The 114169-nt window shown below is 62.2% G+C and carries 97 protein-coding genes, 2 tRNA genes and 4 pseudogenes (2 of these 103 cut by a window edge); 42 read left to right on the forward strand and 61 right to left on the reverse strand.

Features of this window, described 5'->3' with window-relative positions; translation table 11 throughout:
• The 8 genes from TMS3_RS04455 to TMS3_RS04490 form a co-directional block, all read right to left on the reverse strand.
• On the reverse strand, positions 1-69 hold the 5' portion of the coding sequence (locus TMS3_RS04455; protein ID WP_025164051.1) for a hypothetical protein. It extends 561 nt beyond the left edge of the window; the window shows 69 of its 630 coding nt (coding positions 1-69); it begins with the start codon at positions 67-69; its stop codon lies beyond the left edge, outside the window.
• A gap of 575 nt (positions 70-644) precedes the next feature.
• A complete protein-coding gene (locus tag TMS3_RS04460; protein ID WP_025164052.1) occupies positions 645-3947 on the reverse strand; it encodes a hypothetical protein in 3303 nt (1100 codons plus the stop codon).
• On the reverse strand, positions 3944-6034 hold the full coding sequence (gene tssI, locus TMS3_RS04465; RefSeq protein WP_025164053.1) for a type VI secretion system Vgr family protein: 2091 nt from the start codon (positions 6032-6034) through the stop codon (positions 3944-3946). Before tssI ends, TMS3_RS04460 begins: the two co-directional genes overlap by 4 nt.
• Before the next feature lie 197 nt (positions 6035-6231).
• On the reverse strand, positions 6232-6750 hold the full coding sequence (locus TMS3_RS04470) for an Hcp family type VI secretion system effector (RefSeq protein WP_025164054.1): 519 nt from the start codon (positions 6748-6750) through the stop codon (positions 6232-6234).
• Positions 6751-7114: 364 nt separating this feature from the next.
• Positions 7115-7312, reverse strand: a complete 198-nt coding sequence (gene rmf / locus TMS3_RS04475; protein ID WP_025164055.1) for a ribosome modulation factor — start codon at positions 7310-7312, stop codon at positions 7115-7117.
• 111 nt (positions 7313-7423) lie between these two features.
• Positions 7424-9004 (reverse strand): glutamate--cysteine ligase, encoded by a 1581-nt coding sequence (gene gshA / locus TMS3_RS04480; RefSeq protein WP_025164056.1) that lies wholly within the window; start codon positions 9002-9004, stop codon positions 7424-7426.
• Between the two features lie 258 nt (positions 9005-9262).
• Complete coding sequence (locus TMS3_RS04485) at positions 9263-9649, reverse strand: PaaI family thioesterase (RefSeq protein ID WP_025164057.1); 387 nt, start codon at positions 9647-9649, stop codon at positions 9263-9265.
• Between the two features lie 3 nt (positions 9650-9652).
• Positions 9653-11980 (reverse strand): Tex family protein, encoded by a 2328-nt coding sequence (locus TMS3_RS04490; RefSeq protein ID WP_025164058.1) that lies wholly within the window; start codon positions 11978-11980, stop codon positions 9653-9655.
• Positions 11981-12229: 249 nt separating this feature from the next.
• Here TMS3_RS04490 and ompR point away from each other — a divergent pair, with 249 nt between their 5' ends.
• From ompR to TMS3_RS04505, 3 genes are all read left to right on the forward strand, one after another.
• The gene (gene ompR / locus TMS3_RS04495; protein WP_025164059.1) at positions 12230-12964 is read left to right on the forward strand and encodes an osmolarity response regulator transcription factor OmpR; all 735 of its coding nucleotides are present in this window, start codon (positions 12230-12232) and stop codon (positions 12962-12964) included.
• Positions 12965-13066: 102 nt separating this feature from the next.
• Entirely contained in the window at positions 13067-14380 is a 1314-nt protein-coding gene (locus TMS3_RS04500; protein WP_025164060.1) for an ATP-binding protein, read from the forward strand.
• A gap of 683 nt (positions 14381-15063) precedes the next feature.
• Positions 15064-18288 (forward strand): sensor domain-containing protein, encoded by a 3225-nt coding sequence (locus TMS3_RS04505; RefSeq protein ID WP_235576606.1) that lies wholly within the window; start codon positions 15064-15066, stop codon positions 18286-18288.
• A gap of 55 nt (positions 18289-18343) precedes the next feature.
• Here TMS3_RS04505 and rimK read toward each other — a convergent pair whose 3' ends face one another.
• Together rimK and rimB are read right to left on the reverse strand one after the other, a co-directional pair.
• The gene (gene rimK / locus TMS3_RS04510; RefSeq protein WP_025164061.1) at positions 18344-19249 is read right to left on the reverse strand and encodes a 30S ribosomal protein S6--L-glutamate ligase; all 906 of its coding nucleotides are present in this window, start codon (positions 19247-19249) and stop codon (positions 18344-18346) included.
• Positions 19246-19716 (reverse strand): retropepsin-like aspartic endopeptidase RimB, encoded by a 471-nt coding sequence (gene rimB / locus TMS3_RS04515; RefSeq protein ID WP_025164062.1) that lies wholly within the window; start codon positions 19714-19716, stop codon positions 19246-19248. The genes rimK and rimB overlap by 4 nt, the downstream gene beginning before the upstream one ends.
• A gap of 125 nt (positions 19717-19841) precedes the next feature.
• On the opposite strand from rimB, the gene TMS3_RS04520 reads away from it, so the two are divergent.
• Positions 19842-20234 (forward strand): RNA-binding S4 domain-containing protein, encoded by a 393-nt coding sequence (locus TMS3_RS04520; protein ID WP_025164063.1) that lies wholly within the window; start codon positions 19842-19844, stop codon positions 20232-20234.
• 23 nt (positions 20235-20257) lie between these two features.
• Here TMS3_RS04520 and TMS3_RS04525 read toward each other — a convergent pair whose 3' ends face one another.
• Positions 20258-21052 (reverse strand): phosphatase PAP2 family protein, encoded by a 795-nt coding sequence (locus TMS3_RS04525; protein WP_025164064.1) that lies wholly within the window; start codon positions 21050-21052, stop codon positions 20258-20260.
• A 229-nt stretch (positions 21053-21281) separates the two neighbouring features.
• Between TMS3_RS04525 and hslO the strand changes: the two genes are divergently transcribed.
• The 4 genes from hslO (at position 21282) to TMS3_RS04545 (ending at position 26834) form a co-directional block, all read left to right on the forward strand.
• Complete coding sequence (gene hslO / locus TMS3_RS04530) at positions 21282-22169, forward strand: Hsp33 family molecular chaperone HslO (RefSeq protein WP_025164065.1); 888 nt, start codon at positions 21282-21284, stop codon at positions 22167-22169.
• A gap of 160 nt (positions 22170-22329) precedes the next feature.
• Positions 22330-23871, forward strand: a complete 1542-nt coding sequence (locus tag TMS3_RS04535) for a phosphoenolpyruvate carboxykinase (RefSeq protein ID WP_025164066.1) — start codon at positions 22330-22332, stop codon at positions 23869-23871.
• Between the two features lie 233 nt (positions 23872-24104).
• On the forward strand, positions 24105-26060 hold the full coding sequence (locus tag TMS3_RS04540) for a RecQ family ATP-dependent DNA helicase (RefSeq protein WP_025164067.1): 1956 nt from the start codon (positions 24105-24107) through the stop codon (positions 26058-26060).
• A 171-nt stretch (positions 26061-26231) separates the two neighbouring features.
• A complete protein-coding gene (locus TMS3_RS04545; protein ID WP_025164068.1) occupies positions 26232-26834 on the forward strand; it encodes a nitroreductase family protein in 603 nt (200 codons plus the stop codon).
• A gap of 797 nt (positions 26835-27631) precedes the next feature.
• Here the strand turns inward: TMS3_RS04545 and TMS3_RS04550 are convergent.
• Both TMS3_RS04550 and TMS3_RS04555 read right to left on the reverse strand, forming a co-directional pair.
• Positions 27632-28381, reverse strand: a complete 750-nt coding sequence (locus TMS3_RS04550) for a substrate-binding periplasmic protein (RefSeq protein WP_025164069.1) — start codon at positions 28379-28381, stop codon at positions 27632-27634.
• A 247-nt stretch (positions 28382-28628) separates the two neighbouring features.
• Positions 28629-29096, reverse strand: coding sequence for a hypothetical protein (locus tag TMS3_RS04555; RefSeq protein WP_025164070.1), 468 nt, complete (start codon positions 29094-29096; stop codon positions 28629-28631).
• 219 nt (positions 29097-29315) lie between these two features.
• On the opposite strand from TMS3_RS04555, the gene TMS3_RS04560 reads away from it, so the two are divergent.
• Together TMS3_RS04560 and TMS3_RS04565 are read left to right on the forward strand one after the other, a co-directional pair.
• Entirely contained in the window at positions 29316-29726 is a 411-nt protein-coding gene (locus TMS3_RS04560; RefSeq protein ID WP_025164071.1) for an HPF/RaiA family ribosome-associated protein, read from the forward strand.
• A gap of 245 nt (positions 29727-29971) precedes the next feature.
• Positions 29972-30733 carry an alpha/beta hydrolase gene (locus TMS3_RS04565; protein ID WP_043301767.1) on the forward strand — a complete coding sequence of 254 codons (762 nt, stop codon included), beginning with the start codon at positions 29972-29974 and terminating at the stop codon, positions 30731-30733.
• A 140-nt stretch (positions 30734-30873) separates the two neighbouring features.
• Here the strand turns inward: TMS3_RS04565 and TMS3_RS04570 are convergent, their stop codons facing one another.
• Positions 30874-33321 carry a putative bifunctional diguanylate cyclase/phosphodiesterase gene (locus TMS3_RS04570; RefSeq protein ID WP_025164073.1) on the reverse strand — a complete coding sequence of 816 codons (2448 nt, stop codon included), beginning with the start codon at positions 33319-33321 and terminating at the stop codon, positions 30874-30876.
• A 48-nt stretch (positions 33322-33369) separates the two neighbouring features.
• The gene (locus TMS3_RS04575; RefSeq protein WP_025164074.1) at positions 33370-34425 is read right to left on the reverse strand and encodes a polyamine ABC transporter substrate-binding protein; all 1056 of its coding nucleotides are present in this window, start codon (positions 34423-34425) and stop codon (positions 33370-33372) included.
• Positions 34426-34648: 223 nt separating this feature from the next.
• On the opposite strand from TMS3_RS04575, the gene TMS3_RS04580 reads away from it, so the two are divergent.
• Positions 34649-35812, forward strand: coding sequence for an iron-containing alcohol dehydrogenase (locus TMS3_RS04580; protein ID WP_025164075.1), 1164 nt, complete (start codon positions 34649-34651; stop codon positions 35810-35812).
• A gap of 191 nt (positions 35813-36003) precedes the next feature.
• Positions 36004-36441: an acyl-CoA thioesterase gene (locus TMS3_RS04585; RefSeq protein WP_025164076.1), complete on the forward strand. Its 438-nt coding sequence runs from the start codon at positions 36004-36006 to the stop codon at positions 36439-36441.
• Between the two features lie 61 nt (positions 36442-36502).
• Here TMS3_RS04585 and TMS3_RS04590 read toward each other — a convergent pair whose 3' ends face one another.
• Entirely contained in the window at positions 36503-37810 is a 1308-nt protein-coding gene (locus tag TMS3_RS04590; protein WP_025164077.1) for an MFS transporter, read from the reverse strand.
• Positions 37811-38103: 293 nt separating this feature from the next.
• On the opposite strand from TMS3_RS04590, the gene TMS3_RS04595 reads away from it, so the two are divergent.
• On the forward strand, positions 38104-40941 hold the full coding sequence (locus tag TMS3_RS04595) for an AMP-binding protein (protein WP_025164078.1): 2838 nt from the start codon (positions 38104-38106) through the stop codon (positions 40939-40941).
• Positions 40942-41001: 60 nt separating this feature from the next.
• On the opposite strand, the gene TMS3_RS04600 is transcribed toward TMS3_RS04595, so the two are convergent.
• The 3 genes from TMS3_RS04600 to TMS3_RS04610 form a co-directional block, all read right to left on the reverse strand.
• Positions 41002-41451, reverse strand: coding sequence for a glycine zipper domain-containing protein (locus TMS3_RS04600; RefSeq protein ID WP_025164079.1), 450 nt, complete (start codon positions 41449-41451; stop codon positions 41002-41004).
• 208 nt (positions 41452-41659) lie between these two features.
• Entirely contained in the window at positions 41660-42142 is a 483-nt protein-coding gene (locus TMS3_RS04605; protein WP_025164080.1) for a glycine zipper 2TM domain-containing protein, read from the reverse strand.
• 351 nt (positions 42143-42493) lie between these two features.
• Positions 42494-43582 (reverse strand): substrate-binding domain-containing protein, encoded by a 1089-nt coding sequence (locus TMS3_RS04610; RefSeq protein WP_025164081.1) that lies wholly within the window; start codon positions 43580-43582, stop codon positions 42494-42496.
• 202 nt (positions 43583-43784) lie between these two features.
• On the opposite strand from TMS3_RS04610, the gene TMS3_RS04615 reads away from it, so the two are divergent.
• The 4 genes from TMS3_RS04615 to TMS3_RS04630 all read left to right on the forward strand — a co-directional run bounded on the left by TMS3_RS04615 (position 43785) and on the right by TMS3_RS04630 (position 49051).
• On the forward strand, positions 43785-44279 hold the full coding sequence (locus tag TMS3_RS04615) for a formate dehydrogenase subunit gamma (protein ID WP_025164082.1): 495 nt from the start codon (positions 43785-43787) through the stop codon (positions 44277-44279).
• The gene (locus tag TMS3_RS04620; RefSeq protein ID WP_235576607.1) at positions 44276-45865 is read left to right on the forward strand and encodes a formate dehydrogenase beta subunit; all 1590 of its coding nucleotides are present in this window, start codon (positions 44276-44278) and stop codon (positions 45863-45865) included. Before TMS3_RS04615 ends, TMS3_RS04620 begins: the two co-directional genes overlap by 4 nt.
• Before the next feature lie 15 nt (positions 45866-45880).
• A complete protein-coding gene (fdhF, locus tag TMS3_RS04625; protein ID WP_025164084.1) occupies positions 45881-48724 on the forward strand; it encodes a formate dehydrogenase subunit alpha in 2844 nt (947 codons plus the stop codon).
• An 84-nt stretch (positions 48725-48808) separates the two neighbouring features.
• Positions 48809-49051, forward strand: a complete 243-nt coding sequence (locus TMS3_RS04630) for a formate dehydrogenase subunit delta (RefSeq protein WP_025164085.1) — start codon at positions 48809-48811, stop codon at positions 49049-49051.
• A 121-nt stretch (positions 49052-49172) separates the two neighbouring features.
• Here the strand turns inward: TMS3_RS04630 and TMS3_RS04635 are convergent, their stop codons facing one another.
• Positions 49173-50060, reverse strand: coding sequence for a LysR family transcriptional regulator (locus tag TMS3_RS04635; RefSeq protein ID WP_025164086.1), 888 nt, complete (start codon positions 50058-50060; stop codon positions 49173-49175).
• Between the two features lie 96 nt (positions 50061-50156).
• Here TMS3_RS04635 and TMS3_RS04640 point away from each other — a divergent pair, with 96 nt between their 5' ends.
• On the forward strand, positions 50157-50663 hold the full coding sequence (locus TMS3_RS04640; RefSeq protein ID WP_025164087.1) for a lactoylglutathione lyase family protein: 507 nt from the start codon (positions 50157-50159) through the stop codon (positions 50661-50663).
• Between the two features lie 54 nt (positions 50664-50717).
• On the opposite strand, the gene fdhD is transcribed toward TMS3_RS04640, so the two are convergent.
• Both fdhD and yrfG read right to left on the reverse strand, forming a co-directional pair.
• On the reverse strand, positions 50718-51581 hold the full coding sequence (gene fdhD, locus TMS3_RS04645) for a formate dehydrogenase accessory sulfurtransferase FdhD (protein WP_025164088.1): 864 nt from the start codon (positions 51579-51581) through the stop codon (positions 50718-50720).
• Between the two features lie 149 nt (positions 51582-51730).
• Positions 51731-52387: a GMP/IMP nucleotidase gene (yrfG, locus tag TMS3_RS04650; protein WP_025164089.1), complete on the reverse strand. Its 657-nt coding sequence runs from the start codon at positions 52385-52387 to the stop codon at positions 51731-51733.
• Between the two features lie 134 nt (positions 52388-52521).
• Between yrfG and nudE the strand changes: the two genes are divergently transcribed.
• Together nudE and cysQ are read left to right on the forward strand one after the other, a co-directional pair.
• Positions 52522-53088, forward strand: a complete 567-nt coding sequence (gene nudE / locus TMS3_RS04655; protein WP_025164090.1) for an ADP compounds hydrolase NudE — start codon at positions 52522-52524, stop codon at positions 53086-53088.
• Entirely contained in the window at positions 53085-53906 is an 822-nt protein-coding gene (gene cysQ, locus TMS3_RS04660; protein WP_025164091.1) for a 3'(2'),5'-bisphosphate nucleotidase CysQ, read from the forward strand. Before nudE ends, cysQ begins: the two co-directional genes overlap by 4 nt.
• A gap of 174 nt (positions 53907-54080) precedes the next feature.
• On the opposite strand, the gene TMS3_RS04665 is transcribed toward cysQ, so the two are convergent.
• On the reverse strand, positions 54081-55988 hold the full coding sequence (locus tag TMS3_RS04665; protein WP_025164092.1) for a beta-ketoacyl synthase: 1908 nt from the start codon (positions 55986-55988) through the stop codon (positions 54081-54083).
• Positions 55989-56236: 248 nt separating this feature from the next.
• Between TMS3_RS04665 and TMS3_RS04670 the strand changes: the two genes are divergently transcribed.
• The gene (locus TMS3_RS04670) at positions 56237-57889 is read left to right on the forward strand and encodes an acyl-CoA synthetase (protein ID WP_025164093.1); all 1653 of its coding nucleotides are present in this window, start codon (positions 56237-56239) and stop codon (positions 57887-57889) included.
• Positions 57890-58138: 249 nt separating this feature from the next.
• Here TMS3_RS04670 and dctM read toward each other — a convergent pair whose 3' ends face one another.
• The 10 genes from dctM to TMS3_RS04720 form a co-directional block, all read right to left on the reverse strand.
• Positions 58139-59422 (reverse strand): C4-dicarboxylate TRAP transporter large permease protein DctM, encoded by a 1284-nt coding sequence (gene dctM / locus TMS3_RS04675; protein ID WP_025164094.1) that lies wholly within the window; start codon positions 59420-59422, stop codon positions 58139-58141.
• Positions 59422-60066 (reverse strand): TRAP transporter small permease, encoded by a 645-nt coding sequence (locus tag TMS3_RS04680; protein ID WP_025164095.1) that lies wholly within the window; start codon positions 60064-60066, stop codon positions 59422-59424. The genes dctM and TMS3_RS04680 overlap by 1 nt, the downstream gene beginning before the upstream one ends.
• A gap of 145 nt (positions 60067-60211) precedes the next feature.
• Entirely contained in the window at positions 60212-61204 is a 993-nt protein-coding gene (dctP, locus tag TMS3_RS04685) for a C4-dicarboxylate TRAP substrate-binding protein DctP (RefSeq protein WP_025164096.1), read from the reverse strand.
• A gap of 308 nt (positions 61205-61512) precedes the next feature.
• Positions 61513-62904, reverse strand: coding sequence for a sigma-54-dependent transcriptional regulator (locus TMS3_RS04690; RefSeq protein ID WP_025164097.1), 1392 nt, complete (start codon positions 62902-62904; stop codon positions 61513-61515).
• 84 nt (positions 62905-62988) lie between these two features.
• Positions 62989-64806: a sensor histidine kinase gene (locus tag TMS3_RS04695; protein WP_025164098.1), complete on the reverse strand. Its 1818-nt coding sequence runs from the start codon at positions 64804-64806 to the stop codon at positions 62989-62991.
• Between the two features lie 45 nt (positions 64807-64851).
• The gene (gene rfbD / locus TMS3_RS04700; protein ID WP_025164099.1) at positions 64852-65721 is read right to left on the reverse strand and encodes a dTDP-4-dehydrorhamnose reductase; all 870 of its coding nucleotides are present in this window, start codon (positions 65719-65721) and stop codon (positions 64852-64854) included.
• Positions 65718-66263 carry a dTDP-4-dehydrorhamnose 3,5-epimerase gene (rfbC, locus tag TMS3_RS04705; protein ID WP_025164100.1) on the reverse strand — a complete coding sequence of 182 codons (546 nt, stop codon included), beginning with the start codon at positions 66261-66263 and terminating at the stop codon, positions 65718-65720. The genes rfbD and rfbC overlap by 4 nt, the downstream gene beginning before the upstream one ends.
• Complete coding sequence (gene rfbA, locus TMS3_RS04710; RefSeq protein WP_025164101.1) at positions 66260-67132, reverse strand: glucose-1-phosphate thymidylyltransferase RfbA; 873 nt, start codon at positions 67130-67132, stop codon at positions 66260-66262. The genes rfbC and rfbA overlap by 4 nt, the downstream gene beginning before the upstream one ends.
• The gene (rfbB, locus tag TMS3_RS04715; RefSeq protein WP_025164102.1) at positions 67129-68199 is read right to left on the reverse strand and encodes a dTDP-glucose 4,6-dehydratase; all 1071 of its coding nucleotides are present in this window, start codon (positions 68197-68199) and stop codon (positions 67129-67131) included. The genes rfbA and rfbB overlap by 4 nt, the downstream gene beginning before the upstream one ends.
• Positions 68200-68216: 17 nt before the next feature.
• Entirely contained in the window at positions 68217-68624 is a 408-nt protein-coding gene (locus TMS3_RS04720) for a winged helix-turn-helix transcriptional regulator (RefSeq protein WP_025164103.1), read from the reverse strand.
• A 283-nt stretch (positions 68625-68907) separates the two neighbouring features.
• Here TMS3_RS04720 and TMS3_RS04725 point away from each other — a divergent pair, with 283 nt between their 5' ends.
• Positions 68908-69513 (forward strand): glutathione S-transferase family protein, encoded by a 606-nt coding sequence (locus tag TMS3_RS04725; protein ID WP_025164104.1) that lies wholly within the window; start codon positions 68908-68910, stop codon positions 69511-69513.
• 94 nt (positions 69514-69607) lie between these two features.
• On the forward strand, positions 69608-70834 hold the full coding sequence (locus TMS3_RS04730) for a benzoate/H(+) symporter BenE family transporter (RefSeq protein WP_025164105.1): 1227 nt from the start codon (positions 69608-69610) through the stop codon (positions 70832-70834).
• A 26-nt stretch (positions 70835-70860) separates the two neighbouring features.
• On the opposite strand, the gene TMS3_RS25295 is transcribed toward TMS3_RS04730, so the two are convergent.
• Complete coding sequence (locus TMS3_RS25295) at positions 70861-71001, reverse strand: hypothetical protein (RefSeq protein ID WP_160321021.1); 141 nt, start codon at positions 70999-71001, stop codon at positions 70861-70863.
• Here TMS3_RS25295 and TMS3_RS04735 point away from each other — a divergent pair.
• Entirely contained in the window at positions 70985-72046 is a 1062-nt protein-coding gene (locus tag TMS3_RS04735) for an NAD(P)H-dependent flavin oxidoreductase (protein ID WP_025164106.1), read from the forward strand. The two genes, TMS3_RS25295 and TMS3_RS04735, sit on opposite strands and share 17 nt — an antisense overlap.
• Before the next feature lie 736 nt (positions 72047-72782).
• Here the strand turns inward: TMS3_RS04735 and TMS3_RS25870 are convergent.
• Both TMS3_RS25870 and TMS3_RS25875 read right to left on the reverse strand, forming a co-directional pair.
• Positions 72783-73625 (reverse strand): methyl-accepting chemotaxis protein, encoded by an 843-nt coding sequence (locus TMS3_RS25870; RefSeq protein ID WP_407691602.1) that lies wholly within the window; start codon positions 73623-73625, stop codon positions 72783-72785.
• A gap of 15 nt (positions 73626-73640) precedes the next feature.
• Positions 73641-74459 (reverse strand): annotated as a pseudogene (locus TMS3_RS25875) (cache domain-containing protein); the annotation flags it as partial.
• A 302-nt stretch (positions 74460-74761) separates the two neighbouring features.
• Here TMS3_RS25875 and TMS3_RS25740 point away from each other — a divergent pair.
• On the forward strand, positions 74762-74887 hold the full coding sequence (locus TMS3_RS25740) for a hypothetical protein (protein WP_268788036.1): 126 nt from the start codon (positions 74762-74764) through the stop codon (positions 74885-74887).
• Between the two features lie 108 nt (positions 74888-74995).
• On the opposite strand, the gene TMS3_RS04745 is transcribed toward TMS3_RS25740, so the two are convergent.
• From TMS3_RS04745 to TMS3_RS04770, 6 genes are all read right to left on the reverse strand, one after another.
• Positions 74996-75766 carry a 3-hydroxybutyrate dehydrogenase gene (locus TMS3_RS04745; protein WP_025164108.1) on the reverse strand — a complete coding sequence of 257 codons (771 nt, stop codon included), beginning with the start codon at positions 75764-75766 and terminating at the stop codon, positions 74996-74998.
• Between the two features lie 327 nt (positions 75767-76093).
• Positions 76094-77359, reverse strand: a complete 1266-nt coding sequence (locus tag TMS3_RS04750; protein WP_025164109.1) for an OprD family porin — start codon at positions 77357-77359, stop codon at positions 76094-76096.
• Positions 77360-77970: 611 nt separating this feature from the next.
• Positions 77971-79446: a sigma-54 interaction domain-containing protein gene (locus TMS3_RS04755; protein ID WP_025164110.1), complete on the reverse strand. Its 1476-nt coding sequence runs from the start codon at positions 79444-79446 to the stop codon at positions 77971-77973.
• A 104-nt stretch (positions 79447-79550) separates the two neighbouring features.
• Complete coding sequence (locus TMS3_RS04760; protein ID WP_025164111.1) at positions 79551-80921, reverse strand: TRAP transporter large permease; 1371 nt, start codon at positions 80919-80921, stop codon at positions 79551-79553.
• Between the two features lie 16 nt (positions 80922-80937).
• Positions 80938-81537, reverse strand: coding sequence for a TRAP transporter small permease subunit (locus tag TMS3_RS04765; protein WP_025164112.1), 600 nt, complete (start codon positions 81535-81537; stop codon positions 80938-80940).
• 80 nt (positions 81538-81617) lie between these two features.
• Positions 81618-82703 (reverse strand): TRAP transporter substrate-binding protein, encoded by a 1086-nt coding sequence (locus TMS3_RS04770; protein WP_025164113.1) that lies wholly within the window; start codon positions 82701-82703, stop codon positions 81618-81620.
• A 435-nt stretch (positions 82704-83138) separates the two neighbouring features.
• On the opposite strand from TMS3_RS04770, the pseudogene TMS3_RS04775 reads away from it, so the two are divergent.
• The 3 genes and pseudogenes from TMS3_RS04775 to TMS3_RS25885 all read left to right on the forward strand — a co-directional run.
• Positions 83139-83780 (forward strand): annotated as a pseudogene (locus TMS3_RS04775) (transposase); the annotation flags it as partial.
• Positions 83781-83847: 67 nt separating this feature from the next.
• Complete coding sequence (locus TMS3_RS25880; RefSeq protein WP_083491703.1) at positions 83848-84030, forward strand: transposase; 183 nt, start codon at positions 83848-83850, stop codon at positions 84028-84030.
• A 618-nt stretch (positions 84031-84648) separates the two neighbouring features.
• Positions 84649-84849, forward strand: a pseudogene (locus tag TMS3_RS25885) (DDE-type integrase/transposase/recombinase); the annotation flags it as partial.
• Positions 84850-84969: 120 nt separating this feature from the next.
• Here TMS3_RS25885 and TMS3_RS04785 read toward each other — a convergent pair.
• The 8 genes from TMS3_RS04785 to TMS3_RS04820 form a co-directional block, all read right to left on the reverse strand.
• Positions 84970-85045, reverse strand: a tRNA-Thr gene (locus TMS3_RS04785).
• A 292-nt stretch (positions 85046-85337) separates the two neighbouring features.
• A complete protein-coding gene (locus TMS3_RS04790; RefSeq protein ID WP_025164114.1) occupies positions 85338-86555 on the reverse strand; it encodes a methyltransferase in 1218 nt (405 codons plus the stop codon).
• 51 nt (positions 86556-86606) lie between these two features.
• Positions 86607-87296 (reverse strand): ABC transporter permease, encoded by a 690-nt coding sequence (locus TMS3_RS04795; RefSeq protein ID WP_025164115.1) that lies wholly within the window; start codon positions 87294-87296, stop codon positions 86607-86609.
• Positions 87293-87988 (reverse strand): ABC transporter permease, encoded by a 696-nt coding sequence (locus TMS3_RS04800; protein ID WP_025164116.1) that lies wholly within the window; start codon positions 87986-87988, stop codon positions 87293-87295. Before TMS3_RS04800 ends, TMS3_RS04795 begins: the two co-directional genes overlap by 4 nt.
• A 49-nt stretch (positions 87989-88037) precedes the next feature.
• On the reverse strand, positions 88038-88790 hold the full coding sequence (locus TMS3_RS04805) for an ABC transporter substrate-binding protein (protein ID WP_025164117.1): 753 nt from the start codon (positions 88788-88790) through the stop codon (positions 88038-88040).
• 15 nt (positions 88791-88805) lie between these two features.
• The gene (locus tag TMS3_RS04810) at positions 88806-89579 is read right to left on the reverse strand and encodes an ABC transporter ATP-binding protein (protein WP_025164118.1); all 774 of its coding nucleotides are present in this window, start codon (positions 89577-89579) and stop codon (positions 88806-88808) included.
• Between the two features lie 297 nt (positions 89580-89876).
• Complete coding sequence (locus TMS3_RS04815; protein ID WP_025164119.1) at positions 89877-90062, reverse strand: hypothetical protein; 186 nt, start codon at positions 90060-90062, stop codon at positions 89877-89879.
• A gap of 301 nt (positions 90063-90363) precedes the next feature.
• Positions 90364-91569: an NAD(P)/FAD-dependent oxidoreductase gene (locus TMS3_RS04820; protein ID WP_025164120.1), complete on the reverse strand. Its 1206-nt coding sequence runs from the start codon at positions 91567-91569 to the stop codon at positions 90364-90366.
• Between the two features lie 123 nt (positions 91570-91692).
• Here TMS3_RS04820 and pdxR point away from each other — a divergent pair, with 123 nt between their 5' ends.
• On the forward strand, positions 91693-93189 hold the full coding sequence (gene pdxR / locus TMS3_RS04825) for a MocR-like pyridoxine biosynthesis transcription factor PdxR (protein WP_025164121.1): 1497 nt from the start codon (positions 91693-91695) through the stop codon (positions 93187-93189).
• An 86-nt stretch (positions 93190-93275) separates the two neighbouring features.
• Here the strand turns inward: pdxR and TMS3_RS24960 are convergent.
• The 5 genes and pseudogenes from TMS3_RS24960 to TMS3_RS04845 all read right to left on the reverse strand — a co-directional run.
• Positions 93276-93438, reverse strand: a pseudogene (locus tag TMS3_RS24960) (IS21 family transposase); the annotation flags it as partial.
• 348 nt (positions 93439-93786) lie between these two features.
• Positions 93787-93862 (reverse strand) — tRNA-Phe (locus TMS3_RS04830).
• Between the two features lie 186 nt (positions 93863-94048).
• Positions 94049-94321 (reverse strand): oxidative damage protection protein, encoded by a 273-nt coding sequence (locus TMS3_RS04835; protein ID WP_025164122.1) that lies wholly within the window; start codon positions 94319-94321, stop codon positions 94049-94051.
• Positions 94318-95397 (reverse strand): A/G-specific adenine glycosylase, encoded by a 1080-nt coding sequence (mutY, locus tag TMS3_RS04840; protein ID WP_025164123.1) that lies wholly within the window; start codon positions 95395-95397, stop codon positions 94318-94320. Before mutY ends, TMS3_RS04835 begins: the two co-directional genes overlap by 4 nt.
• Positions 95394-97616 carry an AsmA family protein gene (locus TMS3_RS04845; RefSeq protein WP_025164124.1) on the reverse strand — a complete coding sequence of 741 codons (2223 nt, stop codon included), beginning with the start codon at positions 97614-97616 and terminating at the stop codon, positions 95394-95396. Before TMS3_RS04845 ends, mutY begins: the two co-directional genes overlap by 4 nt.
• Positions 97617-98032: 416 nt before the next feature.
• Between TMS3_RS04845 and TMS3_RS04850 the strand changes: the two genes are divergently transcribed.
• The 9 genes from TMS3_RS04850 (at position 98033) to TMS3_RS04890 (ending at position 105522) form a co-directional block, all read left to right on the forward strand.
• Positions 98033-99250: a sterol desaturase family protein gene (locus tag TMS3_RS04850; RefSeq protein ID WP_025164125.1), complete on the forward strand. Its 1218-nt coding sequence runs from the start codon at positions 98033-98035 to the stop codon at positions 99248-99250.
• Positions 99251-99696: 446 nt separating this feature from the next.
• Positions 99697-100290 (forward strand): imidazoleglycerol-phosphate dehydratase HisB, encoded by a 594-nt coding sequence (gene hisB / locus TMS3_RS04855; RefSeq protein ID WP_025164126.1) that lies wholly within the window; start codon positions 99697-99699, stop codon positions 100288-100290.
• Positions 100291-100929 carry an imidazole glycerol phosphate synthase subunit HisH gene (gene hisH / locus TMS3_RS04860; protein ID WP_025164127.1) on the forward strand — a complete coding sequence of 213 codons (639 nt, stop codon included), beginning with the start codon at positions 100291-100293 and terminating at the stop codon, positions 100927-100929.
• A complete protein-coding gene (locus tag TMS3_RS04865; protein ID WP_025164128.1) occupies positions 100930-101190 on the forward strand; it encodes a DUF2164 domain-containing protein in 261 nt (86 codons plus the stop codon).
• 51 nt (positions 101191-101241) lie between these two features.
• On the forward strand, positions 101242-101979 hold the full coding sequence (hisA, locus tag TMS3_RS04870) for a 1-(5-phosphoribosyl)-5-[(5-phosphoribosylamino)methylideneamino]imidazole-4-carboxamide isomerase (RefSeq protein WP_025164129.1): 738 nt from the start codon (positions 101242-101244) through the stop codon (positions 101977-101979).
• Between the two features lie 115 nt (positions 101980-102094).
• Complete coding sequence (gene hisF / locus TMS3_RS04875; protein ID WP_025164130.1) at positions 102095-102865, forward strand: imidazole glycerol phosphate synthase subunit HisF; 771 nt, start codon at positions 102095-102097, stop codon at positions 102863-102865.
• 165 nt (positions 102866-103030) lie between these two features.
• The gene (locus TMS3_RS04880) at positions 103031-103765 is read left to right on the forward strand and encodes a substrate-binding periplasmic protein (RefSeq protein WP_025164131.1); all 735 of its coding nucleotides are present in this window, start codon (positions 103031-103033) and stop codon (positions 103763-103765) included.
• A 108-nt stretch (positions 103766-103873) separates the two neighbouring features.
• Positions 103874-104629, forward strand: coding sequence for a substrate-binding periplasmic protein (locus tag TMS3_RS04885; RefSeq protein WP_025164132.1), 756 nt, complete (start codon positions 103874-103876; stop codon positions 104627-104629).
• Positions 104630-104766: 137 nt separating this feature from the next.
• Positions 104767-105522 (forward strand): substrate-binding periplasmic protein, encoded by a 756-nt coding sequence (locus TMS3_RS04890; protein ID WP_025164133.1) that lies wholly within the window; start codon positions 104767-104769, stop codon positions 105520-105522.
• A gap of 54 nt (positions 105523-105576) precedes the next feature.
• Here the strand turns inward: TMS3_RS04890 and TMS3_RS04895 are convergent, their stop codons facing one another.
• The 3 genes from TMS3_RS04895 to gpmI all read right to left on the reverse strand — a co-directional run bounded on the left by TMS3_RS04895 (position 105577) and on the right by gpmI (position 109811).
• Positions 105577-106887, reverse strand: coding sequence for a S41 family peptidase (locus tag TMS3_RS04895; protein ID WP_025164134.1), 1311 nt, complete (start codon positions 106885-106887; stop codon positions 105577-105579).
• A gap of 34 nt (positions 106888-106921) precedes the next feature.
• The gene (locus tag TMS3_RS04900; RefSeq protein WP_025164135.1) at positions 106922-108169 is read right to left on the reverse strand and encodes a murein hydrolase activator EnvC family protein; all 1248 of its coding nucleotides are present in this window, start codon (positions 108167-108169) and stop codon (positions 106922-106924) included.
• A gap of 106 nt (positions 108170-108275) precedes the next feature.
• Positions 108276-109811: a 2,3-bisphosphoglycerate-independent phosphoglycerate mutase gene (gene gpmI, locus TMS3_RS04905; RefSeq protein WP_025164136.1), complete on the reverse strand. Its 1536-nt coding sequence runs from the start codon at positions 109809-109811 to the stop codon at positions 108276-108278.
• 142 nt (positions 109812-109953) lie between these two features.
• On the opposite strand from gpmI, the gene TMS3_RS04910 reads away from it, so the two are divergent.
• The 3 genes from TMS3_RS04910 (at position 109954) to secB (ending at position 111316) form a co-directional block, all read left to right on the forward strand.
• On the forward strand, positions 109954-110367 hold the full coding sequence (locus TMS3_RS04910) for a rhodanese-like domain-containing protein (RefSeq protein ID WP_025164137.1): 414 nt from the start codon (positions 109954-109956) through the stop codon (positions 110365-110367).
• A 1-nt stretch (position 110368) separates the two neighbouring features.
• Positions 110369-110623 (forward strand): glutaredoxin 3, encoded by a 255-nt coding sequence (gene grxC, locus TMS3_RS04915; protein WP_025164138.1) that lies wholly within the window; start codon positions 110369-110371, stop codon positions 110621-110623.
• A 207-nt stretch (positions 110624-110830) separates the two neighbouring features.
• Positions 110831-111316, forward strand: coding sequence for a protein-export chaperone SecB (gene secB / locus TMS3_RS04920; protein ID WP_025164139.1), 486 nt, complete (start codon positions 110831-110833; stop codon positions 111314-111316).
• A 142-nt stretch (positions 111317-111458) separates the two neighbouring features.
• Here secB and trmL read toward each other — a convergent pair whose 3' ends face one another.
• Positions 111459-111920, reverse strand: a complete 462-nt coding sequence (trmL, locus tag TMS3_RS04925; protein ID WP_025164140.1) for a tRNA (uridine(34)/cytosine(34)/5-carboxymethylaminomethyluridine(34)-2'-O)-methyltransferase TrmL — start codon at positions 111918-111920, stop codon at positions 111459-111461.
• On the opposite strand from trmL, the gene TMS3_RS04930 reads away from it, so the two are divergent.
• Positions 111919-112359, forward strand: a complete 441-nt coding sequence (locus TMS3_RS04930) for a hypothetical protein (protein ID WP_025164141.1) — start codon at positions 111919-111921, stop codon at positions 112357-112359. The two genes, trmL and TMS3_RS04930, sit on opposite strands and share 2 nt — an antisense overlap.
• 282 nt (positions 112360-112641) lie before the next feature.
• Here TMS3_RS04930 and ntrC read toward each other — a convergent pair whose 3' ends face one another.
• Both ntrC and glnL read right to left on the reverse strand, forming a co-directional pair.
• The gene (ntrC, locus tag TMS3_RS04935; RefSeq protein ID WP_025164142.1) at positions 112642-114078 is read right to left on the reverse strand and encodes a nitrogen regulation protein NR(I); all 1437 of its coding nucleotides are present in this window, start codon (positions 114076-114078) and stop codon (positions 112642-112644) included.
• A protein-coding gene (gene glnL / locus TMS3_RS04940; RefSeq protein ID WP_025164143.1) for a nitrogen regulation protein NR(II) crosses the window boundary here: on the reverse strand, positions 114075-114169 show its 3' end. It continues 991 nt past the right edge of the window; only the last 95 of its 1086 coding nucleotides appear in the window; its start codon lies off the right edge, out of view — the gene reads right to left on this strand; it ends in the stop codon at positions 114075-114077. The genes ntrC and glnL overlap by 4 nt, the downstream gene beginning before the upstream one ends.

Genomic DNA, 114169 nt, shown 5'->3' on the forward strand with positions numbered 1-114169 from the left:
CTCGCTGCCATCATGCTCGTAAAAGCGGGCATAAAGCCCGAGCAAGGCATCGGCACCGATCAAGGCCATAAAGAACAGAAACATGCCCCACCAGAAGGCGGTTTGCTCAGCCCAGAAGCCCCAAAGCGCGCCATGGTGCCAACTGATCACTGCGGCGGTTAACGCGGCCCCTGCGGCCATTAGCCAATAGGCATAGTGTTGTTTGCTGGTGCCAAAGAGAAACAGCGAGCCAAGGGCAACAACAACCATGGTCATAGTCGAAGTAAGTATTTCAGTATCACTTGCCCCTAAATCCAAAAGCATAATGAGCTTTGTCCCCCAAAAAAACCAAGGGAAGCCAAAACAACACCACTTAATTACGAATAACAGGTGCGGAATCTTGCTGATATTTTCAAAGCGCCAGCGCTGGGCATCGCAAAATATCCGCTGCGGGCGTTTTTCCCGTTCCTGCTGCTCATAGACCTTATGCAATTCGGCATTGAGCTGGTACTCCACCTCAGTGGCAGGGTCCAGCCCGGCATAGTGCCCCCAGTTCAGTGGGGTATGCATAAGGCCGGCGTGCTCGTCCTGGCTCGGCGGCAGATCCGGGATGCCGTCGGCACTGTAGGCACCGGGCCCATAGGGGATATTCGCTTGCTGCACACTCATGCCTTGAACTCGCTGATCTCGATTTGCCAATAGGGTACGTCATCCGGCTGAGCGTTTTGCGCAGGCCGGTTTCCGAAGGCGGGGCTATAGGCTTGCCAGCGTTTTGGCGTGGGCTGTGGCAAGACCAGAGAGTCGGTGCTGCTGCCCGCTTGGCCCAGATGAAACTGGGCGCTGACCTTGAGCCGTTGGGTGACGCTGTTGTGATGGCGCTGCAGTGGCGACAACTGCAACTGGGGGAACTGGCGGGGGAGGACATAGAGCACGGTGCCTTCGTCCAGCGCCAGTGCGCTCAGCTTGGGAGTGTCGATGCCACGGCGCTCGACGCGCTCCACATTGAATACGCCTGTGCGCGGCAGCACGCCGAGTTGCTCTTCGGCAAATAGCTGAAAATCATGCTCCCCCCGGAACATGGCCAACAATGGCGAATGCACGGTCAGCACCCAGTCCTCATTTTCAAAAGCCTGCAAGGCCGGGTTAGCGCAACTCCAGCGGCTGTCGGGGGCGCTGGACTGGCGTTCGGCCTCGATTGCCTGCATCAGCGCCCGTTGCGCGGGAGCAGCCTGTGCGCGCCAATCAGCCAGGCGCGAGACTTGAATCACCGGTTTGCCGAGAATCCCGATTAACTGGGTATAGGCTACCTGCGGGTCTTGCAGGTGGGCGAAGCGCTGATCGTCGCCCAGCAGGCCGTCGAGCAAACCGACCTGACCCTGATCGCGGCCGAATGGGCCGTTTTTCAGCAGCGCCTCGGCATCGCTGTCGACCAGCCAGTTGGCCAGAATGCCGCCACCGATAAACAACACCCCTCCGGCGACCAGCACAAAGGGATTGATGGCCATGCCAAAGGCATAAGCCGTCCAGGCGGCACCGCCAGCGGCCGCAACGCCATAGGCCAGAGCGGCATCATGATCGCCCTGGTGCCAGGCGCGTTTAGCGTCCCAGGCCGCAAGGCCTGTGGTAAAAACCATTGCGAAGCCTGAAACAAGCCTCAATACAGGCAATTTGGTGCTGCCGGTCTGCTCATACAGGCTGGCTGCCCAGCGGGTAGAAATCTTCGCCACATCGAAGCGCGGCTTGTTGAGGGCCGTCACCAAACCATTTTCAGCACCCAGCATCGGCTTGGTCAGAGCGCCCAATGCAACTGCCTGATCAAGGCCAGCTACTCCGACACCGATAACTCCTCTGGCGAAGCCATCCCCGGCCTCCTCCTTTAGCCCCCTAAACGCCACCATCTGCGCCTGCAAATTGAACATCGCACAGACCACCGCCACCAAGGGCACCACGGGCGTTTCCATGGTCGCCTGGATGGTGCGATTGGCCTGCAGCTTCCAGGCGCTGAGATTATGCACCTGGGGGTGATCCGCTGGCGCAGCAATCACGGCGATGCGGCCAAGGTTAGGCAGCTGCCGCTCGGCAAGCCGCGGGCTGGTCGAGCCAATCGGGGTGCCTGCTTTGTCGTGCAGGGTGGCATAGCGATAGTTCTTGCGGGTCAGGGTGCGCCGTTCCTCCACCGTCAGGCCATGCCTCAGGCCTGCGCCCTCAACGCCCAATATCACCCAGCCTTGGGCTGTGGCATCGCCCTTAGGCATAAGCTTGAGGCCCTTCCAGGAGGGCGAGAGTTTTTCCAGTACGCCAAAAGCGGGGGCGAACAGGCGGGACAGTTCGATATTTACCAGGCTGGCGCTGAGGCGGTTGAGCTGGGTGCCTACGGCGGTGGCGAAGAGGTCCATAAAATCGCCGACCAAAGCCGTCATGTTTTTGTAGAGGGCGAGTGTATCGGTGCCTGCGGTATCGATAGCGGCCGTCTGCAGCAGGGTGCTCAGGCCCATGCGTGCGGGGTCTGGCTCGCGCTTTTTGGCCAGCAGCGCCTGCAATCGTTTGGCAGCCTCAGGTAACTCGCCGCCCCCCCCTACGAGCATCCTGCGGGCCAGCGGATGCTTGGCTTGCAGCAACGCCTGGGTCAATCGATCGATGCTGGCTTCCAGCTCGGGACTGGTTGACGCGTGGCACAGGGCATCGCACTGCGCTGGATTTTTATTCAGCGAATCCAGGGCCTCGGTCAGCCATGCATAGGGTTCCAGCAAGCGCTCGTCATGGCTGAAGAACCAGTCTGCCGCGACCACATCCAAGCGCTTTTCAAACAGACCAACCAATTGTTTGAGGACATGCTCAAGGTCGTTGCGGACAGCTTTACGTTCATCCTCGAATACGGTTTTCAGCAGATTCGGCTTGTCGATCAGGTCGCTGAATTTCGCCAGGGGGTTCTTGCCTGGACGCATGACCGTGCTGTAGACGACCTGCGCATAACGGCCATTCGGGCGGTGGGCGATTAGGGCATTCAGGGACAGAAGATACGCCTCGGCCAGCCGGGCTTGTGTCGTGGCGTGGCGCAACGCAAACAGGGGGTCGTCGAGCATAAAGCCAACTAGCTGGGGATAACCGCGCAGCTTTTTTTCCGCCAGTACGTCTTGGCTAGCTTCCAGGGTAGGCAAAGGGTATGGCTGTTCACCTTGCTGAGCAGCGGCCAATTGCTCCTGGGTGCGCTGCAGTTTGACGACCCATTCTGTTTCGGTGAAAGCTGCAAAAGACGGCGTAAAGACTGCCGGATCAGCCAGTGTGCTTTCCACATTGAAGTCGCGTGCGCGCAGCCCCTCGACTTGCTTGTCGATCACGATGATCGGCATCGCCTGGGTCGGCTTCCATTGCTCGCCGCCAACAACCGCCGCCGACCAGGCCGGCGCCAGATTCTGGCAGCGATTCCTGACTCGGCTGCTGTTGGCTTCCAGCCAGGCGATGTATTCCCAGGTCCAGGCCATTTCACTGTAGGCCATGGCGTATTGGTCACCGACAAAGCGGCCTTTCAACAGCATGGGTACCAACGTCAGCGCCAGTGGCTTGCCAACCGGAGTTCGATCATCAGCTGGTTCGCCTTGGTTCACCAGCTTGCGCCAGTGGGCTACATCCACATCCGATAGGCTGCCTTGGCCATCACACGCCAGTTCGCGCCACAGCTTGCCGTTCTGAAATACATAAATGCGCCCAGGACGGGGCAGTGCACCTTTGGGCGCTTCGTTGAATTGGTCATGTCCCGGCAGCCGCGCCATGGGCACAACAGCGAGAAAGGTATTCTGCTGGATCTCCTGCTCTTCTTCATGGCTGCGCATGTCCGACTCGACGGGAATCTGCAGCATCCCACCATCGGTGCGTTCGATATTCAGCGCCAGCCTCGCACGGCGTGCGTTGTCGTATTCCGTGCGCTTGCGGGTGCCTTGGTCGATGGGCTGATTCTTTAGCTCGCTCATGCGTCACCTTGCGGGTCGAGCAGTTGTACCTGGCCGCCTAAAGCGGGGTCGCCCCAGACATCAACAATCAATTGTTGCGGTCCTTGTTCGCCCAGACTCGCTAGCGGCAACAGCGGATTGACGTTGGCCTTGCCGGTCTTTTCACCGACTGGCGCGGTATCGGCGGGTTTGGGAGTAACCGGCAATACCGGCGCCGCACCCGAACCACTTCCCGGCCCGCCGCCGGAGTTGAGCTTGATGATCGGCCCGACCAGAGTAATGCCGCCGGCGTCGAGTTTGATAAAGCTGCCGGCGGCTTTGAAGGTCAGTTCGCTGCCGGCTTCGAGCACTACTTTCTGGCCGCTGGACAGGTGGATTTCGCTGCCGGCGTTGATGAACTGGCCGGTGCCGATCTTGATGTGCTGGTTCTGCCCCACGGTGAGGTGGTCGTTGGCTTTGACTTCGCTCTTGCGGTCCAGATGGGTGGTGCGGTGTTCTTCGGCTTTGAACTCGCTGTAGCTGTTGGCCTTGACCGTGTCGTGGCGTTCGTTGCCGATGCGGATCTTTTGGTCGTGTTCGATGTTCTCGTCCCAGTCTCGTTGGGCGTGGATATAGATTTGCTCGGCGCCCTTGCGGTCTTCGATGCGCAGTTCGTTGTAGCCGCCACCGCCCGGTGAGCTGAGGGTCTTGAACAGCGTGCGGGTCTTGTTCGCCGGCAGGTCGTAGGGGACGACGTGTTCGGCGTGGTACAGGCAGCCGGTGACCAGCGGTTGGTCGGGGTCGCCTTCGAGGAAGGTGATCAGCACTTCCATGCCGATGCGCGGGATTGCGATGCCACCGTAGCGGTCGCCGGCCCAGCTGCTAGAGACGCGTAGCCAGCAGCTGGTCTTGTCGTCGGCCTGGCCGTGGCGATCCCAGTGGAATTGCACTTTGACCCGACCGTATTCGTCGCAGTGGATCTCTTCGCCGGCGGGGCCGGTGACCACGGCGCTCTGGCTGCCGAGAATGCGCGGCTTGGGGTGCTGCACGGTCGGGCGGTACGGCACCATCCAGGGCGTGGCGCTGAAGCGGTTGCGGTAGCCCTGCTGGAAACCGTCACTGACTTCGGTATGGCTGGTCACCGCCTCTTCCAGCACCTGCGGCTGTTTGCCTTGGTGGTGAATCTCGGTGAGCAGCCAGAGGTCGTTCCAGCTCTGCCGCGGGTGATCGGTAAAGGCCAGAAAGTGACCGCTGACCAGTTGGGTTTGGTCGCTCTCGCCTTCGGCCAACTCGAAGTCGTGGCGGTGACGCTCCAGGGCGCGTTGGCTCAAGTGCTTGCCGCGTTCACGCTCGACGAAGCGGCCGGGGTAGTCGTAGTCCTCGAGGTCCGGAACAAACTCGCTCTTGGCGTCGGCCTCCAGCAGCAGGCGCGGCTTCTCGAAGTCGTAGTCGCGGCGGGTTACCCGGCTGGTGCGGGTTTCCACGCGCACGCCGAAACGCTTGATTACCGGGTCGTCGGCGACCAGGCCACTGTCTTGCTGGTAGGCGGTGGGCGCCAGTTTGGGAAAGGGCGTCTGGTCGTCGCCGAAGACCAGTACATGCCCGTCCGTGCTGTGCTGGAAGTGGTAATGGATGCCTTCTTCTTCACATAGGCGCTGAACGAAGTGCAGGTCGGACTCGTCGTACTGCACGCAATACTCGCGCTCCGGGTATACCGAGCCGAGCTGGAATTGATAGGCGTTGGCCTGAATGCCGTGCTCTTCAAGCACCTGGCTGATGATTTTCTGCACCGTCAGGTGCTGAAAGATACGTTGATTGATGCGGTGAGCCAGATAAGCCAATTGCGGGCGCAGGCTGAGGTGGTAGCGGGTCAGGCGCTGGCCGGACTCGCCCTGGGCGACGCGGTAGATGTGCCCGTGAATGCCGTTGCCGGCTTGCGACAGGGCCAGGAAAGCCGGGCGATGCAGCAGGGCTTCCAAATCGAGGTCGGGGCGCTCGCTGACCAGTTCCAGTTCAAACACGAAGGGCTGGCTGATGGCCTCGCGGCCCGTGAACTCGAGCACCTGCAGGTCGTGGCTGGCGCCTTCGATATTCAGGCTGAAATGGGTCTGGTTGGCTGGGGCGAACATCCGTTGTTCCTCGTCAATCGTTCCATGAGTCAGGCATGTACGTGGTGCGCGTCAGGTTGTAACGCGAGCACTGCCCTGTGCTGCGGTGTGGCTCGACATTTTGCAGCATCGTTACGCGGGTTTTGCGGAACAGGTCTTGCGAAAATGCGTCGGCCAGGACTAGGCCTGGCCGACGCATCGCTTAGTGCACGATCACCTTAGCTGGCGATCGGGGTGCGCCAGTCGTCGGAACCGGAAGTACCGGAGACTTCGTGGGTCCAGACGATTTTGCGATAGGTGAAGTACACGTCTTCCAGGTGAGTGAAGTGCGACATGCCTGGATCCTGGCAGTTCGGCATACGCGACTGCACGTCGACGATCACCGCATCTTCCAGCTCGATGGTGAAGTAGTGTTCCTGAGTACCGGTGGACGAGGTGCGGTACCACTCCAGGCGGCACTTGTTCAGGCGCTCACCGGAGGTCAGCGAGTTGAAGATCAGCGGCGAGGATTTGTCGAAGACCTTGGTGATCATCAGCGGCTTGTGTACGCGCTGGCCAGTTGGCTGACCGGACTGCGGGTCACGCGGGATGATGACCTGGTGGTTGAATGCCTGAACCAGAATCTGGTCCTCATGACCTTCCTGGAAAATGTTGCCGACCGAGTCCTCGGTGAAGGTGCCAGCGGTGATCAAACCTTGTTTGGTGCCTTCGAGGGACAGATACGCGGGTGTTGGCATGAGAGCTCTCCTTGCCTGGGTCATGGATCAGTATCGATCCGGGAACCCAATAGAGAGCTATTGTTGTGCCATGTTTTAAAAAATTAATGAATTCATATAGATAGAGTGACCGCTTTCTATCTGTTAGTCACTGCGTGCGCTAAGTCACTGAAAGGTGAGCAGCTTGTTGCACAGGAGTGCGCAGCTCGTTGCGCATGGCGCTGAAGCCCATTGATAGGGTCACCTGCAGTCAAGTGTCCACAGGCTTATCCACAGTGTGTCGCGCAAGAAGTTGCGCATCTGTGCGTGGGGGGGAATTGCAGAAGGCTTGGCGCGCCAGGGGGTGGGCACGCTAGCGATTGAGGTGGGGGCGGGAGCTGCAGGCTCAGGCGATCTTCTGCTGGCGCCGCATCTGCTCATGGCCATCGCTCCAGCCAGCCTCCCAGGCGGCCGCGAGAACCTCGGCGTGGGGTGGCGCGCTGGGTTGGCCGGTCAGGCCAGCCATGTAGCCTTGCTGGTAGGCCTTGTTCAGGCTTTCCAGGCTCCAGTGGCCGTCATCGTCGGGTAGGGCGTCGGGCGCCATGGGTGCGGCTCGCGTTGATCTCTTCACTTCTATGCTAGCCGTGTCGAGCCGTGACCGCCGAGCCGCTGGTCACGGCTTTGACCCCGCTGGTTGCTTTTGTGACGTGTTCGTCTAAACGGCCAGTGCCTGCAGGCTTGCCTGGTAGGCCTTGGCAAAGCTGTCGAAATCACCATCGTCATGCGCTTCCAATTCCGCCTGGCCACGCAGCGATTGTGCGGCAGCCGCCTCGAAGGCTTCCTGCTGCTCTGCGCTCAGCGGCTGACTACGGAAGTACTCGGCGTGTTGTTTGCTCTGGCTCAGGGCGAATTGGGTGAAGCTTTCGCCTTGCTGCAAGCGTTCGAGCACCTGGGCCGAGGGTGTCAGCGCCGGGTTGTCGATCTTCGCGCGCTGGGCTTGCAGCGCCAGGCTGTGCGCCTCGCTTGCGTGACTCTGATCGAGCAGGCTGGCCAGGGGCTGGATTTTGTCTAGCAGTTCATGGGCCCAGGTCTGCAGCGGCACGGGCTCGCCGCGGCGCTGCAAATGCAGGTCGGGTCGGCGACCCTCCTTGACCACACTGAGGAAGTTGTCGGTGCAGGCGTGGCACTCACCGCTGTTCAGTGCCGGGCTTTCCTGCAGGGCACAGAACAGTAGGAAGGCATCGAGGAAGCGTGCTTCCTCGAGATCTATACCCAGCGGCAGGAAGGGGTTGATGTCCAGGCAGCGCACTTCAATGTACTGCACGCCGCGGTCTTCCAGGGCCTGGACCGGCCGCTCGCCGCTGTATGTCACGCGTTTCGGGCGGATATTCGAGTAGTACTCGTTTTCGATTTGCAGGATGTTGGTGTTCAGCTGCAACCACTCGCCGTTCTTCTGCGTGCCGATTTCGACGTAGGCTGGGTACGGCGTGCCGACGGCCTTGCGCAGGCTCTCGGTGTAGCTGCCGAGGTCGTTGTAGCAGGGGGTCAAGCCGGCCTGGGCGCTGCTCTGGTAACCCAAATCGCTCATGCGCAGGCTGGTGGCGTAGGGCAGGTAGAGGGTATCGGCATCCAGCTGCTGCAACTGGTGCGGGCGTCCGCGCAGAAAGCCGGCATCCAGGGCTGGCGAGGCACCGAACAAGTACATCAGCAGCCAGCTGTAGCGGCGGAAGTTACGGATCAGGGCGATATAGCGCGCCGACTGATAGTCCTGGGCGTTGCGGGTGTTGCCCTCGGCTTTCTGCAGGCGTTCCCAGAGGGTGTCCGGCAGCGAGAAATTATAGTGAATGCCGGCAATGCACTGCATGGTCTTGCCGTAACGCAGGGCCAGGCCCTTACGGTAGACGTACTTGAGCTGACCAATATTCGAGCTGCCGTAGCGGGCGATCGGGATCACCTCTTCGGCCGGCAGGGCGCAGGGCATCGACGGGCTCCACAGGTATTCGCCGTCGAGCTTGCTGTAGGCGAAGCGGTGGATCTGCTCGAGATCAGCCAGAGTGGTCGCCGGATCGGCTTCGGCTGGGGTGATGAACTCAAGCAGAGACTCGGAGTAGTCCGTGGTGATCTGCGGGTGGGTCAGGGCCGAACCGAGCGATGCCGGGTGTGGGGTCAGCGCCAACTGGCCGTGGTCATCGACGCGCAGGCATTCCCGCTCGATACCGTGCAGGCACTGGGACAGCAGGGAGAGGTTGGCGGGCTCGCCAAGCAGTGCCAGGCGGCGGGATAAAAGGTCGCTCAAGGTTGCATTCCTTCACGCATCGGTCGGCCCAATATGGGGGCGGATCGATTGGTCTACAAGGGGAATCGGTAACAGCGCTTTGCGCCGAGGTCGTCCGGGGCGAATCACCGCTCAAATACCCTAGACCAGTCGAGGACGGAGAAATTACACACAGGCGAAGGTGGCTTGTGCCTTAGCGACCAGCGTGTCGCCCGGCTGTTCTCCGGCCTTGAGTGCCCGGGGCCGGCGGCCGTTGTCGGCGCCGCCGGCACTGGAGGGTCACTTGCAGATGAAGGTAGCCTGGGCCGTGGCGATCAGTTTGTCGCCCTGCTGCACTCGCGCTTCGAGCACGTGCACCTTGCGCCCGGCATTCAGCACGCGGGCGTTGCAGACGATTTCGCCTTCGTTGACCGCGCGGATGTAGTTGACCTTGCATTCCAGGGTCATGCTGCCAGCCTGGCCATCGAACAGACTGTGGCTGGCCTGACCGAGTGCAGTGTCAATCAGCGAGAACAGCGCGCCGCCGTGCATGCGTCCGTGCAGATTGAGCAGATGATCCTGCATGCTCATGCGCACCTGGGATTCACCGTTCTCGGCTTTCTCGATGGTCATGCCGAGCAGCTTGCTGAACGCGCTGTCCTGTCCGACCGGGGATGTGTGGCTCATGGCTTACTTCCTCAATTGCTTGGCATTGGCGAACAGCGAGGCCATGCCGGCACTGGCCGGGGCCGGTTTGTCCTGGCTGGAATGCCGTTCGCTGCGCGGTGCACTACCGCGCGGGTTGCCGCTGCCACGAGCGCCGCCGCGTTGCCCTTCGACCTTCTCGCCAGGGGTATCGCCCATGCGCATGGACAGGGCGATGCGGTTACGCGCAATGTCCACCTCCATCACCTTGACCTTGACCACATCGCCGGCCTTGACCGCCTCGTGCGGGTCCTTGATGAACTTCTCCGACAGGGCCGAGATGTGCACCAGGCCGTCCTGATGCACACCGATGTCGACGAAGGCGCCGAAGTTGGTGACGTTGGTCACCACGCCCTCGAGGATCATCCCCAGTTTGAGGTCCTTGAGGGTCTCGACGCCGTCCTGGAACTCGGCGGTCTTGAACTCGGGGCGCGGGTCGCGGCCGGGTTTCTCCAGCTCCTGAAGAATGTCGCCGACGGTAAGCAGGCCGAAAGTCTCGTCGGTGAACTGCTTGGGGTCGAGGCGCTTGAGGAAGCTGGCGTCGCCGACCAGCGAGCGGATATCGCGGCCGGTATCCAAGGCGATGCGCTGCACCAGCGGGTAGGTTTCCGGGTGCACCGCCGAGGCGTCCAGCGGGTTGTCGCCGTTCATCACGCGGAGGAAGCCGGCAGCCTGCTCGAAGGTCTTCTCGCCCAGGCGGCTGACCTTCTTCAGTTCATTACGGGTCTTGAACGCGCCGTTGGCGTCGCGGTGCGCGACGATGTTATGCGCCAGGGTCGCGTTGAGCCCGGAGATGCGCGCCAGCAGGGCGGCCGAGGCGGTGTTGACGTCGACGCCGACGGCGTTCACGCAGTCTTCCACCACCGCATCCAGGCTGCGCGCCAGCTTCAGCTGCGACACGTCGTGCTGATACTGGCCGACGCCGATGGCTTTCGGGTCGATTTTCACCAGTTCCGCCAGTGGATCCTGCAGACGCCGGGCGATGGACACCGCGCCGCGCAGCGACACGTCCAGCTCGGGGAATTCCTTGGCCGCCAGCTCCGAGGCGGAGTACACCGAGGCACCGGCTTCGCTGACCATTATCTTGGTCATGTTCAAGCCCGGATGCTTCTTGATCAACTCGGCGGCCAGTTTGTCGGTTTCGCGACTGGCGGTGCCGTTGCCGATGGCGATCAGGTCGACCGAGTGCTTGGCGCAGAGTGCGGCCAGCACTGCGAGGGTCTGGTCCCACTGGTTCTTCGGCACGTGCGGGTACACGGTGGCGGTGTCCAGCAACTTGCCGGTGGCATCCACCACCGCGACCTTGCAGCCGGTGCGCAGGCCCGGGTCGAGGCCCAGGGTGGCGCGCGGTCCAGCCGGTGCGGCGAGCAGCAGGTCGTGCATGTTGCGGGCGAACACCGAAATAGCTTCGTCTTCGGCAGCCTCGCGCAGCTCACCGAGCAGGTCGGTTTCCAGGTGGGTATAGAGCTTGACCTTCCAGGTCCAACGCACCACTTCACCGAGCCACTTGTCGGCCGCGCGGCCCTGATCCTTGATGCCGAAGCGCTCGCCGACCATGCCCTCACAAGGGTGCAGGGTGCCGGGTAGCTCCTCGCCGACCTTCAGGCTGGCGCTGAGAAAGCCTTCGTTGCGTCCGCGGAAGATTGCCAGGGCGCGGTGCGACGGCGCGCTTTTGAGCTTTTCATCATGTTCGAAGTAGTCGCGGAACTTGGCGCCTTCGTCTTCTTTGCCGGCAATCACCCGGGCGCTGAGGGTGGCGTGATCCTTGAGGAAGCTACGCAGGTTGGCCAGCAGGTTGGCGTCTTCGGCGAAGCGCTCCATGAGGATGTACTTGGCGCCTTCGAGCACGGCCTTGATGTCGGCGTAACCTTTCTCGCTGTCGACGAAGCGCGCAGCTTCCGTTTCGGGCGTCAGGCTCGGGTCGCCGAACAGCGCGTCGGCCAGTTCGCCGAGGCCGGCTTCCAGGGCGATCTGGCCCTTGGTGCGGCGCTTCTGCTTATAGGGCAGGTAGAGGTCTTCGAGACGCGTCTTGGTCTCGGCCAGGTTGATCTCGCGGCTCAGCTCCGGGGTCAGCTTGCCCTGTTCCTCGATGCTGGCGAGGATACTGGCGCGCCGGTCATCCAGTTCGCGCAGATAGCGCAGGCGCTCTTCCAGGTTGCGCAACTGGGTGTCATCCAGGCTGCCGGTCACTTCTTTACGGTAACGGGCGATAAAGGGCACGGTGGAGCCTTCATCGAGCAGCGCCACGGCGGCAGCAACCTGTTGCGGGCGCACGCCCAGTTCTTCGGCGATGCGGTTATTGATGCTGAGCATAAGGAAAGCTACCCACATTGAAACGAAAAACCGACCACGCAGACGGCGGGCCAGATAGGAAAGCCGGGCATTATAAACACCCCCTAAGCGTGTGCTGGAAACCCTGTAGGGAAAAATCTGCTAACAAAGGGCCGCACGCCAGTACTGACGCCTAAGCCATAATGCTGGCGTTAGAAACTGTTTCCACGCTTTACCCGTGCTGTATGGCGCGGCGGCGGCGGTTAACAGATTCTTGGTCAAGGAGCCTCTATGAGCAGCACTGCACTTCCGTTTGAAGGCGAGAAAATTCTGATTGTCGACGACGATGCCCGTTTGCGGCGCTTGCTCGAGCGCTTCTTCGACGAGCAAGGCTACCGCGTGCGTGCGGTGGAGAACGTCGAGCAGATGGACCGCTTGATGTCGCGTGAACTGTTCAATCTGGTGGTGCTCGATCTGATGCTGCCCGGCGAGGATGGGCTGTCGGCCTGCAGCCGGCTGCGTGCGGCGAACAATCAGGTGCCGATCATCATGCTCACCGCCAAGGGCGACGAGGCCAGCCGTATCCAGGGCCTGGAGCAGGGCGCTGACGATTACCTGGCCAAGCCGTTCAATCCGCGCGAACTGCTGGCGCGGATCAAGGCCGTGCTGCGTCGTCAGGCCCCGGTGGTACCGGGCGCGCCGGGCAGCGAGGACGCGACCGTGAGCTTCGGCGACTACCAACTGTCGCTGGCCACCCGCGAGCTGAAGAAGGGCGAAGAAGTACACATGCTCACCACCGGCGAGTTCGCCGTGCTCAAGGCGCTGGTGCAGCATGCCCGCGAGCCGTTGACCCGCGACAAACTGATGAACCTGGCCCGTGGTCGCGAGTGGGACGCTCTGGAGCGCTCCATCGACGTGCAGATCTCCCGCTTGCGCCGGCTGATCGAACCGGATCCGTCCAAACCTCGCTATATCCAGACGGTCTGGGGTGTGGGCTACGTGTTCGTCCCCGACGGCAATAAGTAGTCCAGATACTGTCCCGCGTGCCCGGTGTAGGAGCCAGCTTGCTGGCGATCGGGCCATCCATATCGCCAGCAAGCTGGCTCCTACAGGATCTGTGTTGCTCGAATGAAAACCCCGCTGTGGTTCCCGCAGAGCTTCTTCGCCCGCACGCTCTGGCTGGTGTTGATTGTGGTGCTGTTCTCCAAGGCACTGACTCTGGTTTATCTGATGATGAACGAGGATGTACTGGTCGACCGCCAATACAGCCATGGTGCGGCGTTGACCCTGCGCGCTTACTGGGCGGCCGAGCCGCAGAGCCGCGAGCAGATCGCCGAGGCGGCCGGCTTGAAGCGGGTGTCCTTGGCCAAGGTGCCGGCCAGCGAGCAGCATTGGCCGTACAGTGAGATTTTCGAGCGGCAGATGCAGGCTGAACTCGGGCCCGAGACCGAGGTGCGGGTACGGGCGAAAAGTCCGCCTGCGCTCTGGGTGCGCGCGCCGAACCTGGGTAATGACTGGCTGCGCTTGCCGCTCTACCCGCATCCTTTGCGCGGCCAGCGAATCTGGAGCGTGCTGGGTTGGTTCCTCGGCATCGGTCTGCTGTCCACCGCGGCCGCGTGGATTTTCGTCCGACAGCTGAGCGCGCCGTTGAAGCGCCTGGTCTTCGCTGCCCGGCAGATTGGTAAGGGCCGTAGCGTACGGCTGCCGGTCAGCGATACACCGAGCGAGATGGCCGAGGTGTATCGCGCCTTCAACCAGATGGCCGAGGACGTCGAGCAAGCCGCTCGCGAGCGTGAGCTGATGCTGGCCGGGGTGTCCCATGATCTGCGCACGCCGCTGACACGTTTGCGTTTGTCCATGGAATTCTTGACCAACGACTCCGAGCTTACCGAGGACATGGTGCGTGACATCGAGGACATGGACGCGATTCTCGATCAGTTTCTCGCCTTTATCCGCGACGGTCGCGACGAGCCCCTCGAAGATATCGACCTACTCGAACTGATTCGCGAAGTGGTGGCACCCTATAACCAGCAGCGTGAGCAGGTGCGTCTATGCCTGGAAGCGGTGCCGAGGTTTCCACTGCGGCGGGTGTCGATCAAGCGCCTGCTGGTCAACCTGATCGAAAACGCCCTGCGCTACGGTGGCAATGCCGTCGAGGTGGCCGTCTACATCTCCGGCGATCACGGCGCGCCCTACCTGGTGCTCAGCGTGCTTGATCGCGGGGCCGGCATCGAGCCGACGGAGCTGGACACTCTCTTCAACCCCTTCATTCGCGGTGACCGCGCGCGGGGCGGACAGGGGGCGGGTTTGGGTCTGGCCATCGTCAAGCGCATCGCGGCCTTGCACGGCGGCAGTGTCGAGTTGCGCAACCGCTCCGGTGGTGGCCTGGAGGCGCGGGTCTGCCTACCGCTGGGGCTGCTGCTGCCGCGTGACGCGGCGTGACGGCAGCGAACACTGTCGCACCTGGTTAGATGCAGTGAGTCTGCCGATCTGAGCTCATGTCATTACGCTGAACTATGCTGACTCAGCGTAATGACATGAGGTCAGCATGCCTACCGTTTCCGACCGACTGCCGAACTGGACGTGGTGGCTGCCGCTGCCGTTGTTCCATCTGGCCACGTGGCTTTCCTTGGCAACTCAGTTCGCTGACGGGACGGCGATCTGGTACGTGCCGTTTGCCCTGGGTCTGGTGCTCGGTTTGTGGTGGGGACCACGGATACTGCCAGCGCTTTACCTCAATGCCCTGCTGAGTATCCCGCTGTGGGGCCTGGACTGGCGCTGGGCCCCGGTGTATGCGTTGCCGGAAACGCTCGGCGTCGGTCTGGCCTGGCTCTTGTTGCGGCGTCGCGTTTTCGATGTGGCCTTGCCAGATGTCGCCCACCTACTGCGCTTCATGCTGCTCGGTGTGTTGCTGCCAGCGCTGCTGGTGAGTCTGGGGCTGCAGGCTAACCTGTGGTTTAGCGGTCATCTGGCCACGGGCGATGTGGTTGCGGCCAGTGCGGCTCTGTGGCTGGCCGATAGCCTGACCGCGCTGGTGATTGCCACACCGCTGCTGACCTACCTGAGTCCCTGGCTACGTCGGCGGGGCTGGGTGCGGGGGGGGGGGGGGCGAAGGCCTCGAACAGGTGCCGGCGATCCTGAAACAGCTGCCGCCCTGGCCGTTACTGCTGATGTTGCTGTTGGTCCTGCCGTGGTTGCTTGGCCTGCTGTCCCTGAGCCTGAACTTTCCGCTGCTGGGCTTATTGATGCTTGGTCTGACGCTGCTCTGGGGCTTGCCTGGCGCTTTGTCTGGGGCGATCTTGAGCGTCTTGATGCTGCTGGCCCTGCCGTTACTGCGCGGGGTCGATGCCGCCGTGACCTGGTTCGATCCGCAGCGCCTGGAGCTGCACCTGAGTGTGCTGCTGTTCATGTTCGCATCCCTGTTGGGCGGTCGTAGCCTGAGCGATCTACGTATGGCTCTGGCACAGAGTACGCAGATACGCCAGCAGTTGGCGCTGGCCAACCAGGCTCTGGACGCCAGCCCGCTGGGGGTGACTATTGCCGATGCGCGCCAGGCCGATCTTCCGTTGATCTACTGCAACCCTTCTTTCGAGCGAATCACCGGCTACAGCCGTGAGGAGAGCCTCGGTAGCAATGACCGCTTCTTGCTGGGGGACGATGACCAGCAGCAGGGGTTGACGCACTTGCGTCGGGCCATGAGCGAGGGTACGGCGTGTCAGGTGGTGCTGCGCAACTACCGCAAGGACGGTCGGTTGTTCTGGAACGAGTTGATTCTGGCGCCGATGTATGACGCACAAGGCATCAGCCATTTCATCTCGCTGCAGCATGATGTGACCGAACGTGAGCAACTGGCTGAGGAAGTGGCGGTGCAGCGTGAAGAACAGTTGCTGCAGAGTTATCTGTTCAGCCAGACCGAGGACATCGCCGATCTGGGCGGTTGGGTGCTAACTCTGGCCGACTCCAGCATGTACTGGAGTGCAGGCTGCTTCCGCATTTACGAGTTGGACCCCTATGCGGGGGCGCCATCCTTCGAGCGGGCGCTGGATTACCTGGATGGCAATGGCCGGGTGTTGGCGGAGAACACCTTGCAGCAGCTGCTCGACGGACTCGAGCAGTTCGATATCGAAGTCCGCCTGCTGACCGCCAAGGGCAAGAATCGTTGGGTGCGCATCAATGGTCTGGCCGACCGCGATGACGGCCAATTGGTACGCGTGTACGGGGCAATTCAGGATATCAGCGCGCGTAAGCGCGCCGAGCAGCAACTGCATGAGCGCGATGAGCGTCTGCGTCTGTTCTTCGAGGCGCCGCTGATCGGTATGGCGCTGACCACTCCGGATCACGCCTGGGAAGAAGTCAACTTCAAGCTGTGCAGTATTCTTGGGCGCTCGCGCAAGCAGTTGATGGCCACCCGTTGGGCGAGTCTTTCTCCGTCGGAGGATCTGGTCGTTGAGCAAAAGTTGCTGGATGAGGTACTCAGTGGTGCGCGCGAAGGCTATGAGCTGGACAAGCGCTTCCTGCGTCCGGATGGCTCGTTTGTCTATACCCGCCTGAACTTGCGCGCGGTGCGGCATGCCAATGGCCGGGTGAGCATGTTTCTGTTGCTGGTCGAAGACATCAGCGCTCGCCAGGAGGCCGAGGCGCGTTACCGCACCATTGTCGAGCACGCCCCGGAAGCGATCATGCTGTTCACCCCGCACGGCGGCATGGTCGACGTTAACGAGAACGCCCAACGACTGTTTCGTTATACCCGCGAGGAACTGCTGGGCAAGGTCCCATTCGATTTGAGCCCGCCGAAGCAGGTCGATGGTCAAGCCTCGGCGGAGCTTGGCAAGGTTTACCTGGATGCCGCGATTGCCGGTGAGGCGCCGGTGTTCGACTGGCTGCACCGTGACAGCGCGGGACGGCAGATTTCCTGCGAGGTCCGTCTGGTGCGCATGCCGGGCGAACAGGTGCTGATTCGTGGCAGCGTCACCGACATCTCCGAGCGTCAGCGCTATCAGCGTGAGATCGAGCGCCTGGCCTTCAGCGATGAGCTGACCGGCCTGCCCAACCGCCGTCTGCTGCTCGACCGCTTGCAACACGCGATGGATCGCGAGTGGCGCGAAGGCTGCTTGGGCGCGCTGCTATTTATCGATCTGGACCACTTCAAGACGGTCAACGACAGCCTTGGTCATCTGATCGGCGATGACCTGTTGTGCGAAGTTACGGCCCGTTTGGCGGGCAGCTTACGTGCCGAAGACACCTTGGCACGGATGGGCGGCGATGAATTCGTGGTGCTGCTCGAGGCGCTCGACAGTGACCCTGAGCTGGCTGCCGAATATGCCGCCTTGACTGCCAGAAAACTGTTGAAGAGTCTCAGTGGCAGCTACTGGATCGACGGTCATGAGTTGTCGATCAGCGCCAGTATTGGCATCGCTTTGCACCCGCTCGGCAGTCAGGTCGCCGCCGACGTGTTGAAGCAGGCGGATACCGCCATGTACCGGGCCAAGCACGCCGGGCGCAACGATCTGCACTTTTTTGCCCCGGCCATGCAGGTCTCGATCGACCAGCGCCTGCAGCTGCAAAACGAGTTGCGTCAGGCCATGCGGCGCGGCCAAATGCACCTGGTGTTCCAGCCGCAGCTGGAGCTGGCTTGCGGACGAGTCGCCGGCGTTGAGGTATTGGTGCGTTGGCAGCACCCGGAACACGGCGAGATCATGCCCGGGCAATTCATTGCGCTGGCCGAAGAAACCGGGTTGATCCAGGAGCTCGGCAACTGGGTGCTGGAGCAGGCGTGTGATGCACTGGCGCGCTGGTTGCCGAGCTGGCCGCAATTGGTGGTGGCAGTCAACCTCAGCCCGCGCGAGTTGCGTCAGGTCGGGTGTGTCGAGCGCATCAGTGCCTGCCTGCAGCGTCACCGCTTACCGGCCAACGCGCTGGAGCTGGAAATCACCGAAGGCGTGCTGCTCGAAGATGTCGACCAGTGCATCGCCAATATGCAGGCCTTACGAGCTCTCGGCGTGCATTTCGCCATCGATGACTTCGGCACGGGTTATTCCTCGTTGACCTACCTCAAGCGTCTGCCGCTGGATCGCCTGAAAATCGATCGCAGCTTCACTCAGGATATGGCCGGCGATAGCAACGGTCTGATGCTGGTGCAAACCATCCTGGTGATCGCCCGTAATCTGGGTTTGCAGTGCATTGCCGAGGGTATCGAGAGCCATGCCCAGCTGGAAATACTCCGTCAGCATGGCTGCTCTCTGGGGCAGGGCTATTATTTCAGTCGACCTCTGGCTGAGGCCGAATTCCTTGAGTGGATGAAGGCGCATAGATTGTGGGCGTCGGATGTAATCGATCCCGTACAGCTGTAGTCCGGGCAAGCCTGCGGGGCCGTCATCGATATTCAGGCTCCACGCGCCCTCCTGTTCAGCCCTGGCCCTTGGTGCGCGTGCGGTGCGGACTGACGTTCTTCTCCAGATACTGGATCACCAGGCCGGCGACGTCCTTGCCGGTGGTGTTTTCAATGCCGCCCAGGCCTGGGGAGGAGTTCACTTCCATCACCAGTGGACCGTGGTTGGAGCGCAGGATGTCGACGCCGGCAACACTGAGGCCCATGATCTTGGCCGCACGGATCGCCGTCATGCGCTCTTCCGGGGTGATCTTGATCAGGCTCGCGCTGCCGCCTCGGTGCAGATTGGAGCGAAATTCCCCGGGTTTGGCCTGACGCTTGATTGCCGCGATCACCTTGTCGCCGATCACGAAGCAGCGAATGTCTGCCCCGCCGGCCTCCTTGATGTACTCCTGCACCATGATGTTCTGCTCAAGGCCCATGAACGCCTCGATCACCGACTCGGCTGCCTGTTGCGTTTCGCACATCACCACGCCGATGCCTTGGGTACCCTCCAGCAACTTGATGATCAAGGGGGCGCCGTTGACCATCTGGATCAGGTCGGGAATATCGTCCGGTGAGTGGGCGAAGCCGGTCACCGGCAGGCCAACCCCACGCCGCGAGAGCAGCTGTAGTGAGCGCAGCTTGTCACGCGAGCGGCTGATTGCCACCGACTCGTTGAGTGGAAACACCCCCATCATCTCGAACTGGCGTAGCACCGCGCAGCCGTAGAATGTGACCGAGGCGCCGATGCGCGGAATTACCGCGTCGAAGCCTTCCAGCGGCTCGCCGCGATAGTGGATCTGCGGCTTGTGGCTGGCGATGTTCATGTAAGCGCGCAGGGTGTCGATGACCACCATCTCATGGCCGCGCTCCTGGCCGGCTTCAACCAGGCGGCTTGTGGAATATAGGCGCGGGTTGCGCGACAGCACGGCAATTTTCATGGTTTTCCTGAGGTCTCTGAGAGCGTTGGGGTGTCTTGCACGTAGGCAAGGGCCGGATTGACCACCAGTTGGCCGTCAACCAGGGCTTTGGCGCCGAGTAGTACTCGGTAGCGCATGGCTTTGCGGCAGGTCAGGGTGAAATCCACTGGCCAGGTGCGGTCGCCGAGCGCCAGGTGGGTGCGGATCACGTAGCGGGTCTGCACATGACCGGTGGAGCTTCTGATGGCCTTGACCGCCACCAGGGGTGCTTCGCAATGACGATGGCGCAATTGCATCAGGGTGCCGAGATGTGCGGTGAAACGTACCCAGGGCTTGCCGTCGCGGTCGAACTGGACGATGTCGCTGGCGTGCAGGGTCGAGGTGCTGGCCCCGGTGTCTATCTTCGCGCGCAAGCCCGTCACACCCCACTCGGTCAGGGCAATCCATTCACGTAGGCCAATCACTGAGAGATGGTCGAACGTCTTCAAGGCAGAACCCCTAGGCTATTGCGGACATTCTAGTTGGCCCTCATGGAAAGCGCATCCGCTCGTCGGACGTGCGCTTTGCGGCAGCGGCTTTATCATGGGGTACTCATCTGCAGTCAGGAGCATTCATGAGCGATAAAGACGACGATAAGGTCCGCCTGGATAAGTGGTTGTGGGCCGCACGCTTTTTCAAGACTCGCGCCCTGGCCAAGGCGGCGATCGAGGGCGGCAAGGTGCATTGCCGTGGCGAGCGCTGCAAGCCGAGCAAGGAGCCCAAGGTTGGTGATGAATTACTGATTCGTACGGGCTTCGATGAGCGCATGGTGGTGATTCAAGAACTCTCGGTCGTGCGTCGTGGCGCGCCACAGGCTCAGGCGCTGTATAGCGAGACCGCCGAGAGCATCGTGCGCCGCGAGCAGGCTGCAGCGCTGCGTAAGGCCGGTGCGTTGGGCGTGCAGACCGATGGCCGACCGACCAAGAAGCAGCGTCGGCAGATCCATCAGTTTCGCAGCGATGACTGAGCCGTGGTCAGCAGCTCGTGATTTTAATAGCCACGAATGACACTGATACGGTCTAGCAGTGGCAGGCGCGCCAGTTGTCGGGTCAGCGGCGAGGACGCGCGCTCCAGCCAATCGCTGGCCCTGAAGGCGAACGGTGTAAAACTGCCCCAGGCGATTGCCAGCAGGCTGAGCAGCAGGCCTCCTACCAAGGCGTCCGAGCCCCAGTGCGCACCTGCAACCAGGCGTGGCAGCATGAACAGGGTGGCCATGGCCCAGACCATGAGCATCCGCCAGCCGCGCGCAGAGAATCCCATGAACAATGCCCAGAGCAGTAATACCGAGGCGTGATCGCCCGGAAAGCTGCGGCTGGCACTGTCTTTCATGTCCCAGCGATCCTCCCAATGAGGGAACAGTTCGGTAAGCCGTGCGGCGCCATCGACGACCAACGAGGGGCTGGGTCGTTGCCAGTCAAGTCCTTCGACCAGGTGGGCGAATCCGACGCGCAACAGCAGCATCAATATCAGGATGCAGAGAAACGCGAACAGTGCGCGGCGGACTTGAGCGCCGGTGAAGACCAGCTCGGCTTTGAGCATGACGGCCAGCATCACCAGTCCGACGGCCATATCCACTGGACGCATGCTGCCGATGGCCCAGACTCGTGCCCACCAGCCGCCTTCAAGCACGGGCTGGTTGAGCAGGCGAAACAGCAGCAGGTCGAACTGATCCCACAGTTCGCGGGTCGGTTGCCACAGCCAGCTGAGCAACAGCAGGAGGGCGACGATATGGCAGGCCAGCAGTGGGCGCACGCGCCATTCGGTATTCAAGAAAGAGGTGCTCATGGGTGCAGGTACCTGGTCATATCTAAGTGATCGCCTTCCTGGGCGGCGCGGATTTTAGGGAGGCGGCCCCCCTGTTGCCAAGTGCCGATCTGCTCCATTGCCGCCCTGGGTGTGATCTGACGCACGAATCGATAGGAGGAGGCTCGTAGGTCTGATAGATAAGAGGCGCTTGGTCGGTGCGGCGTTTGCGCCTAAAATCGCTGGCCTGGTCATATTCTGCGAATTCGGCATGCCTGATTTTTCCCAACGTTTCTTGTTCGATGACACCGATGTCCGTGGTGAGCTGGTTGGCTTGACCGACAGTTACCGTCACGTCCTGGCCAAGCATCCCTACCCGCAGCCGGTCGCGCAGTTGCTTGGCGAGATGCTGGCGGCCGCTTCCTTGTTGCTGGGCACGCTGAAATTCGAGGGCCTGCTGGTGTTGCAGGCGCGCTCCTCGGGCGCGGTGCCGCTGTTGATGGTCGAGTGCTCCAGCGCTGGCGAGCTGCGCGGTATTGCCCGCTACCAGGCTGAGCAGGTCGAGGCCGACGCCGGCCTGACCGAGTTGATGCCGGACGGCGTGCTGGCGATGACCATCGATCCCAAGCACGGCCAGCGCTATCAAGGCATCGTCGAGCTGGCGGGGCCAACCTTGGCCGATTGTCTAAGCAACTATTTCGCTACCTCCGAGCAGTTGCCCACGCGTTTCTGGCTCGGCGCCGATGGTCAGCGCGCCCGTGGCCTGTTGTTGCAACAATTGCCGGCCGATCGACTGAAAGAGGCCGAGGAGCGTGAGGCCAGCTGGCAGCACGTGGTGACTCTGGCGGACACCCTGAAGACCGAAGAGTTGCTCGGCCTGGATAATGAGACCCTGCTGCATCGCCTCTATCATGAAGAACCGCTGCGCCTGTTCGAGCCGCGCGCGCTGCAATTTCGCTGCAGTTGCTCGCGTGAACGTTCGGCCAAGGCGCTGGTCAGTTTAGGCCAGGCCGATGCCGAGCTGCTGCTGAGCGAACACGCCGGCAGCGTGGTGATCGATTGCCAGTTTTGCAATCAACGCTACGCCTTCGATGCCGCCGATGTCGGCCAGCTGTTCGCCGGAGGTGGCAGCGATACCCCCTCAGATACCCGCCACTGAGGCTAATTGACGCAGTCTGCGGCGGGTTGGTCTGATCAGAGGCTGCACCCGCAGCCGGCTTTTCTGGCATAATCCGGCGCACTTTTTTCGCTGTAGTAGTGCTCTGGCTTTTACTACAAAACGTTTGGAAGACTCGGCCGCTGGGCCGACGGGGACCCACATGACGCAAGCCAATACCGCCGTGTATACCGACATCAGCGCCGCTCAACTGGTCGAAGAAGCCCTCCGTCGTGGCGAAGGCGAGCTGGCCGCCAGCGGCGCACTGGTCGTGCGTACCGGTCATCGCACGGGGCGCTCGCCGGCCGACCGGTTTATCGTTCAGGAGCCGAGCAGTGAGGCGAAAATTGCCTGGGGCCCGATCAACCGTCCGTTCCCAGCCGACAAGTTCGATGCCCTGTGGGATCGTGTACAGGCCTTCTCCGATGCTCAGGACAGCTTCGTTTCGTATGTCCATGTAGGTGCTGCCGAGGCGCACTACCTGCCGGTCAAGATGACCACCGCTACCGCCTGGCAGAACCTGTTCGGCCGTTGCCTGTTCATCGAGCCGGAGCAGTACAACCAGGGCGCCAAAGCCGAGTGGCAAGTGCTCAACGTGGCCAACTTCGAGTGTGTGCCCGAGCGTGATGGCACCAACTCCGATGGCTGTGTGATCATCAACTTCGCCGCCAGGAAGGTCCTGATCGCCGGCATGCGCTACGCCGGTGAGATGAAGAAAGCCATGTTCTCGGTGCAGAACTTCCTGTTGCCGGACGCCGACGTGCTGCCGATGCACTGCGCCGCCAACATCGGCGAAGACGGCGACGTCACCCTGTTCTTCGGCCTGTCCGGCACTGGCAAGACCACCTTGTCCGCCGACGAGAGCCGTTACCTGATCGGCGACGACGAGCATGGCTGGGGTGTCGGTAGCGTGTTCAACATCGAAGGCGGTTGCTATGCCAAGTGCATCGACCTGTCTGAGAAGAACGAACCGGTGATCTGGAAGGCCATCCGCTTCGGCGCCGTGCTGGAAAACGTGGTGCTCAATGGCAATCGCGTCGCCGATTACGCCGACGACAGCCTGACCCAGAACAGCCGCGCCGCTTACCCGCTGAGTCACGTCGAGAAGCGTTCCGAGCGTAACCTCGGTGGTGAGCCGAACGCGGTGATCTTCCTGACCTGCGACCTGACCGGCGTATTGCCGCCAGTGTCGATCCTCAACGAAGAGCAGGCGGCCTACCACTTCCTGTCCGGCTACACCGCACTGGTCGGCTCCACCGAAATGGGTTCGGGCGGCGGCATCAAGTCGACCTTCTCCACCTGCTTCGGCGCACCGTTTTTCCCGCGTCCGGCGGGCGAATACGCCGAGCTGCTGATCAAGCGTATCCAGGGTTTCGGCTCCAAGGTCTATCTGGTCAATACCGGCTGGACCGGCGGTGGCTACGGTGTCGGCAAGCGTTTCAACATCCCGACTACCCGTGGCGTGATTGCCGCGATCCAGAGCGGCGCGCTGATCGGTACCGAAACCGAGCAGCTGCCGATCATCAACCTCAGTGTGCCGACTTCGGTACCGGGCGTCGAAACCAGCCTGCTCAACCCGCGTAATACCTGGGCAGACCAGAACGCCTACGACGAAGCCGCCAAAGGCCTGGCCCAGCAGTTCATCGAAAACTTCAAGAAGTTCGATGTGTCGGATGCCATTCGCGACGCCGGCCCGCAGCTCTAAGCCGCGTCGGGTTGATCGAGAAAGCCGCCTCCGGGCGGCTTTTTTATTTTGCCCTGTACCGCTACCGGCTCCGCGCCGACGATCGGGCTCCAGCGGACGGAAGGGCAGGCGCTAAGTGCCGCCATCGTGGCCAAGGCCGCTCCCACGCAAGCCATTGGCGTGCCAGCCGCTCTGGCTTCGCCCACACCGCCGCGCTAAGGTCACCGACCCTGCGGTCAACGGAGTGACACCCTATGTACAGCACCCTCGATCGTGTCTTCGGCTATCAGCAGTTCCGCCCCGGCCAGGAAGCGGCAATCAGTGCGGTATTGGCCGGGCGCTCGGCGGCGGCGATCTTTCCCACGGGCTCGGGCAAGTCGCTGTGCTATCAGCTGGCGGCGCTGCATCTGCCGCACTTGACCCTGGTGGTTTCGCCCTTGCTGGCGTTGATGCAGGATCAGCTGGCCTTTCTGCATAAGCGCGGCATCAGCGCTGCCAGCATCGACTCGGCGCAAAGCCGCGAGCAAGCCAGTATCACTATGGCCAAGGCCAAGTCCGGCGAGTTGAAAATTCTGATGATTTCGGTGGAGCGGCTGAAGAACGAGCGTTTTCGCAACTTCATCGGCCAGGTGCCGATTTCCCTGCTGGTGGTGGACGAAGCGCACTGTATCTCCGAGTGGGGCCACAACTTCCGTCCGGACTACCTCAAGCTTCCCGACTATCAGCGTCAGTTCGGCATTCCCCAGGTGTTGCTGCTTACCGCCACCGCGACGCCGCCGGTGATCGCCGATATGCAGAGCAAGTTCGCCATCGCCGCGGCGGATGTGGTCACCACCGGCTTCTACCGGGCCAACCTCAACCTGCTGGTCGAGCCGGTCGGCGGTCGTGACAAGCAGCGTCGCCTGGTCGAGTGGTTGTCCACCAAGGCCGGGCAGCCGAGCATCGTCTACGTCACCCAGCAGAAGACCGCCGAGCAGGTCGCCGAGCACCTGAGCCAGCACGCTATTCCCGCCAATGCCTACCACGCCGGCATGGCCCATGAGCAGCGCGAGGCAATCCAGCGCCAGTTCATGGGCGGCCAGCTCAATTGCATCGTCGCCACCATTGCCTTCGGCATGGGCATCGACAAGAGCGACATCCGCAACGTGGTGCATTTCGATCTGCCGAAATCCGTCGAGAACTACAGCCAGGAAATCGGCCGTGCCGGGCGCGACGGTCAGCCGTCCGACTGCCTGGTGCTGGCCAACCGCGACAGCCTCAACGTGCTGGAAAACTTCGTCTACGGCGATACGCCGGAGCAGGGTGGCATTCGCTGCGTGCTTGGCGAGCTGTTAGCTGCCGCTGCTCCTGATCAGCACGGCGGCGGTGAGTGGGAACTGATGCTTAACGCCCTGAGCGAGCAGAGCAATATCCGCCAGCTGCCGCTGAAAACCCTGCTGGTGCAGCTGGAGTTGCGCGGCATCATCGCTCCGCGCTACGCCTACTTCGCCGAATATCGCTTCAAATACTTGTGCGAGCCCGAGGCTTTGCTGGCCAGGTTCGAGGGCGAGCGCCGTCAGTTCGTCGAGGCCGTGGTCAGCACCTCTAGCCGCGCACGCACCTGGTGCACCGTGGATTTCGACACGCTCTACCAGCAGCATCAGGCTGAGCGCGGCCGGGTGGTCAAGGCGCTGGACTATTTTCAGGAGCAAGGCTGGATCGAGTTGGAAAGCAAGCAGATGACCGAGGTCTATGCACTGCTCGATGGCGGTTTCGACCCCGAGCTTCTCAGCGCCGAGCTACACGGCTACTTCAAACAACAGGAATGCAGTGAGATTGCCCGCATCCACGCCATGCTCGAGCTGTTCGCCAGTCGACAGTGCTTGAGCCAGCGCCTGGCGGCCTACTTCGGTGATGAACAGGCCCCGCAGCGCTGCGGTCACTGTTCGGTGTGCCACGGACAGGTCGCTCACCTGCCGTCGCCAGCGCCACTGCCGGCGTTGGCCGAGCAGGACCTGCACGTCTTGTGCGGGAGTTTTATCGAGCGGCATGCTGAGCTGAAAGGCCGCGCACCGAGTGCCGAATGCCTGACCCGGTTTCTTTGCGGCATCAGCGTACCGCTGTTCACCAAGCTCAAGGCGCGCAACATAAAGGGCTTCGCCGCGCTGGACCTCTACCCCTATGCCGATGTTCGCCAATGGTGTACAGCCCGATTGCAGGGCGGGCTTTAGCACCGCGGTGCTCTGGGCTGAACCGCGGAGTGCTACGGCGGGTTCATCGGTGCGTGCGGTGGATAAATCGATTCTGTCGATATGTTTCATTGGCAAAGACGCATGGTATTAGCGCGAACGGCTACTTAGCATGCGCGGCATCTTACCGGCCACGCATTCTCAGGAGTCATCATGCATATCGAAGAAGCCATACGCAGTCGCCGCGCCGTCAAAGGCTATGAACCGACCTTCAGCCTCAGCCGTGAGGAGAAGGACGAACTGCTGCAACTGGCATTGCTCGCCCCCTCGGCCTTCAATCTGCAGCACGTGCGCTTCGTCGAAGTCAGCGACCCGGCGCTGCGCGAGCAGATCCGTGAAGTCGCGTGGGGACAGGCCCAGGTCACCGAGGCCTCGATGCTGGTGGTGGTGTGCGCTCAGCTCGACAGCTGGGAAAAGAATGTCGGCCGCGTCTGGCAGGGCGCACCGGAGGAAGTGCAGCGCTACATGGCCGGTGCCATCGACGCCTACTACCGTGGCAAACCGCAGGTGCAGCGCGATGAGACCATGCGCAGCTGCGGCCTCAAGGCGCAAACCCTGATGCTCGCCGCGCGCGGTAAGGGCCTCGATTCTTGTCCGATGGATGGCTTCGACTTCGACGCCGTGGCCAAGTTGATCAACCTGCCGGAGAATTACGTCATCGGCTTGATGGTCGCGGTGGGCAAGCGTGCCGTGGAGCCGAAACCACGTATCGGCAAATTGCCGTTTGACGAAGTGGTGATTCGCGACCGTTTCTAAGCGAGTCATGCAAGTCATCAGGGGCGTGCCATTGGCACGCCTTTTTGCGTTCTAGCGCTGAGCGGTTGCAGAGTGCTGTTGCCGCGCACAAAGGTGCACTGCCATTGGGCAGTGAAGGGGTTTGAGTTCAGGGCGTCTAGGAAGGTGGTTGGTGCCGAGGCGACGCTGGTAATTGCCAGTGGTCGTCTCGGCCGTAACCGGGCGGTGCCTGGTAACTGCACCTGATCGAGGTTGCTAGCCGCTTGGTCTATTCCAAGGTGCGGCGTCGGTTCGCCCAGCTATTCAGTTCAAACGGGTCTTGATCAGCACGATGGCTGTCCTGACGCATGGCCAGGAAGGTGTTCAACTGGTTTCGCTGTGTACGATTTTTCCTTACGCCTGCTGCGGCTACGCGTAATTTACGCGGTCTTGCGTGTTCACACGCTGTTGGCCGGCATCCACGGCCTTAGTCATCTGCTCCGGGGTTACACGTACATCCTGAGTCTTAGCGATTTCGCCAGCGTGCAGTATGACGCGGGTGCTGAATGGAAGATTCGCAGTACTCCTCATCACCATTGGCTAATGTCCTCCCCGCTACTGTCCTTGACTTCAAGATACACCCAGCGCTGTGGGTGGATTAGTGCAATTCGCAATAAAGTGAGGCTCGCTTGGACTGAGTCTGAATAACGATTCAGTCAGCACGGCTGCAATGCTCGGGCCGCGAGGCTGCCTAGCGGTGCAGATCACCAGGTTTCACGGCGGATGAGTGAAGAAGGGGGTGGCCTTTATCTGGGAGGATGCCGGGCAATAAATCAGCCCTATGGTTTCTGCGTGCTGCGGTACTTGGCCAGCAGCCGTTTGCCGTGCTGGCGGCGGATCTTGCCCAGCGATTGCCAGATCGCCTGGGTCAGCTGTGGCTGCGCGCGCTGAAACTGATGGGAGAACACCAGGTAAGCGTCATCGGCATGGTAGACCTGCGGCAGAAGGGTGACTTGCTCGCTGATGCCCAGGGCCTGGAGTTGATGCAGGCCGATGTTGTATTCGGCGATGTAGCCATCCAGCCGGTTCAAGGCCACCAGGCGCAGACCCGCCTTGGGCTGCAGCACGCTGCCGTTCAGTGCGCCGGCATCTTTCAGGCGTTGCCAGACGACGTAGCCGGGAGGCGCACCGATGCCGGTTTGCAGGCCAGTGAAATGCTCCCCGTCGTAGCGCAGCGTGCCCTGGAGCGGAACGAACACCCGGTATTCTTCGCTCCACAAACGCAAGCGGCGGTCGGGGGCGGTCAAGGGCTGGTCGGGATATTTTGGAAACGCGCCCCAGGCATCGCGCTCGGGTGACCAAATGGCGGCCAGCAGTGCGTCGACTTGACCCTTGCGCAGCTTGTCGATACAGCGCTTCCACGGGTAGCGCAGAACCATGATGGCATCATCGTTCTCGGCCACCGCCAGTTGCACCATCTCGATTAGTAGTCCTGTTTGTTCGTCGCGTTCGTTGCTGAGCGTGAAGGGTGGATAATCGATGTCTTCGATGCATAGCGTGAAGGCCCAGCTCGAGGCGCTTAATAACATGCCGACTAACACTGCTAGAAAAGCCTTCACGGGCATGGAACTCGATGGTAATTGGCTAGAACAAGGCTAGTAGCGAGCTGGGTTGGGGTAAAGCCTACGGTGGTGGCTGTTGCGGCTTTTTTCTGCAGCCCAGGTACAAGCGCTGCTGGCGGTCGGTAAATGCCGAATGTAGTGGTGCCATGTGGGGCCCGGCTGCGTGATGGTAAACCCGTTCAGCACCTCGCGGGCACCTTGTACAGGAGACGTACTAGCGTGCTTCTTCTTTCGCCAGGCGCTGCAGGTAGTGGGCGAAATCCGGGTCTTCGCCACGCAGCAATTCTGGCAATCGTTGGCGGAAGTCCTCGCGTTGGCTCCATTCGCGCATGTAGTCCTCCCAGGAGTGCCAGCGGCGTCGCCGCTTCTCGTTCATTTGCGTGTCGAAGAGCAGCAGGTAGGCGCGCTCGAACAACGAGATCAGCATGTCGAAGATCACCAGCATGCGCTCCCGCTGTTCGTCGCTCAGGTCGGGGGTGGCGCGCTGACTGCGCAGCTTCAGGTCGGGGTTGGCCAGCACCACCTCGAGGAAGTCGATATAGGCATCGGAGATCTGCTGCCAGGTGGCTTCCTCCTCGTTTTCGTGTGCCTTGCGCTGCTCGAAGAGGAACACGCCGATGGCAAATGGCAAGGCCACCACGGTGACGATGTAGGACAGCAGCTCCCAGGTTGTCAGCGTCATATCGACTCCATCGCATCATGCTCACCCTGCAAGCAAAGACTATTTTATCCAGGCGGGCTTGCGTTCCGTGTGCGAAGCTCGAGGCAGTGGTTTTTTCAACGACCAGCTAAATCACGCCGATTCCTATAACTGGGCACCACGGCAGAAGAATATTCAGTTAGCCTGAACCTCGGCGGCCGTATAGCCTCGAAAGCACACACGTCATTACGGGGAAGCCCTATGCAAGTACAAGTGCACACTAATCAGATTGAAGGCAGTGCCCGGCTTCAGGAGTGGGTAGGTTCGGCAGTGATGGACAAGCTCGAGTACTTTGAGGAGCTGCTGACCCGGGTTGTCGTACATATCAGCGATGAAAACGCGCAAAAATCCGGCCCCGACGATAAGCGCTGTCAGATCGAAGCCCGTCCGAAAGGTCATCAGTCGATTTCGGTGACCCACAAGGCCGCAGACCTGGGGATTGCCGTGGACGGCGCCGCGGAAAAAATGCGCCATGCCCTTGAGCATCTGATGGGTCGGCTCGAGGCCAAAGTTGTGTCGACCGGGCGCATGCAGGAGGCCAGTGAAGAGCCCACCGACGCCCTGCTGCAAGAGGAGTTTCTGGAAAATCAGCAGGCCTTGGGCAAAGACTGAATGCAGGCACCCACCTCACCCCGTCATCCCGGTGAGGACTCAGGCAAGCGACACACTATAGAAAACCGCCCGCTGGGGCGGTTTTTGCTGGCTGAGCGTACGGTGTCTTACCGTGGGGATGCGCAGGCAGTCCAGGCGCTGCCGTCTGCGGGTTCGATCCTTGGGCGCGCCAGGGTGAGATTGCTGTCCGTGACTGCGGCCATTACGTAACGTCGGCCCTTTAGTTCTGAATGGGAGTTAGCTGCATGCCGCGCATGGTTTCGCTTCTGGCAGTGCTTGCCGCCCTCTACCTACTGGCCTGCGTTGCCCTGTTCGTGTTCCAGCGTTCGCTCATCTACTTCCCGCAACCCCGCGCCATCGCGACCCCGGCGACGACACTCAGGTTGCCGGTTGCCGACGCCGAGCTGCTGGTCTCAGTCAGGCCGCATGAGGGCCCCAATGCATTGATCTACTTCGGCGGTAACGCCGAGGACGTCTCGCTGAACCTGCCAGAGTTTGCCCAGGCCTTTCCCGATCATGCGCTCTACCTGCTGCACTACCGGAGCTACGGAGGCAGCTCCGGCTCCCCCTCCGAGGAGGCCATCCAGCGTGATGCCGTGGCCTTGTTTGATCGGGTGCACGCCGCCCACCCGCGTACGGTGGTAGTAGGCCGTAGCCTGGGTTCGGGTGTCGCCGTGCGCCTCGCCAGCCAGCGTCCGGCAGCGCGGCTGATCCTGATTACGCCGTACAACAGCCTGCAAGAAATCGCCGCACGCCAGTTCCCAGTTTTTCCGGTGCGCTGGCTGCTCAAGGACAAGTTCGAATCCTGGAAGTACGCGTCGCGTATTACCGTGCCGACACTGCTGATCGCAGCAGAGCACGACGAAGTCATACCGCGCGCGAGCAGCGAACGGCTCTACACGCATTTCGCACCCGGTGTGGCCTCGCTAAAGGTCATCCCGGGCAAGGGCCACAACTCGATAGCCGAGAGTCCGCAGTACCTGCAATGGTTCCGCGCTGCGCTCTGAGCGAGGGCTCTATGGCGTTGACCGCTACCGGCCGTAGCCCGGGTTGCGCTTCGGGAGTCCGCCTCCGTGTGTTCTCTGGCTAGCTCGCCATGTCAATCCTGATGGGTACGGCGGGTGTGGCCGCTAGACCGAACCGTTCGCTATATGACTGCTGGCAGCGGCAGGTTGATAAGCCGCTCAATCTCGCTCGCGGGGCGGGGCCTGCTGAACAGGTAGCCTTGTAGCAGGTCGCAGCCTTCGGCAACCAGAAAGGCCAGATGGTCGTGATCCTCGACCCCCTCGGCGACCACCTGCATGCCCAGTGAGTGAGCCATGGTGATGATGGCCGAGAGAATCACGCCGTTGTTGTTCTCTTGCAGGTTGAGAATGAAGCTGCGGTCGATCTTCAGAATGTCGATGGGCAGCGTCTGTAGATAGCTGAGTGAGGAGTAGCCGGTGCCGAAGTCGTCGAGCGCAATCTGTATACCGAGTGAACGCAATGCGTAGAGGTTCTCCAGTACCTGTTCGCGCCCTTGTAGTACGGCGGTCTCGGTCAACTCCACATAGAGGTCATCGGCGCAAAGCTGGTGCTTGTTCAAAAGGTGAGTGATCTGTTTAGCGAAGCCCGGTTGGCTCAGCTGCAGGCTGGAAACGTTGATGGCAACCCGCAGGGGGGGAAGGCCAGCCTTCTTCCATACCGCGAGCTGGCGGGCCGCCTCCTCCATGACCCAGGCGCCAATGGGCAAGATAAGGCCATTTTCCTCGGCCAGAGGAATGAATTGGTCCGGGGGTACCTGGCCCAGCTCGGGATCGTTCCAGCGGATTAACGCTTCAACAGACACCACGCGCATGCTGCGGCTATCGACAACCGGTTGATAGTGCAGCTGGAAGTTCAGCGTTTCGACCGCGGTGTGTAACCGCTGGTCCAGAAGCACGCGTTGCTGGGAGTGTGCAGCAATGGCGCTGGAGAAAAACTGATAGGTGCTCCTGCCTCGCGCTTTTGCCTGATACATCGCCAGGTCGGCGTGTTTGACCAGGTCCTCCACCGTTCTGCCGTCATCGGGATAGATGGCGATGCCGACGCTGCAGCCGATGTAACACGCTGTGCCATCGAGGTCGATGGGTTCAGATAATGCCTTGATCACCCGTTCGGCTACCGGCCCGGCCAGGTGCTCGGCATCGGGCTGGTTGAGCAGTAGGGTGAACTCGTCGCCGCCCAGGCGAGCCATATCCCGGTCGACTTCGATACCGACCGGGCGGCTCAAGTAGTCATAGCCGCGCAGGTTGGACTGGAAGATCTCAGTTACCTTGATCAGCAGTCGATCACCGGCAGGGTGGCCCAAAGTGTCGTTGATGTGTTTGAAGTTATCCAGGTCGAGAAACAGCAAGGCGAAACGCCCCCGGCGCTGACCTGCGGTTTCGATTTCGCGGCGCAGGGTTTTGATGAACATCAGGCGATTGGGCAGCCCGGTGAGACTGTCCCTGAAGGCCAGGTTATGGATCTGCTCGCTGGACTGGTGCAGGTCAAGGCTCATCCGGTTAAAGGAGTGGCTCAGCTCACCGATCTCATCCTCGCTCTGCACAGGAACCTGGATCAATTGCTGTTGCTTGCCTATGGCCGCCAGAGCCCGATTGAGACGCTCGATCGGTTTCAGGAAGCGATTACGGATCAGCACCAAAAGCAGCGGTACCGAAATGGCGATGGCGAGCAGGCAGATCAGCAGCACCAGCAGGCCAATATTCCGCGACTCTTTGAACAATTCCGCTTCTGGAATCAATAGGTGCAGCCATAAGCCTTCCATCAGGCACTTGGCGTGGTGCTGGTACGACTGGCCATTCAGGTCGATCTGGCGTTTGCTCTGCAACGCCGTGATGCCTTGCGCCAGGTCGTAGTCGCCGAGCATGCGCGCGGTATCGCTCTTCTGGGAGGCCGCGAGCAAGGAGCCTTGCGCGTCAGTCAGGAGGAGGCCGCCCTGGGGCCAGGGCGAGGGACTCAGATTGTTCAGCAACGATTGCAGGCTGATAGTCAGGCTCAGGTAGCCGCGCAGTTTGGGTGGCGTACTGAAAGACTCGAATGCCGGATTGATCAAGCGGATACGCCGAGAAACGTAGAGGGCCAGCTCCTGGTTGTCCGGGTTGATGCCGATGCGTACCAAGGTGTCCTGGTCGGCATGGCGCATGGCCAGAAACCCGGGGCTGTTCGCCTCCTCTTCTGTCAGGTTGGGCTGATCGCGGGTTTGCAAGCGCAGGTCTTCAAAGCCATCGGGCAGCAGAATCCGGATCTCGTAATAGTCGGGATAGACCCGCTGAATGCTGGCGAGCTTCTGCAGCAAGGGGCGTTGTAGCAATGCGTAGCGTTCATCGGCATCGCTGGTCAGCAGGTAGCTTTTAACCAGGGGATCATCCGAGAAAATATCGATATTGGCTGTGGCCACTGTGCTGAGCAGCTGGAGCTGGTCATCCAGACGAGACACCAGAACATTGATGTGGTCGGCGCTTTTCTGTTCGGCACTTTGCTTGAGCGCGAGGAACGCCAGAAGTCCCGCCAGCAGCAGAGGGCCGGCAATCAGCGGTATGACGAGCAATGGCAAGCGGGTGCGCAACTTCATGTCAGCCCCTCGATGCGGTTGGCCGCGGCAGCCATTGGCGGCGCAACTTTAACGCAACACCCTGGCATTGATCGCGTTGCGTAAGCGCTGGGCTTTAGCCGGCTGGGGGGTGTAGAACTCGGAGGATTTCAGGCCGGCCTGGTCAGGGTAGATGATGGGGTCACTCAAGAATTCTGCTGGCAGCAGCGCTTCTGCTGCGCGGTTGGGGGTCGCGTAATGAATGAACTGCGCCTGCTGGGCGGCATGTTCCGGCTCGTTGATGAAGTCGAGAAAGGCGTAGGCCAAGTCCGGTTGTTGCGCCTGCCGGGCGAGTGCGAAATAGTCGATCCAGATAGCCCCGCCCTCTTGCGGAACGACATAGCGCAGGTTTTCGTTGTGTTCTTTCAGCATGAGGGCATCCCCGCTGTACAGCAGGGCGGCGACGATGTCGCCACTGAGCAGTGGGGAGGTCTCATCGAGGGCGATGTAGTCATAGGTGCGGACGTATGGTTTCTGCTCCAGCAGCAGTGCCTCCGCTGCTCGAAGCTGATCGGGGTCGGAGCTGTTGGCGGAATAGTTCAAGGCCTTGAGGCCCATGCCAATTAATTCCCTGGCGTCTTCGATCATGGCGATTTTCCCCTGCAGTTCGGGCTGTGGCCTGAACAGCTGCAGCCAACTGGTGATAGGCGTTTGCACCAGGTCACTGCGGTAGGCAATGCCGACCGTGCCCCAGGTATAGGGTGCACCATATACATCGGCCGCCCCGAAGACATTCTTCAATTCGGGTGCGGTGTGCTGGACGTTGGGCAGCCGGGTGTAATCCAGCGGTGCGATCCAGCGCCGTTTGGCGTACAGCTTCAGGTCGAAACCGGCAACCAGGATAAGGTCATAGCCGCTGGCGTCGTTCTCCATCAGCTTCTGGGTGCGGTTGTCATCAGAGCTGTAGTAGCTCAGGACGACCTTGGCATCATAGCGCTGCTCGAATTTTTCGATCAGCGCCGGGTCCAGGTAGTCTGTCCAGTTGAGGATCACCAGCTGGCGCTCGGCCGCCAGACTGGCCAGGGGCAGGTTCAAGAGTAGAAGGGCTGTTGCCAGCGATAGCAGACGAAGGAGTGATTTGGGCATTAACAATATCCCTATGAAGGAAGCGGCCACACAGAATGCTAGTCGGCTCTTGGACGTGCGTGCTGAATACTGGCAATTCGCCGGTGCATGGGTCAAGGGATAGCCTAGCGCTGGTAATTACGGCACGCAGCCACTGTTGCCTTGGCAGTTGAGGCATGCGCATGCGAGCAGAGTAAGCTGCAATGTAGCTGCTTTGGCGCGGATAATTACAAGAGGATCAAGCATGCATCCGTTTAGCTTCGCCACCACCGCGCAGATCATCTGCGAATCCGGCTCGGCCCACCGCCTGGCCACGCTGTGCCAGGAGCGCGGCGCTCAGTCGGTATTGATCGTCACCGACCCTGGCATCACCCGGCTCGGCCTGCTCGCCGAGGTGCTTGCCGGGTTTCTGCGCGAGGGGGTGACCGCCCAGGTGTTCGACCAGGTGGTGGCCGACCCACCGGAGGCCATAGTGCTCAACGCCGTCGCGCAGGCCAGGGCGCTCAAGGCGCAGTTGATCATCGGCTTCGGCGGCGGCAGCTCGATGGACGTGGCCAAGCTGGTGGCCTTGCTGGCGCATCCGCAGTGCGCGCAGACCCTGGCGGATATCTATGGCGTCGGCAATGCCAAGGGCCAGCGCCTGCCGCTGATCCAGGTGCCGACCACCGCCGGAACCGGTTCGGAAGTGACCCAGGTGGCGATTGTCACCACGGGGGCGACCACCAAGCTGGGTGTGGTCTCGCCGTTGCTCTTGCCTGATCTGGCGCTGCTGGATGCCGACCTGACCCTAGGCTTGCCGCCTGCGGTGACCGCCGCCACTGGCATCGACGCCATGGTGCACGCCATCGAGGCCTACACCAGTGCGCTGAAGAAGAACCCGCTGTCCGACCTGCTGGCCCGTGAGGCGCTGCGCCTGCTGGCCGCCAACCTCGACGAGGCGGTGCACAATGGCGGCAACCGCGAGGCCCGTCAGGCCATGTTGCTCGGCGCCTGCCTGGCCGGGCAGGCCTTCGCCAACGCCCCGGTGGCGGCGGTGCATGCGCTGGCCTATCCGCTCGGTGGGCACTTCCACATTCCCCATGGCCTGTCCAATGCACTGGTGTTGCCGCATGTGCTGGGCTTCAACGCCTCGGTTGCCGCGCCGCTGTACGCCGAACTGGCGCCGCTGGTGCTCGGCGACAAGTTGCGGCCCGGCAATGCCATGGCGCAGACCGAGCAGTTCATCGGCGCCCTGGCCGATTTCAGTGAGCGCAGCGGCTTGCCCACCTGTCTGCGCGATGCCGGGGTGACGGAGAGCATGCTGCCGCAGTTGGCGGCCGACGCCATGCTGCAACAACGCCTGCTGGTCAACAATCCACGCGAGATGACCGAGGCGCACGCCCTGGCGATCTATCAGGTGGCGTACTGAGTGAGGAGGGTGGCGGTCGCTGTGTACCTCGACCTTGAACTCGCCGATTGATCGATGAGGCGCGATTCACTCTTCGAGGCTGCCCCACACCGACAGGGTATCCCCGGATTTCATCCGGGCTACGGACTGGAGTCTTTTGTGGCCTTGGCCGCGAAGCTTTGTACAACAGTGGCGAACAACAAGGACATCAGATGAGCCAACCCCAGCACCTGCGCAGCGACTACGCGCATTTCCAGCCGATCAGCACGCGCTGGCACGACAACGACCTCTACGGCCACGTGAATAACGTCACCTACTACAGCTATTTCGACAGCGCGGTGAACGCCTACCTGATCGAGGTCGGCGGTCTGGATATCCACAACGGCGAGGTGGTCGGCTTCGTGGTCAGCTCGGCCTGCGACTACTTCGCCTCCATCGCCTTCCCCGAGCGCATCGAGATCGGCCTGCGGGTCGGCAAACTGGGCAACAGCTCGGTGCAATACGAACTGGCCGTGTTCAAGGCCGGCGAGGACGAGGCCTGCGCGGCGGGGCGCTTCGTGCACGTGTTCGTCGATCGTGCGAGCAACCGCCCGGTGGCGATCCCGCAGCCGTTGCGCGAGGCGCTGGCGGCGCTGCTAGTAGGCGAGTGACCGCTCTGTTCGGTGGCAGCGACGAAGCAATCTTTGCTCGGTCTAAAGGTGCTGCAAATATTTAACCGACAGCCGAATGTGGCTGATCGACCAGGGCCGCGCGGCGACCGCGCTTGAGGTCGACGCTGGCGAGCAGCAGCAGGCCGATGACGAAATAGCTGCCGGTGATCAGCATCGCCTGACGGTGGTCACCGCCGCTCAGCCAGCTGCTCAGACCGTAGGTCATGGGGCCGAGGATCGACGCCAGTTTCACCGCCTGGCCCCACAGGCCGAAGAACTCCGCCAGGCGTGTCGGCGGCGCGAGCAGGCCGACGATGGCGCGTCCGGCTGACTGGCTGGCGCCCATGCACAGCCCGGCGATATTCGCCGCCAGCCAGAACAGCGGCGGGCCCTCGGCGGCCCAGGCCAGGCCGATCATCAGCATCCAGCCGAGCAGGGTCAGGCTCAGGGTGGCGACATGGCCGAGGCGATCCTGCAGGTGACCGAACAGCACGGCGCCGACCGAGGCGGTAACGTTGACCAAGAGAATCAGCATCAGGGTGTCCTGGGTGCTGAAGCCCATCACCTGATCGGCGTAGATGGCGGCCAGGGTGATCACCGCGGAGATCCCGGCCTGGTAGCTGACGGTGCATGCCAGGAAGCGCAGCAGGTCGCGATAGCGCCCGGCCTCGCGCAGGGTCTGGGCAAAACGCGCGAAGGCCACCCTGGCGCTGTGCTTGGCGCCGGCTTGCAGCTGCGGCTGGCTGCGTTCGCGCAGGAACAGGAAGGTCGGCAGGCTGGCCAGGGCGAACAGCGCCGCGGTGATCAGCATGCACACAGGCACAAACTGCGCCGCCGTCTGGCCGTGGGCCTGAGCCCAGCTGACATAGGCCAGACTGGCGCCGAGGCTGACCAGGCCGCCGAGGTAGCCGAAGCCCCAGCCCCAGCCGGAGACCCGGCCCAGGGCATCGGTGCGGGCGATTTCGGGAAGGAAGGCGGCGATCAGGTTCTCGCCGCTGCCGAAGCACAGGCTCGACAGCACGATGAACAGCACCGCGATGCCCAGGGTTCCCGGTCCGGCCAGTGCCAGCGCGGCGGTGCTGGCGACACAGCCGAGGGTGCAGAGCAGCAGCAGGCGTTTCTTGCAGGCGTAGGCGTCGGCGTAGGCGCCGAGCAGCGGTGCGCTGAGGATGATCAGGGCGTAGGAGAGGGACAGGGCGCTGGTCCAGGCCAGGGTGCCCCAGGTCGCACCGCCGGCCACCACGCCGACGAAGTAGGCGCTGAACACCGCGGTGATCACCACCGTGGTGTAGCCGGAGTTGGCGAAGTCGTACATCGCCCAGGCCCAGACTTCGCGGCGGCTCACACCGGGGGCAAGGTTGGCTGACATGGCGGTCTCTCCTCGGCGATCAGGCGCCTTCCAGCAAGCGTAGTGGCCCGTGGAGCCAGTTCAACTCAGCAGCTCGCCGTACTGGTCTCGGCAGGCTGTGCGGTCTGCCGTCGAACGCAGGCGTTATTCCACGGAAGCGGACGCTGACCGCCAATCTGACTGGCGAAAGACGCCCTAGGTATAACCACAGCTGCGCTATGGGCCAGAGGTTATTATCGCCGGCGGCGGCAGAGGCTTATTGTTCACTGGCGTGGGCAGTCGCCAGCACTGCCCTGTCGTGCGAGGGGCCGCCTATGACTCGTTTACCTCATGCCACCAGCAGCACACCCAGCTCCGAGAGGTCTGCGGAAAAACTGCTGGAGATCGTTCGGCAAACCGTGGCCGAATTGCGCCCGTACGCTGCCGAGGGTTTGCGAGTGAGCTTGCACAGCGTACTGGATCGCGACCTGGGCTTGGACAGCCTGGCGCGGGTGGAGCTGTGGTCACGGGTCGAGCGTGAGTTCGGCGTGCGCTTGCCCGAGGAGCTGTTCGCCGCGGCGGAGACCCCGGATGATCTGTTGCATGCCCTGCAGCACTTCGAGTGCGCCGCACCGGAGCCTCAGCAGGGGGGCGATGACTACCGGCCAACCGCGCTGACCGACGACCTGGCGCCGGACCAGGCGCAGACCCTGGTCGAGGTGTTGGACTGGCACGTGCAGCGACATCCTCAGCGCATCCATGTGCGCCTGTTGGGCGACGCCGAGCAGAGCGACGATATCAGCTATGCCGCCTTGCGCGAGGGCGCCGCAGCCGTGGCCGCCGGCCTGCAGCGCCGCGGTCTGAGTCCCGGGCAGCGGGTGGCGTTGATGCTGCCCACCGGCCGCGATTTTCTCCATGGCTTCTTCGGTATTCTCCTGGCCGGCGGTGTGCCGGTGCCCATCTACCCGCCCATGCGTCTGTCGCAGATCGAGGAGCATCTGCGGCGCCAGGCCGGCATTCTCGGCAACGCCGAGGCCTGCATGCTCATCACCGTGGTCCAGGCCAAGCTGCTGGCCCGGCTGCTCAAGCCGCAGGTGCCGAGCCTGCACGAAATCGTCACGGTGGCCGAGCTCGGCGCCGACTCCGATGCCTTCGTCGCGCCCTTGCGCCAGGCGCAGGACCTCGCTTTTTTGCAGTACACCTCGGGCAGTACCGGCCAGCCCAAGGGGGTGATGGTCAGCCATGCCAATCTGCTGGCCAATCTGCGGGCCATGGGCCGGGCGTTACGGGTCAGCGGCGATGACGTATTCGTCAGCTGGCTGCCGATGTACCACGACATGGGCCTGATCGGCGCCTGGTTCGGCAGTCTGTACTACGGCTTTCCTCTGGTGCTGATGTCGCCGCTGGGCTTCCTCGCCCGGCCGGCGCGCTGGCTGTGGGCCATCCATCGCTATGGCGGCACCCTCTCGGCGGCGCCGAACTTCGCCTATGAGCTGTGCCTGAGCAAACTCGACGAGGCCGTGCTGGAGGGGCTGGATCTGCGTCGCTGGCGCCTGGCGCTGAACGGCGCCGAACCGGTCAACCCCGACACCCTGCAGCGTTTCGCCGAGCGTTTCGCTGGCTATGGCCTGGCCGCCAGTGCGCTCACCCCGGTGTATGGTTTGGCCGAGGCGACCCTGGGCGCGGCCTTCCCGCCGCTGGAGCGCGGACCCTTGATCGATCGCGTGCAGCGCGAGGCGTTCCAGGCGCGCGGCAAGGCACTAACCGCCGCCGCGGACGCAAGTAATGTGCTGCGTTTCGTCGCCAGCGGCCGGCCGTTGCCAGGGCACCAGTTGCGTATCGTCGATGGCAGTGGCATCGAACTGCCCGAGCGCACCGAAGGGCACCTGCAGTTCAAGGGGCCGTCGACCACCGGCGGTTACTTCCGCAATCCGCAGGAGAGCCAGCGCGTGCGGCATGGCGACTGGCTGGACTCGCTCGACCTGGGCTACATGGCCGCGGGTGAGGTCTACCTCAGCGGCCGGGTCAAGGACCTGATCATCCGCGGCGGGCGCAACATCTACCCCTACGACATCGAGACGGCAGTCGGCAACCTGCCGGGCCTGCGCAAAGGCTGTGTGGCGGTGTTCGGCTGTGGCGATGCGGCCAGCGGCAGTGAGCGGCTGGTGGTGCTGGCGGAAACCCGTGAGCAGGAGCCGGCGGCGCGACAAGGCTTGCAGCAGGCGATCAGCCGGGTCGCCCTCGACCTCACCGGCGTGCCGCCGGACGATATCGTGCTGGCGCCTCCGCACAGCGTGCTGAAGACCTCCAGCGGCAAGATCCGTCGCGCCGCCAGTCGCGAATTGTATGAGCGTGGTGAAGTGGGCCAGCCGCAGCGTGCGGTGTGGCGACAACTGCTGCGCCTGCTGCAGGCGGCCGTGCAGGCGCAAGCCGGGCGTTATTGGCGAGCGCTGTGCGCGGCGCTGTATGCCGCTTACTTCTGGATCTTGCTGCTGCTGATCGGCAGCCTGACCTGGCTGGCGGTGGCGCTGCTGCCGCGCCTGGCCTGGTGTCGCCGGATGGTGCGAATGGCCGCGCGGCTGTTCTTGCACCTGGCCGGGGTGCCACTGAGCGTCGAGGGTTTGGCTCAGCTACGCCTACCGGAGGTGCGCGTGCTGGTCGCCAACCATGCCAGCTACCTGGATGGGCTGGCGCTCTGCGCGGTGCTGCCGGCCGAGTTCAGTTTTGTGGCCAAGCGCGAGTTGGCCGAGCAACGAATTGCCGGGCGCTTCCTGCGCAAGCTGGGCACCTGTTTCGTCGAGCGCTTCGATGTACAGCGCAGCGCCGCCGATACCGAGCGCCTGGCCACTGCCTTGCAGGCCGGACAATCGCTGGTGTTTTTTCCGGAGGGCACCCTGACCCGCGAGCCGGGCCTGCTGCCGTTTCGCATGGGCGCCTTCGTGCTCGCCGCGCGCACCGATGTGCCGCTGCTGCCAGTGGCCATACGCGGCTCGCGGATGGTCCTGCGTGACGGCCAATGGTTCCCCCATCGCGGTGAGATTCGGGTCAGCGTCTGCGGTCATTTGCTGGCACAGGGCCGCGACTGGCTGGATGCAATCAAGCTGCGCGACCAGGCGCGGCAAGTGCTGCTGCAACGCCTGGACGAGCCCGATCGGCTGCTGCTGGCGAGTTGATTCATGCCCAGCAGCAGGCAGCAAAAAGCCCGCCGAGGCGGGCTTCTTAGCGAGCGTGGATCAGTGGTGTTTGTGTTTCTTGTGCTTCTTGTGTTTGTGCTTATGTCCATGGTCGTGGTCATGACCATGGCCGTCATAGCTGTCTCGGCGGCTGTCGTTGGCCATCTCGTTACCCAGTGCGCCGCCGGCGGCGCCACCGAGACCGGCACCGATGGTCGAGCCGGTACTGCCGCCGAGTTTGCCACCGATCACCGAGCCGCCTGCGGCACCCAAGCCGCCGCCCAGGGCCGCTTCGGTCTTGTTGCCGTCTCGCGCGGTGATGACTCCACCGGCCGCGCCGCCAACCCCGGCGCCGACCGCCGCGCCGGTGCTGCCACCGACTTGTTGGCCGATCACGTTGCCGAGGACGCCGCCAACACCACTGCCGATGGCGACCTTGCTGCTATCGCCGGCAAAGGCGGCGGGTATGCTCAGGGCGCTCAGTAACAGCGCAGAAATAAGTGTGCGCATAGGGAAGACCTCAAAAAGAATCGGATGCCCGGGTTTCGGGCCTGTCAGCAGCGAACGCTTGCCAAGCTGGTGGCGCATTCTTCGGTCGCTCGGCTAAGCCGGCAACGTTCATCTGCAACCCTGTATTAGGTTCTGATCTATCAACAAGTTCCCCTCCGCTGGTAGCGAGGGGGCTCTTCGTGGTCACCCGCTAGCGTGCGATGGAGTCTCAATCGTCGTAGTGGTGACGGTGCTTGCGATGCTTGCGGTGTTTGTGGCCGTGGCCGTGGCCATGCCCGTGACGGTGACGGTCATCACGGTAGCGGTGGCCGTCACGGTAATCGCGACGATCGTCGTCGCGGCCGCCGAAGTTGTTGCCCAGGGCGCCACCGGCACCGCCACCGAGGGCCGCGCCGATCAGGCTGCCGCTGGTGCCGCCGAGTTGCCGGCCGATGACGTTGCCACCAGCGCCACCGAGGGCGCCGCCGATGGCCGCTTCGGTACGGCTGTGACGGTCGGCACCGACCACGCTGCCGGCCGCACCACCGACACCGGCACCAATGGCACCGCCGGTGTTACCGCCGACCTGCTGGCCGACCACCGCGCCGAGCACCCCACCCAGGGCGCCACCAATACCGGCTGAGGTATTACCCGCGAACGCGGCGCCACTGGCCAGGCTCAGGGACAGAACAAGCATCGAGGAGTACTTCATGGTGAGGAGAACCTCCGTGTGAATATGGCCGCGATCCTCGTTGCCTCTTGGTGTCTGCGCAAGCCTCTGCCGACGAACTGCATGACTTTGTTCAAGGTTGGTAAATATTTGTTTTTAACGGAGAACTTAAGGGTTTTCGCTGGGTCTGAGGCTTCTTGGTGCGTCGTGTTTGGGCGCTATTTCTGGACTGAAATGCTGGCCATCTGCCCGTTTGTGTCGCGTCACCTGAGGCCATTTAACCGGGCCGTACACACCACCAAACGCAGTTCGGCTGCCCCATCCGCGGGCTTAAGATGCAACTGACTGGTTAGGCGCCATAGGGCGCCTACAGCTGGCTTCCACTGTATCGCTCTACAGCAGGCTTTCCTTGCTCCACAGCTCCAGTGCCTGGGTCAGTGGCAGCACCTCGCCGGGGCGGCTCAGGGCGTAACCCGGCAACTGACCGATGCGCGCCTGGAACTCGGGATTCTGCAGCACCTTGAGCAGGGCGCCCATGGCCGGCAATTGCAGGCTGTCTTCGCGGCAGAGCAAACAGTAGTGCTCGCGGGCCATGGGAATGAAGGTCAGGCCAAACTGGCGCGCCGCCGCCTCGACGCCGAAGCCGGCGTCGGCCATGCCGCTGGCGACATAGGCGGCGACCGCCGCATGGGTGAATTCCTCGTTGTGAAAGCCATTGATCGCCGTGCTGTCCAGGTTGTCGCGGCGCAGCAGGCCTTCCAGCAGCATGCGCGTACCCGAGCCCTGCTCGCGGTTGACGAAGCGCAGGTTGCCACGCAGCAGGTCGGCCAGTTGATGGACGTCATGCGGGTTGCCGGGGGCGAGGATCAGCCCCTGGGTGCGCACGACGAAGGTGATCACCCGTTGATCGGCGCGCAGCCAGGGTTGGATGCGGCTCATGCTCAGGGCGCCGAGCGGCCCTGAGGGCACATGCAGGCCGGCCACCTCGCAGTCGTGGCGCTGCAGGGCGATCATCGCCTCGCTGCCGCTGCGAAATTGCACCTCCCATTGCCAGCTCGAATCCTGCTCCAGCCATTCGCGCAATGCGGCCACGGCGAAGCCGTGACTGGCGTGGATGCGCAGGCCGGGGTTGCTCGCCTGCAAGACCCGGTTCAGTTCCAGCTCCAGCTCGCTGGCCAGGTTGTCCAGCTGCGGCGACAGGCGTGCACGTATCCGTTGGTCGGCCCACAGCAGTTTCTCGCCGAGCGGGGCGAGGTGCGCACCCTTGCCGCGCGCCAGGATGATCAGCGGGGTGCCGAAGAATTCCTGCCACTTGCCCAGCAGGTTCCAGGCATGCCGATAGGAGTAGCCGGTGCGGGCTGCGGCCTCGGTCAGCTTGCCGGTGTCGTGTACCGCTTGCAGCAGCGCCAGGCCTTGCGGGTCAAGGCTGCTACCGTCGTTCTGGTGGAAGCGCCAGCGTGGCTGGATATCGATGCGGATCATATGCTAGGTACTTCATATTTGATCGAGAGGTGGCCCATGATACTTTGCGTCATCGGGCAAATTTCAGCCTGATTATAAGAACTTTATTTCATATGTGGCGGCCCGTTAGGGTGACGCCAGAAATAACCGACTCATCAGCCGTGAGTGAGTCGAGTTATTTCCTAGACAGCACCGGCTTTACCCGCCGGCTGGAGCTTCGAACATGGCCACTCTTCCCCAGCGCTTCGACCCCGAGCAGTGCCAGGCCGTTACCCGTGAGGTGCTGGCCGCCCACCGGGATCAGCCGGGCGCGCTGCTGCCCATCCTCCACGACATCCAGGATCGCCTCGGCGCCGTGCCGCCCGAGATGCTGCCGCTGATCGCCGAGGACCTCTGCCTGTCGCGCGCCGAGGTGCACGGGGTGGTCAGTTTCTACCACGATTTCCGCGCCAGCCCGCCCGGCCGCCAACACCTCAAGCTGTGCCAGGCCGAAGCCTGCCAGTCGATGGGGGTCAAGGCGCTGACCGCGGAGCTGCAGAGCAAGCTCGGCCTGGAGCTGGGTGAGACTCGCGAAGACGGCAGCCTGACCTTCGAGGCGGTGTACTGCCTGGGCAACTGCGCCTGCGCGCCGAACGCCATGCTCAACGGCGAGTTGCACGGCCGCGTCGATGCCGAGGGCCTGCTGGCCCTGTTGGCCGAACAGGAGACACAGGCATGAGCGAGGCGACTATGAGTGCAGGTACTTTGACCGTCTACGTGCCGCGTGACGCCACCGCCCTGAGCCTGGGTGCCGACCGGGTGGCCCAGGCCATCGCCGCCGAGGCCAAGGCGCGCAACCTGGAAATCAAACTGGTGCGCAACGGCTCGCGCGGGCTGTTCTGGCTCGAGCCCATGGTCGAGGTCAACACCCCGGCCGGTCGTGTGGCCTATGGCCCGGTCAAGACCAAGGACGTGCCGGGCCTGTTCGACGCCGGCTTCCTCGAAGGCAAGGCGCATGCGCTGGGCCAGGGCCTGACCGAAGAGATCGACTACCTCAAGCGCCAGGAGCGCCTGACTTTCGCCCGCGCCGGGATCACCGATCCCTGGTCGCTGGACGACTACATTGCCCACGACGGCTACCGCGGCCTCAAGCGCGCGCTGAGCATGGCGCCCGAGGCCATCGTTGCCGAAGTCACCGAATCCGGCCTGCGCGGTCGTGGCGGCGCGGCCTTCCCCACGGGGATCAAGTGGCGCACCGTGGCCGGCTGCGAGGCGGCGCAGAAGTACATCGTCTGCAACGCCGACGAAGGCGACTCCGGCACCTTCTCCGACCGCATGGTGATGGAAGACGACCCCTATGTATTGATCGAGGGCATGACCATCGCCGGTCTCGCCGTCGGCGCGACCATGGGCTATATCTACCTGCGCTCTGAATACCCGCACGCCGAGGCGGCGCTGACCGCGACCATCGCCAGCGCCTACGCCGCCGGCTACCTGGGCGACGACGTGCTCGGCAGCGGCAAGGCCTTCCATCTGGAGCTGCGTCGCGGCGCCGGGGCCTACATCTGTGGCGAGGAAACCGCGCTGCTGGAAAGCCTCGAGGGCAAGCGCGGCACCGTGCGGCCGAAGCCGCCGCTGCCGGCCATCGAGGGTCTGTTCGGCCAGCCGACGGTGATCAACAACGTGATCTCCCTGGCCTCGGTGCCGATCATCCTCGACAAGGGCGGCGCCTACTACAAGGACTTCGGCATGGGCCGCTCGCTCGGCACCCTGCCGATCCAGCTGACCGGCAACATTGCCCGTGGCGGCCTGATCGAGAAGGCCTTCGGCGTCACCCTGCGCGAGCTGCTGTATGAATACGGCGGCGGCTCGGCCAGTGGCCGGCCGATCCGCGCGGTGCAGGTAGGCGGCCCGCTGGGCGCCTACCTGCCGGAATCGCAGTTCGACACCCCGCTGGACTACGAGGCCTTCGCCGCTCTCGGCGCGGTGCTCGGTCACGGCGGCATCGTGGTGTTCGACGACACGGTCGACCTGGCCGAGATGGCCCGCTATGCCATGGAATTCTGCGCCATCGAGTCCTGTGGCAAGTGCACGCCCTGCCGGATCGGTTCGACCCGTGGCGAGGAGCTGCTCGATCAGATCATCGTGGCCCGCTCGGAAGGTCCGCAACCGGGTCGCATCGAGCTGCTCAAGAGTCTCTGCGACACCATGCTCGGCGGTTCGCTCTGCGCCCTTGGGGGCATGACCCCCTACCCGGTGATGAGCGCCCTCAACCACTTTCCCGAGGACTTCGGGGTGTCGCCAGACACCACCGAAGCCCGCTGATCCGGAGGCGTCCTCATGGCCCTGTATCGTGAACTCGACTATGGCACCCCAGCCCGTACCGGCGCCCCGGTAACGGTGGAAATCGACGGCACTGCCATTACCGTGCCGGCTGGCACTTCGGTGATGCGCGCCGCGCAAGAGGCCGGCATCTCGGTGCCGAAGTTGTGCGCCAGCGACAGCCTCGAGCCGTTCGGCTCCTGCCGCCTGTGCACCGTGGAAATCGAAGGCCGCCGCGGTTATCCGGCGTCCTGCACCACCCCGGTGGAAGCCGGCATGAAGGTCCGCACGCAGAGCCCGAAGCTGGCCGAACTGCGCCGCGGCACCATGGAACTGTACATCTCCGACCACCCGCTGGACTGCCTGACCTGTTCGGCCAACGGCAACTGCGAGCTGCAGGACATGGCCGGCGTGGTTGGTCTGCGCGAGGTGCGCTACGACCCGGTGAAGACCCACCTGGCCGAGACCAAGGACGAGTCCAACCCCTATTTCAGCTACGACCCGGCCAAGTGCATCGTCTGCAACCGCTGCGTGCGCGCCTGTGAAGAAGTGCAGGGCACCTTCGCCCTGACCATCGACGGTCGCGGCTTCGACTCGCGCGTCGCCGCCGGCCAGGACGAGGATTTCCTCGACTCCGAGTGCGTGTCCTGCGGCGCCTGCGTGCAGGCCTGCCCGACCGCCACGCTGATGGAAAAGTCGGTGATCGAGATGGGCCAGGCCGAGCGCAGCGTGATCACCACCTGCGCTTACTGCGGCGTCGGCTGTTCGTTCAAGGCCGAGGTCAAAGGCAACGAAGTGGTGCGCATGGTGCCGAACAAGGATGGCCACGCCAACCACGGCCACTCCTGCGTCAAGGGCCGTTTCGCCTGGGGTTACGCCACCCACCCGGACCGCATCGCCGCGCCGATGATCCGCGACAGCATCGACCAGCCCTGGCGCACCGTCAGCTGGGACGAGGCGATCAGCTACACCGCCAAGCGCTTCAAGGACATCCAGGCGCAGTACGGCCGCGACTCGGTCGGCGGCCTGACCTCCTCGCGCTGCACCAACGAAGAAGCCTACCTGGTGCAGAAACTGGTGCGCGCCGCGTTCGGCAACAACAACGTCGACACCTGCGCGCGGGTCTGCCACTCGCCGACCGGCTACGGCCTCAAGGTCACCCTCGGCGAGTCCGCCGGGACCCAGGACTTCGACTCGGTGCTGAGCGCCGACGTGGTGCTGGTGATCGGTGCCAACCCCACCGACGGCCACCCGGTATTCGCCTCGCAGCTCAAGCGTCGCCTGCGTGAAGGCGCCCGCCTGATCGTCGCCGACCCGCGCGGCATCGACCTGGTGCGCTCGCCGCACATCAAGGCCGATCATCACCTGCAGCTGCGTCCGGGCAGCAACGTCGCCCTGCTCAACAGCCTGGGTCACGTCATCGTCACCGAAGGGTTGGTCGACGAAGCCTTCGTCGCCGAGCGCTGCGAGGCCGAGGCCTTCCAGCAATGGCGCGATTTCGTCGCCGATGAGCGGCAGAGCCCCGAGGCCCTGGAAGCCTCGACAGGCGTGCCTGCTGCCGAAGTACGCGGCGCCGCACGGCTGTACGCCCTCGGCGGTAACGCGGCGATCTACTATGGTCTCGGCGTGACCGAGCACAGCCAGGGCTCCTCGACCGTGATGGCGATCGCCAACCTGGCCATGGCCACCGGAAACATCGGCCGCACCGGCGTCGGCGTCAACCCGCTGCGCGGGCAGAACAACGTGCAGGGTTCCTGCGACATGGGTTCCTTCCCCCATGAGCTGCCGGGCTATCGTCACGTTTCCGACCCGGTGGTGCGTCCGCAGTTCGAAGAGGCCTGGGGCGTCAAGCTGCTCGACGAACCGGGCCTGCGCATCCCCAATATGTTGGCTGCCGCCCATGCCGGCACCTTCAAGGGCATCTACATCCAGGGTGAAGACCCGGCGCAGTCCGACCCGGACACCCAGCACGTCACCGACGCGCTGAAGGCCATGGAGTGCGTGGTGGTGCAGGACCTGTTCCTCAACGAAACCGCCAAGTTCGCCCACGTGTTCCTGCCGGGCGCTTCGTTCCTCGAGAAGAACGGCACCTTCACCAACGCCGAGCGGCGCATCTCGCCGGTGCGCAAGGTGATGCCGGCGCTGGCTGGCAAGGAGGACTGGGAAGTCACGGTGGCGCTGTCCAACGCCCTCGGCTACCCGATGAACTACAGCCATCCGTCGGAGATCATGGACGAAATCGCTAGCCTGACGCCGACCTTCACCGGGGTCAGCTACGCCAAGCTGGAGCGCATGGGCAGCATTCAGTGGCCGTGCAACGACGAGGCGCCGGAAGGTACGCCGATCATGCACGAGGACGCCTTCGTGCGCGGCAAGGGTCGCTTCATGGTCACCGAGTACATCCCGACTGAGGAGCGCACCTCGCGCAAGCGCCCGCTGATCCTCACCACCGGGCGGATTCTCTCGCAGTACAACGTCGGCGCGCAGACCCGGCGCACCGACAACGGTGCCTGGCACTCCGAGGACGTGCTGGAACTGCACCCGGTGGATGCCGAGGATCGCGGGATCAAGGACGGTGACTGGGTCGGCATCAACAGCCGCGCCGGCGAGACGGTGATGCGCGCGGTGGTGACCGAGCGGATGCAGCCGGGGGTGGTCTACACCACCTTCCACCATCCGGAATCCGGCGCCAACGTGATCACCACCGACAACTCGGACTGGGCGACCAACTGCCCCGAGTACAAGGTCACCGCCGTACAGATCAGCAAGGTGGAAGCGCCTTCGCAGTGGCAGGATGAGTTCCAGGCCTTCACCAAGGAGCAGCTCGACCTGCTGCCGCGGATCAAGGTGACCCAGCTCTAAGCGCCGCTGACAGCGGGCGATCCGCGTGATCGCCCGCCGTCATTCTTCTTCCGCTGTTCGACCGCCAGAGGTTCGCAGATGGGCATGAACGCCACACAATTGATCAAGATGGCCAACCAGATCGGCGCCTTCTTCGCCTCACAACCCAACCCCGAGCAGGCGCGCGCGGATTTCGCCATGCACCTGAAGAAACAATGGGACCCGCAGATGCGCACCGCGCTTTATGTGCACATCGATGCTACCGCCGGTGAAGGCCTCAGCGCCTTCGCCCTGGAGGCGATGCAGGGCCTGCGCGAGCAGATCGAACCGCTGGCCAGGAGCGCCTGATCGACTGTCCGCCACACTGACCTCGAGCAGACGCAACGCCCAACAAGAAGCCCGCATCGCGCGGGCTTTTTGTTGGGCGGGAAGATAGGCGCGCAGGTCTCGGCAGCTGCCGCTTCTGAGCTCAGCGCGTTGCAGGCGCTATCGAAAAGTACGGGCTAATCCGCTGCAAGAGCAGTTCGGCTCGGGCTGACAATGGCCATTCCGCACGGTGCAGCAGCCACAGGGTGTCGACCACGGCAGGCGTTCCCTCTATCACATGGATGGCGTCCTGCCGTGGGAACGCCAGGCGCGCATAGCGTGGAATCACCGTGAAGCCCAGGCCGCGAGCCACAGGCTCGAGGATCAGACCGATCTGGTTGGTGAAGCCGTGGCAGGGCAGGCTGCGCACGCCTGGGCCGCCGGGAAAGCGCCGGCTGAGCAGACGCCCGGCCATGGCTCGGCCATCCGGGTGGTCGATGAAGCCGAGGCGATCGAGATCGGCCCAGCAATGCACCTGTTCGCCAGCGGGCACCACCAGCTCCAGTGGTTCCTCGGCGAAGCGGCTGACGCTCAGGCGCGGGTCGTCCGGCTTGAGGGTGACCAGCCCGAGTTCGAAGCGGTTATCCAGCACCGCCTCAAGCACTTCGCGGTCCGGGGCAAAGCGATGGCGGATGCTCAGGCCCGGGTGCGCCTGTTGCAACTCGAGCAGGTAGGGATAGAGCGCCAGGCCGATGCTCCCCGGGCTGATCAGGCCGATCTCACCCTGCTCGGCGTCGGCCTCGGACAGGCGCTGCTGCAAACGCTGGTCGGCGGCGCCGACCTCGGCGCAGTAGTCGAGCAAGGCGCGGCCGGCGGGGGTCAGTTCGAGCTGGCGCGGACGGCGGATCAGCAGTGGGCCCAGGCGTTCTTCCAGGCGCTGCACGTGCTGGCTGACGGCAGCCTGAGTCAGGTCCAGGCGCTCGGCGGTGCGGGTGAAACTGCCCTGCTCGGCGAGGGCGGCGAAGGAGCGTAGCCATTGCGGGTTAAGCATAACGATCTCTTATTGAAATCATAATCTGATGATTATTTTGATTATGAGTCGACGTGCCTAGACTGGCCACCCTTCACTCACCACGAGGCACTGTTCATGTCCAGCGTCTATCCGCGCAGCTTTTCCCACATCGGCCTGTCGGTCACCGATCTCGACGCCGCTGTGAAGTTCTACACCGAGGTCATGGGCTGGTACCTGATCATGCCGCCGACCACCATCAGCGAAGACGACTCGGCCATCGGCGTCATGTGCACCGACGTATTCGGCGCCGGCTGGGGCTCGTTCCGCATCGCCCACCTGTCCACCGGTGACCGTATCGGCGTGGAAATCTTCCAGTTTCGCAATGCGGTAAAACCGCAAAACAACTTCGAGTACTGGAAGACCGGAATATTCCACTTCTGCGTCCAGGATCCCGATGTGGAAGGCCTGGCCGCCAAGGTGGTCGCCGCTGGCGGTAAGCAGCGCATGCCAGTGCGTGAATACTTCCCGGGCGAGAAGCCGTTCCGCATGGTCTACATGGAAGACCCCTTCGGCAACATCCTGGAGATCTACAGCCACAGCTACGAGCTGACCTACGCCGCCGGCGCCTATACCTCGGGCTAAACCCTCCCGGGGCCTGGGGTCGGGCTTGCGTTCACCGCAGGCTGTGGTGGTTGCTCATCGACCCGAGGCGGGCGGGGCCGCGAGTGGCTCTGGCGCCGGGCTGTACACCCGCGGTGCGCTGCGGTGCGGCAGGTGGATCAGGTTGAGGCGGTGTTTGCGCGCCCAGTCGACGGTCAGGCTGGTGGGGGCGGAGAGGCTGACCAGGGTGCCGATCTCGGCGCGCACGGCCTTGTGGATCAGCTCCAGGCTGCACCGGCTGGTGACCACGGCGAAGCCGCTATGGCGCTCGATACGCTCGCGCAGCAGGGCGCCGATCAGCTTGTCCAGGGCATTGTGCCGACCGATGTCCTCGCGGCACAGGCGCACCTCGCCCTGGCCATCGACGAACACCGCAGCGTGCAGGGCGCCACTGTGCCGGGCCAGTTGCTGGGCGGCGCCGATGCGTTCGCGCAGGTTATCGAGGTGGGCGGCGGGGGGCAGCGCGCTGCCGGGCAACACCTTGAGTTGTGGCAGCGCCTGCTCCAGGGCTTCCACGCCGCACAGGCCGCAACCGCTGGTGCCGGCCAGTTGCCGGCGTTGCTGCTTGAGCGCCCAGAAGGCGCGGTTGCTGATGTCGACCTCGGCATTCAGGGCGGCACCGCTGCGCTTGAGGCGGATGTCGTAGATCTCGTCGATCGAGTCGACCAGGCCGCCGCTCAGGCTGAAGCCGGCGATAAAGTCTTCCACCGTCGAGGGCGAGACCATCATCACCGCATGGCTGATGCCGTTGTAGCTGATGGCCAGGGCGCACTCTTCGGCCAGTACGGCATCGGCCACCACGCTTGGCGCGCCCAGTTCGGCGTAGGCGTAGACCTCGCCGTCGTGACGGGGCACCTCGGAGGCCTGAGCGGTGGGGGAAGTGAAGGCGGCGCGTGTCATGGCTGAGCGTCTCTGCATACGGCTTATTGGCCTAGCCTAAGCCCGCCGGGCGCGGGCGTCTAATGGCGATTACCGTGATGCCGAGCGCGGATACTGGCAGGTCGTTTTTCAATAGGCCCGCTGACTGTTCACGGCCTAGGTTGCAAGGATCAGGGCAGCAGCTCGCGGTAATCCTCCACCGCGGCGAACTCTTCGGTGTCCTTCGGGCCTTGCCGGCTGTCCGGCTCGCGTACCGCCAGCAGGTGGCCGATGCCGTAGGTGCGGGCGCTGCGCAGCACGGGCAGGCTGTCGTCGATAAACAGGCTGCGCGCCGGGTCGAAGGCGAGGTCCTGCTGCAGGGCGAACCAGAACTGCTGGTGTTCTTTGGCGAAGCCGTAGTCGTGGGAGCTGATCAGGCGATCGAAATAGGGTGCCAGTTCGATGCGTTCGAGCTTCAGCGACAGCGAGTCGCGGTGCGCGTTGGTGATCAGCACCACGCGCTTGCCTGCCGCACGGATGGCGGCGAGGAAGGTGTCGGCATCCGGGCGCAGGGCGATCAGCTCGGCGACCTCGCGCTTGAGGTCGGGGATCGACAGTTTCAGCTCGCGGCTCCAGAAATCGGTGCAGTACCAGTTGAGCTGACCGGCGTGCTGGCGGAACAGCGGCAACAGTTCGGCGTCGGCCAGTGCCCGGCTGATGCCGTGGTGCTCGGCGTAACGCTGCGGCAGGTGCTCGAGCCAAAAGTGGTTGTCGAAGTGCAGGTCGAGCAGGGTGCCGTCCATATCCAGCAGGACGGTGTCGATCTCGCTCCAGGGCAGTGCTTGCATGCTGGCTTCTTCTACTGAGGAGTGGCGGGTGTCGCAATTTGGCCGGCGATAGTCGTCGCAGTGAACTCGGTGTCAGGGACAATCGCCGTTGGCGGAGTATGATAACCCGCCCACTCACGCCAAGGAGCCGCACCATGCGTCAGAAGCCCACCGTACTCGCCCGCGAGATAGTCGCCAGCAGTCGTTTGTTCCGGGTCGAGGAGCTGCAGCTGCGCTTCAGCAACGGGGTGGAGCGTACTTACGAGCGGTTGGTTGGCAAGGGCGTCGGCTATGGCGCGGTGATGATCGTGGCGATGGTCGATGAGCAGCATGCGTTGCTGATCGAGGAGTATTGCGGCGGCACCGACGACTATCAGCTGTCGCTGCCCAAGGGGTTGATCGAGCCGGGCGAGGACGTGCTGGCGGCGGCCAATCGGGAGCTCAAGGAGGAGGCCGGTTTCGGCGCCCGCCACTTGGAGCACCTGACCGAGCTGAGCCTGTCGCCCGGTTACATGAGCCAGAAGATCCAGGTGGTGCTAGCCTCCGATCTCTACGAAGAACGCCTGCCTGGTGACGAGCCGGAGCCGATGCGGGTCGACAGGGTCAACCTGCGTGAGCTGAGCGAGTTGATGCAGCATCCACAATTCAGCGAGGGTCGCGCCCTGGCGGCGCTGTACCTGGCGCGTGATCTACTCATTCAGCGTGGAGAGTTTGTCCTATGAGCCATCCCTTGATTCCCTCGGTTATTGCCCTGGTCCGCGCCGCTGGCGCAGCGACCCTGCCGCATTGGCGGGCCAATGTCGCGGTCAGCGAGAAGGCCGATGCCTCGCCGGTGACCGCCGCCGACATGGCCGCGCACCACATTCTCAACGATGGCCTGGTGGCGCTCGACCCGAGCATCCCGGTGCTGTCGGAAGAGGCGGCGAATATCGCCCTGAGCGAGCGTGCGCAATGGACGCGCTGGTGGCTGGTCGATCCGCTGGACGGCACCAAGGAGTTCATCGCCGGCAGCGAGGAATTCACCGTCAACGTCGCACTGATCGAGCAGGGGCGGGTGGTGTTCGGGGTGGTGGGCATCCCGGCCACTGGTCGCTGCTATTACGGCGGCGCCGGCCTGGGTGCCTGGCGCGCCGAGGCGGATGGCAGCGAGCAGCCGATCAGCGTACGCCTGGCGCCCGAAGACGCCTTTACCCTGGTTGCCAGCAAGCGGCATTCCAGCCCGGCCCAGGAGCGTCTGCTGGAAGGCTTGAGTGAGCGCTTCGGTGATTTGCAGCTGATCAGTGTCGGCAGCTCGCTGAAGTTCTGTCAGCTCGCCGAGGGCAGCGCCGATTGCTATCCACGCCTGGCGCCGACCTCGCAGTGGGACACCGCCGCCGCCCAGGGCGTGCTGGAGGGTGCCGGTGGCGAAGTGCTGACGCTCAAGGGTGAAGCGCTGAGCTATGAGGCGCGCGAGTCCCTGCTCAACCCGTCCTTCCTGGCCTTGCCCGCCGCCGCCGAATGGCGCGCCGAACTGATCCAGCTGGCCCGCGCGCTGGACTGAGGTGCGAGGCTTTGGGTAGCCCGGATGCAATCCGGGGATGCTACGAGCCCCAAACCCTCCCCGGATTGCATCCGGGCTACGGGGTGGTGGCTAATCTATCTGCGGCAGGTGGAGCGATGGGTATCGCTGCGCTCAACCCAGCCTACAAGGCTCTACAGAGATGGGTAGCCCGGCTCAGTCGAGCATATCGCTGTAGCGATCGTCCTTCTTGAACACCAGCGGCTGGGCGAAGCCCGGCACCTTGAGCTGTTCACTGTCGATCTCGATGGCCTTGTCGTCGATCAGGTCGTTGCCAAAGTTGTAGATGATCTGCAGCTGACCCTGCAGAGCCTGCTGGTCGTACTCTTGCGCGGCGGCGCGGGTCTGTTCGCGGCGCGTGCAATAGGCGTCGAAGGCGGCCGCACCGTGGCGTTTGCGCAGCATCTTGTCGACCACGTGCGGGGCCAGCACCAGGGCGCTGGCATTGTTGCCGCCGAAGCCCTTGGAGTTGATGAAGCACACGTCCAGGGCCTCGTTGCCGAGCTGACGGTCCTCGGTGGCGATGCTCAGGTGTTGCTGTTGCACGTCGTCGGCGACTGCGTCGATGGTCTTGATCCCGGGAATGATGCCGTACTTGAAACTGCCCAGGGCGGCGATCAGCTGGTCGCCGCTGGCGCTGGCCAGGGAGTGGCCGACAAACGCCTTGACCGCGGTGACCGGCCAGCTATCGATGGCGAAGGTCGCGGCGATGCGGTCGAGCAGCTCGGACTCTGTGACTCGGTTGGCCGGGGTGCTGGAACCGTGGGCATGGACGAAGCTGCGCTGGCGCACCGCGTCGCTGCCGAGCAGGTTCGCCGCACTGGCCACGGCCTTAGCCATGGTCAGGTAGTTGCCCGGACCGGGGGCGGAAATGGACTTCTTGAAGCCGTCGGCGTTGATGAACACATCCGGCACCGCACCGTGGATGTCGGCGCCCAGCTCCAGGGCCAGCTCGTCGTCCATCAGCACCACGAACTGACAGGCTTCGGCCAGGGTGAAGCCGCAGTTCTCGCCGAACGGGCGGCTGGCGCGGCGGAAGTCTACCTGCTCCTTGCCCTCGATCTGGCGCAGACCGTCCTCGGTGGCCAAGGCGCCCATGGCGCCGTAACCCTCGATGCATTCCTGGTTGATCGGCGCTTCGCTGCTGCCGACGATGACCACCCGCGCCTTACCCGAACTGATCTGTTCGATGCCTTTCTGCAGGTTGTAGAGGAAGGTCGCGCAGGCGCCGGTGATGCTGCCGGTGGTGCCGACGCTGCCGAGCACGTAGGCGTTGATGAAGTCCGCCGGCATGCTGTTGAGGCCCAGGGCCAGCTGCTTGGCGGTGACCCGGCCACCCTTGAGGCGCGACTGCATCAGGCCGCCGAAGCCGTTTTCGTCGAGCTGGCTCATGATGCAGCTGGCGAACACCGCTATTTCATCCGGCGCCACGCGGTCGACGATCGACTGCCAGGGCAGGCCGGTGGAGCGTAATGCGTCGGTGACCCCGACCACGGCCATGCTCAGGCCGCGCGGGTGGAAGCGCGAATTGTAGTGCTCGCTCGGCTCGAACCCGGTCGGCAGTTGGCCGGCGGACTTCACCGGCAGGGCGCGGTAGCTGTCGACCTTGAACTCGCAGTTGTCGTGCAGGGTGACCCGTACTTCGGTGGCGTTCAGCGGCTCTACCGACCAGTTGGCCGGTAGCGGCTCGGGCAGCTGCTTGCGGTTGCTGGTGAAGCTCAGCGCGCCGCCTTCTGCGCCGGCGACGCTGATGTTCTTGTGCCAATGGGCCGCGTCGACGTCCAGGTGCTGCTTCTCGATGCGCCGCACCAGGGTCGAGGCGAGGATCTGCTCGGCGAAACGGCTATCGATCTCGGCCAGACTGAGCACGCTGCCGTCTTCGCTCTGGTAGGCGCCGTCGACCACGCGCAGCAGTTTCAGCATCACCGCCAGGCCAGCGAGGGTTTCCTGGCGGGCCTGGGTGGTCATCGATTCGATCACAGTACGGCGAAAGCCGTGGTGAAAGGAGCTGCGTCCGGCTGCGTTATAACCACCAAAACCAACGATTACGGGTAAGCGAGACATCACGCGGGAAACTCCTTCAAATTAGTACGCCAGGACAAGCGCAGATGATGCTGTGCAGGCTTGTCACGCAGCGTTGCGCCCCTCTAACGCGGGAAAAGGCCGCGGGGCGAGCGCCGGCTCGACTGTTCGGATGCCTATGCTGACGTGGTTTGTGACCTGTAAGTCACTGCTGCGACCAAGGTAGCACTTCGTAAAGACCTTGTGTCTGTTAGGGTTTCTCGGTAACACGGTTCGGCTGGAGAACAATAATGCACAGCGTTAACCCTTACGAATACGGCATGCCGCGCGACGCGGCCAACTTCCAGGCACTCAGCCCGCTGAGCTTTCTTGAGCGCGCAGCCAGTGTCTATCCGCAACGTCCGGCGCTGATCAACGGCGCCCTGCGCCAGACCTGGGGCGAGACCTACAGCCGCTGCATCCGCCTGGCTTCGGCCCTGGCCCAGCGCGGCATCGGTCTGGGCGATACGGTGGCGGTGATCGCGCCGAACGGCCCGGCCTTGTTCGAGGCGCACTTCGGCGTACCGATGTGCGGCGCGGTGTTGAATGCCATCAATACCCGCCTGGATGCCGAGGCCATCGCCTTTATCCTGCAGCACGGCGAAGCCAAGGTGCTGCTGGTCGACAAGGAGTTCGGCGAGCTGGTGCAGCGCGCGACCAGCAATCTGCCCAAGCGGCCGTTGATCATCGGCATCGACGATCCCGAGTACCAGGACGGCCAGCTGATTGGCGAATTCGACTACGAGGCGCTGCTCGCCGAGGGCGATGCCGACTATGCCTGGCAGATGCCCGCCGACGAGTGGCAGGCGATCTCGCTCAACTACACCTCGGGCACCACGGGCAACCCCAAGGGGGTGGTCTACCATCACCGTGGTGCCCACCTGAATGCGCTGTCCAACGCCATGTGCTGGGACATGAGCCGCTTCCCGGTGTACCTGTGGACGCTGCCGATGTTCCACTGCAACGGCTGGTGCTTCCCCTGGGCGCTGGCCGCCTATGTCGGCACCAGCGTGTGCCTGCGCGCGGTGCGCGCCGAGGCGATCTACCCGCTGATCGCCGAACATGGCGTCGATCACTTCTGTGGCGCCCCCATCGTGTTGAACATGCTGGCCAACGCCGCCGATGAGTTGAAGGCGCTGAAGAACTCGCCGGTCAAGGTGCTGACCGCCGGTGCGGCGCCGCCGGCTGCGGTGATCGAGGCCATGGAGGCCCTGGATTTTCGCGTCACCCACGTCTACGGCCTGACCGAGACCTACGGCCCCAGCGTGGCCTGTGAGTGGAAGGCTGAGTGGGACGAGGAAACTCCACAGGAGCGGGCCCGTCTCAAATCGCGTCAGGGCGTGCGTGCGCCGCTGCTCGACGGCCTGATGGTAGCTGACCCGGAGACCTTGCAACCGGTGCCCAAGGACGGCGAGACCATCGGCGAAATCATGATGCGTGGCAACGTGGTGATGAAGGGCTACCTGAAGAACCCTACGGCGACTGCCGAGTGCTTCGCCGGTGGCTGGTTCCATTCCGGCGACCTGGCGGTGTGGCATGCAGACGGTTATGTGGAGATCAAGGACAGATCCAAGGACATCATCATTTCCGGCGGCGAGAACATCTCCTCGATCGAGGTGGAAGACGTGCTCTACCGCCATCCGCAGATACTGGAAGCCGCGGTGGTGGCCATGCCCAGCGACAAATGGGGCGAAACTCCCTGCGCCTTCGTCACCCTCAAGCCGGGCGTCGAGCTGACGGCTGAGCAGGTGATCGCCTTCTGCCGGCAGCATATGGCGCGCTTCAAGGTGCCGGGTGCGGTAGTGTTCAGCGCCCTGCCGAAAACCTCCACCGGCAAGGTGCAGAAATTCGTCCTGCGTGAGCAGGCCAGAGCGCTGGCGGCGAGCGGACAGACGGCGGCCTAGGTTGGGCGCCATGTTGCGCGGGTGGACCCGGCCCGCGGCCGTCGCTCGCAGGCTGAAAGCCACCCTCTAAATAGAGCAAAAAACTAGCTTGGCATGCAGCAGACCCATGTAGGAGCCAGCTTGCTGGCGATGCTTTTGTGCTGTTTGTCGGCCCGGATCGCCAGCAAGCTGGCTCCTACACCAAGCGCAAAAAAAGCCCGGCTCAAAGGCCGGGCGCGGTGTGCACATCGAGCACTAAAGGGTTGCCGGTCAGTTCATGCCCAGCCAGTTCGGCAGCGCCATGGATACCGCCGGGATATAGGTGATCACCATGAGGAAGCCCAGCAGCAGCATCAGCCACGGCCAGGCCGCGCGGATCACCGAGGTCAGTGGCATGCCGGTGACCGCCGAGGTTACGAACAGGTTCAGCCCCACCGGCGGGGTGATCAGGCCGATCTCCATGTTCACCACCATGATGATACCCAGGTGGATCGGGTCGATGCCCAGTTGCACGGCAATCGGGAAGAGGATCGGCGCGAGGATCAGAATGATCGCCGAGGGCTCCATGAACGCGCCGGCGATCAGCAGCACGATGTTCACCACCATGAGGAACTGCCAGGGTTGCAGGCCGGCTTCGATCACCCAGGCGGTGATGGTCTGGGGAATCTGCTCGGTGGTCAGCACGTGGGCGAAAAGCATGGCGTTGGCGATGATGAACATCAGCATGATGGTCAGCTTGCCGGACTCCAGCAGCACCTTGGGGCACTCGCGCACAGTCATGTCCTTGTACACGAACAGCGCTACGAAGCCGGCATAGACCGCCGCCACCGCGGCCGCTTCGGTCGGGGTGAACATGCCGGTGTAGATGCCGCCGAGGATGATCACCATCAGCAGCAGGCCCCAGATCGCCTTGCGCGCGGCGCGCATGAACTCGCGGAAACTGGCGCGCGGCAGGGCCGGCAGGTCCATTTTGCGCGCGACGATGTAGATCGCCACCATCAGGGCCACACCCAGCAGCAGGCCAGGGACCACGCCGGCCATGAACAGCTTGCCGACCGATTGCTCGGTGGCGGCGGCATACACCACCATGACAATCGACGGCGGAATCAGGATACCCAGGGTGCCGGCGTTGCACACGATGCCGGCGCCGAACGCCTGCGGGTAACCGGAGCGCACCATGCCGGCGATGGCGATCGAGCCGACCGCGGCCACGGTCGCCGGCGAGGAGCCGGACAGCGCGGCGAACAGCATGCAGGCCAGCACCGCGGAGATCGCCAGGCCGCCACGGATATGCCCGACGCAGGCGTTGGCGAAGTCGATCAGGCGTTTGGCCACGCCGCCGGTGGTCATGAAGGCGCCGGACAACAGGAAGAACGGGATCGCCAGCAGGGTGTAGTGCTCGCTGGTCTCGAACAGCTTGATCGCCAGCGAACGCACCGAGTCCGGGCTGAACAGCATGATGGTCACCGAGCCGGCCAGGCCGAGGGAGGCCGCCACCGGTACGCCGATGAACATCAGCAGGAACAGCAGCACGAAGAGGAACAGGATGGTCATTACTTGGGTTCCTTGTGCTGGGGTTCGTCGTGTTCGGTCAGCTTCATCGCCTCGGCGGCTTCATCCGCGAGGCCGAGACCGGTCTGCTGGTTGCGCAGAATGCGTACGAGAATTTCCAGGAAGCGGATAAATACCATGGCGTAGCCGAACGGCACGATCAGGGTGATATGCCACTGCTTGATCCCGTAGTGGCCGAGGTCTTCGGCACCGATGCCGGCGATAAACAGGGTACGTACCCAGTCGAAGCTGGCCACGCTGATCAGCCCGGCATAGCCCAGGCAGGCGAGGCAGGCGATCAGGCCGATGACCCGTTGCACCGGCTTGGTCGCCAGCTTGACCAGCGCGTCGACGCCAATGTGCCCGGCGGTGCGCACACCATAGGCCAGGCCGAAAAAGATCAACCAGGCGAACAATGCCTTGGTCAGGGAGATGCTCCAGGTCATCGCCTGGGCCATCTCGAGAATGCTGTCGCCGATGGCGAACAGGCTTTCGCTGGCGGCAGGCCAACGGTCGGCGAGGTTGTAGAACAGGGTGTAGAGGTTGTTGAGGATGACGTAGACGAATGTCACCAGCGTCATGGCGGCCAGGAGGAAGGCGATAAAGCCTTCCTCGAAGTGGTCCCAGACGCGCCGCAAGGCGTTCATGGATAGCTTCTCCCGATACGGAGTTGGAAAGATCGTAGGGTGGGAGGCCGTGGCGCCGTCCCACCAGTTGCAGCGTGTCGATGCACAGGGCATCGATGGTGGGCCAGGGCCTGGAAGCGCCTGCCCACCCTACGGCTCTCCGGCCTTACTGCTGGTTGGCGGCTTCGGCGGCCTTGATCAGGTCGGCGCCGATATCGCCCTCGAACTTCTTCCACACCGGCTTCATGGCGTCGCGCCACTTGCCGCGCTGCTCCGGGGTCAGCTGAATGATTTCGCTGCTCTTGGCGTCGACGATGCTCTGCTTGGCCTCCTGGTTCAGCGCGTCGGCCTGCTTGTTCACTTCGGCAGCCACTTCGACGTTGATCTTCTCCAGCTCGCTGCGCACCTCGGCCGGCAGGCCGTTCCAGAAGCTGGTGTTGGTGATCAGCATGTAGTCGAGTACGCCGTGATCGGACTCGGTGATGAACTTCTGCACTTCATGCATTTTCTGCGAGTAGATGTTCGACCATGGGTTCTCGGCACCGTTGACCACGCCGGTCTGCAGGCCCTGGTAGACCTCGGCGAAACTCATCTTGCGCGGGTTGGCGCGCACAGCCTTGAACTGCTCCTCGAGTACGGCGGAGGCCTGCACGCGGAACTTCAGGCCACGTGCATCTTTCGGCTCGTACAGCGCCTTGTTGGCGGACAGTTGCTTCATGCCGTTGTGCCAGTAGGCCAGGCCGGTGATGTTCTTGCTTTCCATGGACTTCAGCAGGCCCTGACCGGCAGCGCTCTGCTGGAAGCGGTCAACCGCAGCGATGTCGTCGAACAGGAACGGCAGGTCGAAGACTTGCAGTTGCTTGGTGTACTGCTCGAACTTGGCCAGGGAGGGGGCGATCAGCTGCACGTCACCCAGCAGCAGGGCTTCCATTTCCTTGCCGTCACCGAACAGCGAGGAGTTGGCGTAGACCTCGACCTTGACCTGGCCAGGCAGACGCTCTTCGGCGAGCTTCTTGAACAGCAGTGCGCCTTGACCCTTGGGGGTGTTCTCGGCAACGACGTGGGAGAATTTGATCACGATCGGCTCGGCCGCTTGGGCCATGCCGGCGATGGCCAGTGACAGGGCGCAAGCCAGTGCTTTGGCAGTCAGATTGAACATGCGGGTGCTTCCTCTTGTTGTGATTATCACGTTGGGCGCCGCGGCGCCGGAAACGGGCGGACAAGAGCAAGTCTAGGTTGTCTGTCGTAAAGCGACGGACGCTGGGCAGCGATGGCCTGGACTTGTACTTGTTGGGTTCGCCTGGTGATAAACAAGAGCAACGGGCATGCCAAACCGAGAAAGTATCTCCGTAGGCTGGGTAGAGCAGCGCGAAACCCGGCTGTGATCGACGCTTGAGCTGGGTTTCGCTGCGCTCTACCCAGCCTACGGGGTGTCGGTCGGGGCAGGAGTTGGCGGGAATCCGCCAGTCAGTCGAGGTCGTCTGGCGAGCTTCCGCCAGTGTCGGCGAAGCTCAGCCCGTGCTTGCGCAATTTGTCGTGCAGGGTCTTGCGCGGAACGCCGAGAGCCTCGGCCAGGCTGCGTAGTGAGCTGTGCGAGCGGCTCAGTTCGGCGGCAATCAAGGCACGCTCGAAGGCTTCGACCTGCTCGCTGAGGGTGCTGGGCGTCGCTGGATCTGATCCCGGGCTGTGCAGGTCGATCTCCAACTCCAGACCAAGATCGAGCCCCAGGGCAAAGCGCTCGGCAGCGTTCTGCAGCTCGCGCACGTTGCCCGGCCAGGTGTGGCGCAGCAGCAGGGCGCGTTGCCCCGGTTGCAACACGCGGCCGGGCAGGCCGTGGCGGCTGCTGGCGGCATCGGCGAAGTGCTGGAACAGCAGCAGGCTGTCTTCGCCGCGTTCGCGCAGCGGCGGGATGCGCAGCGGGGCGACGTTCAGGCGGTAATACAGGTCGGCGCGAAAACGTCCCTGATCGGCGGCCTGACGCAGGTCTTCCTTGGTCGCGGCGATGATGCGGATGTCCAGCGGAATCAGCTGGTTGCCGCCGAGGCGTTCGACCACCCGCTCCTGCAGCAGGCGCAGCAGTTTGACCTGCACCTCCAGGCTCATGCTTTCGATTTCGTCGAGGAACAGGGTGCCGCCATTGGCGAACTCGAACTTGCCGATGCGGCGCTTCTGCGCACCAGTGAAGGCGCCCGGTTCGTGGCCGAACAGCTCGCTCTCCACCACCGACTCGGCCAGGGCGCCGGCATTGATCGCGACGAAGGGACCATCGCGGCGGTTCGACAGATCGTGCAGGGCGCGCGCCACCACCTCCTTGCCGGCACCGGTTTCGCCGAGGATCAACACGTCGGCGCCGATGTTGGCCAGGGCGCCGATCTGCTCGCGCAGGCGCTGCATTGCCGGCGACTGGCCGACCAGGCGCGCGCCGAGGGCCTGGCGATCGGACAGCGCCAGGCGCAGGCTGCGGTTATCCAGCACCAGCTGGCGCAGGGCCAGGGCGCGGCGCACGCTGTCGAGCAGGTCGCCGCTGGCGAAGGGTTTCTCGAGAAAGTCGTAGGCACCGGCGCGCATCGCCTGGACCGCCAACGGTACGTCGCCGTGACCGGTGATCAGCAGCACCGGCAGTTCGGGGTCCTGCTCATGCAGCTGGCCGAGCAGCTCCAGACCGTCGACGCCCGGCATGCGAATGTCGCTGACCACCACGCCCGGCCAGTCGCGGCCGATGCGCGCGGCGACGCCACGGGCGTCTGCCAGGCTGACCACGTTCAGTCCAGCCAGGTCGAGGGTCTGGCTCAGGGCCTGGCGCAGATGGGGGTCGTCGTCGATCAGCAGCACTTGGCTGCGGGCGTCGAGGCTGGTCATGGAGCAAAATCCTCAGCAGGCGGGTGGAAACGGGCCACGTCAAACTTTCCTGACTGCACATCTCGTGCCCGAGTGGCGACTGAACTAACTTTCACTCGAAACAGCGGCCAAGGGCTGGTTGCCACCGTGGCTGGCGGCGCGCAAACGCAGGGTCAGCAGGGCGCCGCCATCGGGATGATTGGCCAGCAGCAATTCACCGCCAAGGGCGCGCATCAAGGTATCGCAGATCGCCAGGCCGAGACCGAGGCCCTGGGCGCTGGTCTTGGTGGTGAAGAACGGCTCGCGGGCGCGTTGCAGCGCCTCGGCAGAGAAACCGGGGCCGTTGTCGCGCAGCTGCAGTTCGATGCCCTCGGCGTTCTGTTCGGTGCTGAGCCAGAGGCGCCGTGGTTGCGGGCACTCGGCGAGGGCGTCGAGGGCGTTTGCCAACAGGTTGCCGAGTACCTGGCGCAGGCGGGTTTCGCCAGCTTGCACCCACAGCGTGGCCTCGGGCAGGTCGCGGATCAACTCGACCTGCATGGCACGACGGCGCTTGGCCAGCAGCGCCAGGGCATCGTCGATGGCCGGTTGCAGGGCCACGCTCTCCGGAGCATGGCGGTCGCGCCGGGCGAAGGCGCGCAGGTGGGCGATGATCGAGGCCATGCGCTCGGTCAGCTGGCTGATCAGCTTGAGGTTGTCGCGGGCGTCGTCGTTGCGTTGATGGTCGAGCAGCACGCCGGCGTTGTCGGCGTAGCTGCGGATCGCCGCAAGCGGTTGATTCAGTTCGTGGCTGATGCTCGCGCTCATGGTGCCGAGAGCGGAGAGTTTACCGGCCTGAACCAGTTCGTCCTGAGCGCGCAGCAGTTCCTGCTGGGCCTGTTCGCGCTCCAGCACTTCCTGTTTCAAGCGGCTGTTGAGCAGCTCCAGGTCCTGGGTACGTTCCTGTACCCGTTGTTCCAGTTGCTGGCGGGCGCGGGCATCCAGGGCGATGCGCTCGAGGTAGTGGCGACGCCGCTGCATCAACAACCCGAGCAGCAGCATCAACAGCAGCAGGGTGCCGCCGCCAATGGCCACGGCGGTGCGCACCGGACGGTCGATCAGCTTGCGTGGCGCGAGAATGCTCACCGTCCAGCCGGTTTCCGCCAGCTCGCGGCTTTGCCGAAGCCAGGTGCGTGGCTCGATGCGCAGTGGCGCAGGCGCCAGGGTCGGGTAGGGACGGTTGGCGGCGATCGCCGCGCGTTCGGCATTGTCCAGCGGGCGGCTGGCATGAAAGCGCCAGTCGCTGCGTGAGGTGAGGATCACCACGCCGTTGGCATCGGTCACCAGCAGCTGTTCCGGGGTGTTGCCCCAGAGAGTTTCGGTATGGTCGAGATCGACCTTGACCACCAGTACACCGAGGATGGCGGTGCCATCGCGCACTGCGGCGGCAAAGTAATAACCGCGCTTGCCGGAGGTGGTGCCGAGGCCGAAGAAGCGCCCGGACCGTCCGGCAAAGGCTTCGCGAAAGTACGGGCGGAAGGCAAAGTTGCGCTCGATGAAGCTGTCCTGCTGATCCCAGTTGGAGGCGGCCAGGGTCTTGCCGTCTGGGTCCATCAGGTAGATCACATCGGCGCCGGTTTGCTCGCGCACCTGCTGCAGCAGGCGATTGGCTTTGTTCAGGTCGGCGCCCTTGTTCGGCTGTAGCAGGGCGTTACGCAAGGCCGGCAGGTCGCCGAGGATCTGCGGCAGCACTTCGTAGCGGCGCAGGGTGCCCAGCAGGTTGGCGACGTAGAGGTCGAGGGTCTGGCGATTCTGTTCGATCAGTGCGCCGCTGTAATAGCGTTCGGCCAACTGTTGCAGCGGCCAGAGCAAGGGGGTCAGGAGCAGGGCCAGCAAGGCCAGGCTGCGCCAGCGCGGTCGTTTCGGTGAAGGGAGGGTTGCGGTCATAACATCAAGCGCCTGGGAGACAGGCGCATTATGCACATTCGAGCTTCAGCGCGGGCTGCGCAAGCATTCGAGCAGGGCGTCGTGCCAGTTCGGCAGCTGGATCTGCCAGTCGTGTTGCAGGCGGCTGCAGTCGAGGCGTGAGTTGAGCGGGCGCTGCGCCGGAGTGGGATAGGCGCTGCTCGGGATCGGCTGCAGCTGACCAGCGGGCTTGCCAGCGGCGCGCAGCTGCTCGGCGATCGCGCTGGCGAAGCCAAACCAAGACGTTTCGCCTTGGGCGCCGAGGTGGTACAGGCCCCAAGGCCCGGCTTGGCCATCCCGCCAGTGCTGGATCAGTTGGGCGGTGGTGCTGGCGATGCTGCCGGCCCAGGTCGGCGCGCCGATCTGGTCGGCGACCACCTTGAGTTCCTTGCGCTCCTGCAGCAGGCGCTGCATGGTCAGCAGGAAGTTGCACCCGTGCAGCGCATAGACCCAGCTGGTGCGCAGAATCAGCTGCTCGCCACCAACGGCTTGAATCGCCCGTTCGCCGGCTAGCTTGCTCTGGCCATAGACGCTGAGCGGGTTGGTCGGGTCGCTCTCGACATAGGGCGTCAGCTTTTCGCCGTCGAACACGTAGTCGGTAGAGTAGTGGATCAGCGGCGCACCCAGCGCGGAAGCTTCCTCGGCCAACACGCCAGGCGCCACGGCGTTGATCGCGAAGGCCAGCTCGGGTTCGCTTTCGGCCTGGTCCACCGCGGTGTAGGCGGCGGCGTTGATTATCAGTTCGGGGCGCAGTTCGCGTACCTGTTGGCGAATCTGCTCGGGCTTAGCCAGGTCCAGCTGTTCGCGGCCTCGCACGCTCAATTCGGCCTGGTCCAGCAAGGCCGATTGCAGCTCACGGCTGACCTGGCCGTGCTGGCCGAGCAACAGAATCTTCATGGCAACAGCTTCGCTTGATCCAGGCTGAGGCCGGCCTGGTCTTTGCCAGAGAGCTGCGGCGCTTCGCTCAATGGCCAGTTAATGGCCAGGGTCGGGTCGTCCCAGCGGATACAGCGCTCATGTTCAGGTGCGTAGTAGTCGGTGGTCTTGTAGAGGAATTCGGCGAACTCGCTGAGTACCAGGAAACCATGGGCGAAGCCCTCCGGCACCCAGAGTTGGCGCTTGTTGTCGGCGGACAGCTGTACGCCGACCCAGCGGCCGAAGTTCGGTGAACCGCGACGCACATCCACCGCCACGTCGAAGACCTCGCCGGCGGTGACCCGCACCAGCTTGCCCTGAGCCTGCTGCACCTGGTAATGCAGGCCGCGCAGCACACCGCGTTGCGAGCGCGAGTGGTTGTCCTGGACGAACTCGCGCTGCAGGCCGGTGGCCTCGGCGAAGGCGCGGGCATTGAAGCTCTCGTAGAAGAAGCCGCGCTCGTCGCCGAATACCTTTGGCTCGAGGATCAGTACTTCCGGCAGGTCGCTGACGATGACCTTCATGCGTGTTCCTCTGCCAGGCTGAACAGGTACTGGCCATAACCAGTCTTGCCAAAGGCCTGGGCTTGTTCGAGCAGTTGCGCGCGGTTGATCCAGCCATTGTGCCAGGCGATTTCCTCCAGGCAGGCGACCTTCAGGCCCTGGCGATGTTCGATGGTCTGTACGTACTGCGAGGCCTCCAGCAGGCTGTCGTGGGTGCCGGTGTCGAGCCAGGCGAAGCCGCGGCCGAAGCGTTCGACGCGCAGATCGCCACGCTGCAGGTAGGCATTGTTAACGTCGGTGATCTCCAGCTCGCCGCGGGCCGAGGGTTTCACTGCCTTGGCGATCTCGATCACCGCATTGTCGTAGAAGTACAGGCCGGTGACCGCGTAATGGGATTTCGGCTTGGCGGGTTTTTCCTCGATCGACAATGCCCGGCCCTGTGCGTCGAAGTCCACTACGCCGAAGCGCTGTGGGTCTTTCACCCAGTAACCGAAGACGCTGGCCCCAGAGGGGGCGTTGACCGCACGTTTGAGCTGCTCGCCGAAACCTTGGCCATGGAAGATGTTGTCGCCGAGGATCAGGCACACCGAGTCGTCGCCGATAAACGACTCGCCGATCAGAAAGGCCTGGGCCAGACCGTCCGGAGAAGGCTGCTCGGCATAGCTGAAGCGCACACCGAACTGGCTGCCGTCGCCGAGCATCTTCTGGAAGTTGGGTAGGTCATCCGGGGTGGAGATGATCAGGATGTCGCGGATGCCGGCGAGCATCAGCACCGAGATCGGGTAGTAGATCATCGGTTTGTCGTAGATCGGCAGCAGTTGCTTTGACACGCCGAGGGTGATCGGGTGCAGGCGACTGCCGGAGCCGCCGGCGAGGATGATGCCTTTCATCTGTCATGCTCCTTGAGGGCACCGAGGCGCTCGCGCTGATAGCTGCCATCCTGCACGCGGCGGCACCAGTCGAGATTGGCCAAGTACCATTGAACGGTCTTGCGCAGGCCGCTGGCGAAGGTTTCCTCTGGCTTCCAGCCCAGCTCGCGCTCGATCTTGCCGGCGTCGATGGCGTAGCGCTGGTCGTGGCCTGGGCGGTCAGCGACGAAGCTGATCTGCTCCTTATAGGATCCCGCCGGCGCGCGCGGCGCCAGCTCATCCAGCAGCTCGCAGATGCTCTGCACCACCTCCAGGTTCTTCTGCTCGTTATGCCCGCCAATGTTGTAGGTCTCGCCCACCTGGCCCTCGCTCACCACCTTGAGCAGGGCGCGGGCATGATCCTCGACATACAACCAGTCGCGTACCTGCTGGCCGTTGCCATACACCGGTAGTGGCTTGCCATCCAGTGCGTTGAGGATCACCAGAGGGATGAGTTTCTCCGGGAAGTGGTAGGGGCCGTAGTTGTTCGAGCAATTGGTGAGCAGTACCGGCAGTCCATAGGTGCGTTGCCAGGCGCGCACCAGGTGATCGGAGGCGGCCTTGCTGGCCGAGTAGGGCGAGCTCGGCGCGTAGGGCGTGCTCTCGCTGAACAGGTCATCGACGCCGTGCAGGTCGCCATACACCTCATCGGTGGAAATGTGGTGGAAGCGGAAGGCCTGTTTGTGCGCCCCCGCCAGGCCCGACCAGTAGGCGCGGCTGGCTTCCAGCAGGCTGTAGGTGCCGACGATATTGGTCTGGATAAACGCCGCCGGGCCGTCGATGGAACGGTCGACATGGGATTCGGCGGCCAGGTGCATGATGGCGTCGGGCTGAAACTGCGCCAGCGCGGCGCTGACCGCCACCTGGTCGATAATGTCGGCCTGAAGGAACTGGTAGCGAGAACTGTCTGCGATGCTGGCCAGGGATTCAAGGTTACCGGCGTAGGTCAACTTGTCGAGGTTGAGCACCTGGTGCTCGGTGTCGTTGAGCAGATGGCGGATCAGTGCCGAGCCAATAAAGCCCGCGCCACCGGTGACCAAAATACGCATGAAAACATCGCCCTCTGTTACTGACCGGAAATATGCCGCGTAGCTTGTCGACTGAGCGGCTTGCCTGCAAGTGTCGCATGCGCGGGTTCGAGTTCCTTGAGGCGATGGCCGACCGCGACTATCGCCTCAATCGCGGGTTTCAGCTCCAGGCCGAGGATCGACAGGCTGTATTCGACACTGGGTGGCGAGGTCGGCAGCACCTCGCGGACCACTACGCCGTCAGCTTCGAGCTTCTTCAACCGAGCGCTGAGGACCTTGGCCGAAATGCCCGGGATATCGGCTTTCAGCTCGCTGAATCGACGCGGGTGCTGGCTCAGGTACCAGATGATGTTAGGGGTCCAGGCGCCGCCGATGATGTTTAGGCATTGGCTCAACGGACAGCTGGGCGGGGGATGGGCGACGCGATTCTTTCGTCTGGGCAGCATGTTCGACTCCTTGGCAAGCTAGTTACCGGATGGTTACCGAAGAATTTAGCAACTAAAAGAATGTAGGTATACATAAGTAACCATGGCTGGGTAGGCTTTCTCCACGGATACGCCGGCGACATCGGACAAGGGCGCGACCTGATCAAACGATCTGGCGGCCCATGGTCCATGACGTTGTTGGCTGTGCTCGGCAGCCGATCCGCTCGGTTCGAGAGTCATTGTCTGCGCTTGGGTGCAGAGCCGCGCTCGCAGAGTGTCCGTTTGACCCCCATAGGAGAACATCATGTACCGACTGTATTACTCGCCCGGCGCCTGCTCGTTGGCTATCCACGCCTTGCTCAATGAACTTGAGCAAGGGGTTGAGCTGATTGATCGCAAGCACGCCGCTGATTTCGATCGATTCGAGTCCCACGGCATGGTGCCGGTGTTGGTCGATGACGATCAGGTCATCCGCGAAGGTGCGGCGATCATCCTTTACCTGCTGGAGAAACATCAGCATCGGATGCTGCCGCCCAGCGGTCCTGAGAGAGCCCGCTTCATCGAGTGGCTGATGTTCGCCAACGCGACCCTGCATCCGGCCTACGGTCGTCTGTTCTTCCTCGGCAGCAGCCTCGAAGATGGCACGGTTAAGCAGCATGCGTTGAATGCTGCCAGCGACACGATCAGCGCGCTGTGGGCTGCGGTAGACCGTCAGCTGAACCGGACCCCCTTCGTTTGCGGCGAGCGGATTTGCATCGTCGACATGATGTTGGCTGTGTATGCCAGTTGGGGCGCCTATTTCCCTGTCGACATCCACATGAGCGACAAGGTGAAAGGCATGCTCGAGGCGGTTAAGGCGCATCCGGCCTTCGTCAAGGCAATCGAAGACGAGCGACAAGCATCGATGTGAGGCGTTGCGCGTAAGCACCGCAAGGCCCTTGGGCAGCAGTTCGAAGGGCCTTCGCGGCTTGCATGCCGAGGTAACAGGTTTAGAGGGCGTGTGTATGAGTTTTTTCAGGGATATGTCCCTCTCGGCGATCAATGCCGGGTTGGTAACGGTGTTGGTAGGGTTTACCAGTTCCGCCGTGCTGGTATTTCAGGCGGCGCAGGCGCTGGGTGCGACGTCCGCCCAGATCGGCTCGTGGATACTGGCACTGTGTGTCGGCATGGGCGTCACGGGGATAGCCCTGTCCCTGCGCTACCGGGCGCCGATTGCCATCGCCTGGTCCACGTCCGGGGCTGCGCTGCTGATCACCGGCGGCGCCGGGGTGACGCTGCAGGAGGCTACCGGGGCGTTTATCGTCTGCGGCCTGTTGATTGCCCTTTGTGGCTTCAGTGGCTGGTTCGAGTGGATGGCCGAGCGTATCCCCGCGGCGATCGCGGCCGGGATGCTAGCAGGCATTCTGTTGCGCTTTGGGCTGGACGCGTTCGCGGCGATGCACAGCCAGTTCGGGCTGGTCTTCCCCATGTTCGTCACCTATTTACTGGCGCGCCGCTGGTTGCCCCGCTATGCGGTCGTGGCGCCGCTGGTGCTGGGTGTCGGTTTGGCCGCCGCGCGGGGCATGTTGAACTTCGATGAGGTCGGCCTGGTGTTGGCCACGCCTGAGTTCGTCACTCCTTTGTTCAGCACGCAAGCCATGATCAGCGTGGCACTGCCGCTGTTCGCCGTCACCATGGCGTCGCAGAACGTCCCGGGTTTGACTGTGCTGCGGGCGTCCGGCTACCAGACGCCAAGTTCCCCGATGATCGGCTGGACCGGGGTGGCCACCGTGCTACTGGCACCCTTCGGTGGTTACGCCTTGAATCTGGCGACCATCACTGCCGCCATCTGTACAGGCAAGGAGGCTCATGAGAACCCGCAAAAGCGCTATACGGCGGCCGTGGCGGCTGGGGTGTTCTACCTGCTGGTGGGTATCTTCGGCGCGACAGTGGCTGCGTTGTTCTCGGCATTTCCCGCTGAGCTGATTCAGGCGATCGCCGGCCTGGCCCTGCTGGGCACTATCGGTAATGGCTTGGCCAGTGCGTTGCAGGATGAACCGCGGCGTGAAGCGGCACTGATCACCTTTCTGGTCACTGCCTCGGGCGTTTCCTTGCTGGGGATCGGCGCAGCCTTCTGGGGCATGCTGGCCGGGGCGCTGGCGATGCTGGTGTCGCAGGCGAAGCCGCAATGGCATGCCCGCGTTACCGGGTGGCGTGATCTGCGTGACGATAAGCTCAATAAGCCGGAGTGAGGGGCGAGGCCTGGGTATGGCCAGCGCTATGGCTCGATCAAGACAATGCGGATGCCGGTGGCGACTGCCGGCACTTCTTTCAGATGTTCAAGCGGGCTCAGCCGCGCTTGGAACTGCACGGCGCCCTTGGCGGCGTAGAGGGGAATGACTATGAACGACAGTATCACGCGCCTGCTCGGTATCGAGCATCCGATCATCCAGGCACCGATGGTGGGCGTGTCCACACCGCAGTTGGCGGCCGCAGTGTCCAATGCCGGCGGGCTCGGCTCCATCGGTATCGGTGCCAGCACGGTCGCGCAGGCGCGGGCGATGATCGCCGAGACCCGTGGGCTCACCGACAAGCCGTTCAACGTCAACCTGTTCTGCCATCGCCAAGCGATGCCGGACGCGCAACGTGAGTCGGCCTGGCTGGAACATCTGCGCGGCTTGTTTGCCGAGTTTGACGCGGCTCCGCCCGCTGGGTTGCAGGAGATCTACAAGAGCTTCCTCGATGACCCAGACATGTTGGAGATGTTGCTGCTCGAAAGACCGGCGGTGGTCAGCTTTCACTTCGGGTTGCCATCTGCCGAGCATATTCGTGCGCTGAAACACGCCGGTATCCGCCTGCTGGCGAGTGCGACCACGCCGGAAGAAGCCGCATTAATCGAACAGGCGGGCGTCGATTGCGTGATTGCCCAGGGCGTCGAGGCGGGCGGGCATCGCGGGGTCTTCGCGCCGGAGCAGGGCGATGCGGCTATCGGCACGCTGGCCTTGGTGCGCTTGCTGGTCAAGCGCCAACGCCTGCCGGTGATCGCCGCGGGTGGCATCATGGATGGTCAGGCTATCGCAGCGGTCATGGCGCTGGGCGCCGCTGCCGCTCAGCTGGGCACCGCCTTCATTCTCTGCCCCGAGTCCGCCGCCAACGCAGCGTACCGTGACACGCTGAAAAGCGCGCGGGCCGGCCATACGCAGATCACCTCGGCCATTTCAGGCCGTCCGGCACGCGGGATGATCAATCGTATGTACATGCCAGTAGGGGCCGCTGGAGTGCCGCCGTTGCCGGATTACCCGATCGCCTATGACGCGGCCAAGGCCCTGCACGCGGTGGCCAGTGCCCAAGGTAATTCTGACTTCGCCGCACACTGGGCCGGGCAAGGAGCAACGCTGGCTCGCGAGATGCCGGCTGCCGAACTGGTGCACAGATTGGTTGGCGAAATGGAGCCGGTCAGTTAACGGCTAGCGCCTTGTCCCAGTGGGGAGGGTGCTGAGTCCCTGCGCGCTGTCGACCTCCATTCAGTGGGCGCCGGTCAGTCAGAAACGCAAAAGGCCCATCATGCGGTGAGCCTTTTGCGTTGTTTGTAAGCGATCATTAGAAGGGGGCGAATTGATAGGTGGATTGACCGTCCACTTTCGCAGAAGAGCTTCGCGGAGCTTACTCATCTGACTTTGCAGCGTTTTGAGATCAGCGACTTGGAGAGGGCGCATCCTCTGCAACCGTTCGTTTAGAGCTCGCTGTCATTAGCAACCTCTACGTGATGGTGCGCTTCCGTGGCCTGGCCAAGAACACCGTGCAACTGATGACGCTGTTCGCACTGTCGAACCTGAGGATGGTGCGTTGACATTTGCTGACGAACGCAGGAGAGGTGCGCCTGTAATACGGAAAATGGCTATTGCGAAGTGCTCACGACGGCCAAGAATAGAGAAATGAGCGGGCCAACTGGCTGATGTTGATCGGCGCTCGCTTTCAAAATCGACGAAGGCTGAAGTTGACGGGAAATACCGAGCTACTGCAGACCTTCCCTGAAGAAAATCCTGATGACAGGATTCGCTACGGGAAGTCTTGGCTAGACCCTATTCGGGCGCCATGCTAATTTCTGCCCTGAGATGAGTAATTGTATATGTGTAGAATAGGTGTAGTAGTCAAATCTTCTTCTCGGATAGTTCTGCCAAGCCTCCGCCTTGAGCAACATTAGACCCTAAAGCGGTTTACCATCAGGTTTAATTCTTGCGACAACTTGTCAAGTTCTAAGCACATGTCGTTGTTTCGCGTAGTGATGACCTGGGTTTCTCGGATATGTTTGCTGATACGCGAAAGGTTTTGCTTGATCTCTACGCCAATGTTTGACTGCTCTTCAGCAGCTGTAGCAATTTGGCTGTTCATACCGTGGATCTCAGATACTGCATAACTCACACCAGTGAGGATCTGCCCTGCGATGTTAACTTTGGTGACAGCAGTTTCACTACCCTTGAGGCTGCCCTGCATATTGCTCACGGCAGTCCTAGCCGCCTGTTGCAGTTGGCTGATCTTATTTTGGATTTCCTCAGTACTCTGCTGGGTACGCTGAGCCAGCGAACGTACTTCATCGGCTACCACGGCAAAGCCACGTCCCTGTTCACCTGCACGGGCAGCTTCGATTGCGGCATTTAAGGCAAGTAGGTTGGTCTGATCGGCGATTGCACGTATAACATCAAGAATGGAGCTGATTGACTCCACATCGTTACCCAGCGTCTGGATGCCTTGTGTTGATTGTTCTATTTCACGGGCTAAACCGCCTATAGTATTAATGATTTCTTCTACATTAGTTCGCATGACCTTGGCTTGGTCATTGGTGTGTCGGGTCGATAAAGCTGCGCTTTGAGCCGATTCCGCAACGTTATGTGTAGCTAAGGCCATTTGTTCCATGGCATGTGCCACTTGTTCGGCATCCTTGCTCTGAAGGGTCAGTGCGTCCGCGGCATGTTGAGCGCTTTGCTTAAGTTGTTCATTGCGCTCCTGCAGCAACTGGGCACAGCGAGCCAAGTCCACCACCATGGCACGGATTTTCCCCACAAAGCTGTTGAAGGCGCCCGCCAATTGAGCCGTTTCTTCATTTCCATCTATAGGTAGTTGACTGGTGAGGTCACCGTCTTCAGAAGCCAGTGCTTGCAAGTTATGCGTCAGCAGGAGCAGCGGTTTGGCTATGCTACGGGCTACGTAGGCCGCGGCCATGCTCATCATGACTAGTAGAACTCCCATGACCCCCCATTGCTTCCAGCGCATAGCCTCCATTACTTTCTGTTGGTGTTGCATTTGGTCGGCGATCAGGGCATCCATATCGTCAATGTAAAAACCGGTACCGATTGTCCAATTCCATTTGTCGAGGTAGATGCTGTAGGAAAGCTTAGGGTAAGAGGTGCTGTCATTGCCGGGCTTGGGGAAATAGTAGGTCAAGAAATCACCGCCGCGTTTTGCGGCAGCGACCAGCTCTCGAACCACATAGATACCTTGGCTGTCTTTCAGGTCCCAAAAATTTTTACCTTCGTCCTTGCCGGCTAGAAATATTCTGTCGCCCTTGTCATTGTAACCAAATAGATAACCGTCTTTCCCGTAGTGAAGTTCCCGTAGTCGACGTCTAGCTTCCTCTTGAACCGCAGGGGACATAGCATCCTCCCCATCATAGAGCGGCTTGATGGTGCTGTATGCGATATCGAGGTAGTGAACCAACTCGTCTTGACGGGATTTAATTAGAGTTTGACGCGTTTGCTCGATGCTTCGCTCCCCAAAAGACCTCTGCTCGGAGAAAGCTAGCAACTGAATAGTTAGAGCTAGCAATAGGGCTGGGATAACCGACAGCAACAGAACCATGTTGCGTATTTTCCACTTCATAGAGGTCTCCGAATATATGTGGAGGTTGTAGTTGTTTTTATGGACTTACTCGGAATTTGATTTCTTAGTCGATTCGGTCGTTTTTCAGCTCTGCCGCGCGCGTGAATGATTCAAGCTGGCGAGTGTTCAAATTAGTATGTGTGTCGGAGTCACGATCTGAATTATGAGCGTCTACCCAGCACGATGTGAGAGCGTCTGTGCGAGCCAGAGTTTGCTGTAAGTAAATACAGGCTAGATATTGCAGTCCATCCGCCTCTGCATGCTCTTGGCTGACATAGCTTTTTCCGGTAACGGAACATTATTTGGCGAGCCTATACACCCTGCGCTTGGTGGATGCGGATATCAATGCGTCGGATGAAGCGACCGGCGTGCCTCATGCCACGCCTTGCTCCATCATCGCCGGGCCAGGCAAGGACTGCATGGTCTGACTGATGCACCTATCCAGGGAGCGCCGATCAGGCGGCGGCAAACATAGCAATGTGCTTCTCTTGCCAGGCAGGGCGGCGCGGCCAAGTGCAAAAGGCGGGTACTTCACCTCACTGCGCCAGCCAGCCACCGTCTATGTTCCAGGCTGCACCGCGTACCTGCTCCGCAGCTGAGCTGCAGAGGAGCAGTGCCAGCTCGCCCAACTGTTGCGGGGTAACAAATGCCTGAGACGGCTGCTTTTCAGCCAGCAGCGCCGTGCGCGCCTGTTCGGGCAACTCGCCGGCGGCGACTCGTGCATCGATCTGCTGCTGTACGAGCGGGGTGAGTACCCAGCCGGGGCAGATGGCATTGCAGGTGACACCGCTTAGGGCAGTTTCCAATGCCACCACCTTGGTCAACCCGAGCACGCCATGTTTAGCTGCGACATAGGCCGCCTTGCCGCTGGAGCCAACGCTGCCATGCACTGAAGCGATGTTGATGATGCGCCCCCAATTCTGCTCACGCATGCTAGGTAAAGCGAGTCGCGTGCAGTGAAATACCGCAGTAAGGTTGAGCGCGATAATCGAATCCCAGCGCTCAATTGGAAAACTCTCCACAGGCGAAATATGCTGAATCCCAGCGTTATTGACCAAGATGTCGACGCGACCAAATTCACGGCGGGCATAATCGAACAATGACTCGATCTGAGCGGGATCGCCGAGGTCGGCGTCGTTATAGCCGACGCGCACCCCAAAGCGGGAAAGCTGATCAGCCGCGGCCTGCCAGTCGCCGAAACCGTTAAGGATGATATCGGCGCCGTTACGGGCAAATACCTCGGCAATTCCTAGGCCGATACCGCTGGTCGAGCCTGTAATCAGGGCGGTTTTTCCACTAAGTATCATAAAGTCTCCTGATCATTAATATATTAAGTGTGAACGGGTCATGCAGGGCCGTGGTTACGCACTGTGTCGCGTTCAGCCAGACCGTTGATCTAAAGTGCGTCAAACTCTTGTGATTGCGACATACCTATCATTTAGAGGGAATCTTTATGCAGATGACCAACCTTAGAAAGGGCGGAACTCCAAGTACTTCTCGCGCGATTAGGTTGCCAGCCGATTTAAACCTGCTGCGATAACTAACTCGACTGTCCAGCCGACTGGTAAAAAGGCCGGACCACTAGTGCCCGGCAAGGTTTACACACGGAGTAATCGGAATGTGCCGAAGCTGTCTTACCAGAGCGGTAAGCTGTAGCTGACGATAAAGCGGTTTTCGTCCAGATCGCTGCCGAAGTTGCTGCGTGTAGTGGCATTGCGCAGACGCAGGCCGACGTTTTTCAGCGGACCGCTTTGCACCACATAGGCAATGTCGGTGTTTCTCTCCCAGGTCTTGCCTTCGCTCAGGCCCACACCGCGATCGACGTTGTCTCCGGACAGGTAGCGGGTCATGAACGTCAGTCCCGGTACTCCAATAGTGGCGAAGTCGAAGTCGTAGCGCAGTTGCCAGGAGCGTTCGTCCTGATTACCGAAGTCATTGATCTGTACCAGGTTGACCAGCGCATTGTCCGAACCATCGATATAGGCGAAGCCGGTATCGCCGTTCAGGCGCTGATAACCGGCGGTGAGGCCATGACCGTCAATGCGATAGGTGAATAGTGCACCAAAGGCGTCGTTATCGACGTTGCTGCCGCCGTCATCGGTAGAGCGGGCGAAGCGTATGTCTGACTTGAAGCTCTGACCCTCGCCCAGTGGAAACTGGTGCACGAGGTTGACTAGGTGCTGCTGGTAAATACCATCAAGACCACCGTAGTAATAACTGGTGGCCAGTTGCGGGGTCCACTGGTAGCGGCCGCCGCCGAATAGGAATTCGTCGCTGGTTTTACTGCTGCCCAGCACAATGTTGCGCTTGCCGCCTTTGAAGACGGTCATCTCCTCGTTATCCGAGGAGTTACGCAAATTGACCTTGTCGATCCGTCCGAGGTCCAGGCTCAGGCCCTCCACCTCATTGCTGTTGAGCCAGGCACCCCGGAAAGTCTGTGGCAACAGGCGGCTGTCGTTGCGCATCAATGCAGGCAATACCGGCTGTAGGGTACCGAGCTTGAGGGTGCTTTTCGACGCCCGCAACTTGACCGTGAAGCCCGCCTCGCCGTATTCATCCTGAGCACGTTTCGGCGCTTCGCGGTCGCTCTTTAGGATGCCGGTACCGCTTCGATCCGGGCTTGAGTCGAGCTTGACTCCTAGGGAACCGGTGGCATCGAGGCCGAGCCCGATCGGGCCCTCGGTATAGCCGGACTCAAAGCGCAGCATGAATCCCTGGGCCCATTCTTCAGCCTTAGCTTGTGTGGCGGAGTCCTGGCGGAAGTCACGGTTCATATAGAAGTTGCGCGTATCCAGCACGGCTGTGCTGTCGTCGACGAAGGCAGCAAAGGTCGGGGTGCAGAGCCCTAGGCCGATACTGCTGGCGAGTAGCTGACAGGTGAGTTTTGGTTTGTATCGCATGGGTGTTTCCTCTTGTAGTTATTGTGGTTGCTGCTTTGTTGCTCACGGCCGTCCGGGCAATGCCTGCCGGTGCAGCATCGTGGAACTCGAATGAGCTCTAGAAAAGTGCGGGCCTAAGAGGCGGGATCGCGTGTTCACTCAAGACTTACAGGGACTCGCGTAGCTCCAGGCTATAGGCATGGAACACTCCCGCATGGCCTTCAGAAACTCTGGGGCGAATAGCAGCGATGGCTATGGAGCGAGGAGCAAAGAGCAGAGCGCCGAGGGCGAGGGACAGCGATGTGCCGAGGTTGCCCATGAAGGGAGTCCTTTAGTTATTGTTGTTGTCTGTCAGTGCACCTGTGGTGCACCAACGTTTTGCGTCATGGGAAGGCAGCCCAGCGCGTCTGTGATTACTAGAGCGAAAGACGTGCCAGATTGATCAGTCGACCTCAGGAAAATCGTCATGGAGGCGGCGGGGGCTTGTGAGGCGGGGCTTTGCGCCCGTCGACAAGAATTTCGTCGGTGGGCTAACAGGGAGTAGGTAGGGTGTTTTTGTGTCCAGTTGCATGGACATGTTTATCTGAGCGTTGCTGTAAGGAGAGCGCTGTCCAGTTTTTTGGAACAGCCGATCAGCGTTGGCTAAGCCCGTGGTGTTGCAGCTTGTTGTACAAGCTAGCGCGAGAGATGCCCAGCTCGCTGGCGGCGCGTCGGCGGTTACCATTGCAGGCCGCCAATGCTTGTTGTATGGCTTGGCGTTCGGCTTGGGCCATGCTTTCTGCTAGGAGGGGTAGTGGAGCACCCTTGACTGGTGCGGTATCAAGCGGTTCTGTCGACTGTGCTTGCGCCGTTAGGCCCCGCGTGGTCAACAGCGGCTGCAACTGCGCGGCGTCGAGAAGCGGCCCTTCTGCGTCGAGCTGTGCTCTTTCCAGCAGATTGCGGAGTTCTCGCACGTTGCCCTTCCAGGCTTGTCGAGTCAGTAGCGCTAGGGCCTCGCGGCTTAGCTCCATGGGCGCCTGGCCGGAACGGTTGGCGATATCGTCGAGCAGGTGCTCAACTAGGGTCGGGATGTCCTCGCAGCGCTCGCGCAGTGGGGGCACGTGCAGGGCTAGCACGTTGAGGCGGTAATACAGATCGTCTCGGAATTGGCCGGCGGCGACCTTGGCTTCCAAGTTGATATGGGTGGCGGCGATCACGCGTACGTTTAGCGACTTCACTTGGTTGGAGCCGAGTGGCTCGACCTCCTGCTCCTGCAGAACTCGCAGCAGCTTGGCCTGCAGCGCAAGCGGCAGATCGCCAATCTCGTCGAGGAACAGGGTTCCGCCGTTGGCCACTTCGAACTTGCCAATGCGCGCCTTACGGTCGGCGCCGGTGAAGGCGCCGGGGGCAGTGCCGAACAGTTCAGCCTCGACCAGGGTCTCAGGGATGGCAGCAACGTTGACCGCAACGAAAGGCCCGTTAGCCCGTGGCGACAGGTTGTGAATACCTTGGGCCAGGAGTTCCTTGCCGGTTCCGGTTTCGCCACGAAGCAGCACCGTGGCGTTCAGTTGGGCAGCACGCCGGGCCTGGCGTTTGACCTCGCTGGCTGCGGCGCCGGCACCGATGAACCCGGCGATGGTGTAGCGCGCGCGGCGAGCCTTGGCCAGTTCGCTCTGGGTGGCCAGCAACTCGTTCTGCAATACGTTGAATTTGGCCATCAAGGGTTTCAGGTGGCGTGCACGATCGAATAGGACGAAACCCAGGGCACCGACAAGAGTGCCGTCCTCGTCGCGTAGCGGGATTCGTGTTACCACGAAGTGCTCACTGCCGAAGGCCATCAGATCGAGCATGCTCGGCTGACCGCTATCTACCACCTCGCGCAGCTTGCTCGCCGGCAGAACTTGTTCGACCTCCATGCCGAGCACGTTATGGGGATCACTGATACCCACTTTCGCAGCGTACTTGTCGTTGATCCAGACGATCCGTGCCTGGCGGTTTACTGCGATAGTGCCTTCACATTGGGCGTTGAGGTGATCGAAGAGCAGCGGCATGGCCACAGCTCGGAAACGCTCGGGAGACACCCCGACGATCAGACCGTGCTGATCGAGATCTTCGCTGGATATGGCCATGGCAACTGATATTCCAAAGGAGGTGCAAGGGATTATGGGAGCCGCTGTGTGGCCCAGGCAAGACGCTCCCTCGAGCGTCCATCGGACAGGCTCGGGGATGGGGGTTACGGTCCGCCATACACCTCGTTGGGCAGCCAGGTGGCCAGCTCTTGGAAATTGAACACCAGAGCCAGACCGAGCAGTTGCAGGGCGATGAAGGGCGCCACGCCCAGGTAGATGTCGCGGGTGGTGATACCGGGCGGGCAGACGCCCTTGATATAGAACAGGGCAAAGCCCACCGGCGGGGTGAGGAACGAGGTCTGCAGGCACAGGGCGAAGAGGATGGCGAACCACAGCGGGTCGACACCCATGGAGAACAGCACCGGCGCCACCAGCGGAAGGATGATCAGGGTGATCTCCACCCAGTCGAGGAAGAAGCCCAGCAGGAAGGTGATAAACAGCACGGTGAGCAGCACGCCGGTCTGGCCGAACGGCAGGCCGGTCAGTGCCGCGCGCACCACGTCATCGCCACCGAGGCCGCGCAGCACTGCGGCGAACACCGTGGCGCCGATGAAGATGCCGAAGATGAACGCGGTGGTGCGGCTGGTCTGGTACAGCGCCTCCTTGAGCATGGCCAGGTTCAGTCGGCGGCCGATCCCGGTCATCAGCAGGGCGCCGGCGGCACCAACCGCCGAGGCCTCGGTGGTGGTGGCGATGCCGAAGAAGATCGAACCGAGCACGGCGAGGATCAGCGCCAGCGGCGGCACCACGGCCCAGAACACGTCGATCAGGGCGCGACCGTCGAGGGGTTGGCGGTTTTTCGGTGCCGGGGCGAAGTCCTTCTTCAGCCAGGACGCGATAACGATGTAGAGGATGTACAGGCAGGCGAGCATCATGCCTGGAATCAACGCGCCCATGAACAGCTTACCGACCGAGGCCTCGGGGGTGCCGAGGCGATCGGCCATCAGCACCAGCATGATGCTCGGCGGCACTAGGATGCCCAAGGTGCCCACCGAGCAGGCAGTACCGACCGCCAGGCTCTTGTTGTAGTTGGCCTGCAGCATGGGCCCCAGCGAGAGCATGCCGAGCAGCACCACCGAGGCGCCAACGATGCCGGTGGAGGCGGCCAGCAGCACGCCGACGATCACCACGGTGATCGCGTAGCCGCCGCGCAGCGGCCCCAACACCCGAACCAGGCTGTGCATCAGGCGTTCGGCGATGCCGGAGCGGTCGAGCATGATGCCCATGAAGATGAACAGCGGCAGCGCCACCATCAGCTCGTTGGCGACGATGCCGTAGATGCGCGCATCGAGCACGCTGATGGTGCCGCTCCAGGTGTACCAGAGGTCGGCGTCGAAATATTCCACTAGCACATGGCCAGTGACGGCGAAGACCAGGCCGATGCCGGCCAGCGACCAAGCCACGGGAAAGCCCAGCAGCAGCAAGCCCATGAAGCTGGCGAACATGGCAATGACAAGCAGTTGTTCCAGACCCATTACTTCAGCCTCGTGATCAGGGATGCGGATGGCCGCCATTGCGGTCATCGGCGGGCACGCTAATGGCCCGGGGGAAGTTGAACAGTAGGGTGCTGCAGCGTGAGGCGCGGGAAACCAGGGCGACGGCCACCAGGATCAGGCCCAGCGGCAACACGCTCTTGAACAGGAAGCGGTAGGGCAGCCCGCTGGGCGCCTGCGAGTGTTCCTGATAGACGAAGGCGGTGTAGGCATAGGGGATCAGGCTGTCGATCATCAGGCCGATTATCGGCAGGGCCAGCAGGACGATGCCCGCCAGTTCGATCTGGGCCTGCAGGCGCAGGGAGAATTTCTCCCGCAGGACATCGACGCGGACATGGTCGTCGCGCACCACGGCATAGGCCAGGGACAGCATCATCGCGGCGCCGAACAGGTGCCAGGACAGCTCTTCCAGGGCGATCGAGCCGCGCGCCAGGACGAAACGGCTGAACACATTGCTCAGTACCACCCCCAGCACCGCCAGCCACAGCCAGGCACTGGCCCGGCCGATGGCGACAATCAGGTGGTCCAGGCGCCAGGACAGGCGATTGTTGGGCAGGTCAGCGGTGACCAGCGGATCGGCAGAAGCAGGTTGCTGCATCGGGAAAACCTCGCACGTATCAGGCAGGAAGACGCAACGGGCCGCGGCATGGCCGGGCCCGGGCAGGTTCGGGTGCGTGATCAGTCGTGCTGGTAGAAGTCCCGTGGCAGGTAACCCATGCTGTGCCAGGTGCCGTGCAGTTTCATGAACTCGCGCTGGCTGGTCAGCACGCGCTTGAACATGGCGTCCTGGCCGGCGATCTCGTCGAGCACCTCGTTGGTCACGCGCTGCAGTTCGCGCAGCACCGGCTCGGGCAGGACCTGGGCCTTTACCCCTTCCTTCTGGTACTCGGCGAGGGCGATCGGCTGGGCCCACTCGCTCTCGGCCAGGCCCTTGAGGGTGGCCGACTCGCAACCCATCTCGATCAGCGCGCGGCTCTGCGGCTCAAGCTTGTTCCACACGTCCTGGTTGACCAGCAGGTGCGAGGTGGTCAGGGTCTGGTGCCAGCCCGGCATGATGTAGTTCTTGATGATCTGGTCGAGGCCTAGCATCTTGTCGATCGCCGGCTGGGAGAACTCCGTGGCGTCGATGGTCTTGCGCTCCAGCGCCTGATAGATCTCGCCGCCGGGGATCATGGTGACCGAGGCTCCGAGTTTCTCCAGCACTTTGCCGCCAATGCCAGCGAAGCGGATGCGTAGGCCGTCGAAGTCTTTCAGCTGGGTGATCGGCTTGGCGAACCAGCCGGCACCTTCCGGGCCGATGATGCTGCACAGCATCGGGTGGATGTTGTGCGGGGCGTAAATTTCCTCCAGCAGCTTCTTGCCGTCACCCTGGTAGTACCAGGCCACGTAGGCGGGCGGCTCCAAGTTGAAGGGGGCTCCGGAGTAGAGTGGCAGGGCCGGGATGCTGCCTTGGTCATAGCCGACCCAAGTATAGCCGGCCGGGTATTTGCCGCTGCTCACTGCATTCATGATCTCGAATGGCGGCACCAGTTCGCCCGGCTCATAGTAGCGCAGCTGAATGTCACCGGCGGAGATAGTCTTGAGCGATTCTGTCAGGTGCTTCGCTGGGGTAACCAAACCCACCAAGTGCGATGGGAAGGCGAGTGGCACCTGCCAGCGAATTTTTTCGGTGGCCATCGCCGGGCTGGTCAGCAAGCTGCTGGTGAGTAACGCAGCTGCGGTGACACCAAGGGTTAGGCGGGTTAGCTGTTGCTTTGTATGCATGCTGGAGTTCCTTTTTATTGTATTTTTTTGAACAGTGGCTGGATAAGGCGGCTTCAACTGCGGTGCTCCTCATTGCAGAGGCGCTAGCGGTAAGCTCGTTTACTAAAGCGATTTCTGTGCCAGTTTTAAATTTCTATATAAATCAATATCTTATATGTATTGCATGTGTCGAATGAATAAACTGTTCTGAAAAACTGGACACTCCAGCGTAAAGCAATGGCTATTGTGTCCAAAAATATAGACAGTATCGCCTAGTCTTATGGACACGAACCGCATCGAATGCACTTCGATAACTCCGCATGCTGTTGGCAATGGCTGCTTTTGGTCGACTCTGTTGAAAAATAGCTCCCCTGCCTGGCCTACGACAAAATCGCCTTATTGGCTGGCGGGAGATCAAACAGCATGATGGGACAGTTATCGAGTTGACAGGAGCGGCTGCTTTGCTCGTTGAACCTTGAAGATAACATCCCAGCCAATCACCTTCTGCGCAGCATTGATCAGTGCCTCGGCCTCAGCGACCTGCGCCATTACCTAGCCGATTTCTATAGACCGATTGGACGCTCGTCGATAGATCTTGAACTGATGCTCAGCATGCTGATCGTGGGCTACTGCTATGGCATCGCTCCGAGCGTCGCTTGTATGCAGAGGCCCATCTGAGTCGGGCTTACCGTCGGTTCTTCCGGTTTAGCCTTGAAGATGAAGTTTCTAATCACTCGACCTTTTCCCAAAAGCACCACGGCCGTTTTTGAGATAGCGACTTGTTTCTCTAGTTGTTCAATGAGGTGCTGCGTCGTTGCATGGACGCAGGCTCGGTCAAAGGCGAAGGGTTTGCTGTAGACGCCAACATCATCAAAGCGGATGCAAGTCGGCAGCGCGGCGTACTAGGTGATGAGCCGGTCAACTGGAGCGATCCATCCCTGAGCACCTGCGGCGTGGGTGAATACCTTGAGGCACTCGATGAGGGGGGCTGAAACATTGCCGAAGCGCCTATCGCTAACGGATCCTCAAGCCCATTGGGCGGCGGCACCGGGAGGCCCAGCGTTCTTCGCCTATTCCACGAACTATCTGCTCGATACTGTTGTGGCTCAATGATTCTGGACACCCCAATAGGGCGTTAAGCTTCGCCCGGCAATGAGGTGTTTACGTGAACAGAAGATCATTCCGTACAGAGTTCAAACTCGAAGCAGCCGGCCTGGTTCCGAATCAAGGCTATTCAACTCCCGAAGCCTGCAAGTCGATGGATGTAGGCCCGACCGCATTACGTCGATGGCTGAAGCAATTGCGCAGCGAGCGTGGTGGCACAACACCCGCCGCAGCATGGCCATGACTCCCGAGCAGAAGCGCATACAAGACTTGGAGGCCCAGGTACGGCGCTTGGAGCGGGAGAAAGAGATCCTAGAAAAGGCTACCGCTCTCTTTATGTCGGACTCCCTCGATCAGTAAGCCTGATTGAGGCATTGGGCGAGCGGTATCCACGAGCCGAACTATGTCGAGTGTTTGGCGTAAAACGCAGAAGTGTCTATGACGCTTGCACACGACTCCGCCGAATAGATCATCAGCGGGTTGCTCTACGTCAGCTGGCCACTGAGCTTCATCTACAAAGCCGAGGCTCAGCCTGGGCCAGAAGACTGTCAGCGGCGCTGCGGATACAGGGTGTCATGGTGGGACGTTTTCTGCCCGGACGCCTGATGAAAGAGGCTCGAGTGTTCAGCACCGAATACCGTAAACATCGTAATCGCGAAGCTGATGGTGAGAGCGCCATCGCGACTAACGCGCTGGATTGGCAGTTCACAGTGAGTGGGCTCAACCAAGTGTGGTGCGGTGACGTGACCTGCGTCTGGGCGGGTAATCGCTGGATCTACCTGGCGGCGGTTATGGATCTATATGCGCGCCGTATCGTGGCTGGGCACTCTCCTCTCGGCCGGACTAGCAACTTACAACGCGGGCTTTGCGCGTGGCCTTCGAGTCCCGTGGTTGTCCGCAGCAGCTGGTGTTTCACTCTGACCAAGGTAGCCATTACACCAGCATCGAGTTCCGCCAAATGCTGTGGCGCTATCGAATCAAACAGAGGATGAGTCGCCGTGGCAACTGCTGGGACACTCAGTTCACTATGCTCATGAACGTCAGTCCTAGACCCTCTAGCTAGGGCGGGCGCGACAATCCTATGCAGAGGTGCGGCTCTGTCAAAGGTACACCCCAAGTACACCCCGAAAGAATTTTTGGCAACAAAAAAGGGTTACGTTTTCACGTAACCCTTTGATTTGTATGGTGCCGGCACCAAGAGTCGAACTCGGGACCTACTGATTACAAGTCAGTTGCTCTACCAGCTGAGCTATACCGGCATTTCAGGGCCGCCATTATATCCATTCATTTGCGCGAGTAAAGCCGTCTAGCTACAGAAAAATACTGGGCCGGCTATCAGCAGCAAAATCCTTATGCACAAGTGAGAGATAGCTGGAGCGATCGTGCGCTGTTTTTGTGCGCTGTGTCGCTGTTCGCCGTAAATGGCTGTTTTTACTGGGGTTTGTTTTTTGATTAAAAAGCGAGCAGGTGCTTTAGAGGTGCCTGGGAGTGACGTTATGGGGGTTTGCTCAGAATCTATCAACACAGTTATCCACAGGCTCTGTGGGTAACTCAGGGGCGTTCAGCGAGCAGCAGCAGGTTGCGCGGGGTGAGTCGCTGAGGGCAAAAGCTACCGAGGCGGACGGTAAAGCCTTGTTCTTGCAGGTAGAGGGCGCGATCGAGCACCAGCCACAGTTCCAGTGGGCGGCGGAACAAGGCGCGCAGCAGTTCCAGGTTGCGCACCTGAGCCAGTCGTTGCCAACCCTGGGTCTGCAGTTCTACCCAATCGTACAATGGGTTGGGGGCTGGAAGGCCTTTCAGGGCAGCCAGGTCTGCGCAGTAGTCGGCCAGGTCTTTCTTCAGCCAGGCTGGCGATAATGAGGGCGTAGGCAGGTACTCATCGATGCCACGTAGTTCGCGTTGCAAGATGTCGAAGGCCAGGCGACGGGCCATGGACAGGTCGCGTTGGCGGCGGACTCTTGCTCCTGCGGTGACGGTCTCGCTGAGGGGCAGGCCCAGGTCGTCCAGCGAGAGCTGTAGATCGGAGGCCTGCGCAGTTGAGGACAGGGGCTGATAACTGGGTGTACTGATGCGGTTGTAGCAGCAGGGGGCCAGCGCCAGTTGGCGGCAGCCGGCGCTGCTGGCCAGTTGCAGCAGGCGTACATGCAGGTCGCCACAGGCATGCAGGGCGACCGGGGTGTGTTCGTGGGTGAGCTGGTCTATGGCGTCGACGGCCAGCACGTCCTGCTCGATATGCAGGGCGCTAAGAGCAAGGCGTTGACTGAGCCTCTGCCCGCTATGTACCAGTTGCGGGTTGTGCTCGAGGCAGGTCAGTGGGCGTCCGTCATGGGCCAGTACGCGACCGAGGTGGCCTTTGCCGGCGCACCAGTCGAGCCAATGCTGGGGCGTTTGTTGGAACTGCAGACTGCTGCCGAAGGCCAGGATCTGCTGCCACTTGCGCCCCGGAACGTCGGTTGAGAAGCGTGCGGGCAGCTCATTCGTCGGCTGTTTGGAGAATTCGCCGACTCGGGTCAGTGCGCCGGCTTGTTGGGCCAGCTGAGCAAAGGGCGCCGGAGCTGCCAGCTGTTGCGGTTGATTGTGTTCGGCTTCGGCTTGTTCCAGGTTGCGCGCTCTGAGCCATTGAGCCAGCTCGGGGTGATCGGCCTCCCACGGCAGTTGTCGCAGGGTGAACGGCCTTGGCCGCCACAGCGCCTGGTGCGTGGTCAGAAAATCATCCAGCGCTAGAAAGCGCTGGAGCAAGGTGGCACCGCTAAGAGGCTGGTCGTGCATGCTGACTCTGTCGCTAAGCATGGTGGCCGGGGCAGCTATGCCCCTGCGGGTTCAGCGGCCCTGGCAGGCGTCGACGCGCAGCCAGCGTTCCAGCAGTTTGAAGCCGCGCACCAGGACGTAGGCGATGCCCAGGTAGAACAGCCCGGCGGCGAAGAAGATCTCCACTGGCAGGTAGGTGCGGGCGATGATGGTGCGCGCCATGCCGGTCAGCTCCAGCAGCGTGACGGTGCTGGCCAGGGCGCTGGCCTTGAGCATCAGGATCACTTCGTTGCTGTAGGCTGGCAGGCCGATACGTGCTGCGCGCGGCAGGATGATGTAGAGCATGGTTTGCCAGCGCGACATGCCCAGGGCGCGAGCGGCCTCGACTTCGCCCGGTGGTACCGCCTGGATGGCGCCGCGAAGGATCTCGGCGATATAGGCGGCGGTGTGCAGGGTCATGGTCAGGATGGCGCACCAGTAGGCATCGCGCAGGTACGGCCAGAGTGGGCCCTGGCGTACCGCGTCGAACTGGGCCAAGCCGTAATAGACCAGAAACAGCTGCACCAGCAGTGGCGTGCCGCGGAAGAAGAAGATGTAGCCGTAAGGCACGGCGCGCACGTACCAATGCTTGGATGAACGAGCAATGCCCAGGGGGATAGCCAGGATCAGCCCGGCGATCACTGCGATGCCAACCAGTTCCAGGGTCAGCATGGCGCCTTCAGCCAGACGTGGCAGCCACTTGATGATCACTTCCCAATTCATGCGGCGCTCCTGATGAAGCCGCGGCCGGCACGTTTCTCAAGGAAGTGCAGTCCAATCATGGCAAGGATGGTGAGGCCCAGGTAGATGAAGGCCGCCACCATGAAAAAGATAAAAGGTTCTTTACTCGAGGTTACGGCGATCTGCGAGCGGCGCATGATCTCCTCCAGGCCGATCACCGACACCAGTGCGGTGTCCTTCATCAGGATCATGAACAGATTACCCAGGCCGGGTAGGGCGATACGCCACATCTGCGGCAGGATCAGGCGCCAGAAGATACGTGGCGTGGACAGGCCTAGCGCTTGGCCGGCTTCGCGGTGGCCTTTGGGAATAGCCAGGATAGCGCCGCGAAACACCTCGGTGGCATAGGCGCCGAAACAAATACCGAGGGCGATGGCGCCGGCGGCGAAGGCGCTTAACTCAAGCCCGGGATGACCGATGGCCTCACCGATATCGCGCATCAGGTTGACTGTGCCGAAGTAGATCAGTAGTACCCAGAGCAGTTCGGGAACGCCGCGGACGATGGTCGAATAGGTGCCGCCAAGCCATTGCAGCGGCTTGTACGGCGAAGTCTTGGCCAGTGCACCGAGCAAGCCGAGCAACAACCCCAGGCTCAGCGCGCAGAGGGCCAGCTTGATGGTCATCAGCGTGCCGGCGGCCAGGGCCGGGCCAAATCCGTGGAGGTCTAAATTCATAGGGGCTCAGAAGCCTGCGCCGCCCAGGAGGCGGCGCAGCGCCGGTGGCTTAGTAGATGCTGAAAGGGAAGTACTTGTCGTTGATCTGCTTGTAGGTGCCGTCGGCAACGATTTCCTTGAGCGCGGCATTGAGCTTTTCGCGCAGCGGATCACCCTTGCGCACGGCGATGCCGATCTTGTCGTTGTCGAATACCGGGTCACCCTTGAACTCGAAGTCTTTGCCGGCTTCGCTCTTCAACCATTCCCAGTTGACGAAAGTGTCGGCCAATACGCCATCCAGACGGCTCGAAGACAGGTCGAGGTAAGCGTTTTCCTGAGTGTCGTACAGTTTGATATCGACCACGCCGTCCAGGTTGTCTTCCAGCCAGGTGCCGGCGATGGTTGCGCGTTGGGCGCCGATCACCTTGCCTTTCAGGCTGTCCTTGTCGGCTTTGAAATCACTGCTTTTAGGGGCGATGAACTGCAGTTTGTTGGTGTAGTACGGCTCGGTGAAATCGACTGCTTGCTGACGCTCTTCGGTGATCGACATCGAGGCCACCAGGAAGTCGAATTTCTTGGCGTTCAATGCGGGGATGATGCCGTCCCAGTCGGAGGTGACCACTTCGCACTCGGTCTTCATCTTGGCGCACAGGGCCTGGGCGATTTCCACATCGAAGCCGACCACCTGGCCGCTGGCGTCGATCAGGTTGAAGGGGGGATACGCACCTTCGGTACCGATTTTCAGTTTGTCAGCAGCGACGGCGCTGGTGCCGAAGGCCAGGGTGGCGGCCGCAGCCAGCAGGATTTTCTTATACTTCTGCATGCGATGTAGCTCCATTTAGTGATTGCTGGACATGAACTGTTTACAGCGCGCCGAGCTCGGGTTGTCAAACACCTGCTCGGGGGATCCTTGCTCTTCCACCTGACCCTGGTGGAGGAATACCACTTCGCTGGACACCTGGCGGGCGAAGCCCATTTCGTGGGTAACCAGCAGCATGGTGCGACCTTCGTCGGCGAGCGCGCGGATCACACTAAGCACTTCTTGTACCATTTCCGGATCGAGCGCCGAAGTGGGCTCATCGAACAGGATAACTTTCGGCTGCATGGCCAGGGTACGGGCAATGGCTGCGCGTTGCTGTTGGCCGCCGGACAGTTGGTTGGGATAAGCGTGACGTTTGTCGGCGATGCCGACCTTGGCCAGCAATGCCTCGGCCACTTCGGTCGCTTCGGCCTTGCTCTGGCCGAGCACCCGGCGCGGTGCCTCGATAATGTTGTCGAGCACGCTCATATGCGGCCACAGGTTGAAGTTCTGGAAGACGAAACCCAGTTCGCTACGCAGCCGGTTGATCTGTTTGCCATCGGCGGCAACCAGATCGCCATTTTTGCCGGGCTTGAGCTTGAGCTCTTCGCCCGCGACGATGATCTGTCCCTGGTTGGGATTTTCCAACAGGTTGATACAGCGCAGAAAGGTCGATTTACCGGAGCCGGAGGAGCCGAGGATGGAGATCACGTCACCGTCACGGGCAGTCAGGGAGATGCCTTTGAGCACCTCAAGGTCGCCGAAGCGTTTGTGCAGGTTGCGGATTTCCAGCGCGGGCGTGGCCTCGGCCATTGGGTGTCCTCTTCTTATGCGGAAGCACTCCGGCAGTCTACGGGCCTTCCTGGCGAAGCGTCACGCTAGCATAGCGCCAGGACGAGCGCCAAGCAGGCAAGCGCGAGTAAAGGGTGCGTGGTCGCGAGCTTGTCGCATCGCTACAGTTGTCTGTCGCGCAGGCGCAAAAAGCCCGAAGGGCTGATGGGGCTTTTGCAGTGCGCGGCGGGGTGAAGGCAAGGCTGAAAGCCAAATTGCTGTGGATGGGCGGCAGGCAGCCTTTTCTGTTGCAAGTACGGCAACTGTCAGTTGGTGTTTCTAGGCGGCCCTAGCTGATGAGGCGATGTCGCTTATCAGCATGCCGTGGCGCACGATGCAGCTGTGGCCGGCACTTTCCAGGCGGAGAGGATCGCGCCCCGAAATTGACCAGCCCTTGGCCAGTAATTGGTCGATGTGAGCGCGCATTGCATGGTATTGGCGTTGTTCAGCTTTAGTGGATTCCATTCGTATCTCTCTCCTGTGGCTGCACCAGTTTCTCTGGGCAAGTAGTCTGACTTTCCTTGGGGTGCGCCGTAGTGCCATCGTGGCGCTATGATATTAGCGAATTCAGGAAGATTGGAAAAGCCAGTATTTCCGCGGGCTGGCGGCGGTCTATTCGCCCTGGCTAGGGCGAATAGACCGCTTTTTATCCAGGCGGCTTCAATGGCGTGACGATCAGTGAGGGGGAGGCATGGTTCCGTTCTCAGGCGCAGCCGTGACTTTGACGGTGCTCAGTAGGTGCTACAAAGATGCGGCGGGGAAGCGCCTAAGCCACCACGGGGATTAGCGGGTCGGCCGCAGCCAGGGCCGTTTCCCGATCGGCTACCGGCGGGTAGATCCACTGGGTGTTGATCTGGGTTTTCAGCTCCTTGCCTTCCTTGCCGGTCAGTACCACTTTGCGCTCCCAGCCTTCGGTAAATACCGCACCCCAGCCGCCTAGGTCCAGGCAGGTGACGTACTTGGCTTGGCTGTAGGCAATCGGTGCCACGCCGATCAGATCCGCTGCGGCGTTATTGCCGGCTGAACGGCCCAGGGCGATGGCATGTTGGCAGGTCATCAGGGCGTGGTTGCCCAGGTTGTCCACGGCCGCGTAGGCGGTGTCGCCAGTGGCGTAGATGGCGTCCTGGCCGAGCACCTTGAGATTGCGGTCGACGTGCAGGCGGCCATGTGGGTCGCGCTCACCATTGATCTGCCGGGTCAGCGGTGAGGCTTTCACGCCCACGGCAAAGATCACCGTACTGGCGGCGATGCGTTCGCCATTGCCGAGCTGTACACCGTGTTTATCGACCCTGGAAACCGGGCTGCCGAGTCGCCAGGTGACGCCCAGGCTGGCGCTGGCGTCGGCGACGATCTTGGCAAGTTCCTCGCCCAAGGCACCGCCCACCTGCTTGGCCATATCCACCACTATCACACGAATGTCCGTCTGTTCACCGAGGATGGCGCGCAGGCGCGCCGGCATTTCGGTGGCGGTTTCGATACCGGTAAAGCCACCGCCGACCACCACCACGGTGTTGCGCGCCGCGCTCTCTGGCTGCTGGCCCAGGCTCCGTAGGTGCGCTTCGAGTCTTTGCGCTGACTCCAGGCTGTCGATATCGAAGGTGAAATGTTCGATACCTTCCAGTGGTGGGCGGGCCACCTGGCTGCCGGAGGCGAGGATCAGGCGGTCATAACGCAGCTCGGCTTGGTTGCCCGAAGCGTCGCGGTAGGTCACGCGTTTGCTCGCCGCATCAATTTGCGTGGCGCTGCCCTGGACGAAGCGCACACCCACGGTATCGAACAGCGGCCCGAGCGGGGCGACGGTGCTGGCCAGGTCGGTTTCGTAGAAACGTGGGCGCACGCGCAGTTCCGCCTGTGGCGCGAGCAGGGTGACGGCTACATCCAGGCGTTGCTGTTGATCGAGCAGGCGCACGGCGCTGAGCGCGCTCCACATACCACTGAAGCCTGCACCGATGATCAGAATTTGCTGTTTCATGTTGTGAGTTCCCGTAGTGAAGAGAAAGGCTGTTGGCTGAAGACGGGAGTGATTCTGCATCTGGCTTGGATTAGCGTATTGATCCATTCTTGCTGAAAATAATTGGTCCACTTTGGAGCAGCCATGCCCCCCGAGAAATCGCCACCGCAGGTGGTCTTCCTGCCACTGGGCATGCCTGAACCGGGCGTTAGCCTGCAGCGTTGGCTGTACGAGGCGGTGCGTAGCGCCATTCTCGCTGGGCGTCTGCCGGCCGGCAGCAAGCTGCCCAGCACGCGCGCCCTGGCCGAGCATTACCAGCTGGCGCGGGGTACCGCTCAGGCGGCCTATCAGCAGTTGTTTTCCGAGGGCTATCTGGAGACGCAGACCGGCAGCGGCACTCGGGTTTGCCAGGTGTTGCCGGATGCCACGCTCAACGCCGGCTATGTACGGCGCAAGGTCGTGGCTCAGGTGGAAGCGCCGCGCTCGCCGCCGACAACGCCGTGGATCGAGCGGCTGGATGCGATTAACCCGGTGTTTGCGCAGCGGTCGGTGATGCCGGGGCTGCGGCCGTTCTTTCCGCACCGTGGCGACACTCAGGCGTTTCCGGTCGATCTGTGGCGCAAGCTGCATATCCAGCAGTTGCGTGCGTCGCGCCTGTCGATCCTGCTGGATTCGGACCCTGGCGGGCTGCCGGCGTTGCGTGAGGCCATCGCCGGCTACCTGGCCATCGCCCGCGGTGTGCAGGTGCCCGCCGAGCGCATTCTGGTGCTCAACAGCGTGCAGCAAGGCCTCGACCTCTGCCTGCGGCTGTTGGCTCCGGGCGACTCCCAAGTGTGGATGGAAGATCCCGGCTACCCCGGGGCGCGCCAGCTGATCGATGTGTCGGGCGTGCAGCGGGTCGATGTGCCAGTGGATGGATTCGGCATTCAGGTGGAAGAGGGCGTGCGCCTAGCCCCTAATGCCCGGCTGGCCTACGTCACCCCTTCGCGTCAGGCCCCGCTGGGTGGTGAACTGTCGCCGGCGCGGCGGCTGGCGTTGTTGCAGTGGGCGGCGCAGAGCGGCAGCTACATTTTTGAGGACGACTACGACAGCGAATACCGCTTTATCGCCAAGCCGATTCCGGCGCTGCGCTCAATGCCGGCGGCGGAGCAGTCGGTGATTCTTGCCGGCACCTTCAGCAAGCTACTGTTCCCCTCTATCCGTCTGGCCTACCTGGTATTGCCAGAGCATTTGCTGGAAAGCTTTACCCGTGCCGCCGCGCTGATGTCGCGCCATGCCAACAGCCTGTCGCAGGCGGTGCTGGCCGACTTTATTCATGAGGGACATTTCGACCGCCATGTGCGGCGCATGCGCAAGATCTACGCCTCACGCGCCGAGGCGTTCGCCGATTCCGCTCAGCGTCATTGGCAGGGGCTGATCGAGGTGCCGGAAATTCGCGCCGGACTGGATATCACCTGCAACCTGCAGGTGGGTAGTGAGCAGGACGCCTTCGCTCGTCTGCAGGCGGCGAGTATCGATGTGCTGCCGCTGGCACGCTATTGCGTGAAGCCGTGTCCACCGGGGCTGGTACTGGGTTTTGCACCCTACGATGAACGCGCCATCGAGGACGCTGCCAAGGCTGTGGCAATGGCATTGAGGTAATAAGGCCACGCGACTCTGTCGCATGCCTGACTCTTCAACAGCGCGGGCGGGTGCGAATGGCTGGAGTCGACCCGGGCTGGGTGAAAGCGCGCTGAGCTTGCTGAAGACCGCGCGGCGATGGTGCACCGGCTGCCTGGCCTCCGGTGCCTTGACCCACTTGCGGATTGTGTTGCGCGCCAACCCAGTGCGCTTGGTTATCTCATGCAGCGACAGCTTGTCGCGGAAATACATCCGCCGAAATTTGCCCATCATTTCGATGCTGATCACTCTGTGTGCCTCTGCTCAAAAAACGAGCAGAGGTAGTTGAGCTCCTGGGTCAGTTTCGCTCAGCGACAACAGTCGCAGGAGAGATGCAGTGGGACTTCGTCATCGGAACGTACTACCTACCCGTTTTCCCCGCTCTGAGCCGCTCTGGCTGCTCTCTGAGAGTGCTTTGCCAATTTCTGATGTCCTGGATTGGTCCGTAGGCAAGCTCTTCTGAAGTGAGCCTGTGCGGGCTGCGAAGCGGTTGGTCCAGAAATGCTTCAGGCGCCATCAAACTGCAGGCAATAAAAAACCCCAAGGAGGTTAAATTCGCTTGGGGTTTCTCGGTATTAGTGGTGCCCAGGGACGGAATCGAACCGCCGACACGGGGATTTTCAATCCCCTGCTCTACCGACTGAGCTACCTGGGCAACGGGGCGCTATTAGACGGATTTGGCTTATGCCTGTCAAGCGCGAGTTGGAAAATATTTAGCGATTACGGGTGTTTAGCTGCAACTAGTAGAATCTGGTCGACGCAATCGGCTAGCCCGGATGCAATTCCGGGAAGTTACGGGGCCGTCGCAGGCCCCAGGATTGTATTCGGGCTGCTTTCTGATTTATTCGCTGGGTGGCACGTAACCGTCGGCCTGGGCGTATTCCTCGCCGGAGAGGAACTTGTCCATCTCGGCCTGAAGGAATTTGCGGTCCTCTGCGTTCATCATGTTCAGCCGACGCTCGTTGATCAGCAGGGTCTGGTGCTTCTGCCACTCGTCCCAGGCTTGCTTGGAGACGTTGTTGAAGATGTCTTCGCCTTTGGCGCCCGGGTACGGCGGGCGCTCCAGGCCGGGCAATTCTTGCTTGTGTTTGCGGCACATCACGGTGCGAGTCATGGTTGTTCTCCAGTAATCGGTCCTGCATTCAATACGTCGGCCGCGCGTTTCAGCAGCTTTTTCACTGGGGCGGCAAGGCCCAGGCGCGGCGGGGTGGCGAGGTTATACCAGAGCCAGTCGGCCTCGGCCACGCTGGCCGGTTGGCTCTCGACCCGGATCAGCCAGGGTGCGATGGCCAGCTGGAAGTGGCTGAAGGTGTGGGTTAGCCCGGCCAGCTCGCGGCGTTCACCGAGTTGCAGGCTGTGGCGGTTGGCCAGGGTCTCCAAGGCCTGCAGGTCGTCCAGCTCTGGCAGGCTCCACAGGCCGCCCCACAGGCCGCTGGACGGTCGGCGATAGAGCAGAACCTCGCCGCTGCTGTTGCTCAGCAGGGGCATCAGGGTGCGCTTCTGTGGCAGTGCCTTGCGCGGCTTGGGGATTGGATAGCGGATCTCCAAGCCCAGCAGGTGGGCCTGGCAACCACTGCGCAGCGGGCATAGCAGGCAGCTCGGCTTGCTGCGGGTACAGAGCGTGGCGCCGAGGTCCATCATCGCCTGGGTGTAGTGATTCACCCGTTGCTGAGGGGTGAAGCGCTCGGCCACGTCCCATAGCTGTTTGGCGACTTTCGGTTCGCCGGGATAGCCTTCCTGGGCCACATAACGGGCCAATACCCGTTTGACGTTGCCGTCGAGGATGGCTGCGCGCAGGCCCATGCTCAGGCTGGCGATGGCGCCCGCAGTGGAGCGGCCGATACCGGGCAGGGCGGTCAGCGCCTCGACATCGGCGGGGAACTCGCCGGCATGCTCGGCCATGATCAGTTGCGCGGTTTTTTGCAGGTTTCGCGCGCGGGTGTAGTAGCCCAGGCCGGTCCACAGGTGCAGCACTTCGTCTTCCGGTGCTTCGGCCAGGGCTTGCACTGTGGGTAGTGCGGCCATGAAGCGGTCGAAGTAGCCGAGTACGGTGCTGACCTGGGTCTGTTGCAGCATGATTTCCGAGACCCAGACCCGATAAGGGTTGATGCCCTGTTGCCAGGGCAGGTCCTTGCGTCCGTGGCTGTCATACCAGTCGAGTACCGCCGCGGAGAATTGCTCGGGACTCATCGGTTGAACAAACCCTTGAGCGCATCCTTGAGTTCTGGGCTGACCTTGTCACCGAGTTTTTCTTCCAGTTTCTCGGTCAGCTTGCTACCGGCCAGGCGTGCGGCAATTTTGCCCAGGCCGTCCTGGTCCAGGCGGCAGGCCTTGGCGCCCAGCTCCAGCGGGCCACGGCAGCGCACGGGCCATTCGATGCCGACGTAGCGCTCATTGACCTGGCACGCCGGGTCGGGCATCGGGTGTTGGTCGCCTTGGATGACGATGCCGACGCGGTAGTCGAGGCCGAGCACGCGCAGGTCCAGGTCACCCTGACCATTGACCTTGAGCCCCGGGATGAGTGCCTGCAGGTCCGGGTTGCTGGCGACGCCGTTGCGAAAGGTCAGGTTGCCCTGCAGGGTTTCGAAGGGGGTGTCTTTGCCGCGCGCTTCGCTGGTCAGCACCTTGCGGTTGAGCGTGGCGATGCCACGGCACAGCTGCTGCTCCAGGTTGGCGTCGACCAGTACGCCGTCGTTGAGGGCGAAGCTGGCGGTGCCGTTGAGGCCATCGATCCAGGCTTTCTGGCTGTTGCCGTTGGTGGTCAGGTTGGCCTGCATGTCCAGCAGGCCTTTGACTGGCGACGGCTGTTGTTCGCTCTTGAGGAAAGGCTCGACCGGAATGCGGCTGAGGTTTTTTTCTATGCTCAGCAGCGGTACGGCCGGGCGTACATCGACCGTCGCCTTGGCGTCGAAGTTACCCTTGCCAAGATTGCCGCGCATTTCTTCCAGGCTCAGCAGTCCGCTGCGGCTCTTGGCCTTGAGCTTGAATTTGCTGATGACCTGCTGCTCTACGCTGAGCTGGTCGAGGTTCAAGGTCACTTGTAAATCGAGCGTGCGCAGCTGCTCGATCGGCAGCACCGCGGCGGTGCTCCAGGCTTGCTGGGTCGGCGCCTTGGGTAGCTTGGTGCTGCCATTGGCGCCAGCATCGGCGACGCTCTCCTTGACCTCGGCCTTGCGTGCGGTCTCGGCCTCTTCGGTTTTAGCCGGCAGGTAACGATCGAGATCCAGGCTGTCGCCCTGCAGTTGCACGCGCAGGGCTTGCTTGGCGAAGTCGCTAACGGCGATCTGGCCGGTGAAGCTGCTGTCGTCGAGCTTCAGCTGCAGTTCTTCCAGGGTCAGGCTGGTCGGGCTGCCGCTGAGGCGGGTGACCATCTCGAATTGGCTCAGGGTCTTGTCGTCACGCATGGGCGGCAACTGCTGACCGATGCCCTGGAGAAACTGGCGCAGGTTGAGCGGAGCGATGGACAGGCCGCCGGCGAGTTTCGCGGTTTTGTCCAGGTCGCGCACTTTCAACTCACCCAGCGCGCGCAGCTGATTGGCCGACAGTTTCAGGCTGTTCCATTCGGCAATCTGGGCGGCCAGGTCGACCAGCAGTTGGCCTTGTACGGTGAAGTTCAGGGTTTGCCCGTTGAAGGGTTCGCCAGAGATTTCGCCGCTGAGTTTGGCGTCTTCCAGCTGATAGCGCTTGAGTGCGCGGTCGAAGCGCAACTCGCCCTGCAGCTCGCTGCGTGCGCGCATGACCGGCTGGTTGGTGCCGAAGAAGGCGCTGAGTTTCAGCGGAATGCTGGCGCCTTCGCGGATAGCGCCGGTGGTCAGCTGAATGCTTTCCGCGCTGAACTGCTGACCTTTTTGTGCATCGTGGTAGTCGATGCGCGCGCTGTTGACGATCAGGCTGTCGATATCCAATTTGATCGGCTGAGCACTGCTGGTCGAGCTCGGCTCGGTTGTGCTGGCGCCATCGGCGGGTGCCTTGCCGCTGGTCTCGGTCGAGGCCGTGGCGGATGGCGCCGGACGGCCGACATCCTCCCAGTTGCCATGACCCTTCTCGTCACGCTGCAGATTCAGGTTGAGCCCGTCGATGCGGATGTCGCTCATCTGCACTTCCTTGCGTAGCAAGGGCAGTACGCGCACGGAGAGGCCGAGCAAGCGCAGGTCGGCAAAGGGCTGGTCGGGGGTGCTGGCGCTGGCCAGGGTGGCGTCGGTCAGCTCCAGGCCGAGCCAGGGGAACAGGCTCCAGCCGATGTCGCCATTCAGGGTCAGTTCCAGGTTGGCCTTGTCGCGGGCCAATTGGCGGATCTCGTCCTTGTAGTCGTTGGGGTCGAACAGGTGGGTCAGGGCGAAGCCCAGGGCCACGATGATCAGCAGCAGTCCGAGGAAAAACAGACCTAGGATTTTGCCGAGCGCTTTCATGGACGCGTCCTTGTTGTGAATGGCTTGAATAGAGGGGGCAAAGTATAGCGCCGAGCGTGTTGATCAGGGGCGCCCTGCATGCGCAATCGCCAGGCAGGGGTTCAGCCTTGCTGATTTGAGGTCGGATAGCGGGGCAAGTTCGGCAGACGCTGCTGCGCAGTTGGTTGGATGGGAACGTCGCCGAGCGGTTCCCTTGGCTCTGTCCGTTTTGGCCGAATGCCAGTATGCCTGCGTCGAGGCTGGAGGCTCCGCTAACAGATCTGCCGCTACTGTGCATGGCGTGGGCGGTGCTCAAATTTGGCGGGTTTGGCTGCCGCGCATTGAGGATGCCAGGGTTAGGCTTTGCAGGAGGATCGGTGTGCACCGGAATATGGCGAGCCGAGGCTGGCCAACACAATAAGAGCAGAGAGCTGAGCATGAATGTCGCGGTGATGGCGTTCCCCCTGTACATCCTCTTGATGCTGCTGGAACTGGCCTACGAGCGGTATAGCGGCAGGCACACCTATCGCCTGGCCGATGCCAGCACCAGCATCAATACAGCGGTGCTGCGGGTTTTGCTGGAGGGGCCGCTGCGCCTGTTGCTGGTTGTGCCGTACGCCTGGCTGTACGAGCATGCGCGCTGGTTCGAGTGGGATGCCACTTCGCCCTGGGTCTGGCTGCTTGGATTTGTCGCGGTGGACTTCTGCTTCTATTGGGCGCACCGCACCCTGCACCGCTACAACCTGCTGTGGGGCGCGCATCAGCCGCATCATTCCAGCGAGGATTTCAACCTGTCCACCGCGCTGCGCAAGGGTGCCTTGCAGGCCGCGTTCGACTGGCCGTTCTATTTGCCGTTGGCCTTGCTCGGGCTGCCGTTGCCACTGTTTTTGCTGCTGCTCGGCGTGCAGTTGGTCTATCAGTTCTGGATTCATACCCAGCATGTCGGGCGTCTCGGCTGGCTGGAATACCTGCTGATCACCCCCTCGCTGCACCGCGTACACCATGGGCAGAACGACGCCTACATCGACAAGAATCATGGTGGGGTGTTCAGCTGCTGGGACAGGTTGTTCGGCACCCATGCCGAGGAGCGCGAGCCGGTACGTTACGGCGTAACGACCCCGGTCAGCACCTTCGACCCGATCCGCCTGCAGTTCAGTTGGTGGCGTCTGTTGTGGTGCGATGCGTTGGCCACTCGCTCCTGGTGGGACAAGCTGCGCCTGTGGTGGATGCCCACCGGCTGGCGTCCGGCTGATGTGCGCGGTACGCCGTGGCCGCAGATGGGTACGGAGAAGTTCGAGCGGGCGTATCCGGCCGGACTGAAGGCTTATGCGTTTGTTCAGTTCGTGCTGATCAATGCGCTGGCGCTGCTGTTTCTCGCCAGTGTCCGGCAAGCGGCGCTGTGGCAGGCGGGGTTGCTGGTGCTGGTGATCCTGAGTGGCTGCGTCAGCCTGGGCCTGTTGTTCGAGGGTAAGCGGCAACTGTGGCGCTGGGAGAGCTGGCGGCTGCTGACAATGGCTGGGTTGGCGCTGGGCTGGGGCCTGTGGCTGGCGCCGGGGCAGTGGTTGCTCGCTGTGCTGCTGGCATGCTTGTGCGTCGCCAGTTTGCTCTGGTTGGTGTGGTTGGGTTGGTGGCCACGGTCGGGACAGTTGTTGTAGGAGCCAGCTTGCTGGCGATTCGAGAAGAAAACTCGCCAGCAAGCTGACTCCTACGTGTCAGGCATTATCCAGTCGTAGCCCGGATGCAATCCGGGGTGCAGTGGTGACTGCCTCAGCATTTCCCCGGATTTCATCCGGGCTACAAGTTGAGGCTATCCAGCATGAGGCCCAAGCGCGCGGCCAGGGCCTAATGTTCCAACTGATCCTTGGGGCTGACCAGGTTCGGCGTAAATCTTCGCCAAATCGCTGCCGTCCTGGGCGGACGGGTGGTTGATCGATTCGACGACGACGGGCATTGCTTCCTCCTCAAGACAAGCGCCGGCGCAGTACAAGGCTCTGGCTTATTGCGTCGATAGATTTTCCATCCGGCTGGCGCCGGTAGCCGCCCGGCGCCAGGGCCGCCTATAATGTCGGCCTTTTTCCGTGAGCAATTTCTGGAGCAGGTGATGGCCGAACGTACGGCATTGGTCGAGCGCAATACTCTGGAGACCCAGATCAAGGTCTCGATCAACCTGGATGGCAGCGGCAAGGCGCGCTTCGACATCGGCGTGCCTTTTCTCGAACATATGCTCGACCAGATTGCCCGCCATGGCCTGATCGACCTGGATATCGAGTGCAAGGGCGATCTGCATATTGACGACCACCACACCGTCGAAGACGTCGGCATCACCCTCGGCCAGGCCTTCACCAAGGCCATTGGCGACAAGAAGGGTATGACTCGCTACGGCCACTCCTACGTGCCGCTGGACGAGGCGCTGTCGCGGGTGGTGATCGATTTCTCCGGTCGCCCCGGCCTGCAGATGCACGTGCCCTTCACCCGCGCGGTGGTCGGTGGCTTCGATGTTGACCTGTTTCAGGAGTTCTTCCAGGGCTTCGTCAACCACGCCCTGGTCAGCCTGCATATCGACAACCTGCGGGGCACCAACACCCACCACCAGATCGAAACCGTATTCAAGGCCTTCGGCCGCGCATTGCGCATGGCCGTCGAGCTGGACCCGCGCATGGCCGGGCAGATGCCGTCGACCAAGGGCGTACTCTAAATGCAGACGGTCGCTGTTATCGATTACGGCATGGGCAACCTGCACTCGGTGGCTAAGGCGCTGGAGCACGTCGGTGCCGGCAAGGTGCTGGTGACCAGCGATGCCCAGGTGATTCGCGAGGCGGATCGCGTGGTGTTCCCCGGGGTTGGCGCGATCCGTGATTGCATGGCCGAGATCCGCCGGCTGGAGTTCGATGCGCTGGTGCGCGAAGTCAGCCAGGATCGGCCGTTTCTCGGCATCTGCGTGGGCATGCAGGCGCTGCTCGAGCGCAGCGAGGAGAACGACGGGGTCGATTGCATCGGCCTGTTCCCCGGTCAGGTGCGCTTCTTCGGCAAGGATCTGGTGGAAGACGGTGAGCGGCTGAAAGTGCCGCACATGGGCTGGAACGAGGTGGCGCAGGCGGTGAAACATCCGCTGTGGCATGAGATTCCCGACCATGCGCGTTTCTACTTCGTGCACAGCTACTACGTCGAGGCCGGCAAGCCGCAGCAGGTGGTGGGACGCGGCCACTACGGCAAGGATTTCGCCGCGGCGCTGGCCGATGGTTCGCGCTTCGCCGTGCAGTTCCATCCGGAAAAAAGCCACAGCCATGGTCTGCAGTTGTTGCAGAACTTCGTCGCCTGGGATGGTCGCTGGTAGATGAGCAGAAGCAAGAGCAAGCCGCCAATCCTGAGGCTGGAGGCCGCCCAGGAGCAAGCCGCGGTGGCCAGCATCAAGCAGTTTCTGGAGGAGCGCTTCGAACTTGAACTGGGCTCGTTCGAGGCTCAGGAGGTGCTCGATCTGTTCACCCGCGAAGTGGCGCCACACTTCTACAACAAGGCGATTGCCGATGTGCAGGCGCACCTGGCCGACAGGTTTCTGAGCATCGAAAGCGACTTGTGGGCGCTCGAGAAGAGCTGACCCTGTACCGATTCCCGTTTTTTAATTTGCAAGCTTGAGCAGGTTCGACTGATGCTGATTATCCCCGCTATCGATCTCAAAGACGGCGCCTGTGTGCGTCTGCGCCAGGGCCGCATGGACGACTCCACGGTGTTCTCCGATGACCCGGTGAGCATGGCCGCCAAATGGGTGGAAGGCGGTTGCCGCCGTTTGCACCTGGTTGACCTGAATGGCGCCTTCGAGGGTCAGCCGGTCAACGGTGAGGTGGTCACCGCGATTGCCAAGCGCTACCCGCGGCTGCCGATCCAGATCGGCGGCGGCATTCGCTCGCTGGAAACCATCGAGCACTACGTCAAGGCCGGGGTCAGCTACGTGATCATCGGCACCAAGGCGGTCAAGCAGCCGGAGTTCGTCGCCGAGGCGTGCAAGGCGTTTCCGGGCAAGGTGATCGTCGGCCTCGATGCCAAGGACGGTTTCGTCGCCACCGACGGCTGGGCCGAGATCAGTACGGTGCAGGTGATCGACCTGGCCAAGCGCTTCGAGGCCGACGGCGTCAGCGCCATCGTCTACACCGACATCGCCAAAGACGGCATGATGCAGGGCTGCAACGTGCCCTTCACCGCAGCCCTGGCCAACGCCACGAAAATTCCGGTGATCGCCTCCGGCGGCATTCACAACCTCGGCGATATCCAGACCCTGCTGGACGCCAGGGCGCCGGGCATTATCGGCGCAATCACCGGCCGGGCGATCTACGAAGGCACTCTGGATGTGGCCGAAGCCCAGGCGCTGTGCGACGGCTATAAGGGTTAACCTTAAGTAGGCTGGGTTAGCCGCGCGGCGGCGTAACCCAGCAATGGGCGTTGAATTAAAACCCGCGATGGTGGGTTACGGCCTGCGGCCTAACCCACCCTACGAGAGCACCAATATGGCACTGGCAAAACGCATCATCCCCTGCCTCGACGTGGACAACGGTCGCGTGGTCAAGGGCGTCCAGTTCGAGAACATCCGCGACGCCGGCGATCCGGTGGAAATTGCTCGGCGCTACGACGAGCAGGGCGCTGACGAGATTACCTTCCTCGACATCACCGCCAGCGTCGACGGTCGTGATACCACCCTGCACACGGTCGAGCGCATGGCCAGTCAGGTGTTTATCCCGCTGACTGTGGGCGGTGGCGTGCGGGCGGTGCAGGATATCCGCAACCTGCTGAATGCCGGCGCAGACAAGGTGTCGATCAACACCGCCGCTGTGTTCAACCCGGAGTTCGTCGGTGAGGCGGCGCAGCGTTTCGGCTCGCAGTGCATCGTGGTTGCCATCGACGCCAAGCAGGTGTCGTTGCCCGGTGAGCCTCTGCGCTGGGAAATCTTCACCCACGGCGGGCGCAAGCCGACCGGCCTGGACGCGGTGCTGTGGGCGAAGAAGATGGAAGCGCTCGGCGCCGGTGAGATCCTCCTGACCAGCATGGATCAGGATGGCGTCAAGAGCGGCTACGACCTCGGCGTCACCCGCGCCATCAGCGAGGCCGTCGGCATTCCGGTGATCGCTTCTGGCGGCGTCGGCAACCTCGAGCATCTGGCCGCTGGCATTATCGAAGGCAAGGCCGATGCGGTGTTGGCCGCGAGCATCTTCCACTTCGGCGAATACACGGTGCCCGAAGCCAAGGCCTACCTGGCCAGCCGCGGCATAGTAGTGCGCTGAGTTGCCGCGACTGCTCATGCTTGAGCAGTCGCACTGCGGGCGAGTCGACAGACCCTGTCGGTTCGCCCGACTAAACTAGCAATCCCCGCGTATCGGCCGTTCTGGCCCGCTGACGCGTTCAGTTAATACGCCCCTGCATATCCTTAATCCTGACATGGAGTCCCTATGCCTGCTGTACGGCTATTCGCTGTTTTTCTGCTGCTTTGCGAGGCCAGTTTTGCGCACGCTCAAACGCTGGTGCTGCTTACTGAAAACCTGGCACCGTTCAATCAGTCGATCAGCGGGCGTAATTTCGCCAAGAACGATGGCATTACGGGTATCAGCTCCGACACCCTGCGCGCGGTGTGCGAGCGTGCTCGGGTCGAGTGCCAGCAGATTCTGCGTTTCCCCTGGGAGCGGGTGTATCAGCAGGCACTCAAGGAACCCGGCTACGGCCTGTTTTCCACGGCCCGGACCCCTGCGCGAGAAAAGCTCTTCAAGTGGGTTGGGCCGATCGCCACGAATGACTGGGTGCTGATGGCGCGGGCCGATAGCCCGATCCAGCTGGACAGCCTGCAAGGCGCCGCGCAATACCGTATCGGTGGCTATAAGGGCGATGCAATCAGCCAGTACCTGATCGACCGAGGCCTGACGGTGCAAACCGCTCTGCGCGACAACAAGAACGTGGAGAAACTGGCCAAGGGGCAGATCGATCTCTGGGTGACCGCCGATCCGAGTGGGCGCTATCTGGCCAGGCAGGAAGGCCTGGACGAACTGAAGGTGGTGCAACGTTTCAACACCGCAGAATTGTATCTGGCGCTGAATAAGGACACCCCGGATGAACTGGTGCAGCAGTTGCAGGCTGCGCTGGAGGCGCTGCGTGCCGAAGGCCAGCTGCGCAGGATCAGCGAGCGCTACTGAATAGTGCGACGGTTGCGGCCTTTGCGTGATTTTCCAGTCAAGACTGGGCGGCGGCAGCCGGGCTGGGTATGCTGAGCCGCCTGCACACTTATAACAATGGGGCTGTCCATGTTCAAACGTCTATGCCTGGCCTGTGCCGGCGCCTTGTTGCTGATGGCAAGCGCGGCTCGAGCGGAAATCGATAGCAGTTATCGTATGGTGTTGCTGACGGAGAACTTTCCGCCCTACAACATGGCGATCAATGGCAAGAACTTCGCTCATGAAGACAATATCGATGGCATCGCAGTGGATATTGTCCGTGAAATGTTCAAGCGCACCGGCATCCACTACAACCTGACCCTGCGCTTCCCGTGGGATCGTATCTATAAGCTGGCGCTGGAAAAGCCCGGTTACGGGGTGTTCGTGACTGCGCGTCTGCCGGAGCGCGAGGATCTGTTCAAGTGGGTCGGTCCGATCGGCCCGGACGACTGGGTCCTGCTCGGCAAGGGCGACAGCTCGATCACCCTCAAGAGTCTGGAGGAGGCCAAGCAATACAAGGTCGGCGCCTACAAGGGCGATGCGATTGCCGAACACCTGGCCGAGCGCGGTCTTGAGCCGGTTACCTCTCTGCGCGATCAGCTGAATGCCAAAAAATTGATGGCCGGACAGATCGACCTGTGGGCCACCGGCGATCCGGCGGGACGTTACCTGGCCAAGCAGGAAGGTATCTCCGGGCTGAAAACCATCTTGCGTTTCGACAGTGCTGAGCTGTACTTGGCGCTGAACAAAGAAACACCCGATGAGGTGGTACGTAAACTGCAAGATGAGCTGGACAAGATGCGCGCCGAAGGGTTCGTCGACGATATCCTCAACAGCTACCTGTAAGGCTTTTCGAGCCGACGATTAACCCATGCCGTCTCGTTGCCATGGAAGGCTGAAGTCAGACACTAAGCATCGCCGGGTAGACACCCCGACAGCGATGTCGCTAGCCATAATCACAAATCATGCAAGCGGGGAGACTTATGCTGAAGCTTCTGAAAAACGGCCTGATGTTCGGGCTGATTCTGGGCGCCTGTGCGGCACGCGCCGAGTTGCCGATGGACTACAAAATTGTTTTGCTGACCGAGAACTTCCCGCCGTTCAACATGGCGGTCGACGACAAGAACTTCGCGCGGGACGATGGCATCGATGGCATCAACGCCGAAATCGTGCGGGAGATGTTCAAGCGGGCCGGTATCAAGTACACCCTGACCTTGCGCTTTCCCTGGGATCGTCTGTACCGCTTGACCCTCGACAAGCCCAACTATGGCCTGTTTTCCACCACCTTCACGCCTGAGCGTCAGCCGCTGTTCAAGTGGGTCGGGCCGCTTGCCAAGACCGGCTGGGTACTGCTCGCGGCACCGGGCAATAACATCAGTGTGGGCAGTTTGAAGGAGGCGGGTCAGTACCGCATAGGTGCCTACAAGAACGACTCGGTCAGCCAGCACCTGGAGGGCCAGGGCATGCAGCCGATCAACGCCTTGCGTGACCAGCAGAACGTCAAGAAGCTGATTGATGGCAAAATCGACCTGTGGGCTACCACCGACCCGGTTGGCCGCTACCTGGCCAAGCAAACGGGCGTCAGTGGTCTGACCACCGTGTTGCGCTTCAAGGACGCCGAACTGTACCTGGCGCTGAACAAGGACACTCCCGACGAGGTGGTGCAGCGTCTGCAGAAAGCGCTGGATGAACTGCGCGCCGAGGGTTTCGTCGACGAGATGACCAACAGCTACCTGTAGTCTGAGCAGGCAGAAAAAAGCCCGGCACTGAGACCGGGCTTTTTTCTGCGCGGGCTATTTACCGCGAGTAATGTTCAAGCCCTTGAGCAGGGTCAGGGCCTGGCTCAGCTGGTAGTCGTCATCCTGCGGGCGAGCCGGCTTGTTAGCTTTGTTCTTGCTCGGCTTGTCCGCACCACCGTTGCCGTTCCCCAGGTGGCCCTGCAGGTCGGCTTCCTTGATGTTCTGCTCACCCGGCTCCTGGGTCAGCTTGGCACGCGCGACTTCGATGTCCGGGGCGATACCCTGGGCTTGGATCGAGCGGCCGTTCGGGGTGTAGTACAGCGCGGTGGTGAGTTTCAGGGCGCGGTCATTGTTCAGAGGGAGCACGGTTTGCACCGAGCCTTTGCCGAAGCTGTCGGTGCCCATCAGCACGCCACGTTTGTGATCCTGCAAGGCGCCAGCGACGATTTCCGATGCGGAGGCACTGCCGCCGTTGATCAGTACTACCAGCGGTACACCTTCGCTGGCATCCAATGGGTCGGCGGAGAAACGCAGCTCGGAGTTGGCAATCCGTCCTTCGGTGTAGACGATCAGGCCTTTCTTGAGGAAGTGATCGGACACCTCGACCGCCGCTTGCAGCACACCGCCTGGGTTGTTGCGCAGATCCAGCACCAACCCGCGGAGCTTCTTGCCGTTGTCCTTGCGCAGCTTGGCCAGCGCCTTGCCGACTTCTTCGCCGCTATTGACCTGGAATTGGGTGATACGCAGGTAACCGTAGCCGTCCTCGAGCAGCTGGCTCTTCACGCTGCGGACCTTGATCACCGCACGGGTCAGTTCCACATCGAAGGGTTTGCCGCTATCGCGCACCAGGGTCAGGAGGATCTTGCTGCCGGCCTTGCCGCGCATCTTGTCCACGGCCTCCATCAGCGACAGGCCTTTGGTCGGCTGTCCATCGATCTTGACGATCAGGTCGCCTGGCTGAATGTCGGCTCGCGCTGCGGGTGTGTCGTCGATGGGAGTTACTACTTTGACGAAGCCATCCTCGGTGCCGACTTCGATGCCCAGGCCGCCGAATTCGCCGCTGGTGCTCTCCTGCAGTTCGCGAAAGGCTTGTGGGTCGAGGTAGGCGGAATGCGGATCGAGGTTGCTGAGCATGCCCTTGATCGCATTTTCCAGCAGGGTCTTGTCGCTGACCGGCTCGACATAGGCGGCTTTGATGCGATCCAGTACCTCGGCGAAAGTGCGCAGATCCTCCAGGGGTAGCGGTGCCTTGTCGCTAGTGGCAGCCGCCGCCGCAGCCGGCGCTTCGGCGGCTTGCAACACAGAGGCGCTGCCGAGCAAGGCGATAGCCAGTGCCAGCGAGGTGAGGCGAGACAAATTCGGCATAGCGAACTAACTCCTAAGAAGGTGAGCGCAGCGCTTATCCTTGCGCGCGGCACCATTGGGCCGGGTCACTGGGACGACCCTGCTGGCGAATCGCGAAATACAGAGCGGGCGTATCTTGTCCGCCGCTGGTGCCGACGGTGGCGATCGGCTCGCCGGCCTTGACTACATCACCGGCGTCTTTCAGCAGGCTTTGATTATGACCATAGAGGCTCAGGTAACCGTTGCCATGGTCGAGAATGACCAGAAGCCCAGCGCCACGCAACCAGTCGGCGAACACCACGCGGCCGCCGTGTACGGCGTGCACCTGGCTGCCGGCTGCGGCGCCGATCAATACGCCGTCCCATTTAGTCCGAGCGTCACCGCCGCGCGGGGTTCCGTAACGCGCGACTAAACGGCCATCGACGGGCCAGGGCAAGTTGCCGCGAGCCTTATCGAACGGCCCGCCGTAACTGGCCCCGGAACTGACCCGCGGGCCGCTGCTGGCGGGGGTGGGAGCATTGCTGCGCTGTTGTTGTTCGCGCGCCTCGGCGAGGGCACGTTGGCGCGCTTGTTCGGCTTCGCGCGCCTGGCGCGCAAGGGTGGCTTCGATGGTTTTCAGTACGTTGGTCAGCTGCGCCTGGTCACGCTGACGTGCTTTGAGTTTCTGGTCGCGGTCGGAAAATTCCTTGCTCAGCGTGGCCAGCACCAGCTGGCGCTCCTTGCGCGCTTCGGCGAGCTGGTCGCGGCGGCTGTCCAGGGCGTTTTTCTGTTCCAGTAGCTGGGTTTGCTGGTTGGCGATGTCCTGTTCGACGTTGGCCAGTTGGCGCAGGGTCTCGTTGAACGTGGCCAGTTGCTGCATACGCGCTTCGCTGAGGTAATCGTAATAGGTCAGGGTGCGCGAGAATTTTTCCGGTTGCTGCTGGTTGAGCAGCAGTTTCACATATTCCTGGCGGCCGCTCTGGTAAGCGGCGCGGGCCTGGATGCCGATCAGTCGTTGTTGCTCAAGGCGCGAGCTCTGGAGTTTTTTTTTCTCCTGATCGAGCTGTTGAATCTCTTCTTGGCTTTGTTGCAGTTCGTTCTGCAGGCCCTTGATCTGCTTTTCCAGCTGGCCCATGTCGGTTTCGGTCTTTTGCAGCGATTGCTGTACCCCGGATTTCTCCTGCTGCAATTTATTCAGCAGCTTTTTCAGCTCGGCCACGTCGGCGCGGGCGGCTTCCAGCTGTTTCTGGGCATCGGCTTTCTCGTCGGCAAAAGCCGGGCTGAGCAGGCAGGTCAGAAAAATCAGGGTGAGGGCGCGAAACATGGGGCTGGCGACACCTGGGGCTGGGACGCTCCTAGTATGCCCGTGGTGATCGGCAAAAAAAACGCCCCAGTCCGCGAGGAATGGGGCATTTCGTGGCTTTCGTCTGTTAGTTAAGGTTGATGATGCTGCTGCCGGTCATTTCTGCCGGTTTGGCCAGCCCCATCAGGGTCAGCAGGGTTGGCGCGACATCGGCCAATACGCCGTCGGTGCGCAGGCTGACGTTGCGCTTGCCGACATAGATGAAAGGCACCGGTTCGCAGGTATGGGCGGTATGCGCCTGACCCGTGGATTGGTCTTCCATCTGCTCGACATTGCCGTGGTCGGCGGTGATCAGGGCTTCGCCGCCGACCTTGTCGAGTGCCTCGACGATGCGCCCGACGCAGCTGTCCAGGCACTCCACGGCTTTTACCGCGGCATCGAACACGCCGGTATGACCGACCATGTCGCCGTTGGCGTAGTTGACCACTATCACATCGAAACGCTGATTCTCGATGGCGTCGACAATCTTGTCGGTGACTTGCGGTGCGCTCATTTCCGGCTGCAGGTCATAGGTGGCAACGTTCGGCGAAGGAATGAGGATGCGTTCCTCGCCGTCAAACGGCTCCTCGCGACCGCCGGAGAAGAAGAAGGTGACGTGGGCGTACTTCTCGGTTTCGGCGATGCGCAATTGGGTCTTGCCGTTCTTCGCCAGGTATTCGCCGAGCACGTTGGTCAGTGCCGCCGGTTGGAAGGCGCTGGGCGCCGGAATGCTCGCGGCGTACTGGGTGAGCATGACGAAGCCGGCCAGCTGCGGCACGCGGGGGCGGGCGAATTCCGTGAAGTCGGCTTCGACGAACGCGCGGGTCAGTTCGCGGGCGCGGTCGGCGCGGAAGTTCATGAATACAACGGCATCGCCATTTTCCACCTTGACCGGCTCGCCGAGGCTGGTGGCTTTGACGAACTCGTCGCTTTCGCCGCGCTCATATGCGGCCTGCAGGCCGGCAACAGCATTGCTGGCGGTGTATTGGCCCTGGCCGTCGACGATCAGCTTGTAGGCTTGCTCGACGCGGTCCCAGCGGTTATCGCGGTCCATGGCGAAGTAGCGGCCGATGAGGCTGGCGATACGGCCCTTACCGAGTTTGGCGAAGGTTGCGTCGAGCAACTCGATGGAGCTTTGCGCGCTCTTCGGTGGAGTGTCGCGGCCGTCGAGGAAGGCGTGCAGGTAGATCTTCTCGGCACCACGCTGGGCCGCGAGCTCGGCCATGGCCGCGATGTGCTCCTGGTGGCTGTGCACGCCGCCGTCGGAGAGCAGGCCGAGGATATGCACGGCCTTGCCGGCCTGCACCGCCTGGTCAACCGCGCCGGTGATGGTGGGGTTGTCGAAGAACTCGCCGTCGCGAATCGCCTTGGTCACCCGGGTGAAGTCCTGGTACACCACCCGGCCGGCACCGAGGTTCATGTGGCCGACTTCGGAGTTGCCCATCTGTCCGTCAGGCAGGCCGACGTCCATGCCGCTGCCGGAGATCAGGCCATGCGGTTGGCTGGCGCGCAGTCGGTCATAGACCGGGGTGTTGGCGGCATGAATGGCATTGTGCTCAGGGTTGTCACTGTGACCGAAGCCATCGAGAATGATCAGTACCAACGGTTTTGGCGTGGCGCTCATAAAGCTGGCTCGCTCTGCGTGAGGGACAAAAAAGACCTGGCATTTTACGGCCTGGTGGCGGATACGTCACCGCCCGGCGGGGTTTGGTCGACCTGTGGGGCTGTGTATACTGAGCGACATTTTACCGTCCCGGAATCGTGCAATGCTTGCCAACTTGATTGAATTTGCCACCAACCACTATGCGCTGAGCGGCGTGTTCGTCGTCGTCCTGGCGCTGCTGATCTTCTCCGAGCTGAGCAAGGGTGGGAAGAGCCTGAGCAGTCGCGAACTGACCGCGCTGATCAACAGTGAGCAGGGCGTAGTGGTGGATGTGCGGGCGCAAAAGGATTTCTCCGCCGGGCATATCGCCGGTGCCCTGCATATGCCCTATGACAAGCTGGCGAGCCGTGTTGCCGAGCTGGAAAAGCACAAGGCCAAGACCCTGATCGTGGTCGATGCCATGGGCCAGCAGGCCGGTGCTGCCAGTCGTGAGTTGAAGAAAGCCGGCTATAACGCGGCCAAGCTGTCTGGTGGCATCGCCAGCTGGCGTGGCGATAATCTGCCGGTGGTGAAGTGATATGCCGGCAGTCGTGATTTATTCCAGCGATTGGTGCCCCTACTGCATCCGGGCCAAGCAGTTGCTTGGCAAGAAAGGGGTGACCTTCGATGAAATCAGGGTCGATGGTCAGCCCGATGTGCGTGCCGAGATGACTCGCAAGGCGCGGCAGACCTCGGTGCCGCAAATCTGGATCGGCGACACCCATGTCGGCGGTTGCGACGAACTGTATGCCTTGGAGCGCGCCGGCAAGCTCGATGCGCTGCTCAAGGCTTAGTGGCCTGTGTGGCTGGTCCAATTAGTCAATTTCGGCGTTTAGGCCCCGATACTGTGTTGCCGCTCCTTGCCATAGCCCGCTATGACTCGTCGCAGCGCCTGGCCTCGGAACCTCAGCCATCAGAACTTGAGTTAACCAACTAGCCATACAGACCACTAGCGTTGTAAAAAACTCACTAATTAGCATCCACGATAAGAAGGCTTTGCCATGACTGAACAAGCTAGCAACGGCGCCGCTCAGGGCGAACAGAACCCACAGTTTTCCCTGCAGCGCATCTATGTGCGCGACCTGTCTTTCGAAGCGCCGAAGAGCCCGGAAATTTTCCGTCAGGAGTGGACCCCGAGCGTGGCGATGGACCTGAACACCCGTCAGAAGTCCCTGGATGGTGATTTCCATGAAGTGGTGCTGACCCTCTCGGTTACGGTGAAGAACGGTGAAGAAACCGCGTTCATCGCCGAAGTCCAGCAGGCCGGGATCTTCCTGATCAAGGGCCTGGACGCCGGCTCGATGAGCCACACCCTGGGTGCCTTCTGCCCGAACATCCTCTTCCCTTATGCGCGCGAAACCCTCGACAGTCTGGTGGTGCGCGGCTCCTTCCCGGCGCTGATGCTGGCGCCGGTGAACTTCGACGCGTTGTACGCGCAAGAACTCAAGCGTATGGAGCAAGCGGCCGAGGCGACCCCGGCTCAGTGAGCCGTTCGCTCTAGTCGTATAGAAAGCGCCCTGCGGGGCGCTTTTTTATATGCCAAGGATTTAGCGATGAGCGCCGCTCGACCTTGGAGTCAGTGCGGTGGATGCCCGAAAGGCATGGCGCGGCCGTTTCGCCACACCCGGCTCAGTCGATGGCAAAGCCCTGTTGTCGCCACGCTTCGTAGACCGCAATCGCTACGGTATTGGACAGGTTCAGGCTGCGGCAACCTTCACGCATCGGCAGGCGCAGTCGTTGCTCGGCGGGCAGGCTGTCGCGTATATCCTGCGGCAGGCCGCGGCTTTCCGGACCGAACAGGAAGGCGTCACCCGGCTGGTAGTGCACTTCATGGTAGGGTTGCGAGCCTTTGGTGGTGAAGGCGAATACGCGAGGCTGGCCCAGTCTCTCCAGGCAACTGGGCAGGTCGTCATAGCGCTGCAGGGTGGCGTACTCGTGATAGTCCAGTCCGGCCCGGCGCAAGCGCTTATCGTCCAGCTCGAAGCCCAATGGTTCGATCAGGTGCAGGTGGCAACCGCTGTTGGCACAGAGCCTGATAATGTTGCCGGTATTCGGTGGAATTTCCGGTTGAAAAAGGATTACGTGAAACATGCGCGGCTCCGAGCCTGAAGACGGACAGCATTCTACTCCCGATCTTGCCGTGCGGCCGCGTCCCTGGGCGCGGGTAATCGGCTCCCTGGCCTTGCTCGGCTTTCTGGTCGGGCTGATGATCGGTCGCCTGTTGCAGCCGGACGAGTTGCGTCTGGCCCAGGTGGAAGAGGCGGAGCAGGGCTTGTATCTGTGGTTCAACGAGCGGCCGCAAGTGCGTGTGCGGCATATTCAGGGCACCTTCGTCCTGCGCGTGGAAACCCTCGGGCGCGAGCAGCAGGGTCAGATACGCCTGCACGGTCGGGCAGTGAATTGGCGCTTGCGGCGCGATCATAGGGAGTTGGTGCTGCGAGTGGTGGCTGCCCGTCCGCTGCGCGGTGAATGGCGCGTTGAGGAGCTGGACGGGCGCTGGCGGTTGCTGGTCAGCCTGGAAGAGCAATAAAAGAGGGGAATCCCCGGCCTGCCTGTACCAAGGCCCCCTAAACTGGAGTTGCTTGAGTCTATGCAGGGGTTATGCCAGTTTTATTACGATGCCGCACCCCCGCGGAAATGCTGAGAGCCAAAGCCATTTTGTCTGGGTTGTGCCGACGCGTTTACACCAGGGCATGTTCCGGCGGAGTGCATAACAGGTGCCTCGTGCGCCGACAGTGAGCACTTCCGCACGGCTTAGAGCAATAAAAAAGCGGACCCCGAGGTCCGCTTTTTTATTGCGCCGGCTGCTGACTCAGTTGTCGTCGCCGTCGTCGTCCTCGGCGCCGTCGATATTCATGCCCAGCTCCTTGATCTTGCGAGTCAGGGTGTTGCGCCCCCAGCCCAGCAACACGGCGGCATCGCGGCGGCGTCCGGCGGTGTGTTTGAGGGCCGTCTCGATCATGATCCGTTCGAACACTGGCACCGCGCTGTCGAGCAGGCTGGACTGGCCGCGGGTCAAGGCCTGGTCGGCCCACTGGCGCAAGCCATGTTCCCAGTTGCTCGGCGCTGCATTGTCCTGCGGTTGGCTGAGTAGTTCCGGTGGCAGGTCGTCGACGTGCACCTCGCGCCCGGAGGCCATCACGGTGATCCAGCGGCAGGTGTTCTCCAGCTGGCGCACGTTGCCCGGCCAGGACAGGTTCTGCAGATAGTCCTCGGTCTCGCGCTTCAGCAGTTTTGGTTCAACTGCCAGCTCCAGCGCGGCCTGGCTCAAGAAGTGCCTGGCCAGGGTCGGGATATCTTCGCGACGGTCGGCCAGGCGCGGGATATGGATGCGGATCACGTTGAGGCGGTGGAACAGGTCCTCGCGAAACTTGCCGGCCTGAACCAGGTTTTCCAGATCCTGGTGGGTGGCGGCGATGATACGCACATCCACTTTCACCGGCGTATGGCCGCCGACCCGGTAGAACTCGCCGTCGGCCAGCACGCGAAGCAGGCGGGTCTGGGTGTCGGCCGGCATGTCGCCGATTTCGTCGAGGAACAGGGTGCCGCCGTCGGCCTGCTCGAAGCGCCCGCGGCGCAGGTTGGCCGCACCGGTAAAGGCGCCTTTCTCGTGGCCGAACAGTTCGGACTCCATCAAATCCTTGGGGATGGCGGCCATGTTCAGTGCGATAAAGGGTGAAGCCGCACGTGGGCTGTGGCGGTGCAGGGCGTGGGCCACCAGCTCCTTGCCGGTGCCGGACTCGCCATTGATCAACACGGTGATGTTCGAGTGGCTGAGGCGGCCGATGGCGCGGAACACCTCCTGCATGGCGGGCGCTTCGCCGATGATCTCCGGGGTGCGCGCTTCTACAGTTGGGGCGACCAGACCTTGTTGTTCCTGTGCATGCTGGAACGCACGCTTGACCAGGGACACCGCCTCGTCGACATCGAACGGCTTGGGCAGGTACTCGAAGGCCCCGCCTTGATAGGAGGCGACCGCGCTTTCCAGGTCCGAGTGGGCGGTCATGATGATCACCGGCAGGCGCGGATGCAGTTCGCGAATCTGCGCCAAGAGATCCAGGCCACTGGCACCGGGCATGCGGATGTCGGAGATGATCACGTCCGGCTGCTGCCGGCCGAGGCGGCTAAGTACTCCGTCCGCGCTGTCGAAGCTCTGGGTGGTCATGCCTTCCTGTTGCAGGGCTTTTTCCAGCACCCAGCGGATGGAGCGGTCGTCGTCGACGATCCATACGGTTTCACTGCGACTCATGACGGCGTTACTCCTTGTTCCAGCGGCAGGAAGATCGTGAACACGGTATGCCCGGGGTGGCTCTCGCACTCGATCAAGCCTTGATGCTGAC

The sequence above is a fragment of the Pseudomonas taeanensis MS-3 genome (assembly GCF_000498575.2).
Taxonomy (GTDB): Bacteria; Pseudomonadota; Gammaproteobacteria; order Pseudomonadales; family Pseudomonadaceae; genus Aquipseudomonas; species Aquipseudomonas taeanensis.

Coding starts and splice junctions, on each gene's coding strand:
- TMS3_RS04460 (WP_025164052.1), bottom strand. CDS start 3,947: ATGAGCGAGCTAAAGAATCAGCCCATCGACCAAGGCACCCGCAAGCGC.
- tssI (WP_025164053.1), bottom strand. CDS start 6,034: ATGTTCGCCCCAGCCAACCAGACCCATTTCAGCCTGAATATCGAAGGC.
- TMS3_RS04470 (WP_025164054.1), bottom strand. CDS start 6,750: ATGCCAACACCCGCGTATCTGTCCCTCGAAGGCACCAAACAAGGTTTG.
- rmf (WP_025164055.1), bottom strand. CDS start 7,312: ATGGCGCCCGACGCCCTACCCGACGATGACGGCCACTGGAGCCTGGAA.
- TMS3_RS04485 (WP_025164057.1), bottom strand. CDS start 9,649: ATGAGCCACACATCCCCGGTCGGACAGGACAGCGCGTTCAGCAAGCTG.
- TMS3_RS04490 (WP_025164058.1), bottom strand. CDS start 11,980: ATGCTCAGCATCAATAACCGCATCGCCGAAGAACTGGGCGTGCGCCCG.
- ompR (WP_025164059.1), top strand. CDS start 12,230: ATGAGCAGCACTGCACTTCCGTTTGAAGGCGAGAAAATTCTGATTGTC.
- TMS3_RS04500 (WP_025164060.1), top strand. CDS start 13,067: ATGAAAACCCCGCTGTGGTTCCCGCAGAGCTTCTTCGCCCGCACGCTC.
- rimK (WP_025164061.1), bottom strand. CDS start 19,249: ATGAAAATTGCCGTGCTGTCGCGCAACCCGCGCCTATATTCCACAAGC.
- TMS3_RS04520 (WP_025164063.1), top strand. CDS start 19,842: ATGAGCGATAAAGACGACGATAAGGTCCGCCTGGATAAGTGGTTGTGG.
- TMS3_RS04525 (WP_025164064.1), bottom strand. CDS start 21,052: ATGAGCACCTCTTTCTTGAATACCGAATGGCGCGTGCGCCCACTGCTG.
- hslO (WP_025164065.1), top strand. CDS start 21,282: ATGCCTGATTTTTCCCAACGTTTCTTGTTCGATGACACCGATGTCCGT.
- TMS3_RS04535 (WP_025164066.1), top strand. CDS start 22,330: ATGACGCAAGCCAATACCGCCGTGTATACCGACATCAGCGCCGCTCAA.
- TMS3_RS04540 (WP_025164067.1), top strand. CDS start 24,105: ATGTACAGCACCCTCGATCGTGTCTTCGGCTATCAGCAGTTCCGCCCC.
- TMS3_RS04545 (WP_025164068.1), top strand. CDS start 26,232: ATGCATATCGAAGAAGCCATACGCAGTCGCCGCGCCGTCAAAGGCTAT.
- TMS3_RS04550 (WP_025164069.1), bottom strand. CDS start 28,381: ATGTTATTAAGCGCCTCGAGCTGGGCCTTCACGCTATGCATCGAAGAC.
- TMS3_RS04555 (WP_025164070.1), bottom strand. CDS start 29,096: ATGACGCTGACAACCTGGGAGCTGCTGTCCTACATCGTCACCGTGGTG.
- TMS3_RS04560 (WP_025164071.1), top strand. CDS start 29,316: ATGCAAGTACAAGTGCACACTAATCAGATTGAAGGCAGTGCCCGGCTT.
- TMS3_RS04565 (WP_043301767.1), top strand. CDS start 29,972: ATGCCGCGCATGGTTTCGCTTCTGGCAGTGCTTGCCGCCCTCTACCTA.
- TMS3_RS04570 (WP_025164073.1), bottom strand. CDS start 33,321: ATGAAGTTGCGCACCCGCTTGCCATTGCTCGTCATACCGCTGATTGCC.
- TMS3_RS04575 (WP_025164074.1), bottom strand. CDS start 34,425: ATGCCCAAATCACTCCTTCGTCTGCTATCGCTGGCAACAGCCCTTCTA.
- TMS3_RS04580 (WP_025164075.1), top strand. CDS start 34,649: ATGCATCCGTTTAGCTTCGCCACCACCGCGCAGATCATCTGCGAATCC.
- TMS3_RS04585 (WP_025164076.1), top strand. CDS start 36,004: ATGAGCCAACCCCAGCACCTGCGCAGCGACTACGCGCATTTCCAGCCG.
- TMS3_RS04590 (WP_025164077.1), bottom strand. CDS start 37,810: ATGTCAGCCAACCTTGCCCCCGGTGTGAGCCGCCGCGAAGTCTGGGCC.
- TMS3_RS04595 (WP_025164078.1), top strand. CDS start 38,104: ATGACTCGTTTACCTCATGCCACCAGCAGCACACCCAGCTCCGAGAGG.
- TMS3_RS04600 (WP_025164079.1), bottom strand. CDS start 41,451: ATGCGCACACTTATTTCTGCGCTGTTACTGAGCGCCCTGAGCATACCC.
- TMS3_RS04605 (WP_025164080.1), bottom strand. CDS start 42,142: ATGAAGTACTCCTCGATGCTTGTTCTGTCCCTGAGCCTGGCCAGTGGC.
- TMS3_RS04610 (WP_025164081.1), bottom strand. CDS start 43,582: ATGATCCGCATCGATATCCAGCCACGCTGGCGCTTCCACCAGAACGAC.
- TMS3_RS04615 (WP_025164082.1), top strand. CDS start 43,785: ATGGCCACTCTTCCCCAGCGCTTCGACCCCGAGCAGTGCCAGGCCGTT.
- TMS3_RS04620 (WP_235576607.1), top strand. CDS start 44,276: ATGAGCGAGGCGACTATGAGTGCAGGTACTTTGACCGTCTACGTGCCG.
- fdhF (WP_025164084.1), top strand. CDS start 45,881: ATGGCCCTGTATCGTGAACTCGACTATGGCACCCCAGCCCGTACCGGC.
- TMS3_RS04630 (WP_025164085.1), top strand. CDS start 48,809: ATGAACGCCACACAATTGATCAAGATGGCCAACCAGATCGGCGCCTTC.
- TMS3_RS04635 (WP_025164086.1), bottom strand. CDS start 50,060: ATGCTTAACCCGCAATGGCTACGCTCCTTCGCCGCCCTCGCCGAGCAG.
- TMS3_RS04640 (WP_025164087.1), top strand. CDS start 50,157: ATGTCCAGCGTCTATCCGCGCAGCTTTTCCCACATCGGCCTGTCGGTC.
- fdhD (WP_025164088.1), bottom strand. CDS start 51,581: ATGACACGCGCCGCCTTCACTTCCCCCACCGCTCAGGCCTCCGAGGTG.
- yrfG (WP_025164089.1), bottom strand. CDS start 52,387: ATGCAAGCACTGCCCTGGAGCGAGATCGACACCGTCCTGCTGGATATG.
- nudE (WP_025164090.1), top strand. CDS start 52,522: ATGCGTCAGAAGCCCACCGTACTCGCCCGCGAGATAGTCGCCAGCAGT.
- cysQ (WP_025164091.1), top strand. CDS start 53,085: ATGAGCCATCCCTTGATTCCCTCGGTTATTGCCCTGGTCCGCGCCGCT.
- TMS3_RS04665 (WP_025164092.1), bottom strand. CDS start 55,988: ATGTCTCGCTTACCCGTAATCGTTGGTTTTGGTGGTTATAACGCAGCC.
- TMS3_RS04670 (WP_025164093.1), top strand. CDS start 56,237: ATGCACAGCGTTAACCCTTACGAATACGGCATGCCGCGCGACGCGGCC.
- dctM (WP_025164094.1), bottom strand. CDS start 59,422: ATGACCATCCTGTTCCTCTTCGTGCTGCTGTTCCTGCTGATGTTCATC.
- TMS3_RS04680 (WP_025164095.1), bottom strand. CDS start 60,066: ATGAACGCCTTGCGGCGCGTCTGGGACCACTTCGAGGAAGGCTTTATC.
- dctP (WP_025164096.1), bottom strand. CDS start 61,204: ATGTTCAATCTGACTGCCAAAGCACTGGCTTGCGCCCTGTCACTGGCC.
- TMS3_RS04690 (WP_025164097.1), bottom strand. CDS start 62,904: ATGACCAGCCTCGACGCCCGCAGCCAAGTGCTGCTGATCGACGACGAC.
- TMS3_RS04695 (WP_025164098.1), bottom strand. CDS start 64,806: ATGACCGCAACCCTCCCTTCACCGAAACGACCGCGCTGGCGCAGCCTG.
- rfbD (WP_025164099.1), bottom strand. CDS start 65,721: ATGAAGATTCTGTTGCTCGGCCAGCACGGCCAGGTCAGCCGTGAGCTG.
- rfbC (WP_025164100.1), bottom strand. CDS start 66,263: ATGAAGGTCATCGTCAGCGACCTGCCGGAAGTACTGATCCTCGAGCCA.
- rfbA (WP_025164101.1), bottom strand. CDS start 67,132: ATGAAAGGCATCATCCTCGCCGGCGGCTCCGGCAGTCGCCTGCACCCG.
- rfbB (WP_025164102.1), bottom strand. CDS start 68,199: ATGCGTATTTTGGTCACCGGTGGCGCGGGCTTTATTGGCTCGGCACTG.
- TMS3_RS04720 (WP_025164103.1), bottom strand. CDS start 68,624: ATGCTGCCCAGACGAAAGAATCGCGTCGCCCATCCCCCGCCCAGCTGT.
- TMS3_RS04725 (WP_025164104.1), top strand. CDS start 68,908: ATGTACCGACTGTATTACTCGCCCGGCGCCTGCTCGTTGGCTATCCAC.
- TMS3_RS04730 (WP_025164105.1), top strand. CDS start 69,608: ATGAGTTTTTTCAGGGATATGTCCCTCTCGGCGATCAATGCCGGGTTG.
- TMS3_RS04735 (WP_025164106.1), top strand. CDS start 70,985: ATGAACGACAGTATCACGCGCCTGCTCGGTATCGAGCATCCGATCATC.
- TMS3_RS25870 (WP_407691602.1), bottom strand. CDS start 73,625: ATGGTGGTGGACTTGGCTCGCTGTGCCCAGTTGCTGCAGGAGCGCAAT.
- TMS3_RS04745 (WP_025164108.1), bottom strand. CDS start 75,766: ATGATACTTAGTGGAAAAACCGCCCTGATTACAGGCTCGACCAGCGGT.
- TMS3_RS04750 (WP_025164109.1), bottom strand. CDS start 77,359: ATGCGATACAAACCAAAACTCACCTGTCAGCTACTCGCCAGCAGTATC.
- TMS3_RS04755 (WP_025164110.1), bottom strand. CDS start 79,446: ATGGCCATATCCAGCGAAGATCTCGATCAGCACGGTCTGATCGTCGGG.
- TMS3_RS04760 (WP_025164111.1), bottom strand. CDS start 80,921: ATGGGTCTGGAACAACTGCTTGTCATTGCCATGTTCGCCAGCTTCATG.
- TMS3_RS04765 (WP_025164112.1), bottom strand. CDS start 81,537: ATGCAGCAACCTGCTTCTGCCGATCCGCTGGTCACCGCTGACCTGCCC.
- TMS3_RS04770 (WP_025164113.1), bottom strand. CDS start 82,703: ATGCATACAAAGCAACAGCTAACCCGCCTAACCCTTGGTGTCACCGCA.
- TMS3_RS04790 (WP_025164114.1), bottom strand. CDS start 86,555: ATGCACGACCAGCCTCTTAGCGGTGCCACCTTGCTCCAGCGCTTTCTA.
- TMS3_RS04795 (WP_025164115.1), bottom strand. CDS start 87,296: ATGAATTGGGAAGTGATCATCAAGTGGCTGCCACGTCTGGCTGAAGGC.
- TMS3_RS04800 (WP_025164116.1), bottom strand. CDS start 87,988: ATGAATTTAGACCTCCACGGATTTGGCCCGGCCCTGGCCGCCGGCACG.
- TMS3_RS04805 (WP_025164117.1), bottom strand. CDS start 88,790: ATGCAGAAGTATAAGAAAATCCTGCTGGCTGCGGCCGCCACCCTGGCC.
- TMS3_RS04810 (WP_025164118.1), bottom strand. CDS start 89,579: ATGGCCGAGGCCACGCCCGCGCTGGAAATCCGCAACCTGCACAAACGC.
- TMS3_RS04815 (WP_025164119.1), bottom strand. CDS start 90,062: ATGGAATCCACTAAAGCTGAACAACGCCAATACCATGCAATGCGCGCT.
- TMS3_RS04820 (WP_025164120.1), bottom strand. CDS start 91,569: ATGAAACAGCAAATTCTGATCATCGGTGCAGGCTTCAGTGGTATGTGG.
- pdxR (WP_025164121.1), top strand. CDS start 91,693: ATGCCCCCCGAGAAATCGCCACCGCAGGTGGTCTTCCTGCCACTGGGC.
- TMS3_RS04835 (WP_025164122.1), bottom strand. CDS start 94,321: ATGACTCGCACCGTGATGTGCCGCAAACACAAGCAAGAATTGCCCGGC.
- mutY (WP_025164123.1), bottom strand. CDS start 95,397: ATGAGTCCCGAGCAATTCTCCGCGGCGGTACTCGACTGGTATGACAGC.
- TMS3_RS04845 (WP_025164124.1), bottom strand. CDS start 97,616: ATGAAAGCGCTCGGCAAAATCCTAGGTCTGTTTTTCCTCGGACTGCTG.
- TMS3_RS04850 (WP_025164125.1), top strand. CDS start 98,033: ATGAATGTCGCGGTGATGGCGTTCCCCCTGTACATCCTCTTGATGCTG.
- hisB (WP_025164126.1), top strand. CDS start 99,697: ATGGCCGAACGTACGGCATTGGTCGAGCGCAATACTCTGGAGACCCAG.
- hisH (WP_025164127.1), top strand. CDS start 100,291: ATGCAGACGGTCGCTGTTATCGATTACGGCATGGGCAACCTGCACTCG.
- TMS3_RS04865 (WP_025164128.1), top strand. CDS start 100,930: ATGAGCAGAAGCAAGAGCAAGCCGCCAATCCTGAGGCTGGAGGCCGCC.
- hisA (WP_025164129.1), top strand. CDS start 101,242: ATGCTGATTATCCCCGCTATCGATCTCAAAGACGGCGCCTGTGTGCGT.
- hisF (WP_025164130.1), top strand. CDS start 102,095: ATGGCACTGGCAAAACGCATCATCCCCTGCCTCGACGTGGACAACGGT.
- TMS3_RS04880 (WP_025164131.1), top strand. CDS start 103,031: ATGCCTGCTGTACGGCTATTCGCTGTTTTTCTGCTGCTTTGCGAGGCC.
- TMS3_RS04885 (WP_025164132.1), top strand. CDS start 103,874: ATGTTCAAACGTCTATGCCTGGCCTGTGCCGGCGCCTTGTTGCTGATG.
- TMS3_RS04890 (WP_025164133.1), top strand. CDS start 104,767: ATGCTGAAGCTTCTGAAAAACGGCCTGATGTTCGGGCTGATTCTGGGC.
- TMS3_RS04895 (WP_025164134.1), bottom strand. CDS start 106,887: ATGCCGAATTTGTCTCGCCTCACCTCGCTGGCACTGGCTATCGCCTTG.
- TMS3_RS04900 (WP_025164135.1), bottom strand. CDS start 108,169: ATGTTTCGCGCCCTCACCCTGATTTTTCTGACCTGCCTGCTCAGCCCG.
- gpmI (WP_025164136.1), bottom strand. CDS start 109,811: ATGAGCGCCACGCCAAAACCGTTGGTACTGATCATTCTCGATGGCTTC.
- TMS3_RS04910 (WP_025164137.1), top strand. CDS start 109,954: ATGCTTGCCAACTTGATTGAATTTGCCACCAACCACTATGCGCTGAGC.
- grxC (WP_025164138.1), top strand. CDS start 110,369: ATGCCGGCAGTCGTGATTTATTCCAGCGATTGGTGCCCCTACTGCATC.
- secB (WP_025164139.1), top strand. CDS start 110,831: ATGACTGAACAAGCTAGCAACGGCGCCGCTCAGGGCGAACAGAACCCA.
- TMS3_RS04930 (WP_025164141.1), top strand. CDS start 111,919: ATGCGCGGCTCCGAGCCTGAAGACGGACAGCATTCTACTCCCGATCTT.
- trmL (WP_025164140.1), bottom strand. CDS start 111,920: ATGTTTCACGTAATCCTTTTTCAACCGGAAATTCCACCGAATACCGGC.
- ntrC (WP_025164142.1), bottom strand. CDS start 114,078: ATGAGTCGCAGTGAAACCGTATGGATCGTCGACGACGACCGCTCCATC.